Here is a 112,308-nt window from a genome sequence, read left to right as displayed (position 1 = left end):
CGCGGCCGCCAGCGAGCGCGAATCGGGCCGGGTCTGCCTGCACTACCTGCTGAACAAGCTGCAGCCGCTGCCCTGGGAGCAGCCGGTGATCGTTTCGTTGAATCCGGTGCGTGAAATCCAGCGTAGTCAGGTCATGGCCGAATACGACTACGACCACCCGGTGCTCGACCTTGCCGCGATCCGCGCGCAGGCCGCGGTGCCCACCTTGCAGGGCCAGCGCAACACCTGGTTCGCAGGCGCATGGATGGGCTACGGCTTTCACGAAGACGGCCTCAAGGCAGGCATCGTGGCCGCCGAAGGCCTGCGGGCCCATGTGGCGGCACCCGGCGCACCGTTCGACGCGCTGGCGAGGGCACTGGCATGAGCCAGGCCTTGCCGTTCCCGCTGATGGGCTTCGGCGAAGTGCGCCACGCGCGCCTGCGTCCGGCGCGCAACGCCTTCGTCTACCCGACCTATTTCCTGATGCTGCCGATGCGCACCCTGCGCGCGAACGGCAGCAAGTCGCTGGCGCTCAACCGGCGGGCTGCCCTCTCCTTTCACGACGTCGACCACGGCGACGGCCGCACGCCCGCGCAAGGCGGCGCCCTCTCCTGGCTCGACGACCTGCTGGCCGCCCACCAGATCCACGACGCGACCGGCGAAGCCTGGCTGCACTGCTATCCGCGCGTGTTCGGCTACACCTTCAAGCCGGTGAGCTTCTGGTACTGCCACACGGCCGAAGGCGCGCTCCGCGCCATCGTGGTCGAGGTGAACAACACCTTCGGCGAGCGCCACTGCTACCTGCTGGACCGCCCGGTCTACGGCCAGGAACTCAAGGCCACCAAGGCCTTCCACGTCTCGCCGTTCTGCCAGGTCAGCGGCGACTACCGCTTCCGCTTCTTCGTCGATGCCGAATTCGCCCACACGGTGGTGCGCATCGACCACGACGACGCCGACGGCCCCCTGCTGCAGACCAGCGTGAGCGGCGAACTCGGCCCGCTCTCGGCGGCCAGCACACGGCGCGCGCTCTGGCGCTACCCCGCGATGACCTTCGGGCTCATTGCGCGCATCCACTGGCAGGCCGCCAGGCTCTGGCTCAAGCGCGTTCCCTTCGTCGCCAAGCCCGCGCCGCCCCGCCATTTCGTGTCCAGCGACCATCCGCACCAGCAGCAGGCGAACCCATGACTCCGACCACCACCGCCCCCCAGGTTTCGCGCTTTTCGCTGCCGCAGGATGCCCCCGGCGCCGCGCGCACGGTGCTGGGCCTGTTGCAGCGTCTCGCCCACGGCTCGCTGACGGTGCGCCTGCCCGACGACTCGGTGCAGCACTTCGGTGCCGCGCCCGGCAGCAGCAACCTCACGGCCTCGCTCACGCTGCGCAACTGGGAGGTCTGCAAGGCCGCGCTCAAGTCGGGCGACATCGGCTTCGCCGAGAGCTACATCGCGGGCGACTGGACCACGCCGAACCTGGTCGAACTCATCAAGGTCTTCATCGCCAATCGCCGCGCGATCGAGGACGTGGTCTACGGCAGCTGGTTCGGCCGCCTCGTCTACCGCGTGCGGCACCTGATGCACCGCAACAGCAAGGCCGGGAGTTCGCGCAACATCCACGCGCACTACGACCTGGGCAATGCCTTCTACAAGCTCTGGCTCGACGAGACGATGAACTATTCGTCGGCCTGGTTCGAGGGCGACCTGGGCAGGCCGATGCCCGACGCCCAGCGCGCCAAGGTGCGCCGCGCGCTCGACATGGCGGGCGTGAAGGCCGGCGACCGCGTGCTGGAGATCGGCTGCGGCTGGGGCGCGCTGGCCGAGATGGCCGCCTTCGACTTCGGCGCCTCGGTGACGGGCGTGACGCTCTCCACCGAGCAGCTCGCCTTCGCGCGCCAGCGCACCGCCGGCCTCTCGGCCGACCTGCGCCTGCAGGACTACCGCGACATCGACGACGCACCGTTCGATGCGGTCTGCTCCATCGAGATGGTCGAGGCCGTGGGCCGCGAATACTGGCCGACGTATTTCAAGAGCGTGAGCCGGCTCCTGAAGCCCGGCGGCCGCGCGTGCGTGCAGAGCATCGTGATCGACGACCAGCTCTTCGACCGCTACATCGACTCGACCGACTTCATCCAGCAGTACATCTTCCCGGGCGGCTGCCTGCCCTGCCCGCGCGAATTCCGCCGCGAGGCCGAGGCGGCGGGGCTCGCGGTAGTGGACGAGTTCGCCTTCGGCGCCGACTACGCCGAGACGCTGCGCCGCTGGCGCGAGCACTTTCTCGCGCAGCGCGGGCAGATCCTGCAGCTGGGCTTCGACGAGCGCTTCATGCGCATCTGGGAGTTCTACCTGGCCTACTGCGAGGCGGCGTTCTCGCAGGCCAACATCGACGTGGTGCAGTACACGCTGCAAAAGCGCTAGCCCTTCGTGGCCTCCTTCGGACTCCTGGCCGGCGTGCGCTACGGGCTGCTCGGCCTGCCGCTCGCCTTCGTCGCGCTGCCGCTCTATGTGCTGCTGCCGAACCATTACGCGCGCGCCTTCGGTGTGCCGCTCGCCACGCTGGGCGCGGTGCTGCTGGGCGCGCGGCTGCTCGATGCGGTGATCGATCCGCTGCTCGGGCGGCTCAGCGACCGGCTGCATGCGCGATCGGCTCAGGCCGTGCTGGGCTTCGGCGCGGTCGCCGCGGGCGTGTTGCTGCTGGGCTTCGGGCTCCTCTTTTTTCCGCAATTGCTCATCGACCCGGCGCGCCATGGCGCGCTGCTCGTGGTTGCCGCCGTGCTGCTGGCGCTGACCTACGCGGGCTACAGCATGCTGAGCATCGCGCACCAGTCCTGGGGCGCGATGCTGGGCGGCGACGCCTCGCAGCGCAGCCGCATCGTGGGCTGGCGCGAAGGCATGGGGCTCGTCGGCGTGGTGCTCGCGTCGGTCGTCCCGACGCTGGCGGGCCTGCCCGCGATGGTCGCGCTGTTCGGCGTGCTGCTGGTGGTGGGATGGGTCTTCTGGACGCAGGCGCCGCGGCCGGTGCGCACCGCCGCGCCGCATGCATCGATCGACCTGCGGCTGCCGCTGCGCCGCGCGCCGTTTCGCCGCCTGCTCGCGGTGTTCGTGCTCAACGGCATCGCGAGCGCGGTGCCGGCCACGCTGGTGCTGTTCTTCGTGCAGGACCGGCTGCGCGCGCCGGCCGCCATGGAGCCCGCGTTCCTCGGCCTCTACTTCGTGGTGGCCGCCGCGTCGATCCCGGCGTGGCTGCGCATCGTGCGCCGCTGGGGGCTCGCGCGCAGCTGGCTCGGCGGCATGTGCATGTCGGTGGCGGTGTTCGCATGGGCCGGGGCGATGGGTGCGGGCGACGCGGTGCCGTTTCTCGTCGTCTGCGCGCTGTCGGGTTTCGCGATCGGCTCGGACCTCGTGCTGCCGAGCGCGCTCTTGGCCGGAATCATTGCCGAGGCCGGCGACCAGCCGCATGCCGGCGCCTACTTCGGCTGGTGGAACTTCGCGACCAAGCTCAACCTTGCGCTGGCCGCCGGGCTCGCCTTGCCGCTGCTCGGGCTGGCCGGCTACGTGCCGGGCGCGCGCGATGCGTCGGCGCTGCAGGCGCTGTCGCTCGCCTACTGTCTCCTTCCCTGCGTGCTGAAGGTGATCGCGGGGGCGGCGCTGTGGGTGCTGGTGATCCGACCGGCCGCGTCCGCACCGCCTCGGCAGCTTCCGGTGAAGGCGTCGCGGTGAAGCCCTTCAATCCACCGCTCGCCGACTGGCACGGCAAGACGGCGTGGATCGTCGGCGCCTCCTCGGGCATCGGCCGCGCGACGGCGCTGGCGCTGCTCGAAGGCGGCGCGCGCGTCGCGGTGTCGGCCCGCAACGGCGAAGCGCTCGATGAACTCGCGGCGCTGCACAACGACGCCGCGCAGCCGCCCCGCGTGATCGTGCTGCCGCTCGACGTGCGCGATGCCGCCGAGGTCGCCGCCGCGTATGCGCAGCTGCAGGCGATGGCTGGCACCGTCGACCTCGTGCTCTTCAATGCGGCCACCTACGGCGTGCTGCGCGCCGACGCCTTCGCGCTCGACGAAATGCTGGCGCATCAGCAGGTCAACTACGTCGGTGCGCTGAACGTGCTTGCCGCGGTGCTGCCCGGCTTCGTGGCGCGCGGCGCAGGGCACGTGTCGCTCACGGCGAGCGTCGCCGGCTTTCGGGGGCTGCCCAAGAGCCTGGCCTACGGCCCGACCAAGGCCGCACTGACCCATCTGGCCGAGGTGCTCTACATCGATCTGCATACCCGCGGCATCGGCGTGAGCGTGATCCAGCCGGGCTTCGTGACGACGGCGCTCACGGCGAAAAATGATTTCGCGATGCCCGCACTCATCACGCCCGCGCAGGCCGCAGAGGCGATGCTCGAGGGATGGCGCCGTGGCGCGTTCGAGATCCACTTTCCGCGGCGCTTCACGTTCTGGATGAAGCTGATGCGGCTGCTGCCGTACCGGCTCTACTTTCCGGCGGTCGCCAGGTTCACCGGGCTTTGAAACAAAGCGGCGGCTTGTTCGCGGGACGCCGTGGAACCGGCTTCGCCGGGCCACCGGTGTCGCCCCCGGTGAGGGGGAAGGCGACGCGACACGAAGTGCGCGAAGCCTGGGGAAGAGTCAGGGTTTGGTGTCGATGAAGCTCGGGCGGAGCATCAGCTTGTCGTACAGCTTTGCCAGGTTGCCGTGGTCGCCACGCCAGTCGATGTCGGGAAAGCGCAGGTCCAGCCAGCCCAGCGTGCAGCCCACCGCGATGTCCGACAGGCTCAGGTGGATGCCGCTGCAGAAGGGCTTGTCGCCCAGGCCCTTGGACATGGCGGCCACGCCGTCCACGACCTTGGTGCGCTGGCGCTCGATCCAGGTGGTGCTGCGCTCGTGGTCGTTGCGGCCGGACCAGGTGGCTTCCAGGCGCCAGAGCACGCCGGCGTCCATGACGCCATCGGCCAGCGCTTCCCAGGTCTTGACCTCGGCGCGCTCGCGGCCCTGCTGCGGAATGAGCTTGCCCACCGGCGACAGCGTGTCCAGGTATTCGACGATCACGCGCGAATCGAACATCGCCTCCCCGCCTTCCATGATCAGGCAGGGCACCTTGCCCAGCGGATTGGAGTTGGAGATGGTGGTGTCGGCGGACCAGACGTCCTCGATCACGAACTGGTAATCGAGCCGCTTCTCGGCCAGCACCACGCGCACCTTGCGCACATAAGGGCTGGCTGCGGATCCGATCAGTTTCATGAAGGCTCTCTCCCGTTGCTCTTGGCTTGATGACACTTGTTCATAATCATTTTAGGTGAACGGGAAAGCCGCAGGCCCGGATCCACCCCAATGTGTCGGTACGACCCCACGGACCGCCGGCCGCCTAAAATTCGGGCATGAGCTTTTCCACCGTCTCCGCCCTCTCCCCCCTTGACGGCCGCTATGCGGCCAAACTCGCGGCGCTGCGTCCGCTGATGAGCGAACAGGGCTATATGCACCGGCGCGTGCAAGTCGAGGTGGCGTGGTTCATTGCGCTGTCCGACTGCGGTTTCGCCGAATTCAAGCCCCTCACCGGCGGCGCCCGCAAGTACCTGCTGGGCCTGGTGTCCCATTTCTCCGAGGCCGACGCACTGGCCATCAAGGAGATCGAGAAAACCACCAACCACGACGTGAAGGCGGTCGAATACTGGATCAAGTCCAAGTTCGAAGCCCGGCCCGAGCTGCTGGCCGCCGCCGAGTTCGTGCACTTCGCCTGCACCAGCGAAGACATCAACAACACCAGCCACGCCCTGCAGATCCAGGCCGCGCGCGAGAAGGTGGTGCTCCCGGCCATCGACGGCCTGATCGCCAAGCTGCGCGAAATGGCGCACCAGTTCGCGGGCGTCTCGATGCTCTCGCGCACCCACGGCCAGACCGCCAGCCCGACCACCGTCGGCAAGGAAATCGCCAATGTGGCGGTGCGCCTGTCGAAGGCCCGCGCGCAGATCGCCTCGGTGCAACTGCTCGGCAAGATGAACGGCGCCGTCGGCAACTACAACGCCCACCTGGCCGCCTGGCCCGAGTTCGACTGGGAAGCCTTCAGCCGCAAGGTCATCGAGACGCCCGCGCCGCTGGGCCTGGGCCTGAGCTTCCAGCCGTACAGCATCCAGATCGAGCCGCACGACTACATGGCGGAGCTCTTCGACGCGGTGGCGCGTGCCAACACCATCCTGGTGGACTTCTCGCGTGACGTCTGGGGCTATGTGAGCCTGGGCTACTTCAAGCAGCGTCTGAAGAAGGGCGAGATCGGCTCCTCGACGATGCCGCACAAGGTCAACCCGATCGACTTCGAGAACGCCGAGGGCAACCTGGGCCTGGCCAACGCGGTGCTGCGCCACCTGAGCGAGAAGCTCCCCATCAGCCGCTGGCAGCGCGACCTGACCGACAGCACCGTGCTGCGCAACATCGGCGTGGCCTTCGGCTACGCGACGCTCGCCTACGCGAGCCTGGCCACGGGCCTGGGCAAGCTGGAGCTCAACGAAGAGGCGCTGGCCGAAGACCTCGATGCGTCGTGGGAAGTGCTGGCCGAGCCGATCCAGACCGTGATGCGCCGCTACGGCGTGCAGGGCGCCTACGAGCAGCTCAAGGAAGTGACGCGCGGCAAGACCGTCACGGCCGAGGCGCTGCACGGGTTGATCCGCTCGCTGGCCATTCCGGAAGAAGAAAAAGCCCGCCTGCTGGCCATGACGCCCGCGAGCTACGTCGGCAAGGCTGCGGAGCTCGCCGGTAGAATCTGACGCGCTTGTGCATCGATCTACCAACCGCGGCAAACGGTTGGTGCGGTCCGCACACAGACCCCGATTTCCCAGCCAACGCGCCCTTTCACGGGCACGCCAGCCAACAACCATGACGGGACTCTCCGAGGTCCCCGTGATTCATGCTGCGCGCTCCGCTGCGACGTCTCTGGCTGAAGATCCACCGCTGGACCGGGCTCACCCTCGGCCCGATCCTGGCCCTCACCGCGCTGCTCGGCGCGGTGCTGGTGGTGTCCCGGCCGATCGACCGCGAGATCCATTCCGACTTGTTCGTCGCGCGCAGCGCGGGTGATGCCATCGCGGCCACGGCCGCGTTGCCGCTCGAGCCGCTGCGCCAGCGCATCCTGGCCGAGTTCGGCCCCGACACCAGCTTCACGCTGCGCCCGCCCCACCACCCCGACGAAACGCTCTGGGTCCTGGTGCGCGGCAAGTGGGACGGCACGCTATACCTGGACCCCGCCACCGGCGCCGAGCAGGGGCGGCGCGGCACCGAAGAGGGCTTCTACAACCTGGCCTACAAGGTCCACAACAGCCTGCTGCTGGGCAGCACCGGCAAGGGCATCCTGGCGTTCGTGGCGCTCTCGTACCTGTTCCTGCTGGTGACAGGCCTGGTGCTCTGGTGGCCCGCACGCTGGCCGCCGTCGCTGCGCATCGTGCTGAACCGCGGACTCCTGCGCGGCCTGTTCGACCTGCACCGCACGGGCGGCGCGGTGCTGGGCCTCCTGATCGCGGTGTCGGTGGCCACGGGCGCCTACATGGCGTGGCGGCCGCTGGGCGGCTTCATCTCCGCCGCCATGGGGCAGCAGCCGGTCAAGGCGCCGACGATCCCGAAGGGCGGCGCAAGCGGCCCGCGCGCGCCGCTGGACGACATCGTCGCCCGCGCGCAGCAGGTGTACCCGGGCCAGCCGATCGGCTATGTGCTCGTGCCCGGCAAGGACGACCGGCCCGTGCGCGTGCGCTTCCGGCTGCCGGACGACCCGCATCCCAACGGCATCAGCTCGGTGTGGATGAACCCGGTGAGCGGCCAGGTGATGGCCGCGCGCAAGTGGCAGGACCTGGACGCCGGCAACGGCGCGGTGGCGGTGATCTTCCCGCTGCACACGGGCGAACTGGGCGGCGTGGCCCACCAGGTCGTCACCGCGCTGCTGGGTCTTGCGCTCGGCGGCCTGGGTTTCAGCGGCATCTGGCTCTGGTGGCGCCGCCGCACGCTAGCCGCCGCAGCCCGCAACAACAACGCGCTTTCCAGCCGAACAACGTCCTGAGGCGTCCCGCCCCCGAAGAAGACGCCTCACGTCCTGCGCACACGGTTTTTCTGCTTTTTCCCATTCCCGGAGGAGTCCCCTTGTTCCCGCACAAACGCACAGCCATTGCGATGGCGCTGTTACCCCTGAGCCTGCAGAGCTTCGCCGCCGACGCCGAGCCCGCGGCCGACCCGTCCAAGGCGTCGCTGGAAACCATCACCGTCACCGGCGACTGGCTCGCCAACCCCAACGAGAAGAAGGTGCTCGAGCATGCCGGCGCGCGCAGCATCGTCGAGCGCAAGCAGATCGAGGAAAGCGGCGCCTCCAGCGTGCGCGACGTGCTGCGCCAGATCCCGGGCGTGCAGGTGCAGGAGAGCAACGGCACGGGCGGCAGCGATATTTCTCTCAACGTGGGCGTGCGGGGCCTCACCTCGCGGCTGTCGCCGCGCTCGACCATCCTGCTGGACGGCGTGCCGCTGGCCTACGCACCTTACGGCCAGCCGCAGCTGTCGCTGGCGCCGCTTTCGCTCGGCAGCATCGAGACGGTCGATGTGGTGCGCGGTGCCGGTTCGGTGCGCTACGGTCCCCAGAACGTGGGCGGCATCATCAACTTCGTGACGCGTGCGATCCCCAAGCAGTTCTCGGGCGAGGTAGGCGTGGGCATCGAGAGCGCCGGCCACGGCGGCGGCACCAAGACGACGCCCACGCTGTTCGTCGGCGGCACCAACGACAAGGGCCTGGGCCTGGCGCTCTTGTATTCGGGCACGCACGGCAACGGCTTTCGCCAGAGCAACGACCACACCAGCATCGACGACCTGATGCTCAAGGGCGCCTACCGCATCTCCAGCACCGACGACATCGCGGTGTCGCTGCATCACTTCGAAGGCAGCGGCCGCATGCCCGGCGGCCTGACAACGGCGCAGTTCGCGGCCAACCCGTTCCAGTCGGACCGCCCCTTCGACGAATTCACCGGCCGGCGCACCGACGGCTCGATCAAGTACACGCACAACGACGGCGTGAACAAGTTCGAGATGCTGAGCTACTACACCGACTCGTTCCGCGGCAGCCACCTGGAGCAGGAAGGCACCGGCGCCAACGCCGGCAAGCGACGCCTGACCAGCGCGCCGCGCAACTACAAGACCTTCGCGATCGAGCCGCGCTATTCGCGCCTGATCGATTCGGGCGACGTGGTGCAGGAAGTCAGCGTCGGTTTCCGCTACCTGCGCGAAGAAGCCTCAGAGGTCGCAACGCGCAGCGCCTACTACACGCCGCGCCCGGGCTTCGACGCCTACAGCCTGGCCAACCCCGCTTACCAGACCAGCAAGGGCGGCACGGTCGCGCACGCGTTCTACATCGACGACCGCATCGACATCGGCAACTGGACGATCACGCCCGGCGTGCGCTATGAATCCTTCCGCTCGCACAACGACGTGTTCACCGTGGCGAACAACCGCATCACGAACGCGATCTACCCGAAGATCGATTCCAACGAAGTGCTGCCGACGCTCTCGGTGCTCTACCGCATGAACGAGCGCTGGTCGCTGTTCGCGAATGCTGGGGTGTCGTTCGGCCCACAGCAATACGCCCAGCTCGCGCAGTCGACCACCAGCTTGCACCCCGAGAAGGCCAAGACCTACGAAATCGGCACGCATTACAAAGGCGAAGCCTGGAGCGGCGAGCTGACGCTGTTCAACATCAACTTCGACAAGGAGCTGCTGCTCGCGCGCTCCATTACCGGCGACGTCGGCCAGTGGACCGACCTGGGCGCCACGCGGCACCGCGGCGTCGAATCGGCGCTGCGCTACGAGCTGGGCGACCTGAGCGCATCGCTCAAGGGCCTGACGGTGTCGGGCACCTACACGTACACGCAGGCCACGTCGAAAGCCGGCAACTTCGCCGGGCGCGACCTGCCGTTCTATTCGCGCCAGATCCTCACGCTGGGTGCGCGCTACGAGCGCGGTCCGTGGACGCTCAATGCCGACGTGTACGCGCAATCGAAGCAACGTTCGCCCGGCTCGCCGGACGACGGCGCGCAGTACGTGACGCTGGAAGATTCGACCGGCCGGCTCGGCAACATCCCGGGCTACACCACGATGAACCTGCGCGCCGCCTACGACTTCGGCCCGTCGATGAGCCACCTGAAGCTGGCCGTCGGCGTGAAGAACCTGTTCGACCGCCGCTACTACAACCGTTCGGTGGACAACAACGGCGGCAAGTACGTGGGGCAGCCGCGCACGGTGTACCTGCAGGCATCTGTGGCGTTCTGAGGACTGCCCGGCGCGGGCGTCCACGGCAGGCATACTCGCGCACCCATGGCCCTCAAATCCACCATCTTCAAGGCCACCCTCGCGGTGGCCGACATCGACCACGGCTATTACGCCGACCATGCGCTGACCCTGGCGCGCCACCCGAGCGAGACCGACGAACGGATGATGATCCGGCTCGTCGCGCTCGCGCTCAACGCCCACCAGCTGCAGGACATCTGCCAGGGCGACGGCACGCTGGCGTTCGGCGCGGGCCTCTCGAACGTCGAGGAGCCCGACGTCTGGCTGCGCGACTTCACGGGCGAGACCAAGATCTGGATCGAAGTCGGCCAGCCCGAGGACAAGCCCATCATCAAGGCGTGCGGCAAGGCGGACGAGGTGGTCGTCTATTGCTTCAACCATGCCGCCGAGATCTGGTGGCGCGGCATCGAGAACAAGCTCACGCGGCCGCAGAACCTGAAGGTCTACCGCGTGCCGACCGAGGCCTCGCAGGCGCTGGCCGCGCTGGCGCAACGCAGCATGCAGCTGCAGGCGACGATCCAGGAAAACACGCTCACGCTGGGCGACGGCACGAACAGCATCGACGTCGAACTGCTGCGCTGGAAGTAGGGCTCGCCCCCAGGCTCCGCGCACTTCGTGTCGCTTCGCCCGCCCCCTGCCGGGGGCAACACCTGCGGCCCGGCGACGCCGGTTCCGCGGTGTTCCGCGGTGTGCGCGAAAAGGCAGGGATCTATGCCGCCGGCATCATCTCGCCGCACTGCCAGCACTGCTCGAAACCGCCTTCGATCCGCTCGCCGCAGACGCATTGCCAGTTGCGCTGCGGGCGGTGCTGTACCGCATGCAGCAACTCCTTGGCGCGCTCGAACTGGGCGTCGTCGTCGATCCAGATTTCGGGCAGGCACTGGTCGGGCGGCAACTGGCCCATCACGGCGCCGAGGAATTCGCGCTGCACCGTGGCTTCGACGCCGTCTTCCCGCAGCGCGTGAACCCAGAGGGTCGCGATCGCGAGATTGGGCGCTTGGGCGAGGCGACGCATGGGCTGCCTCTCAGGGCGTGTCGTCGGGGCCGAGGGGCTCGGCGGGATCGTCGGGCCACTGCGGCGGCTCGGCTTCGCGCGCCCGCTCGGCGTATTTGTTGAAGCGCCAGGCCGAGTCTTCCATCGTGATGCGGCGCCAGGTCACGCGCTTCTCGACCGGGGTCATGGCGGGCCAGTGCTGCACTTCGTCGAAGGTGCGTCCGCAGCCCTTGCATTCGTCGTCGCCCTGGCTGGTGGAGCAGATCGCGATGCAGGGGGTGTCGGGGGTGCTGTGGTACCAATCGAGCCAGGCGGCCCAGGCCTTGGGCGGGAAGCCGACTTCGTCGACCTCGTCCTCGTGGTGGAACACCATGAGCGCGTAGACCTCGGCGAGCGCCCGCAATTGCGGCGCCAGCGTGACGCCGTCGGGCGAGGGACTCTTGGCGCGCCAGTGGTTGATGGCGGCCTCGATGTCGGTGATGTGGATGGCGGCCATGGGGGAGTGAAAAAGCAGCGAGCGGCGATCATAGTCCGCCAATGTCCCGCAGCCTCGAAGGGACATGAACGCTACAAATCAGATAGCACCAAATCCCCTGTTCATGAGCCTTTCCGGGCGGTTCTTTTTAAATGCCTGAAAACTTTCGGTTGCCACGCCGCGACCTTCGATGCTTTAATCCCGCCCACGAAGGGGAGTAGCTCCCGCCCGCTGCACAACGGCGGAAATCGACAGGTCGTCAATACGAAGCACAACACTTCCGGCCTTTCGGGCAACGCATGCGCACCGGCGCAGGCGCTGTCGAGCAAGACCTTCGATTTGAACCTGTGCAGGTTTGGTCGAAGCGTTCGCGAGTCCCCGGTGTCACCTGGTGCCTCCATTTCCTCGCTTTCGATCAGCCCCGCGCGGGATGAATCGAAACGCATCGGTATGCGCCTGCCCGTCGAGATCCAATCAAGGAACGGCAGGAACGGCGCGAAGACAAAGAGGAATCTATGGAACTGTTCATGACCCCGGAGTTCTGGGTCGCTGTCGGTCAGATCATCATGATCGACATCCTGCTCGGTGGCGACAACGCCGTCGTCATCGCGCTGGCATGCCGCAAACTCCCGCCGGCCCAACGCACCAAGGGCATTCTTTGGGGCACCGCCGGCGCCATCATCCTGCGCGTGATCCTGATCTTCTTCGCGCTCACGCTGCTGGCCATTCCGTTCCTGAAGCTGGTGGGTGCCATCCTGCTGCTGTGGATCGGCATCAAGCTCCTGGCTCCCGAGCATGACGACGCGCACGGCAACATCGCCGGCAGCGACAAGCTCTGGGGCGCCGTCAAGACCGTGATCATTGCCGACCTGGTGATGAGCGTGGACAACGTGATCGCCATCGCCGGCGCCGCACAGGGTGCGGGCGAAGGGCACCAGATGCCGCTCGTGATCTTCGGCCTGCTGGTGAGCATTCCGATCATCGTCTGGGGCAGCCAGCTGGTCATCAAGCTGATGGACCGCTTCCCGCTGATCATCACGCTGGGCGGCATGCTGCTCGGCTGGATCGCCGGCACGATGGCTGTGTCCGACCCGGCCCTGGCGAACCCCGCCAACTGGACCTGGGTGCCCAAGGTGCCGCAGACCGACACGATCAAGTACGCAGCCGGCATCGGCGGTGCGCTGCTGGTGCTCGCGATCGGCAAATGGGTGGCCATGCGCCAGGCGCGCAACAAGCCGGCCGCGGCCGTGACGACCGGCTGAGCACTGGCTTACCCCATTGATCGCCAGAAACTTCGCTGAGAAACTTTCCTGTCCAAACCAGTCTCTGCCACTCTAACTATCCGAAGGAGCACTCATGGAAAAGATCATTCTTTATGTCGACGACGCCGTGTATGCCAGCGAGCAGTTCGCCGAACTCGCGCCGGACGCCAACAGCGTCGTGGCGCGCCATTGGGTGCTCGTGGCCTGCGCGCCGCGCATGACGCATCGCATCAGCAAGTGGGTGAGCCACAGCGCGCGCGAGAACTGGCGTGCCAAGTGGTTCAGCAAGGTGCAGGCGCAGCTGCTGCCCCTGCTGGAGCGCAACGGCGGACAGGTGACGGCGGTGCTGGCCAAGGGCCCGCTCGCGGAGCTCACGCAGCAACTCAAGCGCGAGCATTCGGCCACCCACGTGGTCGATGCGCGCCGCCCGAAGATCGGCGTCGACTTGGAACCTGTCACTCCGGAGCAAACGCCGGCTCACCAGTCGGGCTGGGCCTTTCCCGGCGCGGTGATGGGCATGGGTGCATTGCTGGTACTGGCGAACGAACTGGCTGAATAGGCAAGGCAGACACTCCTCGACGAGCCCCGGCGCGGCAACGCTCCGGGGCTCGTTGTTTTGAGGGCTCTGGGGTATCCTGCGCCGCATGCGCATCATCATCAAATGGCTGCTCAGCGCTGTCGCGCTGCTGGCGGTGGCTTATCTCTACAGCGGTGTCCAGGTCAACAGCTTCGGCTCCGCGCTCATTGCGGCCGCGGTGATCGGCCTCCTCAACATGATCGTGCGGCCGGTGCTGGTGGTGCTGACGCTGCCGGTCACGATCGTCACGCTCGGGCTGTTCCTGTTCGTGATCAACGCGCTGCTGTTCTGGGCAGCGTCGGGGCTCCTCGCCGGCTTTCATGTCAACGGCTTCGTGGCGGCGCTGATCGGCTCGCTGATCTATTCGCTGCTGGGCCTTCTCATCGAAACCGCGCTCGGCGGGCTGCTCTCCAAGCGCTGAGCATCGCGCGCCGCTGGCGCTACTTCAGCGGCGGCTCTTCCGCCTGCTGCTTCACCAGCACATCGACGGCCCGTGCGCGGGTGTCGATGATCGACGCTTCGTAGTGGTCGATGGGCGCGCCCGACTTGCGCACCAGCTCCTGCGCCGCCTTGAAGCGATCGCGCGCCGCGGGGTAATCGAGGATCGCCACATTGGCTTCGGCGTCGGCGCGCACCGCGCGCAGCGTGTCGTTCTGCGCGCCATACAGGTTGCCGAGCACGCGCCACGCCGTGGCATCGCGAGGGTTGGCCGCGACCCAGTCGCGCAGCACGGGAATCATCGGCGCGGGCTGGCGCGTGGCGCTTGCGGCCTCGGCCGCGAGGATCATCTCGGGTCGCTCCTTCGACCTGGCATCGAGCAGCGCGGCCGCCTTGGCCGGCGCGCCGGCCGCCAGTTCGATCTCGGCATTGAGCCATCGCGCCTGCTTCGCCGCGGCCGGGTCGTCCGCGGTGCGGGTCACGAGCCGCTCGGCCAGCGTGCGCGCGGCCTTGTAGTCGCGCAACTCCTTGGCCGCCAGCGCCGCCGCATAGAGCGTTCCGGCCTGCTGGGCGGGCGTGCTTCGGGCGAACTCGCCGCTGCCGGCCGCATCGACCCAGAGCCGCAGCACGTCGACGCCCGGCCGCGTCAGCACGCGGGCACGCGAGGCAATCATTGCGTGGTCCATGGCCAGCGGCAGCGCAGGCGCCGTGTCCATGCGGAACTGGAACCGGCCCTGCATGTCGGAGATGCGCTCGGTCGTGAGCGGGTGGCTGCGCAGGTACGGGTACGAGCCGTTGTCGTTCAGGCGCGAGGCGTACTGCAGCTTCTCGAACATCGCCGCAGCGCCCTGGGGCGCAAATCCCGCCTGCGTCATCACGCCGAAGCCGATGCGGTCGGCCTCGCGCTCCATGTCGCGCGAGAAGCTCAACTGGTTCTGCATGAACAGCGCCTGGCTCCCCATGATCACGGCCTGGCCGGCGTCGGAACTGCGGCTCTTGCTGGCCGCGATCATCCCGAGGATCAGGCCGGCGATCATGAGCGGCATCTGCTTGCCCTGCTTGTTCATGATCCGTGAGATGTGGCGCTGCGTGACGTGAGAGAGCTCGTGCCCGAGCACCGTCGCCAGCTCGTCGCGGCTGCCCACTGCGGCCACGAGGCCCAGGTTCAGCCCCAGGTAGCCGCCCGGCAGCGCGAAGGCGTTGATGTTGCGGTCGCGGCCCAGCAGGATGGTCCAGGCGAAGCGTTCGTCCAGCTCGGGCGTGAGTTCGCCGCGGGCGCGCGCAGCGGCGAGCAGGCGCTGCCAGATGTCCTGCACGTAGGCCGAGATCACCGGATCGTCGATGTAGTCGGTGTCGCGGTAGAGCTCGCGAGCGATCTGGTCGCCCAGGCTGCGCTCGGCGCTGGCGGTCATTTCGCCGCCGTCGCCCAGGCCGGGCAGGATCTGCTGCATCTGCGCGCTGGCGGGTATCGGCAACAAGGCCTGGGCCGCTATCAAAACAGAAGCACATATCGCTCGCAGGGCGGGCGTTGCGGTGGTCTTTGGCTTTGCGGAGGGAGTCAAGCGCAGCATTCCTCGTCCATGGCTCGGGCTCGTATGATGCATCTTCAAAACGAACGTTCACCCCTGAGCGCCGCGCCGGCGCCGCCCCCAAGCAAGCGCGCACCGCAGTGCGAAGCACCAAGGTATTCCAATGAGCAAACTCACCCATTTTGACGCCCAGGGCCAGGCCCACATGGTCGACGTGGCCGCCAAGCCGGCAACCCACCGCGTGGCAGTCGCCACCGGGCGCATCGAGATGCAGGCGGCGACGCTGGCGCTGATCGAATCGGGGACGGCGAAGAAGGGCGATGTGCTGGGGGTTGCGCGGATTGCCGGCATCCAGGCCGCGAAGAAGACGAGCGATCTGATTCCGCTGTGCCATCCGCTGGCGTTGACGCGGGTGGCGATCGGGTTTGCGCTGGCTGAAGGGGGAAGCGCGCCGCAGGTGGCTTGTACGGCGACTGTGGAGACGGTGGGGCCTACCGGTGTGGAGATGGAGGCGTTGACTGCCGTGCAGGTGGCGCTATTGACGATCTACGACATGTGCAAGGCGGTGGACCGGGGGATGCGGATCACGGATGTGCATGTGTTGGAGAAGCATGGGGGGAAGTCGGGGAGTTGGGTGGCGGGGTGACTCCGCGTCGCCACGCAACAGCTACAGCGCAGGAGACTCGTCTTGCTTGTCGTCAAGCCATTGGGCGAAATCTGCGGGAAATGCAATCCTGAAGCGCTCGGCCTGCGCACGAGCCTCTTCGTGTAGTCCCAGCAACTCGGCGCTTTCGATCAGTTTGACGATGACGCGCGGCTCGGGTGAGAAATGCAATGTTCGCTCGGCAAGTGCGTGCATCCGGGCGGCATTGTCCGCCCTCACCGTGGTCAGCGTCAGCTCGGCGAAATCCACCTGTCGCGAGAACAGCCACGAGCCCTTGATTTTCGCCAGCGTGTCGACCTCGTAGGCTTGCAGGCGCTCTTCTCGGGGCAGGTAGATCTGGCTGATTCGGATGTAGTCCCAGCCGGTGTACGCGACGGCAGCGACCAGTGCAGACGCAGCGAAAGCGGACAGCGCCGGCGGCTTCAGGTGGGCAGACGTCCGTCCAGGCCATAGCAACCCCAGGCATAGACCGAACACCAGCTGGAAAGGCCCATACCAGAGTGGGTACTCGAGCAAGCTGTGCAGGACGATCATGGCCAGCAAGCCCCACGCCATCAGGCGCGCCGGATCGCGTTCGCGCCACGGTTTTGCAGTTGTCACCGGCCAGATGAAGCCGCCGCAAATGAGCGCTGCCGCAGGAATTCCGAGTTCGACGCTCAGGTGCAGAGGCAGGCTGTGGGCGTTGTCCAGTATCTCGGCGAATCGCGGGCCCGGGTACAAGGTGGTGTAGTGGGCAAAGCTCAGTTCGCCCCAACCCCAGCCGGTCCACGGCCGCTCGGCAATCAGCGAAAGCACGTTGTGCCAGAGAACCAGGCGGCTGTGGTCATCGGGTGCGCCGTTCTCGAGGCGCTGCAGCATTCCTTCCACGCCGCCGCCAGCCAGATGCGGCAGGAGCCAGCCGATGGCGAAGTAAAGGGGGATTGCAGCCAGCAACGCTGCAGGCGGCGGCAAGCTGAAATGCAATCCGCGAGACGCACGCGAATTTCGGCGCTCTCTCCAGCCAATGATGCTCGCGATGCCGATGATGGACAGCAACTGCAACATGCCCGTCCTCGATGTGGATGCTGCCGCAGCGGCCACAAGAATCAATCCGGCCGCAATGAGCGCACAGCGTCCGCGCGGTGTTTCGCGCGTGGCGTAGCGCCACAATGCCGCGACGATGGTCATGCTTATCAGCGTGGCGAACTGATTTCGCTGGCGCAGATTGCCGTAGGCTTGCCCCAACGGAGGCGCTGTGGTCCAGGGAACCAGTGGGTCCGCCAGGCCGAAGTACTGAAGCAATCCCACAACGGCACTGACCAAGCCGGCTACGAGAACGCCGTTCGCAAACATCGAGATGAATGGCGATCTGTCTCGCGCCATGCCCGCACCCACGCAGGCCGCTGCGGCGATGCCCGCCAACGCCGCGCAAACCGGCAGCCAAGATGAGATCGGCCCACCATGCCGCGACAACACCACGGCAACTGCGCACCCGGCAAGCCACACCCGCAACGCGCGCGTGGAACGTGCCACTGGCCCCACAGCAAGCAGCCCGCCGAGGCAAGCCCATGTCGCCAGCAACTGCCAGACATTGACCGAGGGCCCGCCGACGAACGGACAGAGAAATGGAAACGCGACGAGGCCTGCACGCGCCGCAGGGCCGATCTTCGAGAAAGAGGCAGGCGCCTCGGAAGGCGCAGCACGAAGCATCATCCGCTCGATTGTGCCAACCGCTCCCGGGCCGGCCTCTTGCACGCGCGCCGAGTTGTAAGCGCGGTCCTAGCGCCAGCAAGTCGCCACAGTTCCCGGCGTCCCGGCGGCCATGCCCTTGATTCCCTTGGCGTCCAGCGTGAAATTGCCGCACTTACTGTCGGCACCCTGGGCCCCGGCGCGCGATGCCAGCAATCCATAGCCACCGTTGCCGGCATCGCCGGCAATTATTGTCAGCGTGTAGTAGCCGTTCTGCGATGCAGCGCCTGAAGGTAACTTCAGCTTGTCCACATCGGTGGCGTAGCTGCCGTTCTGCGCCCTGTAGCGCTCCTGGCGCGCCGCAGCGTCGTTGAGCAGGTTCTGCCCTTCCACGCGCCGCGACCGGAACACGTACTCGGTGTACGACGGATAGGCAACCGCCGCCAGAATGCCGACGATGGCCACTGTGATCATCAGCTCGATCAGGGTAAAGCCCTTTTCAGCATTGCGCACTGGTTTCTCCTTGAATGCTTGCCACATCAGTTCGGGGGCTGCTTGCGCCAGCTCTGACGGCCGAACTGCAAGCCGTGGTTGACCCGACGCTGCGCATTTCCGCTGGGATCGAACACCCGTTCCCCGCGAATGGTCTGCCTGCCTGCGCCGGTTTCGGTGCCACTGACCTGGCCACCGCCAATCGCGTCGGCCGAGTTGAAGATCCCATCGCCGTTCATGTCGAACACGACGTAGTCGGTGCGGCCGCCGCCATTGGGATCGATACCGTAGATCGTGCCGCTCATCCCCGCCGCGCAAGGATCTTCCGAGGTCCGTACAGACGAGAAGAAAAGCCCACGGCCGTACAGCGTCATGTCGTAGACCATCTTCTCGCCGTTGCGCGGCAAGTCCACGACCCATCCCCACTTCTGGACATCGGCGTCGGTCCTGCCCGTGGCGTTGGTCTTGTACCACTGCACGATGTTGTTGGTCAGCGAAAAGTTGCCTGTGCCGTCCAGGTCGGCGAAGGTCTGGCCCTGCAGATCGGCGCGCGCCTTGGCCGCCGTGGGCAATGGCGAGGGCGCTGCCGTATTCCTGACGTTGTAGCGCTCCCAAATACCATACATGGTCTGCTTCTGCGGGTTGCTCTTGTCGCTGGCCGTCAGCAGGCGGCCGGTGCCGAAGATCACCAGATCGCCCTTGCCCGAGGGGTGGGGCGTCACGTAGGGTGCCGCAGTGATGGGCTGCCGCTTGCCGTCAGCGTCCTTCGCTGTGTAGAACTTCTGCACCGTCCAGGCCGAGACGTCGCCACTGCTCATGTCGAAGCGCCACACATTGCCCGCGAGGTCGCCTGCATAGCCCAGGTCCACCTTGCCATCGCGGGTGTTGTCCACGGCGAGCATGCGCGACAGGCCGTTGCCCAGGGGCATCGCCGCCGTCATCTCGTCGGACGTCATACCGCCGTCGAGAGCAAATTCGCGCAGCACGCTGCCGTTGGAGATGTCCAGGACGAACAGACTGGCACCGCCACCGCCCGCGGTGCTGTTGGCGCCCTGGTAGCCACCGGGCACCAACGCGACCCACTTGCCTTTGCCAGTTGCAGGGTCGTTGAGGCGGGCGATGGTTGGCTGCGCCAGCGAACTGCCCATGTTGGCCTTCTGCTCGGAACCGAACTCCCACAGCAGCTGCGGCGAAGTGGGATTGGTGACATCGAGTGCGAACACTTGCCGGCCCCCTGCACCCAGGCTGCCGATCAGGACCTTGTGCCATGCCCCGCCGAAAAACACGTCCGAGGCAATGGGCGAGCCATCGACGTAGTAGCGGTGGGGCGTGCCGTCCTTCTTGCCGTAGTCGGGAGCGGTCAGCGTGTTGAGGCTGCCGCGCAGCGCCGTGGGAATGAACGCGAATTCCTCGACCCCGTTCTCAGCCCGGAAGGCGTGGAACATGCCGTCGTTGGCGCCCACATAAATCATCTCGGGCTGGCCGTTCTGGCCGGTCACGAAGTCCGCGTAGTTGCTTCCGGTGCCTTCCAGCACATCCGCGGCGGCCGCCCGATAGAGCGCACCCTTCACACGCAGGGGCGACGAATTGACGATGTCGCCCAGCAGGTTGACGCTGCCATTGGCGAGGTTCTTGCGAACGCGCAGCGTATTGCTGTCGCCGCGCAGGAAACTGATGCGCTGTTCGGCCTTGGCGTCAGGCAAGTTGTTGGCAGGGTTCTTGTTGAGCGCGGTGAGCCAGGCCGCATCGGCCGTTTGCGCGGTGATACCCGCGAAGGTGAAAGGCCTCAGCGTCGGCACGGTGGTGCCGGCACCCGCATACAAGATCTTGCGGGGCGTGCCACCGCGCGCAGCCAGCTTCTCCGCCGCACTCCACTGCTTCACGTAGTTCAGGCCCGTGGTGGCGTTGTCCGTGAGCCGCTCGCGAATGACGTCGCCAACCCATCCATCGGCCTCGAAGCGGGTGCGGTAGATGTCTGCACCCGCGGCGATGGTGCCGTTGGGAACGTCCACTGACACCGCCGTCACCGAATTGGTGTTCTGCAGGATGTCGTTGAAGGCCTTGGTCATCTGCGCCTTCAGCGTGGTGGCGTTGGTGACCAGGAAATAGTTGTCCGGATCGCCCACGACCGTGGCCGGATCGCGCCCGGGCATGCCGTACTTGGCGGCGTACCACAGCGGCCCCTTGAGGAAGGTTCCCGACGTGCTGGTGGTGCTGGGCGTGAAGGTGCGGGTGGCCGTGAGCGGAAGGTTGGCGCACTCGGTGTCGTTGGGCCGCGTCGAGCAATAGCCCGGCGCGCGGGAAGGTGGCGTGTTCAGCGCGTAGTACGCGGAAGCGGTGTCCTTGTCGCGCACCTCCAGGTACATGCCGTCCTGCGTGGTGCCCGAGATCACATAGCCCATGTGCTGGCCGATACTGCCCGCCGCGTACTCGGAAAGCATGTCCACCTTGACGCTGCCGTCCTGCTGCAGCGAGACGATGTAGCGCGAGATCGCATCCATGTCGTGGTCGGCGCCCTGCTCGACGTCTTCGTAGTTGATGCGGAACTCCGCATAGGGCCGTCCCCCGTTGATGTCGGGGTTCTGGTCGGCCGTGCCGGTGTTGGCAATGCGGTCGACGTAGTAGTCGACGATCTGATCGGTCGGTGCGAAGACCGCCGCATTGATGTTCTGGTTGCTCACCGATCCGCTCACCGATTTGGCAAACGGGGAGATCGTCACGTATCGCTCACCGCCCACAGGAAAACGGATTTCCGGCAGCGGCGAGGCGATGGCCACCGAATAGGTCATCAACCGGTTCTTGCCCTTGGCATTGCCGAACGCCACATTGTTCGCCCCGAAGCGCGAAACGCCTGCGGCGTAGTAGCTGCCTTCCTTGCTGGGCTCCTGGGGTGACAGACCACGCACCCAGGAGAGATCGTTCACCGTTTTCACCGACGGGGCGCCGTTCGCATTGGTCGCGCTCGACTGGCCGATGAAGAAGCTCTTCCCATTGATGCCCTCGGCCGTGCCGATGGCCTGCACCTCGTTGGCGGCATTGAATCCGGTGAGGGCAGTGGCATCGGGCGTGATGGACGTGAAGCGGCTCCCCGGCATCTTCGTGTCGTACGAGGGATTGATGTCGCTCACCACCGTCATGACAGGGCGCGCGCAGTATTGGTAGCCGCCGCCGGCAGGCTTGGCCGCATAGGGGGGAAGCCAAGCGGGCTTGGACAGGTTCAGGGGATCCGCGCTGTCCTTGGCCCCGCTGCCGTAGTCGTACTGGCTGTGCGCGGCGGATGCGCCGCCGAAGTAGCGCATCGTCTCGAACATCATCTCGCCCACGGGGTTGCCCCACATCGAGCACATCGACGGGTCTGCCTTGCCGCTGATCGGGCCGTCGACGATCCAGCCGCAGTCGTTGTACTGGCTGCCGTTGAAACCGATCAGGCGCAGGCGGTCCATGTTTGCAACGACGCCGGCGACAGTGGTCTTGTACACGCCGGTTTGCGGATCCAGCTCGTCGGCGAAGCTGCTGATGTTGCGCCGCAGGATGCCCCCTGCGATGTTCTTCTGATAGGAGCCCGACAGCAGGCCGAAGTACATCTTGTTGTTCTCGCCGAAATCGTGCAGCAGCCCGGTCGGCTTGTTGATGGCCGTGCCGCCGCTGTTCGGGTAGGACTTGCAGCTGGCCTCACGCAACGCTGCGTTGGTGCTCGAGCAGGCTTCCACACGGATCTTGCGGGTCGCGATGGTGCTCGCGGGCCGCGAGATCTTCATGGCCAAGGCCCAGTTATCGTCGCCGGTGCCTTCGACGTGGCGGAACTTCACAGCCTTCCAGCCGGCCGTCGTGAAGCTGACGTTCTTGGCGTACAGCGCGAAATTGTCCTGCGTCCGGTTCGAGCCGTGGCCGCCGTACCAGCCGGGCGTCTGATTGCCGATGGTCACATCGACCGCGTCGTCACCATCCACACTGAAGGTGTAGGTCCCTGCCGCCGGAATGTAGACCTCGCCCTCGATCTGGGTCAGGTAGTTATCCTGGGTACAACCGTTCACGCCGCTGAACGGGTTGTTGCCTCCGCCGGTGGTTTCGATCGTGGTGATCGCGCTTGTGCCGCACAGGTTGACGGCGCGCGCGTTGCCGGTCGAGGTGGTGGCGAAGTACGCATCCATCTGCGCCTTGTTCGCGGGCATCGCAGCAGTGGTGGACTTCTTCCACGTCATGATGGTCAGATTCCGGTAGGCGCTGCTGGGCAATACCTCGAAGTTCGAGCCGGCGGCCGTCGCGCAGTCCACATTGCCCAGGCACTTGTCTTGTCCGGCGGTTCCTTCCTTGGACACCCAGTCCCAGATCTGGAACTTCGAGTCGTTGAGAACCCGCAGGCGCGGGATCGCATCGTCGCCCGTCTCGCCCAGCGTGGTCACGGCAAACAGATGCCGGGTGCCGCTCACCGGCTGGGCGAGCGGCGCGTAGTTGCTGATGTCGTAGACGGCGCCGTCGCGAACGGGGTCGTACGCCTTGCCCCAGGCGTGCGCGTCGCGCGGCACGTAGGCGGCCTGCAGGACGGTGCTGGTGGTGGTGTCGGTCACGCGCATGCCGCCGTAGAGCACGCGCCGGATGGCATCCATGCGCGAGGTCGCGAGATAGTTCAGGAAGTCGCCGCTCCAACGCGTTCCGCCCGCGCAGATCTTGTTCTTGGCGCCCGTGGCTGCTGCCGCCGGCGTGAACTTGTCGTTGCTGTAGTCGTAGCACGCGTTGTTGTTGAAGTAGCCGTAGTAGTCGATCTGGTCGGGCTTGTAGCCCACGTCGATCACGCCGTCGCCGTTCAGGTCGGAGGCATCGTTGTAGGCCTCGTAGTACAGCTTGTGGTCGCGCCCCATCACCAGCATGTTCAGCGGAGGGTTGCTCTCGCTCACGAAAAGCGGCGTCTGCGCCAGGCCGGTGTCTCCGCTGTCCTGTGCGGTCGCCAGGTGCTGGCCGAACAGCATGGCTGCTGCGGCCGTGAGGAGTCCGACCGTGTGGAAGATGCGAAAGGGCGAGCGATTTGAAGTTGTGGAACGAGCCATTTCAGCCCTCCTCGACTATTTGATGAACAGATTGATTGCGGACCGCAGGCAAAAAGCCAGGGGTCCGCAATTTTGAACGGCGTCGGTGGACGTGGCTTGGGCGTTGAGCTCGTAGAACTCCATGCAACCGCCCGTCGCCGCGTCGAGCGCCGAGGTAGCGCTCGAGCCCTTCGGACACACGGTGGAGATGTATCGCGGGTACCAGGAGGCATAAGGCCCCGTGAAGCCGCTGGCCGAGGCAATGGAGCCAAACGAGGTCTGCAACCCGAGTGCATCGGTGCGAGCTTCCGAGATGAAGCAGGGTTTGACGCCGTCGTAGGGAGTGGTGGCGCCATCCGCGCACTTCGACAGCGCCAGACCGTATTTCTGGATGGCGCGTTCGCCGTCGCGCAGCGCGCCGTCTGCTGTTTCCTGGAGCCGTTGGCTCTGGAGCATGTTGCCGGCGATGCGCGACTCCAGCGTGATGGTGCGCATACCCACCACTGCGAGCACGAGCACAAGCAGCATCATGATCATTGCGACGAACAGCGCGGCACCGCGCTGGCGTGCCCTTGCGGAAGAGGTCAGGAAAGGACGTGGTGCGCTCATGGCATCAGATTTCTCAACGTTAGGGAGCCGCTGGCAAGCTGGTAGAGCTGGCCTTTGCTGACGTCGCAACTGGCGCTGGCGCCGCCCGCAGCTGTCCAGCTGGCACATGCGCTCGAATCAATGCCGCCCGTCACGCGTTCGGCCGTGCTGGACAGCAGCACGGCGTAGCGCAACGAACGGATGACATCGTCAGCCGCAAGGGTGCCAGTCTTGAATTGCTCGACGCGCCGCTCGGCAAACGAGTCGCTGCCTTTGCCGACGCCGAACTCGAAGTGCACGTCGCGCACGCCAGCCGCCACCTCCTGCTTCTCGGCGTCGGCCTGGTTGCCGGCCTGGCAGGCCAGTGCGCCCTGGCTCAGAAAGTACTTTTCGACGAACATGCCCGCGCCCAGTTCCGGCGCCGGCGGGGCTTCGTAAGCCTTCAGGGCAGCAATGCCTGCCGCTGATCCGGCGCAGTCTTTCTCGTTGTTGTCGCGGGCCTGGTAGCGCAGACAGAGGGTGCTGGCGTCGATGGCGTACATCGCCTGGCCTACGGCGAATTTGCAGCCGTTGGGATATGCCGCGTCATTGGCCGGAAAAGCCTCGTCCATCGACTGCGTCGGGTCGCGCCTGTAGCCAGCCTTCGTGAAGTCGTTGTCCAGGGCACCGATCGCATAGCGGCTGTTGCCCAGGTTTTCGCTCTGGCTGGTGCGGAAACCGAAGTTGCGCAGCCCTTCCATGTAGATGGTGGTTGCGATCAGCACGACGACGAGCCCCACGGCAATGGCCACCATGAGTTCCACCAGCGAGATACCTCGCTGGACCGTGCGGGGACGGCGGATGACGCTGCCGAGCGTCGACGAAAAAGTGTGCATCATGGGTTCAGAGCTTCGATCGCAACTCATACGTGCAGAAAAGGTCATCGCTTCCATCCTTGAGCAAGCATTGGCCCTTCTTGACCGGCCAGGCGACGGTCACGGAAATCACGCCGGTGCCCGCATCCACCGCAACGACGAAGTTGCTCGTGATCAGGCTGTTCTCCAGTTCGGGCATGAGTTGCCGAGCGCGTGCGCCCCAGCAGCCCAGCCGCTTGGCGGGCGCTTCCGCCAACGGCTTGCAATCTGCATCGGCAACCGTCGCGACCGCGGTCCCGGCGGCTTTCGCATAGCCGCCCAGATCGGCCTTCGGTGCGCCGTCGGCTTGCAGCACGGTGAGCGTGTCGCCCCGCATCGTCTCCATCAATTCGGAAGCGACCATCGACGCCATCTGGCGCCGCTCGGTATCCGTGGTGAATCCGATGGCGCGTACATGCATGCCGGCTGCGCCAAGCAGGCCGATGCTGACCAGGAGCACGGCCATGAGGACCTCGATAAGGCTCATGCCCGCCTGGCGGGACGACGATGGAGAGCGCGGATTTTTCATGTGATTGGCAGCGACAAAAATGCCGGACTTCATCAGCAAGCCTGGCCGGAAGCGGCGCTTTTCAGCCGCACCAGACCCGCGCCGGACACGCTGAGGCACTGGATGCGCGTTGCATTGGTTGCCGAAAACGTAACCACATAGGAGGTGCCTCCTCCGGCAGTCCGCGCCTGGCCCGAGGACTCGAAGACCACACCGCCGGTCGAACCCGGCTCGATGGTGACCGCGTCGGACAGCGCGGCTTCGCGCAGCACTTCGGTCCCGAGCTTGGCTTGCCACGTCTGCCCTGTCGCGGTCACGGTGGTCTGCGAGCGCTTATAGACACCCTCGGCACGGGCGAACTGGAGCAAGGTCAGCAACTCTTGCGCGGCCGATGTCACCCGTTGATTGGCCATCATGGTCGTGAACGAGGGCAGCGCCAGGACGGTCAAGATGGCGACCAGAACGACAACGACCATCATCTCGATCAGGGTGAAGCCTTTCTGCCGCTGCGGTAGGAAAGTTGATTTATGCATTGCGTGCCGGAGCTATCGGGCTTTAATGACGAGTCCAAGTGAAGAACGTTTCCAACAGTAACGTTTTTACATGCAATTGTTACTTTGACGGGAGCCCGCTCGCCCGCTTGAATTGACCGTTCGTCTGAAATCCTGGCTCATCTACCCGCGGTTTCACCGATGAGCGCGTGCGCCGGGATCCAGCAGTCAAGTTGCTGGCCTCAAAGGCCGCTTGCGTTTTTGGCGTCGAGAAGATGGCGTGTCGCCACCACGATCAACCGTTGCGAAGCCTTAAGTGGTAGCAAGGTCAACGGCCGCCCTTGAGCCATAGCTCGTATTCAGCCGAGAACGCAATGCGGAACTGCTCGATATGGACTTGGGCTTCGTCAGAATGACCCGGCAGTTGGGCACTCTCGATCAGCTTGACTATCGCGTGGGGCTTTGGCGACAAATGGCGTCGATCTCCCTATTTGGCAAATGCGCGGCAATGGCAGGGGAGCTATGCCGCACCACTAGCTTTCTTGGTTGAGGCCTAGAACAGCTGAAACTATCAATGATGAATAAATTGTCTCGACTCGAAAATTCTGAAGCTGCGGAACTAAGGCGTGGCCCTGATGCAGCTGCGGCTCGGTCGGGTGCGAATGAAGGCTTGAGCGCAGCCTTGCTGGCTTTTGACGCGTCCGCTCAGACCGGATAAGCACAAGATTGGCAACCGATTGTTCGTTAACTCATCCGGCAGTCTCAGCGCAAACGCTATCCGCGGGCTCGGCACCAGAGGGTGACGGAATATGGGGACAGGCACCTCATGCTGCCGGACATTAAATTTTCTAGGCACTGCTTGCTCCTATTGCCAGACGAAAAAAAGCCGCCCGTAGGCGGCCTGTTTTCTACTATTAGAGATTGGTTACTCTGCCGCTGCACCGCGGCAGCTCGCCGGCAGATGCTTGGATTCACCGGCGGCCTTGGTGCAGGTCCAGGTGATTTGGTCGTTAACAGTAGCCTGGACCGGGCTCATCTTGAAGGAAGGCTGGGTTGCCGCACCAGTGTTCTTCGTAACGACGGTGATTTCACCACCGGCGGCGATAGCGACGCTGGCAACATATGCGTTAGCCGCACTGGACGCAGTAAAAGCATAGCCCGAAGAGTCAGCCGTAACCTTGTCCAGACCGCCCAGAGCTTGGGCGGTTTCAGCGACAGCCAACTTGGCAGCTGCCGCTTGGCCCAGCGCTTCCGTGACCTTGGCGCGGATCGTGTAATCTTGGTACGCGGGCAGAGCCACAGCAGCCAAGATACCAATGATCGCCACAACGATCATCAATTCGATAAGGGTAAAGCCGGCCTGTGCGCGGCGGGCGATCTTGCGAACGTTCATGAGAAAAACTCCAGGTTGGTTGTAAAGCCCGGGAACCAGCCCGGAGCGGAGTACCTTCCGCAGCATCCGTGCCACCCGCTTTCCTACCCCTGCAGTGACCGAATGCGTCACCTTTGTTCACATTGGCGTTACAGCAAGTGACACAACTTGCTTCAAGATGCTACAAGCAGTGACAAATTTGTCATGCTGAGGTGCCATCAAGGATCAGAACGTCAAGATCCCATCCGCCTTCAACCAGCGAATATCTCGCTGCGCCAACCCCGCCACCTGCCGCCCGGCCAGCACTTCAATCTGGCTCATGATTTCTTCGGTTTCCGCTGGCTTGGTGTGGGTTATGTAGATCGGGTATTCCTTACCCGGCTCGATGTGCGAGAGCTCATCGGCCAGCACTGCAGGCGACAGGTGCAGGCTGCGTTCCGCCAGCGCGTGCTCGCGGCTGCTGAAGGCCGTTTCGATGACCAGCATCGCCACGTCGAGCGCGTTGACGCGGTCCCAGAAGGGCGCGTTGCGCTCGGTATCTCCGCTGAAGACCCAATGGGCGCCGCCTGTCGCCCGGCGCACCGCGAAACCGCAGGCCGGGACAGTGTGGACTGCAGGCAGCACCTCGATCAGCTTGGGCGCGACGGTGCCCAGTTGAAGCATCTGCCCGACCGAGATGTCGTGAAAGCTCACGAACGGCGCCTCGGGGCTGGGAATGCTTTCGAAATCGGGCCAGATGACGTTGTTGAACACGTGCGCGCGCAGCGCTTCGATGGTGGCGCGCAGCGCATGCACGCGCAGCGGCTGGGTGCGACGGCTGCCCACGGCGTCGAGCATCAGGGGCAGTGCGGCGATGTGGTCCAGGTGGCTGTGCGTGAGCACGACATCGTCGATAAACGCCATCTCGTCGAGGGTGAGATCGCCGACGCCGGTGCCCGCATCGACGAGCAGGTCCGAGTCGACCAGGAACGAGGTCGTGCGGCAGTCTTTGGCGATGGCGCCTGAGCAACCCAGCACACGAACCTGCATTGTGAGAGACCCCTTGTCTGTGTCTGTCGTCATTTGGTTTCGAACCGGGTTGCGCCGTCCCAGCTCGGGTCTTGCGGACGCAACGCCATCGAGGCTAAACGCTGGGCGTAGAGCTGGTAAAGGACTTTTTTGGCATCCGCCGCTAGCAGGGGGGCGAGCAGGTTCCGCCCCACGGCCCAATCCTGCTGCCGGTAGGCCGCCAGCACCTGTGCCCACCGCTGGAGCTGCCCCGTGCGCTGCGCCGCAATGGCGGCTTCGGTGGTGAGCGGCGTGAAAACCGCAACCGCCTGTGCCTTGCCTTTGACGAGCACGCTGTCCAGCTCCTGCCAAGTGTAGTCGGGGGTGAGGTCGCGCGTGGTTGCGCTGGCCACGATCTCCACGCCGTAGTGACCGCTCAGGCCCTCCAGGCGCGACGCGAGATTGACCGCGTCGCCGACCACGGTGTAGCTGCGGCGCGCGGTCGAGCCCATGTCGCCGACGCTCATCACGCCGCTGTTGATGCCGATGCCCACGCTGATCTCGGGGCGTCCGCCGGCGCGATGCATGCGGTTCATGTCGCGCACCGCATCGGCCATCTCGAGCGCCGCGTGCACGGCCAGCGCGGCGTGGTCGGGCGTGTCGATCGGCGCGCCCCAGAAGGCCATGACGCAATCGCCCATGTACTTGTCGACAGTGCCGCGGTGCGCGCTGATGACGTTGGTGAGCCGGCTGAAGACGGTGTTCAAAAAGGCCTGCAGCTCGGCCGGCGCCATCTGTTCCGACAGGCGAGTGAAGTCGCGCATGTCGCAAAACAGCACGGTCATTTCCTTGCTCTCGGCGCGCATGCTGTAGCGGCCCGGGCGCTTGAGCATTTCATTGACCAGTTGCGGCGGCACGTAAGTGCCGAAAAGCCGCACCAGCCCGCGCCGCGTGCGCGACTCGACGAAGTAGCCCCAGCTCATGTTGAGCGCGAAGGCCAGCGCGACCATCACGAGCGCCGACGCGAGTGGCAAGACAAGGCTGTGGCTCGCATAAAGCCAGGTGTTGAGCGCGACCAGCACCGCGGCCGCTCCCGCACCCAGCAGCACGGCCCGCGCCGCCGGCAGCAGCGACAGTCCGAACGCCAGCACGAGCCCCGCGATGAGCACGGTCAGCACCTCGTAGCCGGGCGCGTAGTCCGGTATGGCGAGCAAGCGCTGATCGAGCAGGCCCGAGACGATGTTGGCGTGCACTTCCACACCCGGAAACGCCGCGCCGACGGGCGTCGCGCGCAAGTCCTGCAGGCCCGGTGCCGTCGCGCCCATGAGCACGATCTTGTCCTTCAACTCGCCGGGCGCGAGCCGGCCTTCGACGATATCGGCGGCCGCCACGTAGCGAAACGAGCCGCCGTTTGGCCCTCCGAGTCCGCGAAACGGCACCTGCATGCTGGCGGTCCCGTCGACGGGAATGCGCAAGCGCCCGATCGTCAACGAGTCGAGCCGAGGCGTGGCGGGGCCCGGTGCAAGGAGCGGACGAACCGGCGGCGATCCGTTCGCGAGCCTGTAGACGGCAAGGCCCAGCGATTCGTAGAAGCCCGGCTGCGCGTGATCGCCTTCGTAGCGGGCGATGAGCGGCACACTGCGAATGGCGCCGTCGCCGGTCTCTCCGACCAGCGTGTTCAGGAAACCCGCGGCGGGCGCGGCCTGGGCCAGCATCGGCAGGCTGGCGCCGAAACCGTTCCAGCGCGTGGCGTAGGCTCCGCCAGCGGGAAAGATGTCGGGCGAAAACAGCGGCGCAGCCGGCAATTGCCCTTTCGCGCTCGGCACCGGCGTCCTGGTGAAGTAGTAGCCGAGCGCGATACGTCGATTGCGTAGCGCCCCGGCGAAGGTGATGTCGTGGTCAAGCGTGGGTGCGAGGCGTTCGATTTCGGCGGCGAGCCCCGGCATGTGGCGCAGGGGCCCGTTCGCGATCTCGCGCAGCCTCTCGGTGCTGGAGCTGCGGTCGGGCTCCAGGAACATGACGTCGAATCCGAGCACGGCCACCTGCTGGCGGACCAGGAGTTCGGTCGTGAGGCGGGCCATCGTGTCGCGCGCCCAGGGCCACTGACCCTGGCGCGCGAGGCTCGCGTCGTCGACGTCGACGATCACGACGCGCGTGTCGAGCGTCCGCGGCATGGTGGCGCGCAGGCGGATGTCGTAGATCAGGTTGTCCAGGCGGTCGAACGCCGTCAGTTGCCAGATGCCCGTGGCGTGCGCCAGCGCCAGCAGAACCGGCAGCAGCGTGATGGCAATGCGCGGCCAGTGCCGCCGCAGCGCATTCATGAGGTCTCGCTCAGGCGGCCCGCGCTGCGCCGGGGAAAAGGAAAAGGCTCAGACCCGGACGAACTGCATGCGGGTGGCGCCGCCGAGTTCGAGCACGTCGCGCTCCTGCAATGCGACGGCCTCTGTGCCGAGCACCGCGCCGTTGAGGGTGACGTTGCCCATGACGCTGGCTGCCACGTAGCCCTGCCGGCGGCGCGTGACGACCGCAACGGCCACGCCGGGCTTGCCGATGGTGGTGACCACCTTCTGCAGCGGCACGTCCTGGCCCTCCTGGCCATCGGGGCTGTTGTTGCTACCGGAGAGTACGCGAAGCATTGGGATGCCCAGCTCGATGAGCGCGCCGGATTCCGTGGGCGCCGACGAAAGCGGAATGGAAGTGGAGAACTCGCCAGGCGCACTGCGTGCCGAGCCTGGGCCGATGGCCAGGTTGCTGCGGGCACGAAAGTGGATGCGGCAGCCACCGACTTCGACAACGTCGTTGTCCTTGAGCGTCTGCTTCTGGATGGCCAGCGCGTTGACGTAGGTGCCGTTGGTGCTGTTGAGATCTTCAATTTGGACTTCGCCATCGCTCATGTGCAGCACGGCATGCTCGCCGCTGACCGCCAGATTGTCGATCACGATGTCGTTGTAGGCGCGTCGGCCCAGCGTCGTGCGGTCCTTGGCAAGCGCCACTTGCCCGATGACCACGCCATCGACCGAAATGATCATCTTCGGCATTGCCGGCTCCCCAAGTGCAAAACTGTAACGAGCGCAAGCGGGACGGCTGTTTGCCGCCAGGGCCTGCTACCTGGCCATCCGGGACGTGTCGCCAACGTCCGCCCTTGCCAGAACAACCGAAATGTTGTCCCGGCCGCCATTGTCGTTTGCAATTGCAACCAAAAGTTGTGCTTTTTTCTGAAGGCCGACATCGTGTTCTAAAAGCGTGAAAAGCTGCGCATCCGTGATCATCTCGCTCAGTCCGTCGGAGCAAAGCATATAGAGATCGCCGGGTCTTGCGCTGTGTTCATGCATCTCCAGCAAGACTTGGGCCTCCACCCCTACCGCCCGGGTCACCAGGTTGCGGGTGGGCGAACTCAGGGCTTCCTCGGGGGTGATGGCGCCGGCATCGAGCTGTTGCTGCCGCAGCGAATGGTCGCGCGTGAGCAATTCCAGCTTGTTGTTGCGCAGGCGATAGCAGCGCGAGTCGCCGATGTGACCGACCAGCACGCGCTGGGGCCGGAAAGCCGCCAGCACCAGCGTCGTTCCCATGCCCTGCAGCTCCGCGTTGGTCGTGCCGGCATGCAGGATGGACGCATTGGCCTCGTCCGTGGCGGCCTGCAGCGCCCGGCGCACCACCCGCGCCGGCGCCTGGAGCCCGGCCTGGGCGAACCAGCGGGCGAAGCTCGCGTGCAGCAGCGAGACGGCCATGGCGCTGGCCACCTCACCGCCCTTGTAGCCGCCCATGCCGTCGGCCAGCACGGTCAGCCCGAGCTCGGGATCGACATGAACGGCGTCTTCGTTGTGGGCGCGCACGCGCCCGACGTCGGTCAGCGCCGCGAACTCCCAGCACAGCGCCGGTCGGCTCGAGAAAAGTGAAGCGCCGACGCTCGCCATGGTCTGCAGGTGTCGGCCGAGCGAACGCTCAGTGGGCAGCGGCGTGAGAGCGCCGTTGCAGCAGGCGGCCCACGGCCACGACGAACACCGCGCCGGCCGCAGCCGCTGCATAGTGCAACCACGGGTTGGCCACCAGCACGCCGCGCAGCGCGACGTCGCTCACGATGGTTTCGCCGCCGACCCAGCCGATCAGCGCGGCGCCCAGCATGACGATGATCGGGAAGCGTTCCATGAGCTTGATCATGAGGGTGCTTCCGAAAATGACCAAGGGAATGCTGATCGCCAGGCCCAGGATCAGCAGAACCATGCTGCCCTGTGCGGCTGCCGCAACAGCGATCACGTTGTCCAGGCTCATCACCAGGTCGGCCAGCAGGATGGTGCGCACCGCGGCCATCATGCTGCCGTATTCCTTGGATTCGCCGTCGCCGTCGTCTTCTTCGCCCAGGAGCTGCAGGCCGATCCACAGCAGCAGCAGGCCGCCGATGATCTGCAGGTAAGGCAGCGCCAGGAGCTTGGCCGCCACCACCGTCAGCACAATCCGCAGCACGACGGCCGCGCCCGAGCCGAACAGCACGGCCTTTTTCTGCTGCGCCGGCGGCAACGAGCGCGCCGCCATGGCGATCACCACGGCGTTGTCGCCCGAAAGAATGATGTTGATCCAGATGATCTTGACCAGACCGATCCAGAAATCTGTGCTTTGAAGGAGTTCCATGTCTCTGATCCCACTGTGTTTTATTTGAAAAAAGCGCCCGCAATCCAGTGCGGGCGCTTTTTTGTTTCTGCGTGGTCCTGCGGCAAGCCGCGGCGTTTTTAGAGCTGCGCCTTGAGCAGCTTGGCCAACTCGGAGAAGTTGCGCGTCACGGTGAAGCCGCACTCTTCCATGATGGCGAGCTTGGCATCGGCCGTGTCGGCACCGCCCGAGATCAGCGCGCCGGCGTGGCCCATGCGCTTGCCGGGAGGGGCGGTGACACCGGCGATGAAGCCGACGACCGGCTTCTTCATGTGTTCCTTGCACCAGCGGGCTGCATCGGCTTCGTCGGGGCCGCCGATTTCGCCGATCATGATCACGGCATCGGTGTCCGGATCGTCGTTGAAGGCCTTCATCACGTCGATGTGCTTGAGGCCATTGATCGGGTCGCCGCCGATGCCCACTGCCGACGATTGGCCCAGGCCGATTTCCGTCAGTTGAGCCACAGCTTCATACGTCAGCGTGCCCGAGCGCGAGACCACGCCGATGCGGCCCTTGCGGTGGATGTGGCCGGGCATGATGCCGATCTTGATTTCGTCGGGCGTGATGAGGCCGGGGCAGTTCGGGCCCAGCAGCAAGGTCTTCTTGCCGCCGGCCGCTTCCTTGGCCTTCATCTTGTTGCGCACTTCGAGCATGTCGCGAACCGGGATGCCTTCGGTGATGCAGATCGCCAGGTCCAGGTCGGCCTCGACGGCTTCCCAGATGGCGGCCGCGGCGCCTGCCGGCGGCACGTAGATCACCGACACGGTGGCGCCGGTTTGCGAAGCCGCTTCCTTGACCGAGCCGAAGATCGGGATGTTGAAGATCGACTCGCCGGCCTTCTTCGGGTTCACGCCCGCCACGAAGGCGTTCTTGCCGTTCGCGTATTCCTGGCACTTCTCGGTGTGGAACTGGCCGGTCTTGCCGGTGATGCCTTGCGTGATGACTTTGGTGTCTTTGTTGATGTAGATCGACATGACTTGTTCCTTAGGCCTTCTTGACTGCTGCCACGACCTTCTGGGCCGCTTCCGCCATGGTGTCGGCGCTGATGATCGGCAGGCCCGAATCGGCCAGCAGCTTCTTGCCTTCGACTTCGTTGGTGCCCTTCATGCGCACGACCAGCGGCACTTGCAGGTTCACGGCCTTGCAGGCTGCGATCACGCCGGTGGCGATGGTGTCGCACTTCATGATGCCGCCGAAGATGTTCACGAGGATGGCTTCCACGTTCTTGTTCTTCAGCATGATCTTGAAGGCTTCGGTGACCTTCTCGGGGGTGGCGCCGCCGCCCACGTCCAGGAAGTTGGCCGGCTCGCCGCCGAACAGCTTGATGGTGTCCATGGTGGCCATGGCCAGGCCGGCACCGTTCACCAGGCAGCCGATGTTGCCGTCCAGCGAGATGTAGGCGAGGTCGAACTTGGAGGCTTCCACTTCGGCCGCGTCTTCTTCGTCGAGGTCGCGCAGGGCCACGATTTCGGGGTGGCGGAACAGCGCGTTGCTGTCGAAGTTGAACTTGGCGTCCAGCGCCATGACGTTGCCCTTGCTGTCACGGTTGAGCGGGTTGATCTCGACCAGCGAGGCGTCCGTCTCCATGTAGCAGGTGTAGAGCTTCTTGAGGATGTCGACCGTCTGCGCGGTCGAGTCGGCCGGCATGCCGATGCCGTCGGCGATCTGCTTGGCCTGTTCGTCGGTCAGGCCCTTTTCGGGGTCGGCGAACACCGTGATGATCTTCTCGGGCGAGGAGTGGGCCACTTCCTCGATGTCCATGCCGCCTTCGCTCGAAGCGATGAACGCGACCTTCTGGGTCGCGCGGTCGGTCACGGCCGAAACGTAGTATTCCTTGTTGATGTCGGCGCCATCTTCGATGTAGAGGCGGCGCACCTTCTGGCCTTCGGGGCCGGTCTGGTGGGTCTTGAGCTGCATGCCGAGGATTTCGCCGGCGAGCTTCTTGACGTCTTCGATCGACTTGGCGACCTTGACGCCGCCGCCCTTGCCGCGGCCACCCGCGTGGATCTGGGCCTTGACGACCCAGACCGGGCCTCCAAGCTTCTGGGCGGCTTCGACAGCCTCCTGAACCGTATAGGCCGGGATGCCGCGCGGCACCGGCACGCCGAACTTGGCAAGGATTTCCTTGCCTTGGTACTCGTGAATCTTCATGAGGGATGTCTCTCGGAAGGAGGAGGTTGAGAACGGGAGATCTGGGGTCTGAGGCTTCTTTGGCTCTGTTGCTCGCGGGCGACGGCAGCCTGACGGCTGGGGGCGGCGAACAACCGCGGACTGTATCATGGTGCGCCGCACCAATACTCGACGTGCGGTTGCGGTCAATACGTACTTTCTTCTAGTCACTCTACGCACACTCCGATATGGCCAAGGTTTTCATCGACGGCGAAGCCGGCACCACCGGCCTTCAGATTCGCGAGCGGCTGCAGACGATGCCGCAAATCGAACTCGTGAGCATCGCGCCCGAGCTTCGCAAAGACGTGAACGCCAAGCGCGAGCTGATGGCCGGCGTCGACCTCGTGGTGCTCTGCCTGCACGACGATGCGGCCCGCGAATCTGTCGCGCTGATCGACCAGCTCCCTGGCAAGAAACCCAAGATCATCGACGCCTCCACCGCGCACCGCGTGGCGCCCGGCTGGGTGTTCGGCTTCCCCGAACTCGTCGAAGGCCACTGGCAGGCCGTGGCGAATGCCGACCGCGTCGGCAATCCCGGCTGCTATGCCACCGGCGCCATCGCCATGGTGCGCCCGCTGGTCGATGCGGGCATCCTGCCGGTCGACTTTCCGGTGTCGCTGCCCTCGGTGAGCGGCTATTCGGGCGGCGGCCGGGCCATGATCGAGGAGTACGAGGGCGGCAAGGCGCCGCTGTTCGAGACCTACGCCCTCGGCCTGAAGCACAAGCACATTCCCGAAATCATGGCCTACACCGGCCTCACGCGCCGGCCGGTCTTCATTCCGTCGGTGGGCAATTTCAAGCAGGGCATGCTGGTGCAGTTGCCGCTGCACCTGGACCTGCTGCCCGGCAAGCCGAAGTCCGGCGACCTGCAGGACGCGCTCGCCGCGCACTACGCGCGCAGCAACACGCCTGATCAATTCGTGAAGGTGTTGCCGCCCACCGAGAACGGCAAGCTCGACGCGCTGGCGCTCAACGACACCAACCAGCTCGAGATCCGCGTGTTCCCGAACGAGGACCACCGCCATGCCGTGGTGATCGCGCGCCTGGACAACCTCGGCAAGGGCGCCAGCGGCGCCGCGGTGCAGAACCTGAAGCTGATGCTGGCGCTCTGAGCGCCACGCACCTTTTCCTTCCTACCTGACGAGCCAGAGGCCGATGCCGAGCAGGACGGCGTGCGCGCCCAGCGCGATGTAGAGCGGCGTGCGCGAAGGCGTCGCCATCTCCTGCAGCGTCTCGTTGATGCGGCGCGTGAGCAGCGCGCGGAGCGCCGGATCCTGCGCCGCGCCCTCCCCCGCCACCGGCTCGCCCTGCGCAATGCGGCCTTGCTGCCACTCGGCCAGCATGTCGCTGAGCGGCAGGCGGTTGAGCACGAAAGCCACCACCGATCGCACCGCCCTGCCCTCTCCCAGCACCGGCGCGAGTTGCTTGGTCAATGCATCGACCGACAGCCAGTCGGCTGTTCGCTGAAGCGCGCCGTGCGTGCGCGGCATGGCCTCGATGCGGCCCGCGACCGCACCGGCCAGCCGCTGCGACACGGCCTCGCCGCGCGCCGCGACAACGTGCTGCATCGCCTTCGCGCGTCCCTGGTGTACGCCCAGCATCGCGTAGACGACAACGAACAGCAGCAGCAGCACAGCGACCAGCACAGCCGGCGTAGTGATCAGCGCCACGATGGCGCCGGCACCGCCGGCCCGCGCCGCCGTATTGCCCGGCCCGTTCAGCTGGCTCAGGTAGAAAAAGAAGACACCGCCACCGAGCACCACGCCGAGCAGCACGCCCTTGATGACCGAGCCGGCAAAGCTGAGTCCGGCCTTGGCGCCGGTGCGGACGAGAGACGGTTGGCTGACGGGTTCAGATGGCATGAGGGCTCCTCCAGGATTTTTTTGAGAAACCGGCGCATGCAACGCCGGTCGCCGCAGATCATGCCATCGCCGCCCTCCCCCGCTGCAACGCGCCGGGCCGCAGGCGCGACCGGCTCAGCCCGCTTCGAGCAGTTGCTTGAGCGACTGCAGGTCGCGCGCGATCCAGGCGGCATCGCGCTCGAAGGCCGCGTCGTCCATGTGCGGCTGGCGCAGAAGCGTGAACTGCAGCTCGCAGACATCCGGCGCAACGCCGATCACGCGGAACGGCAGGTAGACCTCCGGCACGCCCTCGGGCGCGACCCAGTGGTCGAGCACGCCGAGCTCGTTGGCGGGCGCAAAGCGCATGCGGGCATCGCCGCTTTCGGGCGTGCGCACGATCCAGTGGTCGCCCTGCGGCAACAACGCGCTCTTGGCGAGGCCGCTGGCCCAGTCGGGCAGTCGCGCGGGATCGGCGGCGACCTTGTACGCACGGCGCCATTCGCAGGCCACGCGCTGCACGACGACGCGCGACTGCGCGCCTTGATCTTCATTCGTCTGCTGTTTCATCGAAATCGCTCCTGAGCACCTTGGACACGACGGCGCCCGAGAAACCGCGCGCCATCAGGAATCGCATCTGCTTCGCCCGCTCCTTCGCATCGGCCGGCGGCGCGTCGAAGCGGCGGCGCCACAGGGCCGTGGCGCGCTCGACTTCTGTCTCCTGCAGTCCAGCCACCGCCTCGGCGATGGCCTCGGGCGCGATGCCCTTGGCCTGCAACTCCTGCCGTACCCTCAACGCGCCCGATCGGGCGGCGCGCTGGTTCAGCACCGAGGCCACCACGCGCGGCTCGCTGATGAAGTCCTTGTCGACGAGCTCGTCGAGCGCCTTGGCGAGCGTGCCGGGTTCTTCTTCGTGCCTGGCAAGCTTGCGCTCCAGTTCCGCGCGCGAGTGCTCGCGCTGGCTCAGAAGCCGCAGCGCACGGCCTTTGAGAGAAGGAGCACCGAAAGCCATTCGTGCAGGGGTCGCTCGCGCAGCCCGCGAAATTCGCGAAGGGCCGCGCGTTCGAACTTACTCGGCCGCCTTGTCAGCCTTGGGCGCCTTGGCTGGCTTCTCGGCCTTCTCGGGCTCCGAGCCTGCATCGGCGGCCAGCAGCGGAATGCCCAGCGACTCGCGCACCTTGTTCTCGATCTCGCGTGACAGCTCGGGGTTCTCGCGCAGGAATTCGCGGGCGTTGTCGCGGCCCTGGCCGATCTTCTCGCCGTTGTAGGCGTACCAGGCGCCCGACTTGTCGACGATCTTGGCCGTGACGCCCATGTCGATGACTTCGCCTTCGCGGCTGATGCCCTCGCCGAACAGGATGTCGAACTCCGCCGTCTTGAACGGGGGCGAGACCTTGTTCTTCACCACCTTCACCTTGGTTTCGTTGCCGATGGCCTCGTCGCCCTTCTTGATCGTGCCGATGCGGCGGATGTCCAGGCGCACCGAGGCGTAGAACTTCAGCGCGTTGCCGCCGGTGGTGGTTTCGGGCGAGCCGAACATCACGCCGATCTTCATGCGGATCTGGTTGATGAAGATGACCATGCAGTTGGTCTTCTTGATCGTGGCGGTGAGCTTGCGCAGCGCCTGGCTCATCAGGCGGGCTTGCAGGCCGGGCAGCGAGTCGCCCATTTCACCTTCGATTTCGGCCTTGGGGGTGAGCGCGGCAACCGAGTCGATGACGATCAGGTCGACAGCCCCCGAGCGCACCAGCGAATCGACGATTTCCAGGGCCTGCTCACCGGTGTCGGGCTGGCTGATCAGAAGGTCGGACAGGTTCACGCCGAGCTTCTGGGCGTACTGCACGTCGAGCGCGTGCTCGGCGTCCACGAAGGCGCAGGTGCCGGCCTGCTTCTGCATGGCGGCGATGACCTGCAGCGTGAGCGTGGTCTTGCCCGAGGATTCAGGGCCGTAGATCTCGATCACCCGGCCGCGCGGCAGGCCGCCGACGCCCAGGGCGATGTCCAGGCCGAGCGAGCCGGTGGAGACGACCTGGATGTCTTCCAGCGCCTCGCCTTCGCCCAGCCGCATGATCGTGCCCTTGCCGAATTGCTTTTCGATCTGGGCCAGCGCGGCCTGGAGGGCCTTGGCCTTTTCACTGTTGGCGACCGAGATGCTTGCGCCCTTGACGACTGCGTCCATGTGGAAATCTCCTTGAAAATCAACGGGTTGTGTCTGGTTTCAATCCATCTGCTTTTAATCACAGGCTGGATGCTTGAACAGTAGTGTAGGGGTTCATGGGTTGGCGTAAACCCATTTTTTGGTCAGTTTGCTTTACCATCTGAGGCCATGGCCGAAGCCGCTTTCCCAACCGATCCCGACGCCTGGCGCCAGACACACCTGGGCCGCCTGCTGGGCCACGCGATGCGCCGTTTCGACGAGCGCGTGCTGGAGCTGATGGCGCATGACATCGACGTGCCGCTCGCCCTCTCGAACCTCGCCGCGCGCGCCCAGGTGAGCGCCGCGCACATCCACATCACCCGGCATCTCGCGCGCGAGGGCTCGCGCCTGACCGAGATGGCCGAGCGCGCCGGCATGACCAAGCAGGCCATGGGTGCGCTGGTGGACCAGTGCGAGGCGTGGGGCCTGGTCACGCGCGGCCCCGATCCGCTCGATGCGCGCGCGCGCCGCGTGCACTTCACCTCCGACGGCCTCGCCTGGCTGGACGCCTTCCGCAGCGCGGTGACGCAGGCCGAGCGCGAGTTCCGCAGCAGTGTCGGCGACGAGATCGCCACCGTGGTAACCATCGGTCTGGAAGCCTATACGGCCGCGTAGACTCCCTCGCAGAGACAAATGTGAATGGCGCCCGCACGGCGCCTGAACCGGCCGGAGGTGGCTCATGCGGATTCTGATTGCCGAAGACGACCAGGTGCTCGCCGATGCCCTGCTGCGGAGCCTGCGCACCTCGGGCGCGGCGGTCGATCATGTGGCCAACGGCTCGCAGGCCGACACCGCGCTCATGACCCACAGCGAGTTCGATTTGCTGATCCTCGACCTGGGCCTGCCCAGCCTGCACGGCATCGAGATCCTCAAGCGCCTGCGCGCGCGCGGCTCGCAGCTGCCGGTGCTGGTGCTCACCGCAGCCGACAGCGTGGAAGAACGCGTCAAGGGCCTGGACCACGGCGCCGACGACTACATGGCCAAGCCCTTCAGCCTGCAGGAACTCGAGGCGCGCGTGCGCGCCCTCACCCGCCGCGGCATGGGCGCCACCAGCAACGCGATCCGCCACGGCCCGCTGGTCTACGACCAGGCCGGCCGCGTGGCCACGATCGACGGCAAGATGATCGAACTCTCGGCGCGCGAGCTCGGCCTGCTCGAAGTGCTGCTGCAGCGCGCCGGACGGCTCGTGAGCAAGGACCAGCTGGTCGACCGCCTGTGCGAATGGGGCGAGGAGGTGAGCCTCAACGCGATCGAGGTCTACATCCACCGCTTGCGCAAGAAGATCGAGAAGGGCCCGGTGCGCATCGCAACGGTTCGCGGACTGGGCTACTGCCTCGAGAAAATCCCGGGCTGAAGCCCAGTCCTGCGGCTTCCGCGTTACGGCTGCTTGCGCAAGTTGGCCGTCAAGGTGGCGCCGTTGGTCGTCCGGACCAGGAAGAAGATGCTTCGGAAGAAGCCATTGCTGTCGAAGGAACCCGCAGGCACCAGGAGGATGGCCGCCGGCCCCAGGTAAGGCCGATCCGTCTTGAGCTTGCAGGCATCCTTGCCGTCGACGCTGTCATCGACAGCGCTCAGCTTGAAGCCGAACATGTTCTTGGAGGTGCTGGGTTCGGCGTGCGCGATGGTGCCCGAGATCGCGCAATTGCCGACTTGCACCCCGGCGGTCTTGCCCGTGAACTTCCCGGCGGCGTCCACTTCGATCGACAGGCGCACGCCGAAGTTGCTGTCCGGGTTGGCCCACTTTCCGACCACGCTGTCCTGCGAAACCGCCAGCGCGTTCTCGGTCGCATAGCTCAGGGGGCCGAATGCCGAAGGCTCGCGCTTGCCGTAGGCATAGGTGCCGCTCATCGTCTTCTTCGCGGCGAAGGTGCCCGACCCCGTCACGGGCGAGGCGTCGATGAAGTAGTAAGCCGTGTCCGGGTTGAAGGACCAGTCCAGGCCTGCGACCTTGATCGATCCCCACAACGTGCCGATGTGGTCCTTGCTGGCGATCGCACCGTCCGCCCCAACGAGGGCGAGATCGAACAGCGAGGCGTAGATACCTTCGCTGTCGTTGCCCACGGCGGCGGTCGAGCCGGCCTGTGGCGCGCTCAAGGACGGGAGCGGCTCGCTGCCTGGCACCGGGTCGCGATTCGGCGGCGTCGATGGCGCAGCGGGTCGCGCGGGTTCTGGCGCCGTTGCCACCGATGCGACGGGTGGCACGGGAAACGCGACACCGCCGCCACCGCCACCACCTCCACCACATCCGGTGATCGCGACGCCCGCGGCCAGCGCCGTCGCGGCGATCCTCCATGGCTGCGCGCAGCCACTCAATGACTTGTTCTTCATGACTCTCCCTGAGATTTTTTGGAATTGCAGAAACTGCGCGCAGAGACTACAACCGGGCACCCATGCAACCACCACGGTGCACTTGCATCGGACGCACTAAGTCACGCCCGCAAGTAATTTCTCGCCCCTCAGGAACCTGCCCCTTGAAGCTTTTCCAGCGTGCCCAGCGCTCACTCTTCGGCGAGATCCTGGACTGGATGCTCACGCCGCTCCTGCTGCTGGTGCCGGTGAGCATCGGCGTCACCTGGCTGGTGGCACAGGGCATCGCCAACGCACCGTTCGACCGCGCGCTCGAGCACAACGTCAAGGCGCTGGCCGAACTGGTGACGGTGAAGGATGGACAGACGCAGTTCGTGCTCTCGCAACCGGCGCGCGAGATCCTTCGCGCCGACAACGCCGGCCACGTGTACTACCAACTGCTCGATGGGCACGACACGCTGCTCAGCGGCGATCGCGAACTTCCGATGCCCGGCCTCGACGAGCCGCTGCCGCCCGGCCAGGTGTTCCTGCACAACAGCGCCCTGCACGGCAAGGAGGTGCGCGTGGCTTCGCTGTGGATCGCGAGCGGCGTCGACGACGTGCCGCCCACGCTGCTGCAGCTGGCCGAGACGCGCGAGAAGCAGTCGGTGCTCGCCATCGAGATCATCAAGGGCGTGCTGCTGCCGCAGTTCGCGATCCTGCCGCTCGCGGTGCTCCTGATCTGGCTCGCGCTGGTGCGCGGCATCAAGCCGCTGTCGGTGGTGGAGGCGCGCATCCGCGAACGACGCCCCGGCGACCTGAGCCCGCTCGACGAGTCGTCGGTGCCGCTCGAAGTGGTGCCGCTGGTGTCGTCGGTCAACGAACTGCTGAACAAGCTCAACGACTCCATCGACACGCAAAAGCGCTTTCTCGCCGACGCGGCCCACCAGCTGAAGACGCCGCTCGCGGGGCTGCGCATGCAGGCCGACCTCGCGCAGCGCGAGGGCGCCAACGCCGACGAACTGAAGCAGTCGCTCAAGCAGATCGGCCGCGCCAGCGTGCGCGCCACGCACACGGTGAACCAGCTGCTGTCGCTCGCGCGCGCCGAAGGCAACAGCGCCAACTCGCACCGCCAGCCCTGCGACCTCGCGCGTCTCACCATCGAGGTGGTGCGCGAAGCGGTGCCGCGTGCGATCGAGAAGCGCATCGACCTGGGCTACGACGGCGCGGAGGCCGGCGCGCCCGGCGTGATGTTCGACGGCAATCCGACGCTGCTGAAGGAGCTGGTGCGCAACCTCGTGGACAACGCGCTCAACTACACGCCCTCCACGCCCGATCACCCCGGCGTGATCACCGCGCGCGTGCTGGCCGACCCCTTCGGCCATGTGCTGCTGCTGCAGGTGGAAGACAACGGCCCGGGCATCGCCGAGTCCGATCGCGAACTGGTGTTCGAGCCCTTCTACCGCGTGCTCGGCAACGACGCCGACGGCTCGGGGCTGGGCCTGCCGATCGTGCGGGAGATCGCGAACCAGCACCACGCGCAGGTGAAGCTGGAGGATGCACACCCCGGCAAGCATCCGCCGGGGGCGCGCTTCACGGTGCGCTTCGAGAGCGGGGCGCTCTCGTGAGCGCAACGGACGAAGCGATCAAGGCGCCGGCGCCCCCGCCTTCGCGTCCTTGCGCACCTGCACCCACTCGGGCTTGATCTGCCGCGCCATGCGCTGCGGCTCGCGCTCGCTGAGGCTCGCCGGCGCGAGGCCGAAGCCCACCAGGTCGCCGCGTGCCCACAGGAAGTAGCCGGCGTTGGCCAGCAGCAGGACGATCAATGCCAGGCGCAATTTCATGGGTGTTGTTCAGAAAGCCATGCCGCGAGGGCGCACGCTCACTTCGTCGCTCGTAATGATCTGCAGGCCCTCGGCCGTGCGCACCTGCAGTTCGCCGCTCCAGGCCACGCCTTCGCAGAGTCCCGCGGTGCCGTCGCTGAGCACCACCTCGCGGCCGCGCAGCACGTCGCGCGCGGCAAAGCGTTCGGCAAATTGCGCGAAGCCTTGCGCCTCGAAGGCGAGCACGCTGCGCACCAGCGGCTCGGCCAGCTCGCGCAGCACCTCGGGCGCGGTCGCATCGGGGCGCCACTGATTCAGCCAGGCCGGCGGTGTGCGCATGCCGTCGGCTTCGCGCGCGCCGATGTTGATGCCGATGCCGATCACCACGTAGCGCTGCGCACCGGGTCCGCCCGCGTGCGGCAAGGCGGTCTCGATGAGGATGCCGACCAGCTTGCGGTCGTTCACCCAGATGTCGTTGGGCCACTTGAGGCCGATCTTGAGCACGCCCGATGGGTCGAGGCTCTCGGCCACGGTGACACCGACCGCGAGCGACAGGCCCGACCAGTCGGCCGGCGCGAGCGGCAGGCCGAGCGAGAACAGCAGCGACGTCGGCTCCTGCCCTGGTTGCGCGCTCTGCCACGCGCGGCCAAGGCGGCCGCGGCCCGCGGTCTGGTGCTCGGCCACCAGCAGCACCGGCTCGATGCGGCCGGCGCGCGCGCGGCGCATGAGTTCGGTGTTGGTGGAATCGATCTCGGCCACCGCCTCGACCGCGAAACCGGGCAGCAGCGGCGCCACCGCAGCGGCGATCCGGTCTTCGTGCCAGGCGGCCGTGGTGTTGCCCATGCTCAATCCTTGCCGGACTTGTCCTTCTTGGACTTCTTTTTCTCGTCTTTTTTCTCAGCCTTCTTTTCGGCTTTCTTGTCGGCCTTCTTGGCTTCTTTCTTCTCGGCCTTTTTCTTTTCAGCCTTCTTCCTGGCTTTCTTCTTCTTTTTCTTTTCTTCGTCCTCATCCTTGGGCGTCAAGAGCGTGCCGCGGCACTGCTCGGAACCGCACCAGCAAGGAAATTCGGACAGGAGCTTTTCGGTATAGGGCTCGTCGATGATCAGGCCGTAGTCGTAATTGAGCTCTTCTCCTGCAGCGATGTTGCGCAGTGCCTTGATATAAACGCGCCCATCGACTTCGTCGGCCTCGCAGTTCGGCTCGCACGAGTGGTTGATCCAGCGGGCGTCGTTGCCCTTGACGTTGCCGTCGATCACGCGGCCATCGTCGATGTGGAAATAGAAGGTGTGGTTCGGCTGGGCCGGGTCGTGCGGATGGCGGCGCAGCGCCTCTTTCCAGTTGATGACCTCGCCCTTGTATTCGATCAGCGTTTCGCCTTCGGCCAGGTCCTGTACGGCGAACACGCCGTTGCCATGGACATCCGAGCGCCGCATCTGGATGCGGCGGCCGGCGAATTGTGGGGATTTGGAAGGCATCGCCGAAGTCTGTTAGTTTGAATATGCACACATGCGCGTGTGCGCGTGCGCACACGCGGGAAGCCGCAGATTGTATGTGGCCCCCACGCTCCCGCACTGCGTGTCGTCGCTGCCCCCCGAGGGGGCCGCAAGCCGCCTTGAGGCGGCTCGGCGCCGGCCTGAACTTTTTTAGGAATTGTTGATGAAGACGTTGGTAATCGCAGAAAAGCCGTCGGTGGCACAGGACATCGTCCGTGCCCTCACGCCGGTGGCCGGCAAATTCGACAAACATGACGAGCATTTCGAGAACGACAGCTATGTCGTGACCAGCGCTGTCGGTCACCTGGTCGAAATCCAGGCGCCCGAGGAGTTCGACGTCAAGCGGGGCAAGTGGAGCTTCGCCAACCTCCCCGTGATCCCGCCGCACTTCGACCTGAAGCCGGTCGACAAGACCAAGACGCGCCTGAACGCGGTGGTCAAGCAGGCCAAGCGCAAGGACGTGACGCAACTCATCAACGCCTGCGACGCGGGCCGCGAGGGCGAGCTGATCTTCCGGCTGATCGAGCAGTACGCCGGCGGCAAGAGCCCGCTGGGCAAGCCGGTCAAGCGCCTGTGGCTGCAGTCGATGACGCCGCAGGCGATCCGCGACGGCTTCGATGCGCTGCGTACCGAAAAGCAGATGCAGGGCTTGGCCGACGCCGCGCGTTCGCGCTCGGAGGCCGACTGGCTGGTGGGCATCAACGGCACGCGCGCCATGACGGCATTCAATTCGCGCGACGGCGGCTTCTTCCTCACAACCGTGGGCCGCGTGCAGACGCCGACGCTGTCGGTGGTGGTGGAGCGCGAGGAGCAGATCCGCAAGTTCGTCTCGCGCGACTACTGGGAAATCCACGGCAGCTTCGCGGCCGAGGCGGGCGAGTACCCGGGCAAGTGGTTCAACCCCGACTGGAAGAAGGCGAATGCGCCGCTTCTGGCCAACGGCGAACCCGATGCCGAGCAGCGCGCAGACCGCGTCTGGAACGAGCAGGAAGCCATCGCCATCGCCAACGCCGCGCGCGGCAAGCCCGCCACGGTGACCGAGGAGAGCAAGCCCACCACGCAGGCCTCGCCGATGCTGTTCGACCTGACCTCGCTGCAGCGCGAGGCCAACGGCCGCTTCGGCTTCAGCGCCAAGACCACGCTGGCGCTGGCGCAGAGCCTGTACGAACGCCACAAGGCGCTGACCTACCCGCGTACCGATTCGCGCGCGCTGCCCGAAGACTATCTCCCGGTGGTCAAGGACACCATGGGCATGCTGGCCAACAGCGGCATGAAGCACCTGGCGCCGTTCGCCAAGCAGGCGGTCGACGGCAACTACGTCAAGCCCAACAAGCGCATCTTCGACAACGCCAAGGTGTCGGATCACTTTGCGATCATCCCGACGCTGCAGGCCCCCAGCGGCCTGAGCGAAGCCGAGCAGAAGCTCTACGACTTCGTCGTGCGGCGCTTTCTCTCGGTGTTCTTCCCGAGCGCCGAATACCAGGTCACCACGCGCATCAGCACGGTGGAAGAGGGGGGCAAGAAGTACCCGTTCCGCACCGACGGCAAGGTGCTGGTCAAGCCGGGCTGGCTCGCCATCTATGGCAAGGAAGCCCAGGACGACGAGAAGGAAGACGACAAGGACGGCAAGCGCCTCGTGCCGGTGAAGCCGGGCGAGATCGTCCGCACCGAGTCGGCAGACACCAAGGGCCTGAAGACGCGCCCGCCCGCGCGCTACTCCGAAGCGACGCTGCTCGGCGCCATGGAAGGCGCGGGCAAGACCATCGACGACGACGAGCTGCGCGAAGCGATGCAGGAGAAGGGCCTGGGCACGCCAGCCACGCGCGCGGCCACCATCGAAGGGCTGATCACCGAGAAGTACATGCTGCGCGAAGGCCGCGAGCTGATTCCGACGGCCAAGGCCTTCCAGCTCATGACGCTGCTGCGCGGCCTGGGCGTGGAAGAACTCTCCAAGGCCGAGCTCACCGGCGAGTGGGAATACAAGCTCGCGCAGATGGAGAAGGGCGCCTTGAGCCGCGATGCCTTCATGCGCGAGATCGCCCAGATGACCGAGCACATCGTCAAGAAGGCCAAGGAGTACGACCGCGACACCGTGCCGGGCGACTACGCCACGCTCTCGACGCCTTGCCCCAACTGCGGCGGCATCGTGCGCGAAAACTACCGCCGCTACGGCTGCGTGGGCAAGAGCGGCACGGGCGAGGACGCCTGCGGCTTCTCGTTCGGCAAGTCGCCGGCCGGGCGCACCTTCGAGGTGGCCGAGGCCGAGGCGCTCCTGCGCGACAAGCACATCGGCCCGCTGGAAGGCTTCCGCTCCAAGGCGGGCTGGCCCTTCACCGCCGAGATCATCCTCAAGTACGACGAGGAAGAGTCGAAGAACTGGAAGCTGGAGTTCGACTTCGGCGACGACAAGAACGGCGACACCGGCGAGATCGTCGACTTCAGCGAGCAGGACACCGTGGGCCCGTGCCCGGTGTGCGGCGCGCCGGTGTTCGAGCACGGCAGCAACTACGTCTGCGAGAAGTCGGTGCCGACCAACGCGCAGCCGACGCCCAGCTGCACGTTCAAGACAGGCAAGATCATCCTGCAGCAGCCGGTGGAACGCGCGCAGATGGAAAAGCTGCTGGCCACCGGCAAGACCGACCTGCTCGACAAGTTCGTGAGCATGCGCACGCGCCGCGCCTTCAAGGCTTTCCTCACCTGGAACGCCGACGAAGGCAAGGTGACCTTCGAATTCGCGCCGCGCGAGGGAGGCAGCAAGTTCCCGCCGCGCAAGACCTTCGGCAAGCCGGCGGCAAAGACCGCGGCCGCCAAGAAGGTCGCCGCGAAGAAGACGCCTGCGGCCAAGAAGGCACCGGCGGCAAAGAAGGCGGCCGCGCCGCGCAAGCCGGGCGCGGGCCTCAAGCCCAGCGACTCGCTGGCCGCGGTGATCGGCGCCGAACCGGTGGCGCGCACCGAGGTCATCAAGAAGCTGTGGGACTACATCAAGGCCAACGGCCTGCAGGACGCGACCAACAAGCGCGCGATCAATGCCGACGCGAAGTTGAAGCCGGTGTTCGGCAAGGACCAGGTGACGATGTTCGAACTCGCGGGCATCGTGGGCAAGCACCTCTCGGCGCCCGACGCGGCCTGACGCGGCATGCAGCGCCGACACATCGCCACCGCACTTGCCGCCGCAGCGATGCTGCTGGGCGGCGCGGGCCTTGCCCAAGCCGCCGCATGGCCTGACAGGCCCGTCAAGCTGGTCGTGCCTTTCCCGTCGGGACAGGCCACCGACATCTTCGCCCGCGCGCTCGCAGAGCAACTGGGCAAGCGGCTGGGCCAGCCCGTGATCATCGACAACAAGGCCGGGGCGGGCAGCAACATCGGCACCGAGTTCGTGGTGCGCGCGCCGCCCGACGGCTACACGCTGGTGGTGGCCGGGAGCGCGATGGCGGTGAACCAGACGCTCTATGCCAAGCCGGGCTTCGATCCGCGCCGCGACCTGGTCGGCATCTCGCTCGTCGCGAAGGTGCCGCTGGTGTTTCTGGCCACGCCCGAGAGCGGCATCCGCACGCTGGCCGACCTCACGGCACGTGCCAAGGCCGAGCCCGGAAAGCTCAGCTACGCGAGCGCCGGCATCGGCGGCACGCAGCACCTGTCGGGCGAGATGTACAAGTCGGCGGCGCACGTGTTCATCACGCACATTCCGTACCGCGGCAGCGGGCCGGCGCAGTCGGACTTCCTGGGCAACCAGGTGCCGCTGATGATCGATTCGGTGACGGCCGCGCTGCCGCACATCAAGGCGGGAAAGGCCGTTGCGCTCGCGGTGACTTCCGCCACGCGCTCGTCGCAATTGCCCGAGGTGCCCACCGTGCGCGAAAGCGGCGTGGCAGGCACGAAGAACTTCGAAGCCGTCGGCTGGCTCGGCCTGATGGCGCCGCGCGGCACGCCGCCCGACATCGTCGAACGGCTGAACCACGAGGTGACCGACATCCTCAAGAGCGAGCAGATGGCGCGCTTCATCCGCGAGCGCGGCTCCGAACCTGCGCCGACGAGCGGCGCCGAATTCGACCGCTTCGTGGCGAGCGAGATCGGACTGTGGGGCGCGGCGGTCAAGGCATCGGGCGCGAAACCCGAGTGATGGCCATGGACCGTCGTCGGCTGTGTTGTTACAAGACCGGGCGGGACGCCCGCCTATAGTGGCCCGCAGTCCCAACCATTCCTGGAGTTTTCCGTGAAGTCATTCATTGCAGCTGTGTTCGCCCTCGCGATGGGCGCCTTGGTGGCGGGATGCGCCGGCACCGGCTCGGCAGGCTCGACCGCGGGTGCCTCCGGCGCTTCGTCCGGCAGCGGCGTCACCGTGTTCGGCACCATCGACGCCGGCGTCAGCGGCAGCACGAACCGCTCCGACCGCCGCTAGGCGGCCTGCGCGTCAGCGCCGCAGCAGCGCCTGGCGCAGCACCCGCGCCGCGCGGTCGCGGATCTTGCCGGAGCTCGAACGCGGCGGCGTCTTCGGCGCGACCTTGGCGGTCGCACAGGCCCACAGGAAGTCATGCAGGATGGGCGTGTCGTCGACCGTCTCGGTGCTGCCGTACTTGTGGAATTCGGGGTGCCACTGTGTCGCGGCGATGTAGCTGCGGCCGCGCTCGGGCCGGCGGCGGATGGCCTCGGGCACACGGTCGGGCAGGCTCCAGGCCTCGATCTCGAACCCCGGGGCGAGCCCCTTGATGCCTTGGTGATGGATGCTGTTGACGCGCGCTGTTTCCACCTGCGGGTAGAGCTTCGAGAGGCGCGTGCCCTGCACGATCTCGATCTCGTGGAAGTTCTGGTCGTAGGTCACCGGGTCGCGGTGGCGCAGGCCGCCTTCGTGCTGCTCCTCGATGTCCTGGTAGAGCGTGCCGCCGAAGGCCACGTTGATGAGCTGCAGCCCGCGGCACACGCCGAACACGGGCTTTCCGGCCTGCTCGAAGGCTTCGACCAATGCCAGGTCATAGAGGTCGCGGATCTGGTCGCCGATCCACGCGTCTTTCAGCGGCACCTCGCCGTAGCTGCCGGGCCAGACGTCGGCGCCGCCGTGCATCACCACGCCGTCGAGCCATTCGGCGTAGTGCGACAGCTTGGTGTCGCCGCGCGCGGTTTCGCCGGTGGGGCAGGGCACCATCACGACCATCGCGCCGGCCGACATGAGCCAGTGCGCGATCGATTGCTCGACGTACTGCAGCGTCTTGTTGGTGAAGAGCGAGCGGGCCGGGTCGGCGTGCGAGAAGCAGGCGGACAGGCCGATCTTGAGCCGGGCGGAAACAGGTTGCGTCATCGCGGGACTGTCAGCGCGAACTGATCGGGAGGTGCGAAAAGGAAAGTCCATTGTGGCTCGTTGGCCTCTCGCACGGGGTCGGACGACACGCCAAAGTATGCTTTCAACGCCGCCACGGCGCATAAGGAAGACAAGCCATGAAAACCATCAAGGGGCCCGCCATATTCCTGGCCCAGTTCGCAGGAGACACCGCCCCCTTCGACACGCTCGACGGCATTGCCGGCTGGGCCGCCGGCCTGGGCTACAAGGGCGTGCAGATTCCGAGTTGGGACGCGCGCCTCTTCGACCTCCAGAAGGCCGCCGAAAGCAAGACCTACTGCGAGGAAGTGAAGGGCACGCTCGCCAGGCACGGGCTGGAAATCACCGAACTCTCGACGCACCTGCAGGGCCAGCTGGTCGCGGTGCACCCGGCCTACGACGCGGGCTTCGACGGCTTCGCGGCGCCCGAGGTACGCGGCGATCCGGTGCGGCGCCAGCAATGGGCCGTGCAGCAGCTGCACTTCGCGGCCAAGGCTTCGGCCAATCTCGGGCTCACGGCGCACGCGACCTTCTCGGGTGCGCTGGCATGGCCGTATCTCTATTCGTGGCCGCCGCGCCCGCCGGGACTCATCGAGGAAGCCTTCGACGAGCTCGCGCGCCGCTGGCGCCCGATCCTCGATGCCTTCGACGCGGCGGGCGTCGACGTGGGCTACGAGATCCACCCCGGCGAAGACCTGCACGACGGCGTGAGCTACGAGATGTTCCTGGAGCGCGTCGGCAACCACCCGCGCGCGTGCCTGCTGTACGACCCGAGCCACTTCATGCTGCAACAGCTGGACTACCTCGCGTACATCGACCACTACCACGAGCGCATCAAGATCTTTCACGTGAAGGACGCCGAGTTCAACCCGACCGGCAAGCAGGGCGTGTATGGCGGCTTCCAGAGCTGGATCAACCGGGCAGGGCGCTTCCGGTCGCTCGGCGACGGGCAGGTGGACTTCAAGGCCATCTTCTCGAAGATGGCGCAGTACGACTTCCCGGGATGGGCGGTGCTCGAATGGGAGTGCTGCATCAAGCACCCGGAAGACGGCGCACGCGAGGGCGCGACTTTCATCGCCGATCACATCATCCGCGTGGCCGACCGGGCCTTCGACGACTTCGCGGCGGGCGGCGTGGACGTGGCGTCGAACCGGAAGATGCTCGGCCTGGGCTGAACCTTCTCAGCGGTGCAGCGGGCACCCGTTGCGTTCGCTGCGGTAGTTCGACGAGGCGGCGTACGCGGCCTTGCGCGCGCGCATCACGTGGCCCAGCGGCCGGTGCGCGGCCAGCGCATGCCAGGGGCTGAACGCCATGCCGTCGTCGATCTCGCGCGCGAGGTCATCGCTCCAGCCGGCCTGCGGGCCGACGGTGATGCGCGCCACGGGCACGAACGGGCTCAGGTCCTGCGGCCATTCGACCGAGGCGTCTTCGACCGGCATGCGCTCCAGGTCCACGCACAGCTGCACGCGCAGCTCCCATTCGGCGGGCTGCTGCCGAACCAAGTCCATGACCGCTTCGCGCGTGCCATCGGGCTTGCCGTCCAGGTCGATGGGCTGGCCTTCCAGCGCCACCAGGTTGGCCGAGACCGGCGCGAGCTGCAGCTTCGCGATGTAGTTGCCGTAGCGAAGCGGCACCTGCGTGAAGAAGGTGGCGCCCAGCGGATGGACTTCGGGATGGCCGCCCATGGCGATCAGCGTTCCGCTCTGGCCGCCCACCGCCTCGACGGCCTTTTCCACACCCTGCAGCACGCTGGAGAGCACGCGCTTGGCGTTGGGCGCCTTGTCGGTGGTGCCGGCGAGCAGCTTCAGGCTCTTGAGGAAACCGCGCGCGTCGGGCGCGAGAAACACGGGCCCGTCGACGAACAGGAAGTCCTGGGTGGTGTGGGCTTCCGAGCCCTCGACGCGCTCGCCCTCGACGTCCAGCACCTTGAGGGCCATGCCGCGCGGCAGCGAGACGCGGTCGTCCAGCATTTCGGCGGGCGGGGTGGAGATGCGCATGACGAGCGCATGGGGGCCCGGCGTGGCGAAAAGGCCCTGGGCCAGCGGCTCGGGCAGGCCGTCGAGCACGCGCAGTTCGCCGCGCAGCAGGCCGTGGCTCTTGGCATGCACGCTGCGCGCCGCATGGCCGGTGTGATCGGCCATGGTGCGCGACATGCCAAGGAGCGTGCCGACAAGCTCGGCCTGGGTCTGGAGTTCGTCGTCGGCCACCGTTTCCACGGACGGGTCGAAGCGCACGGGGGCGGTGGAAAGCGTGGCGGTGTTCATCGGGAATGTTCTTTCTTCGGCTTGCAACCGCCCCACGATCAGGCGCGCCTGCCGGGCGCCGTGTAGGAGCGCAGCGCCAATGCGTGCACGAACGCCAGCGCTCAGAGCAGCGCGGCGAGGCGGCGGATCGCGCCGTCGATCTGCGATTCGTCGATCAGCCCGTAGCCGAATGCAAGGCCGTTGGGGGCATCGGGGGCCAGAGGGTCGAGCGCGAAGCGCGAGAGCGGCGGCAGCGTGATGCCGGCCGCGGCAGCGTGTTCGACCACCGCGTGGTCGCGTGTGCCGGTGCGCAGCCACGCCGACAGGTGCAGCCCCGCATCGGACGGAATCACCTCGAGCCGCCCCGCGCCGTGCCGCTCCAGCGCCTCGAGCAACGCGTCGCGGCGCGCGCCGTAGACCTTGCGCATCTTGCGGATGTGACGCGCCAGGTGCCCTTCGGCGATGAAGGCGGCGAGCGCCTCCTGCCCGAGCACCGGGCCGTGCCAGTCGGCCAGCTCGCGCGCCCGCACCAGCGCCGCGCGCGCCCACGGCGGCGCGACCACGAAGCCCAGGCGCAGCGCGGGGAACAGGCTCTTGGAGAACGTGCCGACGTAGCAGACCGACTCGGCGCGGTCGAGCGTCTGCAGCGCATCGAGCGGGCGGCCGGCGAAGCGGAATTCGCTGTCGTAGTCGTCCTCGATGACCACCGCATTGCGCGCCCGCGCGAAGGCCAGGAGCGCCGCGCGGCGTTGCGGCGACATCGCGACGCCGGTGGGGAACTGGTGCGAGGGCGTCACGCAGATCACGCGCACCTCGGGCGGCAGGCGGTCGACGCACAGGCCCTCGACATCGGTCGGCACGGTGGCCACCTTGGCGCCCGCGGCGGTCATGGCCTCGCGCAGCGACGGATAGAAAAGCTGCTCCACCGCGACCACCGTGCGCCCCGGCACGACGAGGATGCGCGCGAGCAGCCCGAAGGCCTGCTGCGCGCCGGCGGTGACCACGATGTCGTCAGCCGTGCAGCCGACCGCGCGCGTGAACGACACGTGCCCGGCGATCGCCTCGCGCAGCGCGGCCTGGCCCTGCGGCTCGGCGTAGTCGGCCGGCTCCTGTGCGATGCGGCGCAGCGCGCGGTCGGACAGGCGGCGCCAGATGTCGAAGGGGAACGCGCCGATGTCCGGCAGGCCGACGCGGAAGTCGTCGCGCGCGCGTTGCGGCTGCAGCGTCGGCGCGAGGTCCGCGCCCGGCACGTTGAGCGGCACCAGCCGCGGATCGCGCCTGCCGGATGCGCCCTTGGACGTGCGGCCGCGGCGCGACCGCGGCAGCGTATCGGCCACGTAGGTGCCGGCGCCGGGGCGCGCCAGCAGGTAGCCCTCGCTCAGCAGCAGGTCGTAGGCCGCGAGCATGGTGTTGCGCGACACGCCCAGCCGCCCGGCGAGCGCGCGCGTGGCGGGCAGGCGCGCCCCGGGCTGCAGGCGGCCGTCGAGGATGGCGTCGCGCAGTTGCCGGTGCACCTCGCGCAGCAGGTCGCGCGAGCCGGCGCCCGGCAGGCGGATGGCGAGTTCGAAAAGTGGCTCCATGAACTTCGCTGATTGTGGTTCTTTTGAAGAGCCAATCGCAAGCCTAATCTGGAGGCCTCAGAACGCTCACCGGAGTCTCGTCATGAACACCGAATCCCTCGCCGCCCCGCCGGCGCAACCGGCCGCACGCCTGCCCATCGGCCTCGCGTGGCTGGCGCTGGGCGCCTTCGCCATCGGCACCGAAAGCTTCATGGTCGCCGGCCTGCTGCCGGTGCTCGCGGCCGACCTGCAGGTGAGCGCTGCGCGCGCCGGTCAACTGGTGCTGCTGTTCGCGCTGAGCTACGCCATCGGCTCGCCGGTGATGGCCGCGCTGTTCGCGCGCTTCGGCCGCCGGCCCTTGCTGATCGCCAGCCTGGCGGCGTTTTCGGGCATCACGCTGGCGGCGTCGATGGCGCACGGGTTCGCGCAGTTGGCGCTGGCGCGCATCGCGCTGGGACTGGTGGCCGGCGTGTTCCTGCCGACCGCGAGCGCGGTGGCCGCGTCGATGGTGTCGCCCGCGCTGCGCGGCCGGGCGCTCGCCATCGTGACGGGCGGCGGCACGGTGGCGGTCGCGCTCGGTGTTCCGCTGGGCGCATGGATCGCGGGCTGGGGCGGCTGGCGCTCGGCCTACCTGGTGATCGCCGGGGTGGCGGCGCTGGCCACCTGGGGCCTGGCCGTCGGCTTGCCGCGCGGCCTGGCAGCGGCTCCGGCTGCCGCCGCGCGCACGCCGTCGTTCTCGGTGGCGCGCGAACCCGGCGTGCTGCCGGCGCTGCTGACCACCATGCTGTGGGCGACGGGCGGCTTCAGTTTCTACACCTACGTCGCGCTGTTCTTGTCGGGCACGCTCGGCTTCGGCGCCGAGGGGGTGGGCGCGGTGTTCTTCGCCATCGGAATCGCGGCCGCGGTCGGCACCGCGGTCGGCGGCTGGGCGACCGATCGCTTCGGCGCCGACCGCATGGCGCAGGGCTTTGCGCTGATGCTGGTGGTGATCCTGGGCGGACTGTCGCTCTCGGCGCAGATGCTGCCGCGCGACCTGGCGCTGCCGATGGTCGTGGGGCTGTCGGCGCTCTGGGGTTTTGCGGGCTGGGGCTTCGGCCCCGCACAGGCGGTGCGGCTGATCCGCCTGGCACCGGACCGCGCCCCGATGACGCTGTCGCTCAACGCCTCGGCGGTCTACCTGGGCATTGCGGCGGGCTCGGCGCTGGGCGGGACTGTGATCGACCTGTTCGGCGTGAGCGCCGTGGGTTGGGCCGGCGCCGCCAGCCAGCTCGTGGGACTGGGCCTGATGTTGCGCACGGCCCACAGGTCGCGGGGCGCGCCTTCTTCGCAGACATCGCCGCTGGCTGCCTGATTGCGGCGTGTTTCGCTATATTTTCGATAGCACGCTCCACAGGAACGACCGCTGTTCAGGGGCCCATTGGGCCTCGGCTTGTTTTTAAGACGAGCAACTGTCATGCCCGTCAAGCTATAATGGCGGGTTCGTTTCGATACCACGACGAAGCACTTCGTCATATTGCCGGCTGACCTGCACTGTCCCTTGGATTTTTCAGGCCCCCTCACTTTCAGCCGGCTCCACAGTGTGTTGGAGCGCCAGACCGGGCGCCCATGATTGCCACCACTGCCTTCGTTCTTGTTGAAGCGAATAGCGCGTTCGCCGCGCCATTCCGGCCGGCCCACGCCCGTTTTCAATTATTTTTCAGGTACTTCGCGTCCAACATTCGCGCGCTGTGCCAAGGCTTCATGGACATCATTCAACACAGTATCGCGGTGGGCAAGTACCTTGTTTCCCCGCTCATTCGACACCAGGACGACGGCAATTTCGCCGCTTCCGTCTCGATCCGCTCGGGCCACGGCAGCGGCATGCACGACCGCGTGATGCGTTTCACGCCGCGTTTTGCGAGCCACGCCGCCGCCGTCGGCTATGCCATCGACCAAGGCCTGGGCTGGGTGCGCGAGCGCAACACGCGCCAGGCACCGCTCGCCTTGCCGTGCGCAGGCTGAAACAATCACGCCCATCTTCATATCCAACACACATCGAACGAGATTCAGAGGTAACCAAGCATGCCCAAGGAAGAACTGATCGAAATGAACGGCGCAGTGACCGAAGTCCTGCCCGACTCGCGCTACCGCGTCACGCTGGACAACGGCCATCAGCTGATCGCCTACAGCGGCGGCAAGATGCGCAAGCACCACATCCGCATCCTGGCGGGTGACAAGGTGTCGCTCGAACTCTCGCCCTACGACCTGACCAAGGGTCGCATCACCTTCCGTCACCTGGAGCGTCGCGGCCCGCCGCCGACCTCCGGCGGCAACAACTCTCCCCGCCGCTGACCCGCGACGGACGACAGGCCTTGCGGCACCCCGCGATGGGTGCCGCAAGGCCTTTGTCTTTCCCGGGTCCCGGCTGCTGAAACGATGACTACCACCAACACCGCAGCCGACGGCCCTCAAGCCGAAAACGGCTTTGCCACGCTGGCGCTTTCGCCCCAGATGCTGGCCAACCTCACCCAGCTGGGCTACACGCAGATGACGGCCATCCAGGCCGCCGCACTGCCGCCGGCGCTGCTCGGCAAGGACCTGATCGCCCAGGCCAAGACCGGCAGCGGCAAGACCGCCGCCTTCGCCCTGGCGCTGCTTTCCAACCTGAACCCGCGCCGCTTCGCCATCCAGGCGATGGTGCTGTGCCCGACGCGCGAGCTGGCCGACCAGGTCACGACCGAGATCCGGCGCCTCGCGCGTGCGGAAGAAAACGTCAAGGTGGTCACGCTCTGCGGCGGCGTCGCGCTGCGCGGGCAGATCGCCAGCCTAAAGCACGGCGCGCACATCGTCGTGGGCACGCCGGGCCGGATCATGGACCACCTGGAGCGCGGCAACCTCGACCTCTCGGCGCTCAACACGCTGGTGCTCGACGAGGCCGACCGCATGCTGGACATGGGCTTCTTCGACGACATCGTGAAGGTGGCGCGCCAGTGCCCGAAGGAACGCCAGACGCTGCTGTTTTCGGCCACGTACCCCGAAGGCATCGCCAGGCTCGCGCAGCAGTTCATGAAGAGCCCGCAGCAGATCACGGTGCAGGCGCAGCACGAAGGCAGCAAGATCCGCCAGCGCTGGTACCAGGTGAAAGACAGCGAGCGGCTGCACACCGTGAGCCTGCTGCTCGACCACTTCCGCCCCGTGAGCACGCTGGCCTTCTGCAACACCAAGCAGCAGTGCCGCGACCTCGTCGAGGTGCTGCAGGCGCAGGGCTTCAGCGCGCTGGCGCTCTTCGGCGAACTGGAGCAGCGCGAGCGCGACCAGGTGCTGGTTCAGTTCGCCAACCGCAGCTGCTCGGTGCTGGTGGCCACCGACGTGGCGGCACGCGGCCTGGACATCTCGCACCTCGAAGCGGTCATCAACGTCGACGTGACGCCGGATTCCGAAATCCACATCCACCGCGTCGGCCGCACCGGTCGCGTGGGCCAGTCGGGCGATGCCGAAGGCCTCGCGCTCAACCTGGCCAGCATGAACGAGATGGGCAGCGTCGGGAAGATCGAGCAGCTGCAGGGCCGCGAGTCCGAATGGCACGAGCTGGCCGAGCTCACGCCGGCCAAGGGCGCGCCGCTGCAGCCGCCGATGGCCACGCTGCAGATCGTGGGCGGGCGCAAGGAAAAGATCCGCGCCGGCGACGTGCTGGGCGCGCTCACTGGCGACTGCGGCTACACGAAGGACCAGGTCGGCAAGATCAACGTCAACGAGTTCTCGACGTACGTGGCGGTGGACCGCGCCATCGCCGCAGAAGCCGCACGCAAGCTCGGCAGCGGCCGCGTCAAGGGCAAGTCGGTCAAGGTGCGGCTGCTGACGCTGCAGGACCAGTAACGGCAGCAGGCTGCGGCGTCGCGAGTGCCGCGGTCTCGCCATGCGCCGAAGTCGGCGCCACCGGCGCGTCGAGCACCGGTGCAGGCGCCTTCATCGACGGCTCCTGCCGCGCCAGTTTGGCCGCCAGGCGGAACGCCACCACCACCGCCAGCAACCCGAAGATCGACGAGCCCACGGCCTGCCCGACGAGCACCCCGGCCGCGCCGTGGTGCGAGCCCCACCAGGCGAACGGAATCGTGCCCAGCGTCGCGCGCCCCCAGTTGAAGAAGGTCGACAACAGCGGATGCCCGAGGTTGTTGAACGAGGCGTTCGCCACGAACAACCCGCCCGAAAAGAAGAAGCTCGCCGCGAGCCAGGTGCAGAAGAGCGCGATCAATTCGGCCGCCTGCCCCTCGGCCGAGAACGCGCGGATCAGCACGCCCTGTCCCAGCGCCAGCACGAGCCAGGCAACGGCCACCGAGGCCACCATGAACAGCAGGCTGTCGCGCAGCCCCTCCTGCACGCGGCGGTACTGGCCGGCGCCGAGGTTCTGCGCCAGGATCGGCCCGACCGCGCCGCTCAGCGCGTAGACCAGCCCGAAGGCCACCGGGCTCAACCGGTCGATGGTCGCCGCGCCCGCCACCGCCGACGGACCGAACTGCGCGATCGCATGCGTGACGAACGCGGCGCCCACGGGCGTCGCGAGGTTCGTCAGCACCGCCGGCCCCGCAACGCCCGCGAGGGCACGCGCGTCGCCCGCCAGCCGCGGCGCCTCGAAGCGCCCGAGCATGCGGTGCTTCACCATCACGCCATGCAGCCCGATGGCCGCGAGCACCATTCGCGAGACCACCGCGCTGATGGCCGCGCCGTCGAGCCCCAGCCCGAAACCGAAGATCAATATGGGATCGAGCACCGCCGTCACGAACGCCGCCGCGAGCGTGACCGTCATCGAGCGGCGCGCATCGCCGATGGAGCGCAGCAGCGCCGAGCACGCCATGCCCAGGCCCAAGAGCGGCAGCGTGTGCACGGTCACCGCGAGGTAGCGCTGCGCGAGCCGCGCCGTCTCGCCTTCGGCACCGAGCGCGTGCAGGGCAGGGTGCAGGAAGAAGGCCGTGCCGCTGCCCACCACCACCGAGGCGGCCGTCATCAGCACGAGGCTCGATGTGGCGATGCGCCGCGCATCCGCCGCGCGGCCGGCGCCCACGGTGCGCGAGACCACGGCTGCGATGCCGATGGTCAGCCCGATGCACAGCGACGCATGAAAGAACCCCACCACGCCCGCGAAACCGACCGCCGCCGCCGTCTCTTTTTCCCCGAGCAGCGAGATGTAGAAGAGGTTGATCAGGTCGACCGCGAACACCGCGATCAGCCCGATGGCACCGGTGCCCGCCATCACGCAAACGTGGCGCAGGAGCGAACCCGAAACGAAGCGCGGACGCTCGACGGCACCCGCCGTTTCGGTTATTGGCATATGAAATCCTCGATGTGGCCTAATTGCAGGTTCGAACATTACTTTTACCCGAGCTTTTCATGCCCAAGACATTCCGTACCGAAGCCGAACGCGTTGCCACCCCGAAGCCGACGCCGCTGCCCGGCTACACGCTGCCCAAGTCCGGTGGCGGCCAGAAGGTCAGCCTGGAACGCGGCACCGCCACGCGCAGCAAGAAGAACCCCGGCAAGCGCGCCAAGAAGGGCGGCTGATCCAGCCCCTCCGGCTCCCCGGGAGCCGCGACGAACGCGCCCTCGGGCGCGTTTTGTCGTTGGGCCAGCTATAAACAAGGCCGCAATGTCCGACGACAATCAGATCTACATTCCGCCTTCGTTCTTCGCGGTCTACAGCGATGCGCGTCAGCGCCTTCGCGAACCGATCGACGTGGTCCGCGAGCGCTACGAGATCTGCGAGGACCTGGCCAACCACCTGGTGAACCATGCGCAGATCCAGCACCACACCGAGGTGCCGGTCGAGTCCGAGATCCTGCGGCGCATCCACGCGGGGCTCTCAACGCCGGAATCGGGCGTGACGCCCGGCGAGGCCGAATGGATCGTGCAGCGGCTCGCCGAGCTGCTGGGCTGGCAAGGCCCCGAGCCCGCGCCTGCCGACGACTGAAGCAGGGGCCGCGCGGTGCTGCTCAAGGTCGGCGAACTCGCCAGGCACACCGGCCTCACGGTGCGCACGCTGCACCACTACGACGCCATCGGGCTGCTCGCCCCCTCGGCGCGCTCGGACGCCGGCTACCGGCTCTACAACGCCGCCGACGTCGGCCGGCTGCACGCCATCCAGGCGCTGCGGCTGCTGGGGCTTCCGCTGGCGGAAATCGGCGGGCTGCTCGGCGCCGAAAGCGGCGCGTTGCCCACGATCATCCAGCGCCAGATCGCATCGCTCGACCAGCAGATCGCAGAGGCCTCGGTCTTGCGCGAGCGGCTCGCCCTGCTCGAGGAGCGGCTCGCCGAAGGCGCCCAGCCCGACATGAAGGACTGGCTCGTCACGCTGGAGCAGATGACCGCCTACGGCCGCTATTTCAGCCCCGCCGAGATCAAGTCGGTCATGGCCAACTGGAGCGCCGTGGCCGGCCAATGGCCCCCGCTCATCGCCGAGGTGGCCGCGCTGATGGCGCGCGGCGTGCCATCCGATGCGCTCGAGGTGCAGCCGCTCGCCTTTCGCTGGATGAACCTCATGGGCCAGTGGATGGACGGCAACTACGACCTCATCACGCGGTGGGGCGAGATGTACCGGCGCGAACCGGTGGCGCGGCGCGACGAGGGGCCCTCGGCCGAACTGATCGACTACATCGGCGAGGCCATCGGCCTGCGCATGGCCGCGCTGCTGCGCCACCTGGACACCGAGGACCTCGCGCGACTGGGCAAGCCGCCAGAGGACGAATGGCGCCGGCTCGGCGAAGAGCTCGCCGCTCTTCAGGCGCGCGGCCTGCCGCCGCAAGATGACGCGGTGCAGGCCATCGCGCTCGCCTGGGTGCGGCTCTTCGATGCCTTCACCGACCACGACCCGGCGCTGGCCGCCCGATTGATGAAGGCCATGGCCACGGAGCCGGTGCTTCAGGCCGCCGCCGTGGTGAACCCGGCGGTGCGCGACTACCTCCTTCAGGCCATCGCCGTGCTCCGGCAAAAAAGTCCGGCGCCCGGCCCCGCCACCCCTTGACCCTCACGTTGCGTGAGGCCCAACAGTCGGCCTCATGAACAACGCACACAACCCCCAACGGCTCCACGCGCTCGACAACCTCCGCGCCCTGATGATGTGGCTCGGCATCGTGCTGCACGTGGCCATCAACCACCTCACCGTCGCTTCGCCGCTGCCCTGGCGCGACCCGAAGACCTCGCCGGTGGCCGACATGCTGCTGCTCTTCATCCACAGCTTCCGGATGCCGGTGTTCTTCGTGCTGGCCGGCTTCTTCGTCGCGCTGCTGGTCGCGCGGCGCGGCGCGGACGGCATGCTGAAGAACCGCAGCCTCCGGCTCGCGCTGCCCTTCGCGGTGTTCTGGCCGCCGCTCTTCGTGCTGACCACGGTGCTGGCGATGGTCTACATCCACCTGACCGTGCGCGGCGTGCCGGGCATCGACACCGCGCTCACCCCCGCGCGCCAGCCCGGCGGCTCGCCCTTCAACACGATGCACCTGTGGTTCCTCTACCAGCTGTTCTGGTTCAGCGCTCTGGCCTGGGCCGGCGTGCGGCTGCAGCGCTTCGTGCCGATGCGGGTGCGCGATGCGGTCGCCCGCGGCTTCGCCGTGCTCGCGGAACGCCGCTGGGGCTTCGTGGTGCTGGCGCTGCCGCTGGCGGTGACGGGCGCCTTTCATCCGTCGGGCATGGTGATGGAAAGCGGCTCGTTCCTGCCGCCGTTCACCGAGTGGATGCAGAGCGGCCTGTTCTTCGTGTCTGGGTGGTACCTGCATCGCGATAGGGATCGCCTGCTCGCGCTTTTCGCTGCGCGCTGCAAGGGCCATGCGCTGGCCGGGCTGGTCTTCTTCATCGCGACGATCGCGCTGCTGGGCGCGCTGCATGGGCCCGGCGCGCACCGCCTGCCCCACCCCGAGTTCTGGATCGCCTTCGCCTACAACGCGACCTCGTGGCTCTGGAGCCTCGCGCTGATCGGCGGCTTCGTGCGCTACCTGCCGCGCCAGAACGCGGTGCTGGCGTACCTCTCGCAAAGCTCGTACTGGGTGTACCTGGTGCACATGCTGGGCACCATCGGCTTCGGCATCCTGCTGTTCAATGCACCGCTCGGCGCGGTCGCGAAGATGGGACTCAACATCGCGGCCACCTCGCTTGCCGCGCTCGCGAGCTACCAGCTGCTGGTGCGCTGCACGCCCGTCGGCACGCTGCTGAACGGTCGGCGCGCCGGAAAGCGCTCGGGCGCACAGCCGACGAAGGCGCGCGCCCTGGCCGCCAAGTGATGCGAAAGAACAGGCCGGGCCAACGGGCTAAATTCGGCCCATGACCAGCCGAACCACCGACGTTCTCCTCACAGCCACAGCGCCTGCCATCTGGGGCAGCACCTACATCGTCACCACCGAGCTGCTGCCCGCGAACTACCCGCTGCACGTTGCGCTGCTGCGCGCATTGCCGGCGGGCCTGCTGCTGCTCCTGATCGTGCGCCAGTTGCCCGAACGCGCGTGGTGGGGCCGCATCTTCGTGCTGGGTGCGCTGAATTTCTCGATCCTCTGGGCGATGCTGTTCCTGGCGGCCTACCGGCTGCCGGGCGGCGTCGCGGCAACGATCACGTCGATGCAGCCGCTGTTCGTGGTGTTCCTCGCCAGCTTTCTTCTCGCCTCGCCGATCCGCATGTTGTCGATCGCCGCGGCCGTGATCGGCATCGGCGGGGTCGCGCTGCTGGTGCTCACGCCGAAGGCCGCGCTCGATGCGCTCGGCATCGCCGCTGCCGTGGCGGCCGCGGTGTCGATGGCCTTCGGCACGGTGCTCAGCCGCCGCTGGCAACCGCCCGTGTCGGCGCTGACTTTCACGGCGTGGCAACTGACCGCGGGAGGATTGCTGCTGCTGCCGGTCGCGCTGCTGCTGGAGCCGCCGCTGCCGGCGCTCACCCTGCAGAACTGGGTCGGCTTCTCCTGGCTCGGCCTGGTGGGCGCCGCGCTCACCTACATCGTGTGGTTCCGCGGCGTGGCGCGGCTGGAGCCCTCGGCGGTCGCGCCGCTGGCCTTCCTGAGCCCGGTGACGGCGGTGATCCTCGGCTGGGCGCTGCTGGGGCAGAGCCTCTCGGTGCTGCAGGTCGCGGGCATCGGCATCGTGATCGCGAGCATCTGGCTGAGCCAGCGTGCGCAGCGCGGTGTGCAGCCCCCGGTGATCGCGCGGCCGGCGACCCGCTAGGCGGGTTGTGCCGCCGTCGCCTGCTTCAGCAGGTGCAGGTAGCCGGGCTGCACTTCCATCCGTTCCGTGATGCCCCGGCGCAGGAGAAGGCGATGCGCCTTCGGCAGCGCCCAGCAGGGCAGGTTGGTGAACACGTGGTGTTCGCAGTGGTAGTTGACCCAGTAGGGCGCGATGAAGATGCGCTCGACGAGGTTGGCATGCGTGGTGCGCGCCTGGCGCAGCGGGTCGGCCTCGTTCTGCGCGATCAGCGCGTGCTCGGCGATGTTGCGCACGCGGCTCACGAGCGGCAGCCAGGTCGCCATGGGCAGCAACCACATCAGCACCCAGGCCCACCAGTAGCCAGCCAGCGCAAAGGCCAGCAGGCCGAGGCCGTTGCCGATGAGGAAGCGCTTGTCTTTCGCAAGCTCGCGGCCGAACACCTTGAGCGCCGATTCACCCGGCGCGCGATTGCGGATGCCCTCGGCGATGTGCCCGAAGCGTTGCTTGTAGAAGGTCTGCCCGCTCAGGTCGCGCACGACCTTGCGCCACATCGATTCGCGCGTGATCGGGAAGGGCGCCGACAGCACGAGGTCCGGATCTTCGGTCTGCTGCACGAAGCGGTGGTGTTGCAGGTGATAGGGCCGGTAGTCGCGCAGCGTGGAAGAGCACAGCCAGTGGCCCACCCAATCGTTGACCTTGCGGCTGCGATGCAGGCCCGCATGCGCCGCGTCGTGCATGAGGATGAAGAGCCCCAGTTGCCGCGCGCCGACGATGGGCACCATGAGCGGAACGGTCCACGGCCACGCGATGCCCGCGAGCATCGCCGCGCCGATCACGCCCCAGCAATGCGCTACGAGCCACAGGCCCTTCCATGACGAACGGCGGGTGAGCGATTGCCACTCTTCAGGGGTGAAGAAGTCTTCGGGTTGGGCGCGGGGTGCGACGGCCATCGGGCCAGTATGCGCTGGGGGCCGCGGCAAATCACGCGTAGTTCCCCCGTAGTCCTTCGACCTATTTGTCGATGATCTTGCGGGCGAAAAGCTCCAGGTAATCCATGAGGCGATCGGCGCCCGCGACCGCCGCGGCTTCATCGCCGGTCGCGATGCCTTGAGCCAGTTCGAGGTGCGCGTTCGCGCCCTCGACGATCTCGCCTTCGTGCTGGTAGGCGTACCAGAAGCGACGGCACTGAACGATGGGCGGGATCACCGCCTTCACCGCCGAATCGTTGTGGCTCGCCTGGTGGTTGACGAGGTCCAGCGCGTGGTCGGCGCGCATGTAGTCGGTGAGGTCGCCGCGGCCCGCGGCCTCGACCATTTCTTCGGCGCAGCGCACGATGTCCCTGCGCTGCAGCGCGGTCGCGCGGCGGGCCGAGCAGGCCGCGATCAGCCGCTCGAGCACGCGCCGGGTCTGGATCACGTCCAGATGGTCGGCCAGGTCGATGGCCGACACCAGCAGACCGCGGCGCGGCTGCTGCACGATGAGCCCGATCGACACCATGCGCATCAGCGCCTCGCGCACCGGCGTGCGGCCCAGGGCGGTGCGCTCGGCGAGATCGGCCTCCACGATCTGGCTGCCGGGTTCCAGCTGCATGGTGGACAGCAGCGTCTCGATGGCGTCGTAGGCCACGTCGGCGGCGCGGCGCTTGGGCGGGGGGCGGAGGGGGGTCTTCGGGGCGGCCATGGTTTTCGTCGGATTCGGCCTCATTGTCGGGCGTCGCCTTCGCTCGATAGGCCGGCCAGCGTCGCGATGCGCACCGGCGACAGCGGCGGGCGCGGCGCGGGCGGCGTCCAGCCGAAGAGGAACTGCGCCACGTCGCCGCACACGCGGCCCTGGCAGGCGCCCATGCCGCAGCGGCGGTGGAGCTTGGCGTCGGTCCAGCCGGTGCAATCCACAAGGGCGGAAAAGGGCACGTCTTCGCAGCGGCACACGAGGGTGTCGGGCTGCGGCATCTGCCTGATCGCGGGGGCCAGCGCGAAGCTGCGGTGCAGCTGTGCAGCGAGGGCATCCCAGCGGGCGCGCTCGGCTTCGTGCCGCTTCGCCGCGCGTTCATTGCCGACGGCTGCATAGCCGGCGATGGTGCCCTGCGCGAGCGCGCGTTCGCTGCCGCCGAAGCCGGTGCATTCGCCGGCGGCGTAGACGTCGGGCAGGCTGGTGAGCTGCCGCGCGTCGACGGCCAGCGCCTGCGTGCCTTGGGCTGCGAGGGCGCAGCCGAGCAGGCGGCCGAGCTGGGTGTTGGGCGTGAGGCCGAAGCCGCAGGCCACGCGGTCGCAGGCGATCGCCACTTCGCGGCCGCCCTGGAGAAGCCGGACCGATTCGACCTGGGTGCCGCCCTGCACCGAGACGATGCGAGACGACGTGCGGTAATGCGGATCGGCCAGCGTCACCGACTGCGCGGCCTTGCCCGGCCAGCGCCAGAGGTTCGCGGCAAAGCCCGCGACTGCCGCGAACGAAGCCTGCTCGGCAATGCGCACGACCTTCGCGCCCGCAGCGCGCGCCGTCGAAGCCGCGGCGAGCAACAGCGGCCCGCTGCCCGCGATCACGATGCGTTCGCCTTCGACCGGCAGGCCCGCCTTGATGAGCGCCTGCAGGCCGCCCGCGCCCGTCACGCCGGGCAGCGTCCATCCCGGAAAGGGCAGCAGCAGTTCGCGCGCGCCGGTGCAGAGGATCAGCTTCTTCCACTGCATGCGCCAGCCGCGCTCGGCGTCTTCGAGCAGCAGTTCGTTGCGCGCGGGCGCGGCGATCACGCGCGTGCCGCTGCAGACGCGGATGTTGGCGTGGCGGGCGAGTGCATCGCGCCACTTGCGCGCAGCCGTGGGCAATGTGGCGCCGGGGCCGTCGCGCCAGATCTGCCCGCCGGGCGCGGGGTTGTCATCGGTCACGACGATGGATGCGCCGCTCGGCGCAGCAGCGACTGCCGCCGCCATGCCGGCAGGGCCCGCGCCGACGATCAGCACGTCGCACTGTTCGAGCGCGGTCATTCCGAGGTCTCCACGCGCATGCCTTCGCTGCAGACGGTCTGGCAGGCGAGCCTGCGCCGGCCGTCGATCGACACGCGGCATTCCTGGCACACGCCCATGCCGCAGAACGGCGCGCGCGGCTGGCCCGTGACGGAGGTTCGGGCCACGCCGATGCCACCCGCCACGCGCAACGCGGCAGCGACAGAACTGCCCGCCTTCACGCGCACGAGGTTGCCGTCGATGTGCAGCAAGGTGTGGCTGCTCATGCCATCTCCAGCAGGCCGCGCGGCGCATAGGGCGCGGCATCGAATTCAGGTGCGGCCCCGGTCATCAGCGCCGCAAGCAAGTGCGCGCTGCCCGGCGCGGTGGTCACACCCAGGCCTTCGTGGCCGACGGCGAGCCAGAGCTTCTCGCGCCACGGGTGCTTGCCCAGCAGCGGCAGGCCATCGGGCGAGGCGGCGCGCATGCCGGTCCACGAACGCACTGCGTTGAGGTTCGCGAGCCCCGGCAGGTAGTCGAGCGTGCGCTGCAGCATGCGCGCGAGCATCGGCGCTTCCACTGCCGGATCGGTCGTATCGAACTGGCGCGAAGAGCCAACCAGCAATTGCCCCGTCGGCCGCGGCTGTACGTTGAACGCCACCGAGTCGCCGTCGCTGTGGTGCGCGCTGGTCACGTAGCCGAGCTCGACGAGTTGGTGATGCACCGTGCCCGGATAGCGGTCGGTGATCAGCAGGTGGCCCTTCTTCGGGCGGATGGGGAGTTCGGGGCAGAGCGTCGTCGCCTCGATGCCGTTGGCGAGCACGACCTGCGGGGCGGTGCGGCGGGTGCCGTCGGTGAGCCGCAGCGTGCCGTCGTCTTCGATGGCCTCGACCTTCGCGTGTTCGATGCGGATCGCATCGCCGCCTTGTGCGAGCAGCCAGCGTGCCGCGTTCGGCGCGTAGAGGATGCCGTCGCCGGGCACTTCGAGCGCGCCCGCGAGGCCTTTGCGCAGCGCGGGTTCGGCGCCTGCCAATGCGGCCGCGTCGAGCAGGCGGCTCTCGATGCCGTCCGCGCGCAGGCGTTGCTGCTTGCGTTCGGCCTCGGCCATTTCTTCTGCGTTCGCCGCGATCCAGAGCGTGCCGCAGGCGCTGTAGGCGCAGTCTTCGGGCATGTGCGGCGCGAGGGCGCGCCATCGCGCCGTCGAGTCGCGGCTCAGTGCGAGCTCGGCGGGGTTGTCGTCCATCACCACGAGGTGGCCCATGCCAGCGCCCGTGGCGCCGCCGATGCGCGCATCGAGCACCAGCACCCGGCGGCCGGCCTGCGCCAGCGCGTGGGCGCAGGCGGCGCCGACGATGCCGGCGCCGATGACGATCACATCCGCGTCCATGCGAGCCGGCGTCAGAGCCGGATGCCCCATCCGAAGGGGTCTTCGTCGTCGACCAGCAGCGTGGCCTCGGCGCTGATGTGCGCGCGGCCGCGCAGCGTCGGGATGATCTTGTTGCCGTCCATCGTGTAGCTGGCTTCGAAGCGGCTGCCGATCACGCTGGCCTGCGTCCACGTTTCGCCGGGCGCGAGCTTGCCGTCGGCGGCCAGGCACGCGATCTTGGCGCTGGTGCCGGTGCCGCAGGGCGAGCGGTCGTAGGCGTTGCCGGGGCAGAGCACGAAGTTGCGGCTGTCCGCGCCGTCGTCGTCGTCGGCGAAAAGTTCGATGTGATCGATCTCCGCGCCGTCCGTTCCCGTGATGCCCTGCGTTGCGAGCGCGCGGCGCAAGGCGGCCGTGTAGTCGGTCAGCGCCGCGAGGTTGTCGCTCGCCACGCGCTGGCCGTGTTCGCTCACCAGGAAGAACCAGTTGCCGCCATACGCCACGTCGCCGCGCACCGTGCCGTGGCCCGGCAGATCGACCGCCACCTGGTGCAGGTGCCGGTACGCCGGCACGTTGCGCACACTCACCGAACCGTCGGCATGCAGCGTGGTCGTGACCGCGCCCACGGGCGTTTCGATGCGGTGCTCGCCCACGCCGATGCGACCCATGTGCGCCAGGCTCGCGACCAGCCCGATGGTGCCGTGGCCGCACATGCCCAGGTACCCGGCGTTGTTGAAGAAGATCACGCCCGCGGCGGCGTCGGGCGAGACGGGCTCGCACAAGAGCGCGCCGACCACCACGTCGCTGCCGCGCGGCTCCAGCACCGTGGCCGCGCGCCACTTGTCGTGCCGGTCGGCCAGGAGCGCACGACGCTCGGCCATGCTGCCGCCCCCCAGGTCGGGGAACCCGCCGATCACAAGGCGCGTGGGCTCGCCGCCCGTGTGCGAGTCGACGATCTGGATGCGTTGCATGTTCTGGCGTCTTCCGTTCAATAGCTGGCGATGGGAACCGGGGCGGCGTTCTTGAAGGTGAACACCGTGATCGGCGCCTGCTTCATGTTGCCCTTGTCGTCATAGGCGTAGGTGGCGGCCACGCCCTTGTAGGTGTCCTTGTAGAGCTGCGCGCCCACCTTGTCGGGGTCGATCGAGTTGGCCTTCTTCATCGATTCGCCGATGAACAGCACTTGGTCGTAGTACGAGGCGGCATACGCGTCCGCATCGACGTTGAAGCGTTTCTTGAACTTCTCCTTGAACGCCGGGCCGCTCTGGGCCTTCTCGAGGATGGAGCCGCCCTGCGCGCAGTACACCAGGTCGTTGACCGCGTCGCCGCCGAGCTTGCCGGTGGCGGGGCTGCAGACGGTGTCGCCGCCCAGCAGCTTGCCGGGCACGGCCAGCTGCTTCATCTGGCGCGCCATCGGTGCGGCCTGCGGCGCATAGCCGCCGAAGAAGATCGCCTCGGGCGCCTTGGCCTTCATGTTGGTGAGGATGGCGGTGAAGTCCACGGCCTTGTCGGTGGTGAACTCCTTGCCCACGATCGTCAGGCCCTGCTTCTGCGCTTCCTTGGTGAACTCTTCCGCCAGGCCCTGGCCGAAGGCGGTGCGGTCGTCGATCACGCCGACCTTCTTGACCTTCAGCTCCTTGGCTGCGTACACGGCCATGCTGGAGCCGATCTGGTTGTCGCTCGCGATGATGCGGTAGAGGTTCTTGTAGCCGCCCTGTGTGACCTTCGGGTTGGTGCCCACGGTCGAGACCATGGCGCCGCCGTCGCTGTAGATGCGCGAGGCCGGAATCGCCACGCCCGAGCAGTACGGGCCCATGACGAACTTGACGCCGTCGTCCACGAATTTCTGCGCGACGCTCACGCCGGTCTTGGCGTCGCACTGGTCGTCTTCGGAGACCAGCTCGAACTTCAGCGTCTTGCCGCCGACGCTGAGCTTCTTGGCGTTGAGCTCCTCGATCGCGAGGCGCACGCCGTTTTCATTGTCCTTGCCCGCGAACGCGTTGGGGCCCGAGAGGGGGCCGCTGTGGCCGATCTTGACGACCTGCTCCTGCGCATCGGCCTGGCCCGCAACGGCGAATGCCGCGAGACCGACGAGACCGAAAAAGGGAACCATGCTTGCTCTTGTCTTCATGTTTCTTCCTAGGTTGGGACAATGAAAGGGCGGTGATCAAACAACCGATTGGTACTGCGCCGGCCGCGTGGCGAGCGCCTTCTTCACGATGCGCTCGATGAAGGCGCGCTCCTCGCCGATGAGCGGCAGGCGCGGGCGGCGCATGTGCTCGGTGCCCACGCCGACCAGCAGGTCGATGAGCTTCAGGTTCTGCACCAGCTTGGTCGATACATCGAGGTGCAGCATCGGCGTCATCCACTGGTAGAGCTTGAGCGCCTCGGCGAACTTGCCAGCTTTCATCAGGTCGTAGAGCGCCACGGTTTCGCGCGGGAACGCGCAGCCCACGCCGGCCAGGAGGCCGTCGCAGCCGAGCGCCAGGCCTTCATAGGCGAGGTCGTCCACGCCGAGGAACAGCTGGTAGCGGTCGCCCACCGTGTTGCGCAGGTCGGTGATGCGGCGGATGTTGTCGGTGCTCTCCTTGATGGCGGCTATCCATTCGCAATCGGCCAGCTCGACCATGTGCTCGGGCTTCAGGTCCACGCGGTAGGCCACCGGATTGTTGTAGACCATGATGGGTTTCTGCGCGGCGTTGGCGATGGTGCGCACGTTGAGCATCGCCTCGCGCGCGTCGGCCACGTAGATCACCGAGGGCATCACCATGAAGCCGGCCACGCCGAGCTTGTTGGCGCCGTCCACGTAGCGCAGCGCTTCGCGGGTGCTGGTTTCCGACACGTTGGCCAGTACCGGGATGCGGCCGTCGGCGGCCTCGAGCGCGATCTTGGCGACCTGCAGTTTTTCCTCGAGCGTCAACGTGCTGGCTTCACCGAGCGAGCCGCAGGTGACCAGGCCGTGGATGCCGTTGCGGATCTGGAAATCGATGTGGCGCGCCGTGCCCTCGGCATCGATGCTCTCGTCGGCGTGGAACTTGGTGGTGATGGCGGGAAAGATGCCTTGCCAGCGGGGATTGCTCACGTATTGCTCCTGGGGGATGACGGTGGGAAAGGTCCGCACTTTAAATATATTAAGGATATATCGTCAAGCAGCGCGTGGGGCAAGCGCTCTTCCGTGGCACGTGGGTTGTGTGATATCGCCGGGCAGAGCGCGCGAGCCGCCGGCGCAGCGCCTACTTGTGGCCGTCCGCCGGGCGCAGCAGGCCTTTCCGGAGCGTGACCGGCTTGCCGATCGGCGGTGCGGTTTTCGTCTCGACCGTGCGCAGCGAGCCGTTGTCCATCCGCACCGCGACCTCGTAGACCGTGACGGTGCGCACGTGCTTCTCGACCTCGTTGCCCGCGAAGCCGCCACCCACCGCACCCAGCACGGTGGTCGCGACGCGGCCGTTGCCGTGGCCGAACTGGTTGCCGACCAGGCCGCCCACGACGCCACCAGCCACGGCGCCCACGCCCGTGGTGTTCTGCGCGCGCCTTTGCACCGGGCGCACCGATTCGACATGGCCGCAGACGGCGCAAGGTGGAGCGGGAGGTGCGGCAGCCGCCACCGGAGCGGGCGCCACGCCGGGGCCTGGAGCCTGCGCAGGTGCAGCGGCCATGACCTCCGGTGCCGTGCCGGCAGCCACCGGAGGCGCGGCCGGCACGGGTGCAGGCGGCATCGCTTCAGGCTTGAAGTCGTCCGGCGCAGTCGGCGATCCGGCGGGCGAAGCAGGCAGGGCCGCAACGGCCGGTGGCGGCGCGCCCGCGTCCTGGCGATGCAGCAACACGCCGCCGAGCGCCGCGACAGCCACGGCCAGTGCGCCGATCACGGCCCACAGGACCTTCGGCGACCTGCTCGCGGGTGCGCCCGAAGGCAGGTTGGATGGCGAAATCGAGTCCATGAAAAGTCTCCCGGGGGTCCGGGGCGGACACCCCGGCAGTCACCAAGGAGCATGAGCGCGGCGGGCGCGTTGTCAATTGACCGGCGTCCTACATGCGGCGCCGGGTGCCGGCCCCACCGGCTCAGTCGATCTTCGCGCCCGACGCCTTCACCACCACGCCCATCGCATCCCAGTCCGCGCGCAACAGCTTCTGGAACTCTTCCGCGCTCTGGCTGCGCGGCTCCACGCCCAGGCGCTTGAAGCGTTCCTGGATCGCCGGGTCGGCCAGCACCTTGTTGGCCGCGGCGTTGATGCGCTCGACCTCGGCCTTGGGCGTACCGGCGGGTGCGAGCAGGCCGATCCACGAATCGAAGGCGTAGCCCGGCAGGCCGCTCTCGGCCACGGTCGGCAACTTCGGCAGGAACGGGCTGCGCGACTGGCCGGTGGAGGCGAGCAGCTTCATGCGCGCGTCGTCCTGGAAACCCATCACGCCGATGCTCGATGAGATGACGGCCTGCACCCGGCCCGCGAGCACTTCGTTGACGGCCTCGCCGGTGGACTTGGTGGGGATGTGCGTCATCTGCAAGCCGGCCTTCGCGAGGAACGACGCCATCGCCAGGTGCGTGGCGCTGCCGTTGCCGGCCGAGGCGTAGTTGTACTTGCCCGGGTTGGCCTTGACCTCCTTGATGAAGTCGGCCGTGTTCGACACGTTCATGCCGCTGGCCACCGCCAGCACGTAGCCCGCGTTGCCCACGTTGGCCACGCCGACGAAGTCCTTGAGCGGGTCGTAGGGCAGCTTGCTGTAGAGGAAGGCCGCGATGTTGTGGCTCGCGGCCGCGAGCACCAGCGTGCTGCCGTCGGCCGGCGCCTTGGCAGCGATGGCCGCGCCCACGGTGCCGCCCGCGCCCGCGCGGTTCTCCACGATGGCGCTCGCATTGAGCGCCGCGCCCAGTTCGTTGTTGAAGGCGCGCGCCACCGTGTCCTGCACGGCGCCGGTGCCGAAGGGCACGATGATGTGGATCACGCGCTGCTGCGCATGGGCGGCGCCCAAGCTGCAGAAGGCCACGGCGGCAGCAGCCGCAGCCAGCGAACGTCGGGTGAACAGGGTGGAAGTCATCGGGGTGGCCGCTTTCATCGTCAACAGGAAAAAATTAAGTACCCGACGGCAGCCAGCGCTGCACCAGCTTCACGAAATAGCTGGCACCGATCGGGATGATCTCGTCGTTGAAATCGAACGAGGTGTTGTGAATGATGCAAGGGCCGGGCCCGTGGCCGTCGAGGCGGTGGTCGCCGTCGCCATTGCCGAGGAATGCATAGCAGCCGGGCCGCGCGAGCAGCATGTGCGCGAAGTCCTCGGCGCCCATCACGGCGGGGAAGTCGTCGGTGACCATGTCGTCGCCCACCACCTCGCGCATCACGCCCGCGGCAAAGCGCGCCTCGGCCGCATGGTTCACGGTCGGCGGCGACGAGCGGTTGAAATACACCTCGGCCGTGCATCCGTGCGCCGACGCCACGCCGGCCGCCACTTCGCGCAGGCGGGCCTCGATCTTGTCGATGGCCTCGATGGAAAAGGTGCGGATCGTGCCGCCGACCGTCGCCACATCGGGAATCACATTCGGCGCATCGGAGCCCTGCAGCTGTGTGACCGCAAGCAGTGCGCGCTCGGTGCTCGGAATGGTGCGCGCCACGATCGTCTGCAGCTGCTGCGCGAGCGTGACCACCGCGGCCACCGGATCGATGCCCGTGTGCGGCATCGAGGCGTGCGTGCCGCGCCCGCGCACGGTGATCCTGTAGGTGTTGCTCGAGGCCATCAGCGCGCCTTCGTTGAGCGCGAAGCGGCCCACGTCGCCGACCGGGAAGTTGTGCAGCCCGAAGACCGCGTCGCACGGAAAGCGCTCGAAAAGGCCCTCGTCGATCATCTTCTTGGCGCCGGCCTTGCCCATCTCTTCCGCGGGCTGAAAGATGAAATGCACGGTGCCGTCGAAGTCGTCGGGACCTTGCTGCGACAGGTGCCACGCGGCGGCCAGCAGCATGGTGGTGTGGCCGTCGTGGCCGCAGGCGTGCATGCGGCCGGGGTGGGTGGACTTGTGGGCGAACTCGTTGGCTTCGTTGAGCGGCAGGGCGTCCATGTCGGCGCGCAAGCCGATGGTGCGGCTGCCCGTGCCCTTGCGCAGCACGCCGACGAGGCCGGTGCCCGCGATGCCGCGGTGCACTTCGATGCCCCATTCGGTCAGCAGGCTGGCGACCTTCTCGGAGGTGCGGTGTTCTTCGAAGCCCAGCTCGGGGTGGGCGTGGATGTCGCGTCGGATGTCTACGAAGCGGGCGGCGTGGCTGGCGAAAGCGTCGACGAGGTTCATGGCGGGTGGGGCTGCGGGAGAGTCGTTCGAAGCGAACGATTCTGGCGCAGCCGCCCGCGGGGCGCACGCTGGTTTGCTCTGGGGCTGCGCCGGGTCAGCCCAGTCGGCCTTCCTGCCGCAGCTTCGCGCCGATGCGCCGGATCTCGGCTTCGCCCTGCGCCAGCGCCGCGCGGCTCGTGTGGACCGAGTAGTAGCCCGTCACCAGGTCGTGCGGATGCTTCACCGCCGAGCCCAGCACGAACGACGTGTCGCCGCGGGCCGTGAAATCGATGGCCTCGCCAGACTCCTCGAACACTGCGAGCTCGCCGGTGGCGATGGGGCCGCCGGTGTCGTCGCCCGCATCGAGCCCGCCGCCATCGACCGCGACCCAGCCGACCGTGTGACCGGCGGGCGGCGTGTAGCGCCAGTGCTCGCCGTCCTTCAGTTGCACGGCCAGGTAGTTCATCGATGCCGGCGCCGGAATGGGGCTCTGTGCCGCGCCATGGCGCCCGAGCAGCACCCGCGCCGGGCCCTCCTGCGGCACCTGCGAGGGCGTGAAGTAGATGCTTTGCGCCGGCGCGTTTTCTTCCGAAGCCGGCAGGGCCACCCAGAGCTGGAACCCGCGCATGCGCTTGACGCCCGGCGCGGGTCCGCCGGTGTGCCAGACGCCGTTGCCGGCGCGCATCCACTCGACGCCGCCGCCGTGCAGCACGCCCTGCTCGCCCGTGGAGTCTTCATACAGCGTGTCGCCTTCGATCAGCCAGGTCAGCGTCGCGATGCCCGAGTGCGGGTGCATGCCGAAGCCCTTGCGGTCGCCATCGATGTCGAGCTTGAACAGGTCCAAGAACACGAAGGGTTTCAGGAACTCGCCCAGGTCGCCCGGGCTCATGAGGCGCGTGATCGGTCCCTGCTGCGCGCCGCGCGTGCGGTAGACAATGGCGCGCGCCTGTGCGGCAACTTCCACTGCGGCGGTCATGCGGCTTCCCTCGCGGTCTTCAGCGCGCGGGTCCACCACGCCAGGTCGTCCAGCATGCCGTTGGCGGCCTGCCCGAGGTGTGGAAAGTCGTCGAAGCTCTTGCCTTGTTGCCAGATGCCCAGGAACTCGACCATGCCGATGTGCACGGCGTTGCGCACCGGCGCCATCTGCATCTCGACGGCGACCAGCCGTAGCTGTTCCACCGCACGCGCCGCGCCCACGCCGCCGTAGCCCACGAAGCCGATCGGCTTGCGGATGAATTCCTTGTAGGCCCAGTCGATCGCGTTCTTGAGTACCGCGCTCGGGCCGTGGTTGTATTCGGGCGTGACGACGACCAGCCCGTCGAAGGTGGCGAGCTTGGCCTGCCAGCGCTGGGCGGCCTCGTTCTTCACCGGACCCCAGGCAGGCGCGCCGGCTTCGTTGAAAAAGGGCAGCGGATGGTCGCGCAGGTCGACCAGCTCGAAGGCGAGATCAGTGCGCTGTTTCGCGATGTCGTGGATCCACTTTGCGGGCTTCTCGCCGAAGCGGCCTTCGCGGGTCGAGCCGAGGACGATGCCGATGAGGGGTTTTTGCTGCTGGGTCATGGAATGCTCCTGAATGGGGGGTTGGCTGGAGGCTGTAAAGCCATGACCTGAAGGTTAGGGTCGCACCCATTGATCGACTAGACGGTAGAGTCGGATTGCACTCGTCCATCCATCGAAGGAATCCACCCATGCTCGACCTCAACGACATCGCCATGTTCGTGCAGGTGGTGCGCTACGGCAGCTTCGCCGAAGCCGCCCGGCGCCTGGGCCTGCCGCCCAACACCGTGAGCCGGCGCATCCAGCAGCTCGAGGCGCAACTGGGCACCCGGCTGATGCAGCGCTCGACCCGCAAGCTCACGCTCACGAGCGCAGGGGAGGCGTTTCACGAACGCTGCGCGGGAGCGGTCGATGGGCTGGTCGAGGCCGGGCAGGCGCTGATCACCGGCAGCCAGGAGCCGAGCGGGCTCGTGCGCGTGGCGGCAACGGCGGATTTCTTCGACTTCTTCCCGATGGAGTGGGTGGCCGACTTCCTGGCGGCGAATCCGCTGGTGCGCGTCGATTTCGTGCTGAGCGATGCGAAGGCCGACCTGATCGGCGACCAGATCGACGTGGCGTTCCGCGGCGGGGCGCTGCCGGATTCAGGCTTCGTCGGCCGCAAGCTCCTGGGGCCTCGCACGGACGGACTGGTGGCGAGCCCCGCATACATCGCCGCACGCGGGGCGCCCGCCACGCTGCAGGAGCTGGCGGACCACGATTGCGTGACCGCGGCGCACCCCAGCGGACGCGCGACGTGGCACGTGACCGGGCCCGATGGCGTGGACGAAGAAGTGCAGGTCAGCGGGCGCTTCAGCGGGAACACCGCACAGGCGCTGCGCAAGGCGGCGTTGGCCGGTCTTGGCATCGCGCTGCTGCCGCCGTCGATGGGGCGGCTCGACGTCGAGGCGGGGCGCCTGGTGCCGGTGCTGCCGCAATACCAGCGCACGGGGCATGGGTTGAGCGTGCTGTATCCGAGCCGCAAGCACCTGCCGTTGGCGGTGTCGGCGTTCATCGGGATGGTCACGGAGAAGCTGAGCACGGAAGAGACGCTGCCCGCGGCGTTCAAGTCGTGGGAAAACCCGGCGCCGACGGTGAATCGATTTCCACAGAAAATGCCCCGATGAAAATCGAAAAAGACACCGTCGTCACCATCAAGTACAAAGTCTCCAACGCCCAGGGCAAGCTCATCGAAGCCAGCCCCGAGCCGATGGCCTACCTGCATGGCGGCTACGAGAACACCCTGCCCAAGATCGAGCAAGCGCTCGACGGCCAGGAAAAGGGCTTCCAGACCGTCCTGAACCTCGCCCCCGAAGACGCCTTCGGCCAGCGCGACGAGGCGCTGGTGCGCACCATCCCCAAGACCGAATTCCCGCCGGGCGTGAAGGTGGGCGGGCAGCTCCAGGGCCGGCTCGACGACGGCACCGAGCACGTCTTCACCGTGACCAAGATCAAGGGCCCGGTAGTGCTGCTCGACGGCAACCATCCCTGGGCCGGCAAGGCGCTGAAGTTCAGCCTGCAGGTGACGGACGTGCGTGCGGCGCTGCCGGTGGAGATCGAGCACCGGCATGTGCATGGTGCGCACGGGCACCATCACTGATCCTTCGCATCAGCCCGAGCGCGCCGCCTTGGTCCAGAACCGCGGCGCGTCATCGATTCCCCCCAGCGCCTTGCGGCATGCCTTCGCATGGACCCCGTGCCGCGCGCTGAACCACCCCACCGCAAACCAAGCACGCCCATCGCGCGCCGCGGCTTCGCGGTAGAGCGCGAGCGCGACGGCTTCGTCGTTGAATTCACCCAGCGCGTCCTGCGCGGGGCGCAGGTGTTTCAGGTAGCGCTCGGCGGCTGACGACGACTTTTCATCGGCGTCGAACAGCGGGGCGGCGAACTCGGCGAGGTAGCGCAGGCGCTTGAGCCGCTTGCGCACGCGGTGCTGGCTTTCGGTGTCGAGCGAATCGAAGCGCTTGCCGTCGCGCACCGCCTGTTTGTGAAGGTGCTGGAGGCGCTTGCGCAGGAAGCGGCGGGCGTCGTCGAGACTCATCGCGGCCGGCGCGGAAGGGGTTTCGTCGGTGGCCTTCGGCGCGGCTTCCGGTTCCGGCGCTGCCGCGGTGAAGCCGATCAACGAAACCAATGCCGACTGGAACGCCGGCGCGCGCACGACCTCGCCGGACGACCGCGCATCGGCCGCCGCGTCGCCACCCGCCAGCGGATCGAACTCCGGCGCGCCCGCTTCGCGCAGTTGCGGCTGCGCGAGCTTCACCACCTGTTCGCGGTCGCGCAGCTCGCCGAGCGCGCGGAAGGCCTCGACCAGCGGCGGCTCCCATCCGGTCGCATCGAAAAGTCCGGAGTTCGCATCGAGGCCCGCCAGTTCGCGCAGCGCGGTGCGCAGGCGCCGGATGCCGATGCGCAGTTGGTGGATCTGCTCTTCGTCGGTGCTGCCCGCGGCGATCTCGCTGGCGTTGGGCAGCATCTGCGCAAGGCACGACGCGACCACGGCCTGCTGGATGGCGCGGCCGTCGGGCTTGTCCTTGCCTTCGGGAAAGCGCGGTGTCTCGGCCTTCACGGCCGGCACGACTTCGACCTTCGCCAGCAGCCGCGCGCCGCGCTCGGCCTTGGAGACGGTGCTGAACCACAGCCCATGCTGCTGCGACCACCGGCGCGCGAGCGAAACGAGCCCCTGCACGTCGCCCCGTTTGAGTTCGAGCTCCAGTTCGCACACGGGCGATTCGGACTGCTCCGGCGTACCCGCGAAGGCCACGACCTTGCCAACGTCGAGCGCCATCTCCACGACCGCGCCGCCGGGCCCGGTGACGCGCACGTCGCGCGTGAGCCGCACGATGTCGGTGGATTGCCGCTCGACGAGCGGCGCACCGCTCGCAGCCAGCACCTTGGCAAGCCGGTCGCCCACGGGCGTGCCCTGGTGACGTTGCGGATCGACGCTCGGCGATGCGCCAGCGGTGCCGAGGTCGACGTTGTGCTCCAGCCGATGCAGCGCGTTGTCGCCCGTCGCCTTGACGGTCTGCACCCAGCGCCGCCCTTCCTTGCGCAGCCGCAGCACGATGCCCTCGGCGGCAAGCGCCTGGTCGGCGGTGTCGAAATAGCGCGCTTGCAGGCGGGTGCGCACGACGGTGCCGCGCCGCAGCGCCGCCTCGACGGCCTTCAGCCGATCGGCCGGGATCTGAAACTTGAACTCGATTTCCATGGCGGCCATGATGCCCCGCCTTCTTCGACACACACGCAATCTCCCGAGGGCAGGACCGGGCAAAAACAAGTAGCCGAAAAATCATGTGGACGCCGTCCATTTTCTTTGGTATCTTTTGTGGACGGTGTACACAACACGCCGGCAAACCTCGGTTCCAACCCTTCATCGACACAGGAAACACCATGGCCAACAAGCAGATCTTCGTGAACCTCCCCGTCAAGAACCTCGAGAAGACCAAGACGTTCTTCGCCGCGCTGGGCTACACCTTCAACGAGCAGTTCACCGACGCCAATGCCGCGTGCATGGTGATCGAGAAGGACAGCATCTTCGCGATGCTGCTGGTCGAGGACTACTTCAAGACCTTCACCACCAAGAGCATCACCGACACCAGCACGAGCACCGAAGTGCTGGTGTGCCTCTCGTGCGAGAGCCGCGCCGAGGTCGACGCGCTGGTGGCCAAGGCGGTGGCCGCAGGCGGCACCACGCCGCGCGCACCGCAGGACTACGGCTTCATGTACGGCCACGGCTTCCAGGACATCGACGGCCACCTCTGGGAGCTGATGTACATGGACCCGAACGCGGTCGTCCAGCACCAGAACTCCTGAAGCCCCGGCGCCGAGGAACAAGAGCCATGCCCATCGTTCCATACGCGCTCTTCACTGTTGCAGGGAAGGCCTCTACCGGAAGGCGGAGGCGCCCCGATATTCCATCCATTGGCACGGCATCATCGGCCGAGCCCCCCATGGAAAGGAATACCGACATGTCCGACAACAACAAGGGCCCCATCGTCCAGGTCAAGCCGCTCGGCTTCCCCTGGCAGACGATCGACCCGTTCCTGTTCTGCGTCTATCACGACGACGCCTACCCCAAGGCCAACGGCCGCATGGGCCCCGAGGCGTCGCTGTCGGGCCGCCAGATCGGCCAGGACTTCAGCCGCAAAGACGGCTGGAGCATGTACCACGGCGACACGGTGCCGGGCTTTCCCTCGCATCCGCACCGCGGCTTCGAAACGGTGACCATCGTGCGCAAGGGCCTCGTCGACCACTCCGACTCGCTGGGCGCCACCGCGCGCTTCGGCGGCGGCGACGTGCAGTGGCTCACGGCCGGCAAGGGCATCGTGCATTCGGAGATGTTCCCGCTGCTCGATGCAGGCGCGCCCAATCCGCTGGAGCTGTTCCAGATCTGGCTCAACCTGCCGGCAAAGAACAAGATGGCCGAGCCGCACTTCACGATGTTCTGGTCGGACGCGATCCCGCGCTTCGCCTCGGACGACGCCAAGGGCGGCCGCACCGAGGTGGCCGTCATCGCGGGCCGGCTCGGCGACGCCGCCAACGGACAAGACCCGATCCAGCCGCTGGCGCCGCCGCCCGCCTCATGGGCGGCGCAGGCCGATGCCGACGTGGCGATCTGGACGATCAGGATGACGCCCGGCGCGCAATGGACGCTGCCTGCCGCCACGGGCGAAGGCACGCGGCGGATGCTCTATTTCTTCAAGGGCGGGGCAGCGCAGATCGGCGGCGAGCGCATCGACGGGCCGGCGGCGGTCGAGTTGCGCGCGGATGCGGCCGTCGAGCTGGTCAACGGCGACGACGAGAGCGAGTTCCTCGTGCTGCAGGGCCGCCCGATCGCCGAGCCGGTGGCGCAGTACGGCCCCTTCGTGATGAACACGCAGGCCGAGATCAGCCAGACCATGGCCGATTACCGCCGCACGCAGTTCGGCGGCTGGCCCTGGGACGACTCGGCCCCGGTGCACGACGCCAAGGCCGCGCGCTTTGCGCGGCACCCGGGCGGGCGCGAAGAAGTACCGACCGCGAAGTAAGACCACCCCCGTCTTTGGTCTTCTTCGAGAAACACCGAGGAACCGGCTCCGCCGGGCCTCGGGTGTTGCCTCCGGCAGGGGGTTAGCGAAGCGGCACGAAGCGCGCGCAGCCTGGCGGCGCGCCCAACCCTTGGGGCGAGCCCTGTCAGAACGTCTTCAATGCCTCGATGCTCGGGGCGGTCATGCTGGGGACGAATTCCGTCACGTCCATGCGCGCCACGCCACCCTGCACGAACGGGTCGCGCGCCAGCACCGCTTGCAGCGACTCGCGGTCGCCCGACCGCGCGAGGATCACGCCACCCGTGCGCGGCACCTGCCGGCCCGACGCCACGAAGAGGCCGCTCTCGTAGTGCTTCTTGAGCCAGACCATGTGCGAGTCCATCAGCGCATCGACTTCTTCGAGAGGGCGGGTGTAGGTGAGGGTGACGATGAACATGGGCAGGATGGCGTGAATACGGAAAGCCCCAATCCTATGCCTTGGCTGGGTACCCAACGCGCGCAAGTGTGCGCGCGCGTAACCGCGCCCCTCGCGCCTATTCGATCGCCACACCGCCTTCTTTCACCAACTTCGCGAATCTGGCGGTTTCCTCGCGAATCTGCCTTGCCATGTCTTCCTGCGAGCCGCCCAGCGGCTCGGCGCCGATGGCCTGCATGCGCTGCGCGAAGTCGGGCGACCGGATGATCTTCACCATCTCGGCATTGAGCCGCGCAACGATGTCCTTGGGCGTCGCGGCCGGCGCGAGCACGCCGAACCAGGTGCCGATGTCGAAGCCCTTGAGGCCCGCCTCCTCCAGCGTGGGCACGTCGGGCAGCACCGACGAGCGACGGGCCGTGGTCACGGCCAGCGCCCGCAGCTTGCCGCCCTTGATGTGCTGCAGCACCGGCGTGATGGTGTCGAACGACATGGCCACCTGCCCGCCGAGCAGGTCGGTGGTGAGCGGGCCGCTGCCCTTGTAGGGCACGTGCAGCAGCGTGGTGCCCGTGCTGGCCTGGAACTGCGTGCCGATCAGGTGCTGCGCGGTGCCGTTGCCGTTCGAGCCGTAGGCCAACTTGTCGGGCGTGGCCTTGGCGAGCGCGACCAGCTCGGCCACGTTCTTCGCGGGCGTGTTGGCCGGATTGATGACGAGCACGTTGGGCACCATCGCCACGACGGTGATGGGCGCCAGGTCTTTCTGGAAGTCGTAGGGCAGCTTCTTGTAGACGCTCGTGGCGATGGTGTGGTGCACCGCGCCCATCAGCAGCGTGTAGCCGTCGGGCTTGGCCTTGGCGACGTAGTCGGCGCCGAGCGTGGCGCCCGCGCCCGGCTTGCTCTCGACCACCACCGGCTGGCCGAGCGACTGCGAGAGCTTGTCGGCCAGCGCGCGCGCCAGCACGTCGGTGGTGCCGCCCGCCGGAAACGGCACGACGAGGCTGATCGGCCGCGTGGGCCATGCGCCCGGCTGCGCAAAGCTGAGCCCCGCGACGCCGAGGCCCAGCGCCATCGCGCCTGCCTGCAGCATCGTGCGACGCCGACGCGCGCTCCGGGTGAAAGTGAAAGCTGTCATGGTCTTGTCTCCGGCTCGTTGTGGTGGTGACCGCGCGCATCGAGGCGCGCTGTGGCCGCTGAAGGAAATCAGGCCGCGAGGCGCTGCCGCGTGCCCGCGATGTGTTCGCACACGGCGCGCGTCACCTGCTCGGTGGTGGCGCTGCCGCCGAGGTCGCGCGTGTGCAGCGACGGGTTGGCGGTCACGTGCTCGACCGCCTCCATCACCCGGCGCGCGGCCTCCGTTTCGCCGAGGTGCTCGAGCAGCATCACGACCGACCAGAAGGTGCCCACCGGGTTGGCAAGCCCCTTGCCCATGATGTCGAAGGCCGAGCCGTGGATGGGCTCGAACATCGATGGGTAGCGGCGCTCCGGATCGATGTTGCCGGTGGGCGCAATGCCCAGGCTCCCGGCGAGCGCCGCCGCCAGGTCGCTCAGGATGTCGGCGTGCAGGTTGGTCGCGACGATGGTGTCGAGCGAAGCGGGCCGGTTGACCATGCGCGCGGTGCAGGCGTCGACCAGTTCCTTGTCCCAGGTCACGTCGGGGAACTCCTTCGAGATCTGCAGCGCGATCTCGTCCCACATCACCATCGCGTGGCGCTGCGCATTGCTCTTGGTGACCACGGTGAGCAGCTTGCGCGGCCGCGAACGGGCCAGCTTGAAGGCGAACCGCATGATGCGTTCGACGCCTGCGCGGGTCATCATGCTCACGTCGGTCGCGGCCTCGATCGGATGGCCCTGGTGCACGCGGCCGCCGACGCCGGCGTACTCGCCCTCGGAGTTCTCGCGCACGATCACCCAGTCGAGCTGCCCCGGTGCGCAGCGCTTGAGCGGACCGTCGATGCCCGGCAGGATGCGCGTCGGCCGCACGTTGGCGTACTGGTCGAAGCCCTGGCAGATCTTCAGGCGCAGGCCCCAGAGCGTGATGTGGTCGGGGATGTGCGGGTCGCCCGCAGAGCCGAAGAGGATGGCGTCCTTTCCGCGCAGGGCCTCGAGGCCCTCGGCCGGCATCATCTCGCCGTGCGCGCGGTACCAGTCGCCGCCCCAGCCGAAGTCTTCGAACGTGAAGCTCAGCGCGCCGCCGGAGGCTGCGGCCAGCGCCTGCATCACTTCGCGCCCGGCCGGGATCACTTCCTTGCCGATGCCGTCGCCGGGAATGGTGGCAATGCTGTAGCTGCTCATCGTCGTACGTCCTTCATGGAATGCTTCCGGGTTCTGGAAGGTGCCACTGTAGGATTCGATGCGCCGAACGATTCACACCCGAAGTGAATCCATCGTTAACCTCAATTCAACAATCGGATCGCCCATGGTTTCTCCGATCCAGCCGGCCGAACTCGGCTTCTTTTCCACGCTTGCGGCCTGCGGCAGCCTGAGCGCCGCGGCGCGCGAACTCGGCATCAGCACCCCGGCCGTGAGCAAGCGGCTCGCGCAGATGGAGGCGCGCATCGGCGTCACGCTGGTGAACCGCACCACGCGGCGCATGAGCCTCACGCCCGAGGGCGAGCTCTATGTGGAACATGCGCGCGGCATCCTCGGCGCGATCGACGACATGGCGCAACTGCTCGGCGAGGCGAAGGCCGAGCCGCGCGGCCTCTTGCGCGTGAACGCCACGCTGGGCTTCGGCCGCAGCCACGTGGCGCCGCTGATCTCGAAGTTCGCGCGCAAGCATCCGGAGGTGGAGGTGCAGCTGCAGCTTTCGGTCAACCCACCGCCGCTCACCGACGATGCCTTCGACGTCTGCATCCGCTTCGGCGCGCCGCCCGAATCGCGCGTGATCGCGCGGCGCATCGCGTCGAACCGGCGCCTGCTGTGCGCCTCGCCCGCCTACCTTGCGCGCGCCGGCCAGCCCAAGGTGCCCAACGACCTCGCGCGCCACCGCTGCATCGGCATCCGCCAGGGCGACGAGGCCTACGGCGTGTGGCGCCTGAGCTCGGGCCGCGGCGCCGCGCAGCACACCGAGGCCATCAAGACGCGCGGGGCGCTCAGCACCAACGACGGCGAGATCGCGGTCAACTGGGCGCTCGACGGACACGGCATCCTGATGCGCGCCGAGTGGGACATCGCGCGGTACCTGCGCAGCGGCCGCCTGGTGCAGGTGCTGGCCAACTACCGCACGCCCGATGCCGACATCTACGCGGTGTACCCCCAACGTCATCAGCTGTCGGCGCGCGTGAGAGCTTTCGTTGACTTCATCGCGGCGGCGCTGGAGGCAGGCAGCATCCGGTGACATCTGCGAAGGGGCTTCGGCGACCCGGATCTGCGGCTTTCTGCTACCGTATTTTTCATCGCCGACAGCTCACCGGAGAACCGCCCATGCCGCTTCGCCCGCCACCGATCCTGCCGCCCGGCTTCGTACCGCCGTACCTGCTGGACCGGCTCGCGGCGCACGCCGATGCGCCGGTCAGTGCGCGCGCGGCCAACACGCTGATGATCGATCGCGAGCACCGCGGGCTGCGCGAATTGCTCGCGCCCAAGGTGTCGTCGAGCCCCGCGCCGCAGTATGCGAAGCGCAATTCGCCCGAACGCAAGATCCACGACGCGGGCAACGCCACCCAACTGCCCGGCAAGCTGGTCCGCTCCGAGGGCCAGCCCGCGAGCAAGGACGTGGCGGTCGACGAGGCCTACGACGCCCTGGGCGCCACCTGGCGCCTGTACCACGACATCTACGCGCGTGACTCCATCGACGCCGCGGGCATGCCGCTCACGGGCAGCGTGCACTACGGCAACGACTACGACAACGCCTTCTGGAACGGCACGCAGATGGTGTTCGGCGATGGCGACGGCGAGGTGTTCAACCGCTTCACCATCGCCGTGGACATCATCGGCCACGAGCTGACGCACGGCGTGATCGACCACGAATCCGGCCTGGTCTACCAGGGCCAGTCGGGCGCGCTCAACGAATCGATCTGCGACGTGTTCGGCGCGCTCGTCAAGCAGCACGTGCTCCAGCAGACCGCGCAGCAGGCCGACTGGCTGGTGGGCGCGGGGCTCTTCAAGGAAACGGTGAAGGCGCGCGCCCTGCGCTCGATGGCCGAGCCGGGCACCGCCTACGACGACCCGGTGCTCGGAAAAGACCCGCAGCCCGCGCACATGAAAGACATCGTCGTCACGCGGCAGGACAATGGCGGCGTGCACATCAATTCCGGCATCCCGAACCGCGCCTTCCATCTCGCCGCGACCGCCATCGAAGGACCGGCGTGGGAGACGGCCGGGCGCATCTGGTACGACACCGTGTGCGACCGCCGGTTGAAGCAGGACGCCGATTTCGCCGCCTTCGCCGAACTGACCGTGAGCGCCGCCGCAAAGCGATTCGGCGCCGGCGGCGCGGCGCACAAGGCGGTCATCGCCGCATGGAACACCGTGGGAGTCACCGCATCATGATCCACCTGCCGCCCCTGAACGACGCCACCATCGTGCGCGTGACGCGCGAAGGCGGCATCGCCTACCTGCCGGGCCTCGCACGGCCGCGCAGCTTTCAATTGGGCGACTGCACCGAGGAGCTGCGCCGGCAGATCGACGATGCGTTGCAAAGCGCCGCGCCGCACGCCGAGGAAAGCAGCGCGGCATCGCCGGGCGGCGACCAGCGCATCTACCGCGTGGAGGTGGTGATGGAGAACACGGCCGCCGCGAGCTCGGTCAGCTTCGACGTGCCCGAGACCGACGCGCCTGCGGCGCTAGTGCATCTCTGGAAGGATGCGGGCAAGCGGCGCTGAGCTTGCGCTTCGGCCTCAGCCCTTGCCGAGGATCACCGAGCCGATCAGCCACACGTTGGCCGCGCTGATCACGCCGAACAGGCCCCAGGCCAGCAGCTTGACCACGGCGCCGTTGGCAAAGCCGCCCATCATCTCGCGGCTGCTCGTGAAGCGGATCAACGGCCACATCGCGAACGGCAGCTGGAAGCTCAGCACCACCTGGCTGAGCACCAGCATCTTGCCCACGCCGCCATCGCCGAACCACCAGACGCCGAGGAACGCCGGCCCCAGCGCGAGCGCGCGCGTGATGAGGCGCCGCTGCCAGCACGGGATCTTCAGGTCGAGAAACCCTTCCATGATGATCTGGCCCGCGATGGTGCCGGTGAAGGTCGAGCTCTGGCCTGATGCGAGCAGTGCGATGCCGAACAGCGTGGCCGCGAACGCGCTGCCCACGATGGGCTCGATGAGCCGGTAGGCATCGTCGATCTCGGTCACGTCCTGGTGGCCGGTGGCATGGAAGGCGCTGGCCGCGAGCACCATGATGGCCGCGTTGACCAGCAGCGCGAGCGACAGCGACACCACCGCGTCGAGCGTGCAGAAGCGCACCGCCTCGCGCCGCGCCGCATCGGTGTCGGCGATGAGCCGGGTCTGCACGATGGACGAATGCAGGTACAGGTTGTGCGGCATCACGGTGGCACCGACCACGCCGATGGCGAGGTACAGCGCGCCGGGCTGCTGCAGCCGCTCGAAACTCGGCGCAAAGCCCATCGCCACGCCCAACCAGTTGGGCTGCGACATCGCAAGCTCGACGATGAAGCAGCCCGCGATGGTGCCCACCAGCCCGAGCACGATGGCCTCCACGCGCCGGAAGCCCGCGCCCTGCAGGCCCAGCACGAGCAGCGTGTCGAAGGCCGTGATGGCGATGCCCACCGGAATCGACACGCCGAACAGCAGGTGCAATGCGAGCGCGCTGCCCAGCACCTCGGCCAGGTCGCAGGCCACGATGGCCAGCTCGGCGCCGAGCCAGAGGAGGCGGTTCACCCGCGGCGAATAGTGCTCGCGGCAGGCGCGCGCGAGGTCCTTCTGGGCGACAAGCCCCAGCCGCACGCACAGCGTCTGCAGGAGCATCGCCGCCAGGCTCGCGAGCAGCACCACGAAGAGCAGGCCGTAGCCGAAGCGCGAGCCCGCCTCGATGTCGGTCGCCCAGTTGCCCGGGTCCATGTAGCCCACGGAAACCAGCAGGCCCGGGCCCGCGTAGCGCATCAGCTTCTTGCCGAAGGGCAGGTCCTGCGGGACCGCGACGCTGCCCTTGACTTCGGAAGGGCAGAAAGGCGCAGTGGCCGTGCGGGGGAGCGGGAAGAACATGCGCGCGATGATAGGGTGGCGCATCGGGTCTCGCACGGGACCTATACCAAGGTAGCGGATCTTTTAGATTCGACGTTCCCACCCCATCACGTCAAACACACAGGAGTTCATTCCAATGATTCACGTAGTTGCTGTCATCAACGCCAAGCCCGGCCAGCGCGCCAAGCTGCTCGAAGCCTTCGCGGCCAACCGCGCGGCCGTGCTGGCCGAAGAGGGTTGCATCGAATACGGCGCGACGATCGACGCACAGGGCGTTCCCCCCTCGAAGGCCAGCTTCGGGGCCGACAGCTTCGTCGTGATCGAGAAGTGGGAAACGCTGGCCCACCTCCAGGCCCATGCCGTCGCGCCGCACATGAAGGCCCATGGCGAGAAGACCAAGGAACTGGTCGAAAGCAAGCTGATCCACGTGCTCGAACCGGTCTGAGGTTCTTCCCTTAACGGCCTTCGCGCGCGGCGCGAGGCGTGCTACCTTCGCGACCGGGAGCAGAAGACATCTCGGACGAGGGGACCCAAGACATGGCGATCTTCACCAGGCCGCATGGTTTGCGCTGGCACGCTTTCGCCGCAAGGCTCGGCGCATCGGCCGCCGTGCTGCTCGCGGCCGGTTGCGCACAACTCGGCGCACCGCCCTATGCCGCCGACTACGAGGCGCTCGACCGCTTCGAGGCCAACAACCCCGGCAAGGTGGCGGTCGCGAAGGTGCAGCCCACCGATCCCAACGACAAAATCAACACCCTGAGCCTGCGCCGTGCCAGGCTGGTGTCGCCCAGCGGCACCTTCGCGCAGTACCTCGAGGACGCGCTGATGCGCGACCTGAGCGAGATCGCGGTCTACGACCCGAAGGCGCCGACGCGCATCGCAGCGCGCATCGTCGTCAACGAACTCGACCTGGGCGTGGTCAACGGCACCGGCCGCATGGACGTGGAGGTCACCGTCACGCGCGATGCGGCGCAGAAGCTGCGCAAGACCTACCGCGGCGAGATCGCCTTCGATTCGAGCTACGCGAACATCGTGGCCGTGCCCGCCGGGCAGGCCGCGTACCCGAGGCTGGTGCGCGCACTGCTGCGGCAGGTGTATGCAGATCCGCAATTCGTCGCGGCCATTGCGTCGTCTGCACCATAAGACCGGAGAAGCACCATGACGTCTCTGCTTTCTTCTCCGATGCGCCGGTTCGCTGCCGCGCTGGCAACTGCCGCCTTGCTGGCCGGCTGCTCCCATCCGATCACGATGATCACGGAGACGGCACCGCCGCGGTCCGTCGCCCATCTCATTCCGAAGAAGGTCGCCTACGTGATGACCGATGCGCAGCGCGACCTTCAGGTGACGACCGCCGGCGGCAGCGGCGACCGGGTGAGCTATTACCCATACCGCGACCTGGAGAAGTCCATTCGCGACGCGCTGCGCGGCGTCTATCGCAACGTGATCGTCTTGCGTACCGCCAATGACGCAAAGGCCAACGAGGCAGCGGGCGTGTCGCTGGTGTTCACGCCGCAGATCAAGACCGATTCGAGTTCGTCGTCATGGATCACCTGGCCGCCCACCGCGTTCACGGCCGAGGTGTCGTGCGTGGTGACGGACACGGCGGGCGCCGAGGTCACGCGTGTGCGCGCCGTCGGCAACGGCACGGCGGAGTTCGGGGAGTTCAACGGCGACTACGGCCTGGCCGCGCGGCGCGCGGCCAGGCAGATGACATCGCAGCTGAGCAGCGAGATCCGCAGGAACGAGAAGCTGCAGTGAGCAGGCCGTCGCCGGGCCGGCGAGCCCCATGAAAAAACGCGCCCGTGGGCGCGTTTTTCACTGAAGCCGCGAAGCCTTACTTCGACACGACCTTCACCATCTCCAGGCACTTGTTCGAGTAGCCCCATTCGTTGTCGTACCAGCTCACGAGCTTCACGAAGGTGCCGTCCAGCGCGATGCCGGCTTCGGCGTCGAAGATCGACGTGCGCGGGTCGCCGCGGAAGTCGGTGGCCACCACCTTGTCTTCCGTGTAGCCCAGCACGCCCTTCAGGGCGCCTTCGCTCTGCGCCTTCATTTCGGCGCAGATTTCCTTGTACGAGGCTTCCTTCTCGAGCTCGACCACGAGGTCGACCACCGACACGTCGGAGGTCGGCACGCGGAAGCTCATGCCCGTGAGCTTCTTGTTGAGCTCGGGGATCACCACGCCCACGGCCTTTGCAGCGCCGGTGCTCGAGGGAATGATGTTTTCCAGGATGCCGCGGCCGCCGCGCCAGTCCTTGTTGCTCGGGCCGTCCACGGTCTTCTGCGTGGCGGTGGCGGCGTGCACGGTGGTCATGAGACCGCGCTTGATCCCCCACTTGTCGTGCAGCACCTTGGCCAGCGGGGCCAGGCAGTTGGTGGTGCAGCTGGCGTTGCTGATGATGGCTTCGCCGGCGTACTTCTTGTCGTTCACGCCGTAGACGAACATGGGGGTGTCGTCCTTGGACGGTGCCGACAGGATCACCTTCTTGGCGCCCGCGTCGATGTGCTTCTGCGCCGTTTCCTTGGTGAGGAAGAGGCCGGTCGATTCGAGCACGATGTCGGCGCCGACCTCGTTCCACTTCAGCTGCGACGGGTCGCGCTCCTGGGTCAGGCGGATCTTCTTGCCGTTGACGATCAGCGTGTTGCCTTCGACCGTGACTTCGCCCTTGAAGCGGCCATGCACCGAGTCGTACTGGAGCATGTAGGCGAGGTAGTCGGGCTCGAGCAAGTCGTTGATGGCAACGATCTCGATGTCGTTCTTGAAGTTCTGCACCGCTGCGCGCAGCACGTTGCGACCGATGCGGCCGAAGCCGTTGATACCGAGTTTGATAGCCATCTGACTTGCTCCTAAGGTTGAAAAACTAAGAATCCGAGAACACCGCGGAACCGGCTTTGCCGGGCCGCTGGTGTTGCCCCCTGCAAGGGGGTTGGCGCAGCGACACGAAGTGCGCGAAGACTGGGGGTTAGCCTATTTCTGCAGCGCCGCTTCCACGGTGGCAGCGACGTTTTCCGCCGTGAACCCGAAATGCTTGAACAGCTCCGGCGCCGGTGCCGATTCGCCGTACGTGTCGATGCCGACGACAGCTGCGCAGCCGTACTTCCACCAGCCGCCGGTGCAGCCCATCTCGACGGCGATGCGCGGGATCTTCTTGGGCAGCACGGCCTTCTTGTAGGCGAGGTCCTGGCGGTCGAAGGTGGTGGTCGAGGGCATCGACACCACGCGCACGGCGATCTTCTTGTCGGCCAGCAGCTTCTGGGCAGCCAGCGCGAGCGGCACTTCCGAGCCGGTGGCGATGATGACGGCGGCCGTCTTCTTGCTCTTGAGGCCCACGGTCTCGGGCTCCGAGAGGATGTAGGCACCGCGGCTGATGTCGCCCAGTTCCTTCTTTGGCGCATAGGCGATGTTCTGGCGGCTCAAGAGCAGCGCGGTCGGGCGCGCCTGGTTCTGCAGCGCCACGGCCCAGGCCACGGCGGTCTCGGCCGTGTCGCCCGGACGCCAGACGTCCAGGTTCGGGATCAGGCGCAGCGATGCGGCGTGCTCGATCGACTGGTGCGTCGGGCCGTCTTCGCCCAGGCCGATGGAGTCGTGCGTGAACACGTGGATCACGCGGCGCTTCATGAGCGCGGCCATGCGGATGGCGTTGCGGCTGTAGTCGCTGAAGGTGAGGAAGGTGCCGCCGTAGGGGATGTAGCCGCCATGCAGCGCCACGCCGTTCATGATGGCCGCCATGCCGAACTCGCGCACGCCGTAGTTGATGTGGCGGCCGATGGTGCCGTGCGGCACTTCGGCGGGGGCTTCGGGCTTGGCCTCGTCTTCGGCGCCCTGCTTGGCTTCGACCGCGGGCACGTTCATCACCACGGCACCGGTCTTCGCATCGAAGCGCAGCGCGGCGGTGCTCTTGGTGTTGGTGAGGTTCGAGCCGGTCAGGTCGGCGCTGCCGCCGAGCATTTCGGGCAGCGCCGCCGTGAAGGCTTCCAGCGCGAGCTGGCTGGCCTTGCGGCTGGCGACGGTCTCGCCCTTGGTGTGGGCGGCGACCACGGTATCGAAGGCGACCTGGTGGAAGTTCTTGGGCAGCTCGCCCTTCATGCGGCGGGTGAACTCGGCGGCCAGGTCGGGGAAGGCCACGGCATAGGCGGCGAACTTTTCGTTCCAGGCGGCTTCGGTCTTGGCGCCGGCGTCCTTGTGGTCCCAGTCGGCATACACCTCGGCCGGGATCTCGAAGGGCGCGTAGTGCCAGTCGATCGCATCGCGGGTGAGCTTGATTTCCTCGGCGCCGAGCGCCTCGCCGTGCGCCTTGGAGGTGCCGGCGCGGTTCGGGCTGCCCTTGCCGATGACGGTCTTGCAGTTGATGAGCGTGGGCTTGTCGGTCGATTGCTTGGCCTTGGCGATGGCCTTGGACACGGCCTTGGCGTCGTTGCCGTCGATCGGGCCGATCACGTGCCAGCCATAGGCGTGGAAGCGTTCGGCGACGTTGTCGATGTACCAGGGCTTCACCTGGCCGTCGATGCTGATGCCGTTGTCGTCGTACAGCGCGATCAGCTTGTTCAGGTGCCAGGCGCCGGCCAGGGCGCAGGCTTCGTGGCTGATGCCTTCCATCATGCAGCCGTCGCCCAGGAAGGCGTAGGTGTGGTGGTCGACGATGTCGTGGCTCTTGCGATTGAACTCGGCGGCGAGCAGCTTTTCGGCGAGCGCGAAGCCCACGGCGTTGGTGATGCCCTGGCCCAGCGGGCCGGTGGTGGTTTCCACGCCGGGAGTCACGTCGATCTCGGGATGGCCGGCGGTCTTGCTGTGCAGCTGGCGGAAGTTCTTGAGTTCGCCGATCGGAAGGTCGTAGCCCGTGAGGTGCAGCACCGAATACAGCAGCATCGAGGCGTGGCCGTTCGAGAGCACGAAGCGGTCGCGGTCGAACCAGTGCGGGTTGGCCGGGTTGTAGCGCAGGTGATCGCCCCAGAGTGCGACGGCCATGTCGGCCATGCCCATCGGTGCACCGGGATGTCCGGAATTTGCTTGTTGGACGGCATCCATAGCCAGAGCGCGGATTGCGTTGGCCATCAGGGCGTGGTTTGCCATGTGCGGTGGACTTTCGGTGGGAAAAGGAAAGGGTTGGGGTCGGGAGAACCCGCGATTTTACCGGGCGAGCCCCGGACGGCCCCGATACGGCCTGAACACCCTTCCGATGTTCCTGTGCACCGGCCCGGCTGCTAGAGTTGCCACCCATGCACGGGCTGCACCTCACCGCCGATCTCCACGACTGCCAATGCGGCCTCCAATGGCTCACCGACGGGCCTGCCCTGGGGGCGGTCTGCATCAAGGCGGTGACGGCCGCGGGGCTGCAGGCGGTGGGCAAGATCGTCCACTCCTTCCCGGCCACCGCGCAGGGACCGGGCGGCGTGACGGCCACGGTGCTGCTGGCCGAATCGCACCTGTGCATCCACACCTGGCCCGAGCAGCGCGGCGTGACGCTGGACGTGTACGTCTGCAATTTCGGCGGCGACCATTCGGCCAAGGCGCATGCGCTGATGGAATGCCTGGTGTCGCTGTTCCAGCCGCTCCACAGCGAACGCAACGAGCTGCAGCGCGGCCGCATCGCAGCGTAAATGAAGCTCGCCCCCAGGCTCCGCGCACTTCGTGTCGCTTCTCCTACCCCCTACCGGGGGCAACACCTGAGGCCCGGCAAAGCCGGTTCCTCGGTGTTTCACGAAAAGGCCGATCCGTGAACATGGCCTCGACTTCCGTGCGGGCGATGATCCTGGCCGCCGGGCGCGGCGAGCGCATGCGCCCGCTGACCGACGCCACGCCCAAGCCGCTGCTCGAAGTGCGCCGCAAGCCGCTGATGCAGTGGCCAATGGAAGCATTGGCCGACGGCGGGTTCACCGAACTGGTGGTCAACACGGACTGGCTGGGCGCGCAGATTTCCTCGCGGTTCGGCGCGAACCCCTTGCTGGACGGGCACAGCGCGCTATCGATTTCATACTCCGACGAGGGCCGCGACTTCGGCGGCGCGCTGGAGACGGCCGGCGGCATCGTGCGCGCATTGCCTTTGCTTGGCGAGGTGTTCTGGGTCGCGGCCGGCGACGTCTTCGCGCCCGACTTCCGCTTCGCGCAGGCCGCGGTCGACCGCTTCCTGGCCAGCGGCAAGCTCGCGCACCTGTGGCTGGTGCCGAACCCGGCGCACAACCTCAAGGGCGATTTCGGACTGTCCGCCGAAGGGCTGGCGCTCGACACGGCCGCCGAGAAGCACACCTTCTCGACCATCGGCCTGTACCGCGCTGCGCTCTTCGCCCCGCCGTACTGCAATGTCCCGTCCGGCAACCCGGGCGGCGTCAAGGCCCCGCTGGCGCCGATCCTGCGGGCCGCGATGAACGACGCACGCGTGAGCGCCGAGCTCTACACCGGCCCGTGGACCGACGTGGGCACGCCGGAACGCCTGCAGCAACTCAATGCCGCCGCTCCGCCGGCACCGACCGCCCCGCCCGCATGACACTCGCCCCGCTCCCCGACGCCTTGCGTGCGCTGCCGCAGCGCGTTCACGACCTGGCCCTGGAAACGGCCGCCGAACGCAACGACGGTGCGCCCGAAGACCCGCTGACCGTGCCGCTCTACCAGAGCGACTTCACACGCGTGAGCCTTGCGCCCATGCGCCAGGGCTGGCATGTCGAGTACTTCGGCGAGACCTGGGGCGAGGCTTTCGACGAAACGCTCGCCTGCCTCGGCCGGCAGGAGGTGGCCGACTGCATCACTTCGCTGTCGTTCAGCGGCATCGACAGCGGCGCGAACGGCACGCGCGAATGGACCTTCACGCCGCTGCTCGAAAGCCAGGTGACCTTTCCGCGCCTGCGCTCGCTGTTCATCAAGCCGACGCAGCCGGAGGACCACAACCAATCGCTCGTATGCACGCGCGACGCCATCCTGGAGGAAGGCGGCGACATCGCACGCTGGGTTCGCAAGACGCCGCACCTGAGCGAGCTCACGGTACCCAACGCGCCGAATGCGGCGTTCTTCGAGGTGCCGCTGCCGCAGTTGAGCAGCCTGTGCATCGGCGCGCAGTTCGATACGCAGGCGTTCATCCGCAACCTTGCCGCGGCGGCGAATGTGCCGGGCCTGAAGCTGCTGGACTTCTCGGAGTCGATGGAGCAGCAGATGACGTGGCCGGCAGAGCGCCAGCCGGGGGGCATCACCGCCTTCGAAGACTATGAAGCCCTGCTCCAGGGCTCCCTGGGCGCGCAGTTGCGCGTGCTGATCCTGCGCAATACCTGCCTGGACCTGGCGCAACTGCAGCACCTGCAGGCCCTGCGTAGCGGGCTCCAATTCATGGTCATCCAGTCAACGATCGGCGGCTACGTCAGCCACTTCGCGCAGGATGTGTTCCCATGGCGCCACCTGGTCCCCGCAGACCCCGGACTGGCACCGTTTCGAAAGTGAAGACCCATGCCCACTGATACCGCGAACGACACCAAGATCTACGCCGAGCGCCGCGCGCGCCTCGCCTCGCACCTCGGCAAGGACGGCATCGCCATCATCCCGACCGCCCCCGAGCGCCCGCGCAACCGCGACACCGACTACCTGTACCGGCACGACAGCTATTTCTATTACCTGACCGGCTTCACCGAGCCCAACGCCTGGCTGGTGCTCGCCGGCGACGGCCGCGCCACGCTGTTCTGCGCGCCGAAGGACCTGGAGCGCGAGATCTGGGACGGCTACCGCCTCGGCCCCGAGGCCGCCCCCGCGGCGCTCGGCGTCGACGAGGCCTTCTCGGCCGCCGACCTCGACGCGAAGCTGCCCAAGCTGCTGGAGAACCGCTCGACCGTGTGGTTTCCGTTCGCCATCCACAAGGGGCTGGAGACCCGCATCGACGGCTGGCTGCAGTCGGTGCGCGCGCGCGTGCGCTACGGCGCGCTGTGCCCCGAGGAGCAGCGCGACCTGTGCGGCCCGCTCGACGAGATGCGCCTCGTGAAGGACGCGCACGAGCAGGACATCATGCGGCGCGCCGCGCAGATCAGCGCCCGCGCCCACGTGCGCGCGATGCAGCTGTCGTCGCGCATGCTGCGCGAAGGCAAGGACGTGCGCGAATACCACCTGGACGCCGAGCTGCTGCACGAGTTCCGCTTCGGCGGCTCGCAGTACCCGGCGTATTACTCCATCGTCGCGGCCGGCGCCAACGCCTGCGTGCTGCACTACCGCGCCGACGCCGCGCCGTTGCGCTCGGGCGAGCTGGTGCTGATCGATGCGGGCTGCGAGCTCGACGGCTACGCGAGCGACATCACCCGCACCTTCCCGGCCGACGGCAAGTTCACCGGCCCGCAGCGCGCGCTGTACGACCTGGTGCTCGCGAGCCAGGACGCATCGGCCGCCGCCACCAAGGCCGGCAACCGCTTCACCGACCCGCACGACGCCGCGGTGCGGGTGCTCGCGCAGGGCATGCTTGACTTCGGCCTGCTGGACGCCAACAAGGTCGGCAGCGTCGACGACGTGATCGACTCGCGCGCCTACTTCCAGTTCTACATGCACCGCACCGGCCACTGGCTCGGCATGGACGTTCACGACTGCGGCAGCTACGTGGAGCCCACGCAGGTGGGCGAGGTGAGCGAGCGGAAAGATCCGCTCTCCAACGAAGTCATCAAGAACCGCCCGAGCCGCATCCTGCAGCCCGGCATGGTGCTCACGCTGGAACCCGGCATCTACGTGCGGCCCGCCGACGGCGTGCCCGAGCAGTTCCACAACATCGGCATCCGCATCGAGGACGACGCGATCATCACGGCCAACGGCTGCGAACTCATTTCGCGCGGCGTGCCGGTGAAGGCGGACGAGATCGAGGCGCTGATGCGAGCCTGACGGCACGAGGCGGCCGCTTTCGAAGTCGCCGGCCGCGTCCTCGGATGCCACCCTGGTGCCCGCGGCCGGGCGTCGCGGTGATCGGCGGGCGCGGCACCCTCGGCCGCCATCCCAGCCTCAGCCGAACGCGCTTTCCTCGCATTCGCCCATGCGCTCGAGCTCGTTCGCTTCCGCCGCGTGGCGCTGGCCCCATTCGCACAGCGCGCGCAGCAAGGGCTTGAGGCTGCGGCCCAGCGCCGTGACCGAGTATTCGACGCGCGGAGGCATCTCCGGGAAGATCTCGCGCGCCACCAGCCCGTGCTCCTCGAGCTCGCGCAGCTGCTGGATCAGCACCTTCTGGCTCGTGTCGGGGAGCTTGCGCTTGAGCTCCGAGAGCCGGCGCGGCCCGGCAAACAAGTGATAAAGAATGATCGCCTTCCAGCGCCCCGAAAGCACCTTGAGTGCGCGCTCGGCAGGCAGCGTGGGAAGTTGCTTGATGGCCTCCGCCATGGTGACCTCCTGGTGGGTATGGCACGTCGTTGTGGGTATGAACAGCGCGGAGGGTACGGCAATATTTCGCATCGATTCTTTGTGATGCGAAGTGCCAATGAAAGCCGTACAGCTAAGGCGGACCGGAGCTCCCGACGTGCTCGAAACCGTGGACATGCCCACCCCCGTTCCCGCCGCGGGCGAAGTGCTGGTGCGCGTGCGCGCGGCCGGCGTCAATTTCTTCGAGACGCTGGTTCGCCAAGGCCGCTATGCGGAAGCGCCGGAATTGCCCATGGTGCCGGGCGTCGAGGTGGCGGGCGTTGTCGAAGCGCTGGGCGACGGTGTCGACCCGGCGTTGCTTGGTGCGCGCGTGGCCGTTCCGCTGTTCGCGGCGGGGCGCGGGTCGGGCGGCTATGCAGCCTATGTGGCGGTCGACAGCGCCTATGCATTCCCCATCCCCGACGGCCTCTCCTTCGAGGACGCCGTGGCGCTGCTGGTGCAGGGGCTGACCGCGCTGTTCCTGATTCGCCGCAGTCCGCCCAAGGGCAAAACGGTGCTGGTCACGGCGGCGGGCGGCGGTGTCGGCACGCTGCTCGTGCAGCTCGCCAGGCGCGCCGGTGCGACGCGTGTCGTTGCGGCCGCGGGAAGTGATGAAAAACTGGCGCTCGCGCGCAAGTTGGGCGCCGACCTCGCGGTCGACTACACCCAGCCGGACTGGCTCCATCGACTCACACGGCTGAACGAAAGCCGTAGCGTAGACACGGTCTACGAAACCGTGGGCGGCGCTTTGACATGTGCGGCGCTCGAAGCGCTCGCGCCGCAAGGCGAACTGGTCTTCGGCGCCGTCGGCCGCTTCGATCTGGACAAGCCGCAGCTCGAAGCGATGCTGCTCAGGAACCAGTCGCTCAAGGGTTTCGCGCTGCTTCCCTTGCTCACGCCCGCGGAACTCGCGAGCGGCCTGTCGGAACTCTTCGCGCTGGCATCGACGGGCGAGCTCACCGTGGTGCACGGCGGCCGCTACCCTCTCGACGAAGCGGCGCAGGCGCACCACGCATTGGAAAGCCGGCGCACCTCCGGCAAGGTCGTGCTGGTGCCCTGAGCCTCGGCGTTATTTTTACTTCGCCTGCAGCAACGCGCCCGCTTCGAGCAGCACCAGTTCGTTGTCGTCCGCCTTGTTCGGCTCGCGGCTGCTCGAGAACGGCAGGTTGTTGTCATTGCCGACCACGATGTGCGTAGCGTCGATCACGTCGACGTTCTCGATGGTGAAGAAAGGGAACTTCAGCACGCCGTCGTTCAGCGGCTTGCGCGCGAGCTTGTCCGGGTCGGCGATGCTGAGCAGGTCGATGTAGCCGATCTTGCGAACCGCGCCGCCCACGTTCGCGTCGCTCAGCTCGACCTTGTAGACGCGCTTGAACTTCGCGATGTCGTGGAAGCAGTCGGTGCGCTTCTGGCCTTCGGGGCAGGCCTTGTCGCTCGTGCCTTCGCCGTTGTCGCGCTCGATGACGAGGCCCGTGGTGCCGTCGATCATGTTGAAGTCGCCGATGGCGTTGCCGTTGGCTTCGAGCGGGTACTTCCAGTGGCGGCCCGTCCATTTTTCAGACGCCACGTCGAACTCCAGCACGCGCAGGGCTTCCTTGCCGTCGAGCTTCTCGTAGTCCTTCGCCTCGGCGTTCCACACCGGGCCTTCGAGCAGCGCGTAGAGCTTGCTGCCGTCCTTGGAGGAGGCCATGCCTTCGAAGCCCTTGGAGCGCTTGATCTGGAAATCGACCGCACCGCCGGGCGAGCCCGGCGTCGTCACTGCCGGATGATCGGGCGAGCGCACGGCCTTGCCATCGACCTGCGTGTCGAACACCGCGAGCACCTTGCCCTTCAGGTCGGCCTTGATGAGGAAGGGGCCGAACTCCTCGCCGATCCACAGCGCGCCGCCGGCGAACTGGAAGCTCTCGGGGTCGAAGTCCGAGCCTGTCAGGTAGCGCTGCTTGGTGCCCTCGTGGACGATCCGGAACGGCACCTTCTTGTCGGGGTCGTGCAGGAAGATCGTGTTCAGGCGATTGAACTTGCCGCTCTTGAAGTCCACCTTGTAGTGGTTCAGGTAGAGCATGAAGTCGGGCGAGTTGGCCTTGGCGCCGGCGCCGTTGTCGGTGAGGATCCAGAACGAGCCGTCGTCCATCTTCTTGATGCCCGAGTGCCCCTGCAGCGGCTGGCCCTTGAAGGGCACCGACACGCCGGTGCCGCGGCCGCCAGATAGCCCTTCGATGGTGCCCGGTGCCTCGACGCGCTTGCCCGAGGTGAACTTGCCGCTCGCCTGCAGGTCTGCCGGCGCGTCCTTGGGCGCGGCGACGAAGCTCTGCGCGGGCAGCACGGCGTGGCCGGCGAGCGTGGCGGGAAAGGCGGTCTGCGCGGCCGCGCTGCCGCAAGCGAGCGCGGTGGCGAGGGCCATGAAGGAGAGAGAGGAGAGGGAGGCAAGACGCGTCATGGCAGGAGAAGGGTTTCAGTCGAAACGCGAGACCATGCCGATGGCGCGTGACGGCGCCGTGACATCCCCGGGCTCAAGGCGCGATGTCGACCGTCACTTCGCGCGACTCGGCGCGGCCCTGGTCGTCGACCGCGCGCAGCACGTAGCGCCGGCCCGAGTCGGCCATGTCCGGCATCCAGGTGATGCCTTCGCCGGGCGCCACCTTGCCGATCAGTGCGTCGTCGGCGAACCAGTAGATCGTCTGCGTGCCCGCCGCCGCTTCGGCGCGCAGCACGAGCGGCTCGGGCTTCTTCACGCGCAGTGTGTGCCGCACGCCGCGCAACGGGGAGGTGATGAGCGGCGCCGTCTCGGAGGCCTCGCCCTTCTCGCACCCGTCGGTCGGCAGGCTCGCACGCGGCAGGCCCGCCTGGCGGAACAGCCGCCGCATGTCGCTGCCCCATTGCTCGACCACCTGCTGGCGCGCGTTGGGCTGCGGCCCGCACACCACCTTGCCGGTCGTCTCGTCGACCCACACGGCGCGATGCAGGTTGCTCACCTGGATCGGCGACTTGCCGGCGATGAACCAGGTCGTGGTGCGCACAGGGCACAGCGCATCGGGCAGGCCGCCTGTCGCGGTGCACACCTCGACCTGCCGGAGATCTGCCGGCTGCCGCGTCGCGATCTCGCCGGGGTCCAGCCGCTCGGCACGCAGCGCGTCGACCATGCGCAGGAAGAGCGGCGCCGCCGCATCGACGCCCACCAGCGCCGGATTGCTCGTGCCGTCGAAGTTGCCGACCCACACCACGAGCACATGGCGGCCGAACACGCCTGCGGTCCATGCATCGCGAAAGCCCCACGACGTGCCCGTCTTCCATGCAATGGCCGGGCGCGCGGGCAGCGTGGTGTCGGGGCGCGGCGTGTGGCGCAGCATATCGAGCGTGATGAACGATGCCTCTTCGCTCAAAAGGCGCAGCGGCTGCGTGGGCCGCTCGTCGGGCGCGGTCTGCGTGTAGCGAATCGGCTGCGCGATGCCGCCGTTCGCGAGCGTTGCGTAAAGGCCCGCGAGCTCCTCGGGCGTGACCTCGCCGCCGCCCAGCACCAGCGCGAGGCCGTAGTGCGATTCGCTCTGCAGCTTCTGCACGCCCGCAAGGCGCATGAAGTCGTAGAGCCCTGGCTTCGAGAGCTTCGCGGCGACGGCCACTGCCGGAATGTTGCGGCTGCGGATCAAAGCCTCCTGCGCGGGCAGCGGGCCGGCGAAGCGGTGGTCGAAGTTCTCTGGCGTGTAGGGACCGAACGATGTCGGCGCATCCTTGAGCATGGTCTTCGGATGCAGCAGCCCCTGGTCGAGCGCGAGCGCGTAGATGAAAGGCTTGAGCGTGGACCCCGGCGAGCGCTTGGCCTGCGTGCCGTTGACCTGCCCTGCGATCGCGTCGTTGTGCCAATCGGCCGAACCGATCAGCGCGCGCACCTGCATGGTCGAGGCGTCGAGCAGCAGCGCGCTCGCGTTGGTCATGCCCACGTCCGCGTGCGTGCGCAGGTATTGGCCCATCACGCGTTCGAGCGTGGCCTGCATGCGCAGGTCGATGGTGGTGCGCACTTCCTGCACGCCGCGCTCCTGTGCGAGCAGCATGTCGGTGGCGTGCGGTGCAAGAAAGGGGAGGCTCCCGCGCGACTGCGCGGAGAGCGCGAGCTGCGCATCGGGCGCGTGCTGCTTCGCGGTGGGATCGCGCTCGGCCCACAGCGCCCACAAGCGCTCGCGCGCCGATTGCAGTTCCGCATTGCGCCCGCGCTCGGCGATGCGCTTGACAGGGTTCTGCGGAATCACCGCGAGCGTCAGCGCTTCGGGGAGGCTGAGCTTGGCGGCGTCCTTGCGGAAGTAGATGAGGCTCGCGGCCTGCACGCCTTCGATGTTGCCGCCGTAGGGGGCGGTGTTGAGGTAGGCCTCGAGGATCTCGCGCTTGCCGAAGCGCATCTCGAGCCAGAGCGCCGCGCCGATCTGCGCGATCTTGCCCAGGGCCGTACGGCTGTCGATGCCGTAGACGCGCCGCGCGAGCTGCATCGTGAGCGTCGAGCCGCCCTGCCTGCGCTCGCCGCTCGCGATGCGCCACGCGCTGCGCACCAGTGCCGCGGGATTGACGCCGGGATGTGCGTGGAAGCGCCGGTCTTCATAGAGCAGTACCGCATCGACCAGCGTGGGCGAGATGCGGTCGAGCGGGACCCAGAGGCGGTATTGCTCGTCGCTTGCGAGCGTGAGGCGCAGCAACTCGCCGCCTTGCGCGTACACGGCGCGCGAGCTGCCGACGGTTTCGCTGAGCGGGGCGTGCGGCCAGAAGCGCAGCACGGCGAGCAGCAGCGCGATCAACGCAAAAGCCACGAGCGTTCGCCGCGCGCGCCCCGTCTTGCTCCTTCTCCCGCTCGCGGGAGAGGGTTGGGGTGAGGGTGGAGGCAGCTGATCAGGCAGCGTGGTCATAGTGGCGCTGAACCCTCACCCTAAGCCCTCTCCCGCAGGCGGGAGAGGGGACAAGGCAGAAGCCGCGTTCATCAATTGCCCACCACCTGGAAGCGCGCACCCGCCGAGCGCGAATACACGCGCCGGTCGTACATCGCCTCGCCGTATGCGGCCGGCACCACGAAGTCGCCGACGTTGGTGGCGCGCGCCTTGTAGGTCACTTCGAGCAGGTTCTTGTCGACGGCGCCGTAGAACACCACGCGGTCTTCGCGGATGTCGGCGTACTGCACCTTCCACGAGCCGCCGCCGCCCAGGCGCTTCTTCCAGATCGGTGCGTCGGCGTTGGCTTCCTCGTCGTCGCCCACGGCCTGCAGCACCGGCTCCAGGCCGCCGGGCAACAGGTCGACCAGCGCCACGTCGTTGAGCTGCGCGCGCTCCAGGCTGCGCACGCGCACCCGCACCGTGACCTCTTCGCCGAGCTTGGCCTTGGTGATCGGGTTGCCCTTGGCATCGAGCACTTCATGGAAGATCTCCAGGCCCTGGTTCACCGGCGTGGCCGGCACGTTGCGCTCGAAGCCCTGCTCGGCCCAGCTGTAGTACAGGTTGAAGTCGCTGTCGTTCGAGAGCTTGAGCTTGGCCGTACCCGTTGGCACCGCGGCACGCGTGATCGGGTTCACCGAACCCAGTGCGAGCGCCGCGGCCTGGCCTTGCGCGTTGACGCTCTGCGCCGTCAACTTGCCCTCGGCGTTCTGCGCCACAGCCTCGAAGTACGCATCGACCGCGAGCAGCATCGAGGCCGACGACAGGCTGTTGTACCAACCGTCGCGCACCATCGCGCCCATGCCTTCCCACACCTCGGGCTTGAGCGTCTTCAGGCGCGAAGGGAAGTGGCGGCCCACCAGGTGCAGCGTCATGCTGTCGTGCACCAGCGGGTCGTAGTAGGCGCCCCAGACGTTGCGGCGCTGCTTCTTCTCGGTGCGCGCGAGCAGGTCGGACCACACGGGGTTGAGCAGCTCGTTGGCCACCTGCTCCTGCTTCACGAGCTGGTAGCTCGCGGCGAGGTACACGGCGCCCAGGTCGTCGCTCCAGCCTTGCGTCTGCTTGTTGCGCCAGGCTTCGCGCAGGTTGGCCAACGCGGCCGGCGCGATGATGCCCTGGCGCGTGAGGAGGTACGCCGCCTGCGTGCGCTGGCGCCAGCCGTCCAGCGAGGTGTCACCGCTGCCGAGCCAGCCCTGCAGGTAGGTGTTGGCCTTCTGCAGCAGGTCCTGCGGCACGGGCAGCTTGTGGTCCTTGGCTTCGATCAGCAAGTGCACCGCGTAGAGCGTGGCAAAGGGATCGGTGCCCGCGCCGGGCCAGAGCGAGAAGCCGCCGTCGGCCGTCTGCCGCGCGCGCAACTGCACCAGGTAGCGCTCGAAGGTCTTGCGCGCTTCGGGCATCGGGCCCTGCTCGGGCGTGCGGCCGCGCGCCATTTCCTTCACCAGCTCGGGGCGGCTGGACAGCAGCACGGCCGGGAAAGTCTGGCTCGTGATCTGTTCGGTGCAGCCGTGCGGATAGACCTCCAGGTACTGCATGAGGCCGGTCGCGAAGGCCCACGGCGCGGCCGATATCGCCACATCGCTCTTGCGGAAGTTCGGATACAGGTCGGCCTTGCTGCTGAGCTCGCCTGCGCGCTGGAAGCTGCCCGCCTGCACCAGCGTGACGAACGGCGACGCAGGCCGCACGCTCACCTCGGTCGAGAGGCGCGCGCTGAAGGTCTTGTGCGTCGAGGTGAACACCAGCGCGGAAGAACCCAGCACCGCCTGCTCGCCCGGCTTGGCGCGCACGTTGAACTTCGTGCTCGCTTCGCCGCGCTCGTTGACCTTGAGCGTCTGCGTCGCATCGCCCACCACTTCGAGCCCGCCCGAGGCGGTGAGCGTGAGCGCAATGGGCACGTCCTTGCCCGAACCCACGATGTTGTTCGCGAGGCCCACGCCCACTTCGACCGTGTCGCCGGGCGCCATGGCGAGCGGCGCGTTCGGCAGGATCACCATGTCGCCGCGCACCACGGTGCGGGTGCTCTTGGCGGCGGTGGTCTCGTCGTTCACCGCGACGGCCATCACGCGCAGGCTGCCGTTGAAGCTCTCGGGCACGGTGTAGCTGAATTCGCGGCTGCCGTTCACATCGACGAGGCCCGACCAATAGGCCACCGGCTTGTCGCGCTTGCGCTTGAACGGATTCAGGTGCTTGCCGAGTTCGCCTTCGCCGTCGCCGCCGGGCGCGGCGCCCTGCATGAGCTTCTTGAACTCCGGCAGGATCAGGTCGAGCGTCTGCAAGGTGCCCACTTCGAGCGCGCGCTTCTGGAAGAAGTGCTTGAGCGGATCGGGCGTCTTGTAGCGCGCCACCTGCAGGATGCCCTCATCCACCGCGAACAGCACGGCGCGCGTGGGCTTGTCGCTGGTGAGCTTCATCTTCACCGTCTGGCCGGGCTTCACGAGCTCGCTGCTGGTGAGCTGCAGGTTCGCGGTGCGCTTGGCCAGGCTGGTGGCGAAGGGAATGACGCCGTACGACAGTGGGCTCATGTAGACCTCGTCCGAGGCCGGGTCACGCACGAAGTGCACGTTGATGTAGCCAGTGCCCTCGAAGTCCTTGGGCAGCGTGATCTTCTGCACCGAGGCGGTCTTGTCGGTCTTGAACCAGGCGTGGGCATACACCTTGTCGCGCTCGATGGTGATGAGGCCCGCGCCCATGTACGGCGCGCGGATGCTCACCTCGATCTCCTGGCCCGGCTCGTAGTCCTTGCGGTCGAGCGTGAGCTGCAGTTCGGCATTGCGGTCCAGCGAGCGCGAGACGTTCGCGTTGCCCGCGACGCTGTACTCGACGCGGTTGAGTTCCAGCCCGCCGGCATTGCGCACCACGTAGGCGAAGTTGCCGGGCGTGGCGGTGTTGAGCGCGACGGTGTTGCCCGCTGCGACGATGGCCAGCGGCTTCTCGTCGATCACGATTTCCTTCTTGCGCGACTCGTAGCGGTAGAGGCCGTTGTCCTGCTTCACGAGCACCGACAGCACCTTGCGCTCCACGCGCTCGATCTTCAGGTCGGCCACGGCCGTCTTCTTCGCCTGCGGGTCGATCGCGATCACGGTGGCATTGCGCGCGGCGCCCTTGCTCACGTAGCTGGTGTCGCCATCGACCTTCACGCCCACGAGATAGGGCATGTCGCTCACCAGCGTCTGCGCTTCGGCCGAGACGCTGCGCCCGCCTTCGGGCTCGAAGGCCTTGGCGAGCACGTGCACCTGGTAGGTCGCTGCGTCGAAGCGCGAGAGGCGCAGGTCGAACTCGGCCTTGCCTTCGGCGCTGGTCTGCACGCTGCCCAGGTCGTCCACCTGCTTCTCGGTGGCACGCTGCGGATCGAAGAAAGCGTAGTCGGCGAACGCGCGGAACACCGGGAAGGCCGGGCTCAGCGTGAGCGTGCCTTCGACCTTGCGGTCGGGCGCGGGCGTGCCGAAGAGGTTCTGCACGTCGATGAGCGCCTTCAGGTCCTTGGGCTTGACCCAGCCTTCGGCCACTTCGCTGCTGAGCTTGGCGACGACCTTGGTGCGGTCGGGCAGGAACTCCTGCACCTTCACCGTGGTGCTGCCGATGAGCAGGCCTTGCACTTCGGGGTTGCCCGGCGACGACTCGCGCGGCAGGTAGAGGTTGACGGTGTAGTTGCCGGTGGGCGAGGTGTCCTGCGTGGCGTGGGCGATTTCCGCCGCGCCGCCGGGACCGAGCTTGAGCTTTTCGCGGCGCACGCTGAGGCCGCGTGCGTCGATGATCTCGGCCTCGAGCGGCAGGTCGCGCAGCGACGTGGCCCAGTTGCCCGCCTTCACCATCATCGCGATGTGCATGGTGTCGCCCGGGCGGTAGATGCCGCGGTCGCTGAACACGTACGCCGTCATCTGGTTCGGCACGCCAGCCGCGCGCAGGCCGCCGACGTCGAAGCGCGAGATGTCCAGCGTGCGGTCGGTGCGGTTGAAAGGCAGGAAGCTCAGGTCGCCGTCCTTGCGCACGACCAGCACCACGGGTGCCTTCTCGCGCTGGTAGCCGGCGAGGTTCGGCAGCTTCGCGGCGCCGGTGGCGTCTGTCGATTGCGACGCGACGATCATCCCGTTGCGACCCCACACCTCGACCAGCGCGCCGGCGACCGGCTGGCCGTTGGCGATGCTCTGCACGAACACGTCGCGCGTTCCGTCGAGCGACTTCTTGGCGACGATGCCCAGGTCGGTGACGAGCACCAGGCGCTGGTCCTTCTGGTCTTCGGGGTTGCCGCTCTCGGGGTCGCCTTCACCTTCCGGCTGCTGTTCTTCCTGCTGTTCCTCCTCGGGCTGCGCCTGTGCGGCCTCACCCTCGGCCGCCTCCGGCTTCTTCTTGGCCTTGGGATCGAAGCCCTGCACCTTGAGCAGGAACACGCCGCGGCGGTCGGCCACGTCGCTGCGCAGGTACTCGGCGAAGTCGACGGTTTCGTAGTGCGCCTTGCCGGCGGGAATGCTGAGCGGAATCTCCTTCTGGAAGCGGTCCACGAGGTTGTCCGACTGCAGGCCGCCGTTGAACTGCGGATGCGCGAAGTCGCCGTTGGTCTGCGTGACCAGGTGCTGCAGCTGCTGCGGCAGCAAGCGGCCGATTTCCAGGCGGATGCCGGGCAGGTCGCGCACGAGGATCGGCAGCTTGCGCTCGCCCGAAAGGGCGAGCAACGAGCCCTGGCTCATGATGGTGAGTTCGGGCGCGAAGGTCTTGAGCAGGCGCACGTCCTGCCGCGCCGCGCCGAGCTGGTAGCCGCCCGGCGTCTTCAGGCCCTTGGCCACGCGCACCAGCAAGTAGCGGCCGCCCTCGGCTTGCGGGAGACGGAAGCTGACCATCTCGGTCACTTCGCGCTCGCTGGCAATGGGCTGCAGGTTGATCTTCTTCGCGCGGCGCAGAACGGCGTCGGTGACCTTCGAAGGATCGGCGGACCAGTCGAACTTTTCTTCGGGGTCACCCTTGGCTTCTTCGGTGGCGGGCAGGAGCCAGGCCTGCACCACGCGCGCCATTTCGCGCTCGTGCACCGGCATCGAGGCGGTGACGTGCATCACGTGCTCGGGTTCGCCACTCTCGCCCGTGACGATGGTCGGGTCGATGCTCGAGACGTCGAGGCTGAAGAGGCCCGGGATGTCGACCGCACGCGAGATGTCGTTGCGCTGGCCGGGCCCGCCCTTCTGCGCGACCGTGCCGGAAGCGAGGCTGAGCACCACAGGGCGCGTCTTCTCGGGAATGGGCAGCGGCTCGGACTGCAGGGTGGCGGTCAGGCGCAGCTTGTCGTAGCTGACGGTGAACTTCTCGCTCGCGCACTTGCCCACGCTGAAGATCGAGGTGCCGCAGGCCTGGTCATAGGTCAGAACCAGGCGCTTTTCGAACTCTGCCGTGTTGACCGGGTGCGAGAAACGCACCTGGAAGAGCGCGCGCCGCACGTTGGCCTGCACCGGGTCTTGATAGAACTCCGCGCCTGCGATGCGCGCGTTGAATTCGGGCGAGGTGAACTCGTACTTGCGCTGCTCGATCTCGATGTGCGGTGCGAGCGCGTCCTTCGAGAGCTGCACCTTGTACGGCTGGCCGACCGGCCAGTCCTGCGCGGGAAGAAATTCGAGCTTCTTCTGGCTGCTCCACGTCCAGCGCCCGGCAATGGCGGGCTCGATGGTGACGCCGGTCGCCTCCTGGCCGATGCGCGCGATCGGCGCGACCGAGGCGGTGAAATTGATGACGACCGGGTTCGGTCCCTTGTCGTTTTCGATCTGCGTGCGCGGCGGCGGCACGATCTGCGCTGTCGAAACGACCGGCTCGACGCGGTCTGGCGTGAGACCGTGCCACCACTTCAAGACATGCGGGCTGGCGAACCAGCCGGCCAGCACCAGCAACGCCAGCACGACCAGCCAGGCCAGCCGTTGCTGCAGCCACTGCAGCCCGAAAAGAAGAAAGGCGCCCACGATGCGCAGCCACCCCGGGGGTCGCCAGGAACCGATGAGTCCGCGTGCCAGCGGACGCAGAAAACCGAGTGCACGGCCGAGGCCGGTGAAGAGCACGTCGCTGAGCGACGCGAGTTTTCGATTGGCAACTTGAAGCATGGAAGCTCCCCCGATGTTTTTGTTGGCGCCTGGCAGTCTCTGGTCGATCTGTGAAACCACGGCGCTGTGTATGAAGTCTGCGTGAAAACTGCACAGGCCCGCGCACCGGCCTGGTTCGAATCAAAAGGAAAGGGCGGGCTTGTTCACCATCAACCAGAACACGACGGCCATGGCCACGAAGGCCGGATAGCCGAGCCACTCCCAATAGCGTTGATAGCGCGCATACAGCGGCGGCAGCGGCATCGCGTCCTCGTGCGCCTGCCCGGCCATCGCGGCCATGCGGATCTGCAACCACACCACCGGCAACCAGCAAAGGCCCGCGAACGCGAAGAGCCCCAGCGACACCGCAAGCCACGGCGTCGAGAGCGGCCAGCCCGCCATGTGGGCCAGCGCAAAGCCGGTCACGGGTTGCAGGATGACCGTGGGCGTGGTGAACCACCAGTCCGCGCGCACCACCAGCCGGCTCACCACCGCCTGCGCCGGTACGCTGCCGCTTCGGTTCGCAAAGAACATGTAGAAGGCCGAGCCCAGCCCCGTGCCGACCATCAGCACGCTGGAGACGATGTGCAGCCACTTGAGGACGAGGTAGGTGTTCATGGCGAGGTGCGCCGGTACAGGTGCCAGAGCAGCGCGGCGATGGGCAGGTTCTTGAGCAGCGGGCCCAGCGGGTGCAGCCACAGCGCGGGCTGAAGAAAAGTGGCCACTGCGGTCATGAGCACCATCAGGCCGAGGGCCGCAAGGTAGCTGGCGCGGCCGGGCCGCAACCAGAGCGCCAGCCCGATGGCAATGTCGGCCGCCGCGCCACCGACGATCAGCAGCTGCACCAGCCAAGGCGGCGATGCGATGCCCGCATCGGCCAGCACCTGGCGGCTCTGGCCGTTGAGTTCGACGATGCTGGCAAAGGCGGTGAGCAGCCAGACCGCGACAAGGCTCAGGCGCAGCAGGCGGTCGTCGTCGGCCGGCCGGTTCATTGGACGGGCGATATCTCGTCGATGACGTCGGTCACCATGCCCCAGCGCGCGAACTCGGGCTCGAATTCGGGCAGCGTTAGCAACCCTGCGCAAGCGTGCGCGCCGACAGGGAGCGCGTCGCCGCGCGCGAGCCGGCGGGCCAGCAGGATCGCGGCCATGCAGGGAATCTCCGGGCCATGGTTGTCGTCGGCGGCGATGTGCCAGGCGCTGCGCGCAGCGGCTCCTTTCGCATCGGTGCCTTCGACGCGCACCACCATGCCGCCCAGCGCCGTGCCGAGCGCGTCGAAGACGCCGCCTGCCGAATGCAGCAGCGGCGCCAGCTTCTGCGGCGCGCGCAGAAGGCCCGCGCGGTGCATGAATGCCATGAAGGCGAAGGCCTGCTGCGCGATGCCGACTTCGAGCGCCGCTCGGAACATGACCGACTGCACGCCCGCATAGCGCGACGGAAAGAGTTCGAGATCGGGGATGTCGCACAACGCCCCCCGGCGCGGCCGCATGCGCGCGAACTGCACCTTCACCGGATTCGCCCAGCCCGGCTGTTCGGTCCACTGGCCGTTTTGCCAGACGCGGATCGGCTCGCCGCAGTAGGCGAGCACGCCTGCGAGCGTGGCCTCGCCGCGCGGTGCGCCCTGCGCCGGCGCAATGCAGATGTCGATGCTGTGGATGCCTTGCCAGCCGGCCGCGAGATGGTCAACCACCGCCGACGAGAGCGCCGGCACGGTGCTGGCGCCTGCAACGGCGGTTCGCCGCGCATCGCGGAAGGCGGCGTCCATCGCGGCGGGAAAGTCGCAGACGAAGCGGCGGCCGTCGGCCAGGTCGATGTAGTGCGCGCCGGCGGCCGCGACGGCCTGCGGCACGCGGTAGTCCTGGTTCTGGAACGGGCCGGCGGTGTGGATGACGAGATCGACGCCCAGGTACCCCAGGCCCTGCGCAAGATCGGGCGCCCCTGCATCGACGCGAACGCCGCGCGCATCGCTGCCCAGCGATTGTGCAAATGCGGTCGCCCGCTCCAGGTCGCGCCCGCCGATCAGCAACTCGATACCGGCATCACCCGCCAACGCCAGGCAGATGCGCGCGCCGAAATTGCCATAGCCGCCGAGCACCAGCGCCTTCATGCCAGGCTCGATCCGGCCACGTGGCCGCGCGTGAATGCTTCCTCGAAGATCGAATAGCCCGACCAGTCCGCGTGCGCGAACGACAGTCGCCCCGCGACGACGCTGCCGCGGTGCGCATCGTCCGGCGCCGTGCGCTGCGAGCCGATCTCGGCCAGCAGCCCTGGCCGGGGAATCGACATGGCGTGGCCGTAGCGCGTGATCTCGATGCGCGTGGCGAGCGAGGGCAGGTCCGGGTGCGGCACCGACAGCTCGGTGAGCAGGTCGTCGCGCCAGCCGGTCCAGGGGCGCTCCAGCAGCAGCTTGCGGCCGTCGGCGGTGTCGTAGCTGCTCGGCCCCAGCGGGCGGTACCAGCTCAGCACTGTGCCGCGCGGCGTGGGATCGAGCGTCTGGTGGCGCGCATCGACGTAGCCCAGGCCGCGCGTGCCGTAGATCACGTTGTCCCAGCTCGGCGCCGCGCCCACGCGGTCGGCCAGCGGACCGCGCAGGTGCACGTTGGCAACGAGCCAGGGCGCGTAGCGCACGTGCGCGGCGGCGTGCTTCAGCACCTCGGGTGCGTTCTCGACCACGCGCGCGGCAATGAACACCGGCAGCGCGACGATGCAGCGCTCGGCCTGCCAGCGCACCAGCGATTTCGACGCGGCGTCCCACGCATCGACCTCGACCCCGCCGCGCAGCTCGGCAATGCGCGTGACGACCTGGCTTGTGCAGAGGCGCTCGCCGAGCGGCGCGGCCAGCTGCTTGCTGAGCCAGCCGTTGCCTTCGGGCCAGGTGAGTACGCCATCGCGCTCGGGGTTCGCGTCGTTGGCGCTGCCGCTCGGATCGCCAGGCGCGTGGAAGCCATGCCGGCTCGCGAAGTAATGAATGCCCGCCCAGGCCGAAACCTGCTCGATGCCCGCGCCGTAGTCGTCGCGGCAGCAGTAGTCGAGGTACCAGCGCAATTGCGCATCGCTGAAGCCTTCGCTGTCGAGCCAGCGCGAAAAGGCGATGGCATCGAGCGCCAGCAGCTCGGGCGTGACCGCGACCTTGAGCGTCGGAATGGCGAAGTGCGCCGCGTGCTGCAGCGCGTCGATGCGCTGCGCGAACTTGCGGTATTGCGCGATCGTGTCGGCGCCCACGCCGTGCACGGGCAGCAGGCCGTCCTGCCACTCGCCGTGGAAGAACAGGCGCTCCTGCGGGCTGTGGCAGAGGGTGCGCTCGTCGTATTCCCAGCGGCCCGCCACGCGCTGGCGCAGGCCCAGTTCCTCGAGCAGGTCCTGCACCTCGCGCGCATCGTCGCCGGGCACCGGCAGGTAGTGCGCGCCCAGCGGGCAGGCGATGCCGTTGACCATGCCGCCGCGCGCATTGCCGCCGGCGGCATCTTCCAGTTCGAGCAGGGTGAAGTCCTCGATGCCCGCGAGCCGCAAGGCGCGCGCGGCCGCAAGACCGGCAACGCCGCCCCCTGCGATCACCACGCGCGTGCGCTTCACCGCTGCGGGCGCCTGGCTCCTGAGTGTGCCGTCGCGCATCGCGTGGCCGCGCGCAACGTCGATGCCGGTGAATCCGCCTTCGATGGCCGGCGGCACCTCGCACCCGGCCAGCGCCAGGGCGCCCGCCGCACCCGCCACGCCGAGGAAGTCGCGCCGTTGCATGGTCTCGAAGCTAGTGGGCCATGACCTTGCCCCACTCCTGTTCGTAGGTGGTGACAAGAGTCTGGTTCGACAGGCGGTTCACCTCGGCCGGCACGCGTGCCATGTCGAGCGGAAAGTCGAACATCAGCGGCAGCGCCGAAGGCGAGAGAAATCGCAGACCCGGGGGCAGCGCATCGGGCATCCGGTAGGGCCGGCGGCTCGCGATGATGTAGCCCCATTCGCCGAAGCTGGGCACATGCGCGTGGTAGGGCGTTGCGCGCAGGCCCACCGATTCGATGGTCGTCGCCACGGTCCAGTAGCTCTTGCGCGCCACCAGCGGCGACGTGGTCTGGATCACGGCATAGCCGCTGGCCGACAGGCGCTTTTCGAGCAGCGAATAGAAGCTGTTGGTGTAGAGCTTGCCGATCGCGAAATTGGTCGGATCGGGAAAGTCGACCACGATGACGTCGAACATGTCGCCCGGCTGCTGCAACCACTGGAAGGCGTCGGTGTTGACGATCTTCACCTTGGGCGAGGACAGCGAATGCGCGTTCAGCGCGGCCAGCGTTTCATGCTCGGTGAAGAGCTTCGTCATGTTCGGATCGAGCTCCACGAGCGTGATCGATTCGACCGAGGGGTACTTCAGGATCTCGCGCACCGCCATGCCGTCGCCGCCGCCGAGCACGGCGACCTTCTTGGGCGCGCCCTGCGCGGCCATCACCGGATGCACCAGCGCCTCGTGGTAGCGGTACTCGTCGCGCTCGGCGAACTGCAGGTTGCCGTTCAGGAAGAGGCGATGCCCGAGCTGCCCGCGCGTGACCACGATGCGCTGGTAGGGCGACGTGGCGCTGAAGACGATGCGGTCTTGATAGAACTTGTCTTCGGCCAGCGTGGTGATGTGGTCGGCCCAGACGAAGGCGGCCAGCAGCGCGGCCAGCGCGAGAAAGCAGGCGAGCGCATGCGCGCCGATGCGCCGCAGTTCATGGCGAAAGAGCCACAGCGCCCACACCGCCACCGCGGCGTTCATGAAGCCGAACAGGAGGCCGGTGCGGATCATGCCCAGCTGCGGCACGAGGATGAGCGGAAACGCCACCGACACCGCGAGCGCGCCCAGGTAATCGAAGGTCAGCACCTGCGAGACCAGGTTCTTGAGCACGATGTTGCGCTTGAGGATGCGCATGACCAGCGGGATCTCCAGGCCCACAAGCGTGCCGACGACCATCACGAGGCCGTAGAGCAGCAGCCGGAAGGCGCTGGGCACGTAGGCGTTGGCCAGGAACAGGATCGCCGGCAGCGCGCCGCCGATCAGCGCCACGAGCAGTTCGATGCGAAGGAAATGCGCCGGCAGCTGGCGGTCGAAATAGCGCGAGAGCCAGGAGCCCACGCCCATCGCGAACAGGTAGGTGCCGATGATGGTGCTGAACTGCAGCACCGAATCGCCGAGCAGGTAGGAGCTCAGCGCCGCCGCGCTCAGTTCGTAGACCAGCCCGCAGGCCGCGACCACGAACACGCTGGCGAGCAGGGCGATCTCGACGGGCTGCGGCCCCTTGGCCGGCAGCGCCGGGCTGGCAGGCGTGTCCATGGATCAGGCGGCCGCCGCCGGGCCGCCCCGAGGCGAGCCGCGCCTCCCCCTCGGGGGGTGGCGAATGACACGTAGCGAAGCGAAGTGCAAAGCCGGGGGCTAATGGATTGCG

Annotated in this window: 107 protein-coding genes (2 of these 107 running past the window's edge); 45 read left to right on the top strand and 62 right to left on the bottom strand. The window is 67.4% G+C overall.

The window, feature by feature from the left end; genetic code table 11:
• The 5 genes in view from RT97_RS03370 to RT97_RS03350 are tightly spaced (at most 6 nt apart) and all read left to right on the top strand, a layout consistent with a single transcriptional unit that may run on beyond the window.
• Positions 1-364, top strand: partial view of an NAD(P)/FAD-dependent oxidoreductase gene (locus RT97_RS03370; RefSeq protein ID WP_042577373.1) — the 3' end only. Its footprint begins 980 nt before the window's first position; only the last 364 of its 1,344 coding nucleotides appear in the window; its start codon lies off the left edge, out of view; the stop codon is at positions 362-364.
• A complete protein-coding gene (locus RT97_RS03365) occupies positions 361-1,164 on the top strand; it encodes a DUF1365 domain-containing protein (protein WP_042577372.1) in 804 nt (267 codons plus the stop codon). Before RT97_RS03370 ends, RT97_RS03365 begins: the two co-directional genes overlap by 4 nt.
• Entirely contained in the window at positions 1,161-2,387 is a 1,227-nt protein-coding gene (locus RT97_RS03360; protein WP_042577371.1) for an SAM-dependent methyltransferase, read from the top strand. Before RT97_RS03365 ends, RT97_RS03360 begins: the two co-directional genes overlap by 4 nt.
• A gap of 6 nt (positions 2,388-2,393) precedes the next feature.
• Positions 2,394-3,689 (top strand): MFS transporter, encoded by a 1,296-nt coding sequence (locus tag RT97_RS03355; RefSeq protein ID WP_042577370.1) that lies wholly within the window; start codon positions 2,394-2,396, stop codon positions 3,687-3,689.
• Positions 3,686-4,480, top strand: coding sequence for an SDR family NAD(P)-dependent oxidoreductase (locus RT97_RS03350; RefSeq protein WP_042577369.1), 795 nt, complete (start codon positions 3,686-3,688; stop codon positions 4,478-4,480). Before RT97_RS03355 ends, RT97_RS03350 begins: the two co-directional genes overlap by 4 nt.
• 117 nt (positions 4,481-4,597) lie before the next feature.
• Here RT97_RS03350 and RT97_RS03345 read toward each other — a convergent pair whose 3' ends face one another.
• Entirely contained in the window at positions 4,598-5,209 is a 612-nt protein-coding gene (locus RT97_RS03345) for a glutathione S-transferase N-terminal domain-containing protein (RefSeq protein ID WP_042577368.1), read from the bottom strand.
• A 137-nt stretch (positions 5,210-5,346) separates the two neighbouring features.
• Between RT97_RS03345 and purB the strand changes: the two genes are divergently transcribed.
• The 4 genes from purB to RT97_RS03325 all read left to right on the top strand — a co-directional run bounded on the left by purB (position 5,347) and on the right by RT97_RS03325 (position 10,858).
• Positions 5,347-6,726 (top strand): adenylosuccinate lyase, encoded by a 1,380-nt coding sequence (gene purB, locus RT97_RS03340; protein WP_042577367.1) that lies wholly within the window; start codon positions 5,347-5,349, stop codon positions 6,724-6,726.
• A 140-nt stretch (positions 6,727-6,866) separates the two neighbouring features.
• On the top strand, positions 6,867-8,006 hold the full coding sequence (locus RT97_RS03335; protein WP_042577366.1) for a PepSY-associated TM helix domain-containing protein: 1,140 nt from the start codon (positions 6,867-6,869) through the stop codon (positions 8,004-8,006).
• A 110-nt stretch (positions 8,007-8,116) separates the two neighbouring features.
• Positions 8,117-10,252, top strand: coding sequence for a TonB-dependent receptor family protein (locus RT97_RS03330; protein ID WP_042577365.1), 2,136 nt, complete (start codon positions 8,117-8,119; stop codon positions 10,250-10,252).
• A 45-nt stretch (positions 10,253-10,297) separates the two neighbouring features.
• Entirely contained in the window at positions 10,298-10,858 is a 561-nt protein-coding gene (locus RT97_RS03325; RefSeq protein WP_042577364.1) for a YaeQ family protein, read from the top strand.
• A 121-nt stretch (positions 10,859-10,979) separates the two neighbouring features.
• On the opposite strand, the gene RT97_RS03320 is transcribed toward RT97_RS03325, so the two are convergent.
• Positions 10,980-11,285: a putative signal transducing protein gene (locus RT97_RS03320; protein WP_042577363.1), complete on the bottom strand. Its 306-nt coding sequence runs from the start codon at positions 11,283-11,285 to the stop codon at positions 10,980-10,982.
• 10 nt (positions 11,286-11,295) lie between these two features.
• Positions 11,296-11,760: a DUF3717 domain-containing protein gene (locus RT97_RS03315; RefSeq protein WP_042577362.1), complete on the bottom strand. Its 465-nt coding sequence runs from the start codon at positions 11,758-11,760 to the stop codon at positions 11,296-11,298.
• A 494-nt stretch (positions 11,761-12,254) separates the two neighbouring features.
• On the opposite strand from RT97_RS03315, the gene RT97_RS03310 reads away from it, so the two are divergent.
• The 3 genes from RT97_RS03310 to RT97_RS03300 all read left to right on the top strand — a co-directional run bounded on the left by RT97_RS03310 (position 12,255) and on the right by RT97_RS03300 (position 13,999).
• Positions 12,255-13,001, top strand: coding sequence for a TerC family protein (locus RT97_RS03310; RefSeq protein ID WP_042577361.1), 747 nt, complete (start codon positions 12,255-12,257; stop codon positions 12,999-13,001).
• A 94-nt stretch (positions 13,002-13,095) separates the two neighbouring features.
• Positions 13,096-13,560, top strand: coding sequence for a hypothetical protein (locus RT97_RS03305; RefSeq protein WP_042577360.1), 465 nt, complete (start codon positions 13,096-13,098; stop codon positions 13,558-13,560).
• Positions 13,561-13,645: 85 nt separating this feature from the next.
• Positions 13,646-13,999, top strand: coding sequence for a phage holin family protein (locus RT97_RS03300; protein ID WP_042577359.1), 354 nt, complete (start codon positions 13,646-13,648; stop codon positions 13,997-13,999).
• A gap of 19 nt (positions 14,000-14,018) precedes the next feature.
• On the opposite strand, the gene RT97_RS03295 is transcribed toward RT97_RS03300, so the two are convergent.
• Positions 14,019-15,587: a M48 family metalloprotease gene (locus RT97_RS03295; protein WP_042577358.1), complete on the bottom strand. Its 1,569-nt coding sequence runs from the start codon at positions 15,585-15,587 to the stop codon at positions 14,019-14,021.
• A 121-nt stretch (positions 15,588-15,708) separates the two neighbouring features.
• On the opposite strand from RT97_RS03295, the gene moaC reads away from it, so the two are divergent.
• Positions 15,709-16,191, top strand: coding sequence for a cyclic pyranopterin monophosphate synthase MoaC (moaC, locus tag RT97_RS03290; protein ID WP_042577357.1), 483 nt, complete (start codon positions 15,709-15,711; stop codon positions 16,189-16,191).
• A gap of 21 nt (positions 16,192-16,212) precedes the next feature.
• On the opposite strand, the gene RT97_RS03285 is transcribed toward moaC, so the two are convergent.
• The 16 genes from RT97_RS03285 to sucC form a co-directional block, all read right to left on the bottom strand.
• The gene (locus RT97_RS03285) at positions 16,213-17,898 is read right to left on the bottom strand and encodes a PglL family O-oligosaccharyltransferase (protein WP_437184088.1); all 1,686 of its coding nucleotides are present in this window, start codon (positions 17,896-17,898) and stop codon (positions 16,213-16,215) included.
• A 69-nt stretch (positions 17,899-17,967) separates the two neighbouring features.
• A complete protein-coding gene (locus tag RT97_RS03280; protein WP_042577355.1) occupies positions 17,968-18,417 on the bottom strand; it encodes a type IV pilin protein in 450 nt (149 codons plus the stop codon).
• On the bottom strand, positions 18,417-23,414 hold the full coding sequence (locus RT97_RS03275; protein ID WP_253278116.1) for a PilC/PilY family type IV pilus protein: 4,998 nt from the start codon (positions 23,412-23,414) through the stop codon (positions 18,417-18,419). The genes RT97_RS03280 and RT97_RS03275 overlap by 1 nt, the downstream gene beginning before the upstream one ends.
• Before the next feature lie 15 nt (positions 23,415-23,429).
• A complete protein-coding gene (locus RT97_RS03270) occupies positions 23,430-24,002 on the bottom strand; it encodes a pilus assembly PilX family protein (protein ID WP_042577353.1) in 573 nt (190 codons plus the stop codon).
• Complete coding sequence (locus tag RT97_RS03265) at positions 23,999-24,904, bottom strand: PilW family protein (RefSeq protein WP_253278115.1); 906 nt, start codon at positions 24,902-24,904, stop codon at positions 23,999-24,001. The genes RT97_RS03270 and RT97_RS03265 overlap by 4 nt, the downstream gene beginning before the upstream one ends.
• Complete coding sequence (gene pilV / locus RT97_RS03260) at positions 24,864-25,436, bottom strand: type IV pilus modification protein PilV (protein ID WP_253278114.1); 573 nt, start codon at positions 25,434-25,436, stop codon at positions 24,864-24,866. The genes RT97_RS03265 and pilV overlap by 41 nt, the downstream gene beginning before the upstream one ends.
• Entirely contained in the window at positions 25,436-25,915 is a 480-nt protein-coding gene (locus RT97_RS03255) for a GspH/FimT family pseudopilin (RefSeq protein WP_042577352.1), read from the bottom strand. The genes pilV and RT97_RS03255 overlap by 1 nt, the downstream gene beginning before the upstream one ends.
• Before the next feature lie 286 nt (positions 25,916-26,201).
• Positions 26,202-26,345, bottom strand: a complete 144-nt coding sequence (locus tag RT97_RS34180; RefSeq protein WP_155403716.1) for a hypothetical protein — start codon at positions 26,343-26,345, stop codon at positions 26,202-26,204.
• Between the two features lie 453 nt (positions 26,346-26,798).
• Positions 26,799-27,266, bottom strand: a complete 468-nt coding sequence (locus RT97_RS03250) for a pilin (RefSeq protein WP_042577351.1) — start codon at positions 27,264-27,266, stop codon at positions 26,799-26,801.
• 204 nt (positions 27,267-27,470) lie between these two features.
• Complete coding sequence (locus RT97_RS03245; protein ID WP_042577350.1) at positions 27,471-28,274, bottom strand: 3',5'-cyclic-nucleotide phosphodiesterase; 804 nt, start codon at positions 28,272-28,274, stop codon at positions 27,471-27,473.
• 29 nt (positions 28,275-28,303) lie between these two features.
• Positions 28,304-30,553: a CHASE2 domain-containing protein gene (locus tag RT97_RS03240; protein ID WP_042577349.1), complete on the bottom strand. Its 2,250-nt coding sequence runs from the start codon at positions 30,551-30,553 to the stop codon at positions 28,304-28,306.
• Positions 30,554-30,601: 48 nt separating this feature from the next.
• Positions 30,602-31,270 (bottom strand): FHA domain-containing protein, encoded by a 669-nt coding sequence (locus tag RT97_RS03235; protein ID WP_042577348.1) that lies wholly within the window; start codon positions 31,268-31,270, stop codon positions 30,602-30,604.
• A gap of 66 nt (positions 31,271-31,336) precedes the next feature.
• Entirely contained in the window at positions 31,337-32,146 is an 810-nt protein-coding gene (locus RT97_RS03230) for a Stp1/IreP family PP2C-type Ser/Thr phosphatase (RefSeq protein WP_042577347.1), read from the bottom strand.
• 28 nt (positions 32,147-32,174) lie between these two features.
• Positions 32,175-32,858, bottom strand: coding sequence for a TerC family protein (locus tag RT97_RS03225; protein WP_042577346.1), 684 nt, complete (start codon positions 32,856-32,858; stop codon positions 32,175-32,177).
• Positions 32,859-32,956: 98 nt separating this feature from the next.
• The gene (sucD, locus tag RT97_RS03220; RefSeq protein ID WP_007828710.1) at positions 32,957-33,850 is read right to left on the bottom strand and encodes a succinate--CoA ligase subunit alpha; all 894 of its coding nucleotides are present in this window, start codon (positions 33,848-33,850) and stop codon (positions 32,957-32,959) included.
• 10 nt (positions 33,851-33,860) lie between these two features.
• Positions 33,861-35,027 (bottom strand): ADP-forming succinate--CoA ligase subunit beta, encoded by a 1,167-nt coding sequence (gene sucC / locus RT97_RS03215; protein ID WP_042577345.1) that lies wholly within the window; start codon positions 35,025-35,027, stop codon positions 33,861-33,863.
• Between the two features lie 206 nt (positions 35,028-35,233).
• Between sucC and argC the strand changes: the two genes are divergently transcribed.
• The gene (gene argC / locus RT97_RS03210) at positions 35,234-36,157 is read left to right on the top strand and encodes an N-acetyl-gamma-glutamyl-phosphate reductase (protein WP_042577344.1); all 924 of its coding nucleotides are present in this window, start codon (positions 35,234-35,236) and stop codon (positions 36,155-36,157) included.
• A 21-nt stretch (positions 36,158-36,178) separates the two neighbouring features.
• Here argC and RT97_RS03205 read toward each other — a convergent pair whose 3' ends face one another.
• The 4 genes from RT97_RS03205 to recA form a co-directional block, all read right to left on the bottom strand.
• The gene (locus RT97_RS03205) at positions 36,179-36,907 is read right to left on the bottom strand and encodes a hypothetical protein (protein WP_042577343.1); all 729 of its coding nucleotides are present in this window, start codon (positions 36,905-36,907) and stop codon (positions 36,179-36,181) included.
• 114 nt (positions 36,908-37,021) lie between these two features.
• Positions 37,022-37,453 (bottom strand): hypothetical protein, encoded by a 432-nt coding sequence (locus RT97_RS03200; protein ID WP_042577342.1) that lies wholly within the window; start codon positions 37,451-37,453, stop codon positions 37,022-37,024.
• The gene (recX, locus tag RT97_RS03195) at positions 37,434-37,895 is read right to left on the bottom strand and encodes a recombination regulator RecX (protein WP_042577341.1); all 462 of its coding nucleotides are present in this window, start codon (positions 37,893-37,895) and stop codon (positions 37,434-37,436) included. Before recX ends, RT97_RS03200 begins: the two co-directional genes overlap by 20 nt.
• 57 nt (positions 37,896-37,952) lie before the next feature.
• Positions 37,953-39,062 (bottom strand): recombinase RecA, encoded by a 1,110-nt coding sequence (gene recA, locus RT97_RS03190; RefSeq protein WP_042577340.1) that lies wholly within the window; start codon positions 39,060-39,062, stop codon positions 37,953-37,955.
• 147 nt (positions 39,063-39,209) lie between these two features.
• On the opposite strand from recA, the gene RT97_RS03185 reads away from it, so the two are divergent.
• Both RT97_RS03185 and RT97_RS03180 read left to right on the top strand, forming a co-directional pair.
• Positions 39,210-39,695, top strand: coding sequence for a MarR family winged helix-turn-helix transcriptional regulator (locus tag RT97_RS03185; protein ID WP_042577339.1), 486 nt, complete (start codon positions 39,210-39,212; stop codon positions 39,693-39,695).
• Positions 39,696-39,759: 64 nt separating this feature from the next.
• Positions 39,760-40,434: a response regulator transcription factor gene (locus RT97_RS03180; RefSeq protein ID WP_013544267.1), complete on the top strand. Its 675-nt coding sequence runs from the start codon at positions 39,760-39,762 to the stop codon at positions 40,432-40,434.
• Between the two features lie 23 nt (positions 40,435-40,457).
• Here RT97_RS03180 and RT97_RS03175 read toward each other — a convergent pair whose 3' ends face one another.
• Positions 40,458-41,483, bottom strand: coding sequence for a hypothetical protein (locus RT97_RS03175; protein ID WP_155403715.1), 1,026 nt, complete (start codon positions 41,481-41,483; stop codon positions 40,458-40,460).
• A gap of 68 nt (positions 41,484-41,551) precedes the next feature.
• Here RT97_RS03175 and RT97_RS03170 point away from each other — a divergent pair, with 68 nt between their 5' ends.
• Positions 41,552-42,994 carry a sensor histidine kinase gene (locus RT97_RS03170; protein ID WP_042577337.1) on the top strand — a complete coding sequence of 481 codons (1,443 nt, stop codon included), beginning with the start codon at positions 41,552-41,554 and terminating at the stop codon, positions 42,992-42,994.
• An 18-nt stretch (positions 42,995-43,012) separates the two neighbouring features.
• Here the strand turns inward: RT97_RS03170 and RT97_RS03165 are convergent, their stop codons facing one another.
• Genes RT97_RS03165 through RT97_RS03155 form a run of 3 tightly spaced genes read right to left on the bottom strand, consistent with a single transcriptional unit; the run spans position 43,013 to position 44,664 of the window.
• Positions 43,013-43,210 carry a hypothetical protein gene (locus RT97_RS03165; protein WP_042577336.1) on the bottom strand — a complete coding sequence of 66 codons (198 nt, stop codon included), beginning with the start codon at positions 43,208-43,210 and terminating at the stop codon, positions 43,013-43,015.
• A gap of 9 nt (positions 43,211-43,219) precedes the next feature.
• A complete protein-coding gene (locus RT97_RS03160) occupies positions 43,220-44,032 on the bottom strand; it encodes a biotin--[acetyl-CoA-carboxylase] ligase (RefSeq protein ID WP_042577335.1) in 813 nt (270 codons plus the stop codon).
• A gap of 2 nt (positions 44,033-44,034) precedes the next feature.
• Positions 44,035-44,664, bottom strand: a complete 630-nt coding sequence (locus RT97_RS03155) for an SET domain-containing protein (protein WP_042577334.1) — start codon at positions 44,662-44,664, stop codon at positions 44,035-44,037.
• A gap of 181 nt (positions 44,665-44,845) precedes the next feature.
• Here RT97_RS03155 and RT97_RS03150 point away from each other — a divergent pair, with 181 nt between their 5' ends.
• From RT97_RS03150 to RT97_RS03140, 3 genes are all read left to right on the top strand, one after another.
• Complete coding sequence (locus RT97_RS03150; RefSeq protein ID WP_042577333.1) at positions 44,846-47,812, top strand: DNA topoisomerase III; 2,967 nt, start codon at positions 44,846-44,848, stop codon at positions 47,810-47,812.
• A 6-nt stretch (positions 47,813-47,818) separates the two neighbouring features.
• The gene (locus RT97_RS03145; protein ID WP_042577332.1) at positions 47,819-48,802 is read left to right on the top strand and encodes a tripartite tricarboxylate transporter substrate binding protein; all 984 of its coding nucleotides are present in this window, start codon (positions 47,819-47,821) and stop codon (positions 48,800-48,802) included.
• Positions 48,803-48,895: 93 nt separating this feature from the next.
• Complete coding sequence (locus RT97_RS03140; RefSeq protein ID WP_042577331.1) at positions 48,896-49,081, top strand: hypothetical protein; 186 nt, start codon at positions 48,896-48,898, stop codon at positions 49,079-49,081.
• A gap of 12 nt (positions 49,082-49,093) precedes the next feature.
• Here the strand turns inward: RT97_RS03140 and RT97_RS03135 are convergent, their stop codons facing one another.
• Entirely contained in the window at positions 49,094-49,975 is an 882-nt protein-coding gene (locus tag RT97_RS03135) for a gamma-glutamyl-gamma-aminobutyrate hydrolase family protein (protein ID WP_042577330.1), read from the bottom strand.
• A gap of 137 nt (positions 49,976-50,112) precedes the next feature.
• On the opposite strand from RT97_RS03135, the gene RT97_RS03130 reads away from it, so the two are divergent.
• Positions 50,113-51,168, top strand: coding sequence for a sugar phosphate isomerase/epimerase family protein (locus RT97_RS03130; protein WP_042577329.1), 1,056 nt, complete (start codon positions 50,113-50,115; stop codon positions 51,166-51,168).
• Positions 51,169-51,174: 6 nt separating this feature from the next.
• Here RT97_RS03130 and RT97_RS03125 read toward each other — a convergent pair whose 3' ends face one another.
• Both RT97_RS03125 and RT97_RS03120 read right to left on the bottom strand, forming a co-directional pair.
• On the bottom strand, positions 51,175-52,257 hold the full coding sequence (locus tag RT97_RS03125; RefSeq protein ID WP_042577328.1) for a catalase family protein: 1,083 nt from the start codon (positions 52,255-52,257) through the stop codon (positions 51,175-51,177).
• 101 nt (positions 52,258-52,358) lie between these two features.
• Entirely contained in the window at positions 52,359-53,816 is a 1,458-nt protein-coding gene (locus RT97_RS03120; RefSeq protein WP_042577327.1) for a PLP-dependent aminotransferase family protein, read from the bottom strand.
• An 82-nt stretch (positions 53,817-53,898) separates the two neighbouring features.
• On the opposite strand from RT97_RS03120, the gene RT97_RS03115 reads away from it, so the two are divergent.
• From RT97_RS03115 to dbpA, 4 genes are all read left to right on the top strand, one after another.
• Positions 53,899-55,146, top strand: a complete 1,248-nt coding sequence (locus RT97_RS03115; protein ID WP_052810539.1) for an MFS transporter — start codon at positions 53,899-53,901, stop codon at positions 55,144-55,146.
• 389 nt (positions 55,147-55,535) lie between these two features.
• Positions 55,536-55,796: a hypothetical protein gene (locus tag RT97_RS03110; protein ID WP_042577326.1), complete on the top strand. Its 261-nt coding sequence runs from the start codon at positions 55,536-55,538 to the stop codon at positions 55,794-55,796.
• Between the two features lie 60 nt (positions 55,797-55,856).
• Positions 55,857-56,126: a translation initiation factor IF-1 gene (gene infA, locus RT97_RS03105; RefSeq protein WP_013544282.1), complete on the top strand. Its 270-nt coding sequence runs from the start codon at positions 55,857-55,859 to the stop codon at positions 56,124-56,126.
• Positions 56,127-56,210: 84 nt separating this feature from the next.
• Positions 56,211-57,650: an ATP-dependent RNA helicase DbpA gene (dbpA, locus tag RT97_RS03100; protein ID WP_042577325.1), complete on the top strand. Its 1,440-nt coding sequence runs from the start codon at positions 56,211-56,213 to the stop codon at positions 57,648-57,650.
• Here the strand turns inward: dbpA and RT97_RS03095 are convergent.
• Complete coding sequence (locus RT97_RS03095) at positions 57,616-59,100, bottom strand: MATE family efflux transporter (RefSeq protein ID WP_042577324.1); 1,485 nt, start codon at positions 59,098-59,100, stop codon at positions 57,616-57,618. The genes dbpA and RT97_RS03095 overlap by 35 nt on opposite strands.
• 59 nt (positions 59,101-59,159) lie before the next feature.
• Here RT97_RS03095 and RT97_RS33365 point away from each other — a divergent pair, with 59 nt between their 5' ends.
• The 5 genes from RT97_RS33365 (at position 59,160) to RT97_RS03075 (ending at position 62,963) form a co-directional block, all read left to right on the top strand.
• The gene (locus RT97_RS33365) at positions 59,160-59,330 is read left to right on the top strand and encodes a hypothetical protein (RefSeq protein ID WP_172672148.1); all 171 of its coding nucleotides are present in this window, start codon (positions 59,160-59,162) and stop codon (positions 59,328-59,330) included.
• Positions 59,331-59,415: 85 nt separating this feature from the next.
• Positions 59,416-59,736 carry a hypothetical protein gene (locus RT97_RS03090; protein ID WP_042577323.1) on the top strand — a complete coding sequence of 107 codons (321 nt, stop codon included), beginning with the start codon at positions 59,416-59,418 and terminating at the stop codon, positions 59,734-59,736.
• A 15-nt stretch (positions 59,737-59,751) separates the two neighbouring features.
• Positions 59,752-60,786 (top strand): MerR family transcriptional regulator, encoded by a 1,035-nt coding sequence (locus RT97_RS03085; RefSeq protein WP_042577322.1) that lies wholly within the window; start codon positions 59,752-59,754, stop codon positions 60,784-60,786.
• Positions 60,787-60,820: 34 nt separating this feature from the next.
• Complete coding sequence (locus RT97_RS03080; RefSeq protein WP_042577321.1) at positions 60,821-62,035, top strand: acyltransferase family protein; 1,215 nt, start codon at positions 60,821-60,823, stop codon at positions 62,033-62,035.
• Between the two features lie 40 nt (positions 62,036-62,075).
• Positions 62,076-62,963: an EamA family transporter gene (locus tag RT97_RS03075; protein WP_042577320.1), complete on the top strand. Its 888-nt coding sequence runs from the start codon at positions 62,076-62,078 to the stop codon at positions 62,961-62,963.
• Here the strand turns inward: RT97_RS03075 and RT97_RS03070 are convergent.
• The 13 genes from RT97_RS03070 to RT97_RS03010 form a co-directional block, all read right to left on the bottom strand.
• Positions 62,960-63,892, bottom strand: coding sequence for a fatty acid desaturase family protein (locus tag RT97_RS03070; protein ID WP_042577319.1), 933 nt, complete (start codon positions 63,890-63,892; stop codon positions 62,960-62,962). The two genes, RT97_RS03075 and RT97_RS03070, sit on opposite strands and share 4 nt — an antisense overlap.
• A gap of 61 nt (positions 63,893-63,953) precedes the next feature.
• A complete protein-coding gene (locus RT97_RS03065; protein ID WP_253278113.1) occupies positions 63,954-64,622 on the bottom strand; it encodes a GntR family transcriptional regulator in 669 nt (222 codons plus the stop codon).
• Between the two features lie 20 nt (positions 64,623-64,642).
• Positions 64,643-65,920, bottom strand: a complete 1,278-nt coding sequence (locus tag RT97_RS03060; RefSeq protein ID WP_042577317.1) for an NAD(P)/FAD-dependent oxidoreductase — start codon at positions 65,918-65,920, stop codon at positions 64,643-64,645.
• A complete protein-coding gene (locus RT97_RS03055; protein WP_042577316.1) occupies positions 65,917-66,165 on the bottom strand; it encodes a (2Fe-2S)-binding protein in 249 nt (82 codons plus the stop codon). Before RT97_RS03055 ends, RT97_RS03060 begins: the two co-directional genes overlap by 4 nt.
• The gene (locus RT97_RS03050) at positions 66,162-67,265 is read right to left on the bottom strand and encodes an NAD(P)/FAD-dependent oxidoreductase (RefSeq protein WP_042577315.1); all 1,104 of its coding nucleotides are present in this window, start codon (positions 67,263-67,265) and stop codon (positions 66,162-66,164) included. Before RT97_RS03050 ends, RT97_RS03055 begins: the two co-directional genes overlap by 4 nt.
• A gap of 11 nt (positions 67,266-67,276) precedes the next feature.
• A complete protein-coding gene (locus tag RT97_RS03045; RefSeq protein ID WP_042577314.1) occupies positions 67,277-68,212 on the bottom strand; it encodes a 4-hydroxyproline epimerase in 936 nt (311 codons plus the stop codon).
• A 17-nt stretch (positions 68,213-68,229) separates the two neighbouring features.
• Positions 68,230-69,372: a branched-chain amino acid ABC transporter substrate-binding protein gene (locus tag RT97_RS03040; RefSeq protein WP_042577313.1), complete on the bottom strand. Its 1,143-nt coding sequence runs from the start codon at positions 69,370-69,372 to the stop codon at positions 68,230-68,232.
• A gap of 36 nt (positions 69,373-69,408) precedes the next feature.
• Positions 69,409-70,323 carry a dihydrodipicolinate synthase family protein gene (locus tag RT97_RS03035; protein WP_042577312.1) on the bottom strand — a complete coding sequence of 305 codons (915 nt, stop codon included), beginning with the start codon at positions 70,321-70,323 and terminating at the stop codon, positions 69,409-69,411.
• A gap of 151 nt (positions 70,324-70,474) precedes the next feature.
• Positions 70,475-71,179 (bottom strand): glycine zipper 2TM domain-containing protein, encoded by a 705-nt coding sequence (locus RT97_RS03030; RefSeq protein ID WP_042577311.1) that lies wholly within the window; start codon positions 71,177-71,179, stop codon positions 70,475-70,477.
• A 121-nt stretch (positions 71,180-71,300) separates the two neighbouring features.
• The gene (locus tag RT97_RS03025; protein ID WP_253278112.1) at positions 71,301-72,275 is read right to left on the bottom strand and encodes a tripartite tricarboxylate transporter substrate-binding protein; all 975 of its coding nucleotides are present in this window, start codon (positions 72,273-72,275) and stop codon (positions 71,301-71,303) included.
• Between the two features lie 34 nt (positions 72,276-72,309).
• Complete coding sequence (locus tag RT97_RS03020) at positions 72,310-73,515, bottom strand: M20 aminoacylase family protein (protein ID WP_042577309.1); 1,206 nt, start codon at positions 73,513-73,515, stop codon at positions 72,310-72,312.
• 94 nt (positions 73,516-73,609) lie between these two features.
• Positions 73,610-74,470 carry a pirin family protein gene (locus tag RT97_RS03015; protein WP_042577308.1) on the bottom strand — a complete coding sequence of 287 codons (861 nt, stop codon included), beginning with the start codon at positions 74,468-74,470 and terminating at the stop codon, positions 73,610-73,612.
• A complete protein-coding gene (locus tag RT97_RS03010) occupies positions 74,467-75,054 on the bottom strand; it encodes an NADPH-dependent FMN reductase (protein WP_042577307.1) in 588 nt (195 codons plus the stop codon). The genes RT97_RS03015 and RT97_RS03010 overlap by 4 nt, the downstream gene beginning before the upstream one ends.
• A gap of 128 nt (positions 75,055-75,182) precedes the next feature.
• Between RT97_RS03010 and RT97_RS03005 the strand changes: the two genes are divergently transcribed.
• A complete protein-coding gene (locus tag RT97_RS03005; protein WP_042577306.1) occupies positions 75,183-76,154 on the top strand; it encodes a LysR family transcriptional regulator in 972 nt (323 codons plus the stop codon).
• Positions 76,151-76,627, top strand: a complete 477-nt coding sequence (locus tag RT97_RS03000) for an FKBP-type peptidyl-prolyl cis-trans isomerase (protein ID WP_042577305.1) — start codon at positions 76,151-76,153, stop codon at positions 76,625-76,627. Before RT97_RS03005 ends, RT97_RS03000 begins: the two co-directional genes overlap by 4 nt.
• 9 nt (positions 76,628-76,636) lie before the next feature.
• Here RT97_RS03000 and RT97_RS02995 read toward each other — a convergent pair whose 3' ends face one another.
• The gene (locus tag RT97_RS02995) at positions 76,637-78,238 is read right to left on the bottom strand and encodes a CYTH and CHAD domain-containing protein (protein WP_052810538.1); all 1,602 of its coding nucleotides are present in this window, start codon (positions 78,236-78,238) and stop codon (positions 76,637-76,639) included.
• A gap of 173 nt (positions 78,239-78,411) precedes the next feature.
• Here RT97_RS02995 and RT97_RS02990 point away from each other — a divergent pair, with 173 nt between their 5' ends.
• Both RT97_RS02990 and RT97_RS02985 read left to right on the top strand, forming a co-directional pair.
• Positions 78,412-78,834 carry a VOC family protein gene (locus RT97_RS02990; protein WP_042577304.1) on the top strand — a complete coding sequence of 141 codons (423 nt, stop codon included), beginning with the start codon at positions 78,412-78,414 and terminating at the stop codon, positions 78,832-78,834.
• 155 nt (positions 78,835-78,989) lie between these two features.
• Positions 78,990-80,048 carry a pirin family protein gene (locus RT97_RS02985; protein ID WP_172672147.1) on the top strand — a complete coding sequence of 353 codons (1,059 nt, stop codon included), beginning with the start codon at positions 78,990-78,992 and terminating at the stop codon, positions 80,046-80,048.
• 145 nt (positions 80,049-80,193) lie between these two features.
• On the opposite strand, the gene RT97_RS02980 is transcribed toward RT97_RS02985, so the two are convergent.
• The 3 genes from RT97_RS02980 to RT97_RS02970 all read right to left on the bottom strand — a co-directional run bounded on the left by RT97_RS02980 (position 80,194) and on the right by RT97_RS02970 (position 82,752).
• The gene (locus RT97_RS02980) at positions 80,194-80,484 is read right to left on the bottom strand and encodes a YciI family protein (RefSeq protein WP_042577302.1); all 291 of its coding nucleotides are present in this window, start codon (positions 80,482-80,484) and stop codon (positions 80,194-80,196) included.
• 97 nt (positions 80,485-80,581) lie between these two features.
• Entirely contained in the window at positions 80,582-81,529 is a 948-nt protein-coding gene (locus RT97_RS02975) for a tripartite tricarboxylate transporter substrate binding protein (RefSeq protein WP_437184087.1), read from the bottom strand.
• 131 nt (positions 81,530-81,660) lie between these two features.
• Positions 81,661-82,752 carry a tartrate dehydrogenase gene (locus RT97_RS02970; protein WP_042577300.1) on the bottom strand — a complete coding sequence of 364 codons (1,092 nt, stop codon included), beginning with the start codon at positions 82,750-82,752 and terminating at the stop codon, positions 81,661-81,663.
• A gap of 124 nt (positions 82,753-82,876) precedes the next feature.
• Here RT97_RS02970 and RT97_RS02965 point away from each other — a divergent pair, with 124 nt between their 5' ends.
• The 3 genes from RT97_RS02965 to RT97_RS02955 all read left to right on the top strand — a co-directional run bounded on the left by RT97_RS02965 (position 82,877) and on the right by RT97_RS02955 (position 85,283).
• Positions 82,877-83,797 (top strand): LysR family transcriptional regulator, encoded by a 921-nt coding sequence (locus RT97_RS02965; protein WP_042577299.1) that lies wholly within the window; start codon positions 82,877-82,879, stop codon positions 83,795-83,797.
• An 86-nt stretch (positions 83,798-83,883) separates the two neighbouring features.
• The gene (locus tag RT97_RS02960; RefSeq protein ID WP_042577298.1) at positions 83,884-84,951 is read left to right on the top strand and encodes a M4 family metallopeptidase; all 1,068 of its coding nucleotides are present in this window, start codon (positions 83,884-83,886) and stop codon (positions 84,949-84,951) included.
• On the top strand, positions 84,948-85,283 hold the full coding sequence (locus RT97_RS02955) for a protealysin inhibitor emfourin (RefSeq protein ID WP_042577297.1): 336 nt from the start codon (positions 84,948-84,950) through the stop codon (positions 85,281-85,283). Before RT97_RS02960 ends, RT97_RS02955 begins: the two co-directional genes overlap by 4 nt.
• A gap of 15 nt (positions 85,284-85,298) precedes the next feature.
• Here RT97_RS02955 and RT97_RS02950 read toward each other — a convergent pair whose 3' ends face one another.
• Positions 85,299-86,627, bottom strand: coding sequence for an Nramp family divalent metal transporter (locus RT97_RS02950; RefSeq protein ID WP_042577522.1), 1,329 nt, complete (start codon positions 86,625-86,627; stop codon positions 85,299-85,301).
• A gap of 115 nt (positions 86,628-86,742) precedes the next feature.
• Here RT97_RS02950 and RT97_RS02945 point away from each other — a divergent pair, with 115 nt between their 5' ends.
• From RT97_RS02945 to RT97_RS02935, 3 genes are all read left to right on the top strand, one after another.
• Entirely contained in the window at positions 86,743-87,051 is a 309-nt protein-coding gene (locus tag RT97_RS02945) for a putative quinol monooxygenase (RefSeq protein WP_042577296.1), read from the top strand.
• A gap of 92 nt (positions 87,052-87,143) precedes the next feature.
• Positions 87,144-87,749: a hypothetical protein gene (locus tag RT97_RS02940; RefSeq protein WP_042577295.1), complete on the top strand. Its 606-nt coding sequence runs from the start codon at positions 87,144-87,146 to the stop codon at positions 87,747-87,749.
• Positions 87,750-87,764: 15 nt separating this feature from the next.
• Positions 87,765-88,364, top strand: coding sequence for a hypothetical protein (locus RT97_RS02935; RefSeq protein WP_080898152.1), 600 nt, complete (start codon positions 87,765-87,767; stop codon positions 88,362-88,364).
• 76 nt (positions 88,365-88,440) lie between these two features.
• Here the strand turns inward: RT97_RS02935 and gap are convergent, their stop codons facing one another.
• Both gap and RT97_RS02925 read right to left on the bottom strand, forming a co-directional pair.
• Positions 88,441-89,442: a type I glyceraldehyde-3-phosphate dehydrogenase gene (gene gap / locus RT97_RS02930; RefSeq protein WP_042577294.1), complete on the bottom strand. Its 1,002-nt coding sequence runs from the start codon at positions 89,440-89,442 to the stop codon at positions 88,441-88,443.
• Positions 89,443-89,574: 132 nt separating this feature from the next.
• Complete coding sequence (locus RT97_RS02925) at positions 89,575-91,677, bottom strand: transketolase family protein (protein WP_042577293.1); 2,103 nt, start codon at positions 91,675-91,677, stop codon at positions 89,575-89,577.
• A gap of 146 nt (positions 91,678-91,823) precedes the next feature.
• On the opposite strand from RT97_RS02925, the gene RT97_RS02920 reads away from it, so the two are divergent.
• The 4 genes from RT97_RS02920 (at position 91,824) to RT97_RS02905 (ending at position 95,439) form a co-directional block, all read left to right on the top strand.
• Positions 91,824-92,204 (top strand): S-adenosylmethionine decarboxylase family protein, encoded by a 381-nt coding sequence (locus RT97_RS02920; RefSeq protein ID WP_042577292.1) that lies wholly within the window; start codon positions 91,824-91,826, stop codon positions 92,202-92,204.
• A 146-nt stretch (positions 92,205-92,350) separates the two neighbouring features.
• Positions 92,351-93,088, top strand: a complete 738-nt coding sequence (locus tag RT97_RS02915) for a nucleotidyltransferase family protein (RefSeq protein ID WP_042577520.1) — start codon at positions 92,351-92,353, stop codon at positions 93,086-93,088.
• On the top strand, positions 93,085-94,029 hold the full coding sequence (locus RT97_RS02910; RefSeq protein WP_042577291.1) for a hypothetical protein: 945 nt from the start codon (positions 93,085-93,087) through the stop codon (positions 94,027-94,029). The genes RT97_RS02915 and RT97_RS02910 overlap by 4 nt, the downstream gene beginning before the upstream one ends.
• Positions 94,030-94,035: 6 nt before the next feature.
• Complete coding sequence (locus RT97_RS02905) at positions 94,036-95,439, top strand: aminopeptidase P N-terminal domain-containing protein (protein ID WP_042577290.1); 1,404 nt, start codon at positions 94,036-94,038, stop codon at positions 95,437-95,439.
• A gap of 117 nt (positions 95,440-95,556) precedes the next feature.
• Here the strand turns inward: RT97_RS02905 and RT97_RS02900 are convergent, their stop codons facing one another.
• Positions 95,557-95,928 carry a winged helix-turn-helix transcriptional regulator gene (locus RT97_RS02900; RefSeq protein WP_042577289.1) on the bottom strand — a complete coding sequence of 124 codons (372 nt, stop codon included), beginning with the start codon at positions 95,926-95,928 and terminating at the stop codon, positions 95,557-95,559.
• A gap of 154 nt (positions 95,929-96,082) precedes the next feature.
• Between RT97_RS02900 and RT97_RS02895 the strand changes: the two genes are divergently transcribed.
• Positions 96,083-97,006 carry a quinone oxidoreductase family protein gene (locus RT97_RS02895; protein WP_216595155.1) on the top strand — a complete coding sequence of 308 codons (924 nt, stop codon included), beginning with the start codon at positions 96,083-96,085 and terminating at the stop codon, positions 97,004-97,006.
• A gap of 15 nt (positions 97,007-97,021) precedes the next feature.
• On the opposite strand, the gene RT97_RS02890 is transcribed toward RT97_RS02895, so the two are convergent.
• From RT97_RS02890 to RT97_RS02850, 9 genes are all read right to left on the bottom strand, one after another.
• A complete protein-coding gene (locus RT97_RS02890) occupies positions 97,022-98,347 on the bottom strand; it encodes an esterase-like activity of phytase family protein (protein ID WP_437184086.1) in 1,326 nt (441 codons plus the stop codon).
• A 109-nt stretch (positions 98,348-98,456) separates the two neighbouring features.
• On the bottom strand, positions 98,457-100,832 hold the full coding sequence (gene pbpC / locus RT97_RS02885) for a penicillin-binding protein 1C (protein ID WP_042577286.1): 2,376 nt from the start codon (positions 100,830-100,832) through the stop codon (positions 98,457-98,459).
• A gap of 71 nt (positions 100,833-100,903) precedes the next feature.
• Positions 100,904-106,921: an alpha-2-macroglobulin gene (locus RT97_RS02880; protein ID WP_052810537.1), complete on the bottom strand. Its 6,018-nt coding sequence runs from the start codon at positions 106,919-106,921 to the stop codon at positions 100,904-100,906.
• 120 nt (positions 106,922-107,041) lie between these two features.
• Entirely contained in the window at positions 107,042-107,518 is a 477-nt protein-coding gene (locus RT97_RS02875; RefSeq protein WP_042577285.1) for a DUF2269 family protein, read from the bottom strand.
• Positions 107,515-107,892: a DoxX-like family protein gene (locus tag RT97_RS02870; RefSeq protein WP_042577284.1), complete on the bottom strand. Its 378-nt coding sequence runs from the start codon at positions 107,890-107,892 to the stop codon at positions 107,515-107,517. The genes RT97_RS02875 and RT97_RS02870 overlap by 4 nt, the downstream gene beginning before the upstream one ends.
• Complete coding sequence (locus tag RT97_RS02865; protein WP_042577283.1) at positions 107,889-109,007, bottom strand: saccharopine dehydrogenase family protein; 1,119 nt, start codon at positions 109,005-109,007, stop codon at positions 107,889-107,891. Before RT97_RS02865 ends, RT97_RS02870 begins: the two co-directional genes overlap by 4 nt.
• A complete protein-coding gene (locus tag RT97_RS02860) occupies positions 109,004-110,635 on the bottom strand; it encodes an FAD-dependent oxidoreductase (RefSeq protein WP_042577282.1) in 1,632 nt (543 codons plus the stop codon). Before RT97_RS02860 ends, RT97_RS02865 begins: the two co-directional genes overlap by 4 nt.
• 10 nt (positions 110,636-110,645) lie before the next feature.
• Positions 110,646-112,196 carry a polyamine aminopropyltransferase gene (locus tag RT97_RS02855; protein WP_042577281.1) on the bottom strand — a complete coding sequence of 517 codons (1,551 nt, stop codon included), beginning with the start codon at positions 112,194-112,196 and terminating at the stop codon, positions 110,646-110,648.
• A 99-nt stretch (positions 112,197-112,295) separates the two neighbouring features.
• A protein-coding gene (locus RT97_RS02850) for a DUF350 domain-containing protein (RefSeq protein WP_013544332.1) crosses the window boundary here: on the bottom strand, positions 112,296-112,308 show its final stretch. 206 nt of this gene lie beyond the right edge of the window; only the last 13 of its 219 coding nucleotides appear in the window; its start codon lies beyond the right edge, outside the window — the gene reads right to left on this strand; it ends in the stop codon at positions 112,296-112,298.

Origin of the sequence: Variovorax paradoxus, assembly GCF_000834655.1 — a bacterium.
In the GTDB taxonomy this organism is placed as follows: domain Bacteria; phylum Pseudomonadota; class Gammaproteobacteria; order Burkholderiales; family Burkholderiaceae_C; genus Variovorax; species Variovorax paradoxus_F.
Note: the sequence above shows the minus strand (reverse complement) of the source record. Positions and strands in the feature narration are given on the sequence as shown.

Coding starts and splice junctions, on each gene's coding strand:
- RT97_RS03365 (WP_042577372.1), top strand. CDS start 361: ATGAGCCAGGCCTTGCCGTTCCCGCTGATGGGCTTCGGCGAAGTGCGC.
- RT97_RS03360 (WP_042577371.1), top strand. CDS start 1,161: ATGACTCCGACCACCACCGCCCCCCAGGTTTCGCGCTTTTCGCTGCCG.
- RT97_RS03345 (WP_042577368.1), bottom strand. CDS start 5,209: ATGAAACTGATCGGATCCGCAGCCAGCCCTTATGTGCGCAAGGTGCGC.
- purB (WP_042577367.1), top strand. CDS start 5,347: ATGAGCTTTTCCACCGTCTCCGCCCTCTCCCCCCTTGACGGCCGCTAT.
- RT97_RS03335 (WP_042577366.1), top strand. CDS start 6,867: ATGCTGCGCGCTCCGCTGCGACGTCTCTGGCTGAAGATCCACCGCTGG.
- RT97_RS03330 (WP_042577365.1), top strand. CDS start 8,117: ATGGCGCTGTTACCCCTGAGCCTGCAGAGCTTCGCCGCCGACGCCGAG.
- RT97_RS03325 (WP_042577364.1), top strand. CDS start 10,298: ATGGCCCTCAAATCCACCATCTTCAAGGCCACCCTCGCGGTGGCCGAC.
- RT97_RS03320 (WP_042577363.1), bottom strand. CDS start 11,285: ATGCGTCGCCTCGCCCAAGCGCCCAATCTCGCGATCGCGACCCTCTGG.
- RT97_RS03315 (WP_042577362.1), bottom strand. CDS start 11,760: ATGGCCGCCATCCACATCACCGACATCGAGGCCGCCATCAACCACTGG.
- RT97_RS03310 (WP_042577361.1), top strand. CDS start 12,255: ATGGAACTGTTCATGACCCCGGAGTTCTGGGTCGCTGTCGGTCAGATC.
- RT97_RS03305 (WP_042577360.1), top strand. CDS start 13,096: ATGGAAAAGATCATTCTTTATGTCGACGACGCCGTGTATGCCAGCGAG.
- RT97_RS03300 (WP_042577359.1), top strand. CDS start 13,646: ATGCGCATCATCATCAAATGGCTGCTCAGCGCTGTCGCGCTGCTGGCG.
- RT97_RS03295 (WP_042577358.1), bottom strand. CDS start 15,587: ATGCTGCGCTTGACTCCCTCCGCAAAGCCAAAGACCACCGCAACGCCC.
- moaC (WP_042577357.1), top strand. CDS start 15,709: ATGAGCAAACTCACCCATTTTGACGCCCAGGGCCAGGCCCACATGGTC.
- RT97_RS03285 (WP_437184088.1), bottom strand. CDS start 17,898: ATGCTTCGTGCTGCGCCTTCCGAGGCGCCTGCCTCTTTCTCGAAGATC.
- RT97_RS03280 (WP_042577355.1), bottom strand. CDS start 18,417: ATGTGGCAAGCATTCAAGGAGAAACCAGTGCGCAATGCTGAAAAGGGC.
- RT97_RS03275 (WP_253278116.1), bottom strand. CDS start 23,414: ATGGCTCGTTCCACAACTTCAAATCGCTCGCCCTTTCGCATCTTCCAC.
- RT97_RS03270 (WP_042577353.1), bottom strand. CDS start 24,002: ATGAGCGCACCACGTCCTTTCCTGACCTCTTCCGCAAGGGCACGCCAG.
- RT97_RS03265 (WP_253278115.1), bottom strand. CDS start 24,904: ATGACCTTTTCTGCACGTATGAGTTGCGATCGAAGCTCTGAACCCATG.
- pilV (WP_253278114.1), bottom strand. CDS start 25,436: ATGAAGTCCGGCATTTTTGTCGCTGCCAATCACATGAAAAATCCGCGC.
- RT97_RS03255 (WP_042577352.1), bottom strand. CDS start 25,915: ATGCATAAATCAACTTTCCTACCGCAGCGGCAGAAAGGCTTCACCCTG.
- RT97_RS03250 (WP_042577351.1), bottom strand. CDS start 27,266: ATGAACGTTCGCAAGATCGCCCGCCGCGCACAGGCCGGCTTTACCCTT.
- RT97_RS03245 (WP_042577350.1), bottom strand. CDS start 28,274: ATGCAGGTTCGTGTGCTGGGTTGCTCAGGCGCCATCGCCAAAGACTGC.
- RT97_RS03240 (WP_042577349.1), bottom strand. CDS start 30,553: ATGAATGCGCTGCGGCGGCACTGGCCGCGCATTGCCATCACGCTGCTG.
- RT97_RS03235 (WP_042577348.1), bottom strand. CDS start 31,270: ATGCCGAAGATGATCATTTCGGTCGATGGCGTGGTCATCGGGCAAGTG.
- RT97_RS03230 (WP_042577347.1), bottom strand. CDS start 32,146: ATGGCGAGCGTCGGCGCTTCACTTTTCTCGAGCCGACCGGCGCTGTGC.
- RT97_RS03225 (WP_042577346.1), bottom strand. CDS start 32,858: ATGGAACTCCTTCAAAGCACAGATTTCTGGATCGGTCTGGTCAAGATC.
- sucD (WP_007828710.1), bottom strand. CDS start 33,850: ATGTCGATCTACATCAACAAAGACACCAAAGTCATCACGCAAGGCATC.
- sucC (WP_042577345.1), bottom strand. CDS start 35,027: ATGAAGATTCACGAGTACCAAGGCAAGGAAATCCTTGCCAAGTTCGGC.
- argC (WP_042577344.1), top strand. CDS start 35,234: ATGGCCAAGGTTTTCATCGACGGCGAAGCCGGCACCACCGGCCTTCAG.
- RT97_RS03205 (WP_042577343.1), bottom strand. CDS start 36,907: ATGCCATCTGAACCCGTCAGCCAACCGTCTCTCGTCCGCACCGGCGCC.
- RT97_RS03200 (WP_042577342.1), bottom strand. CDS start 37,453: ATGAAACAGCAGACGAATGAAGATCAAGGCGCGCAGTCGCGCGTCGTC.
- recX (WP_042577341.1), bottom strand. CDS start 37,895: ATGGCTTTCGGTGCTCCTTCTCTCAAAGGCCGTGCGCTGCGGCTTCTG.
- recA (WP_042577340.1), bottom strand. CDS start 39,062: ATGGACGCAGTCGTCAAGGGCGCAAGCATCTCGGTCGCCAACAGTGAA.
- RT97_RS03185 (WP_042577339.1), top strand. CDS start 39,210: ATGGCCGAAGCCGCTTTCCCAACCGATCCCGACGCCTGGCGCCAGACA.
- RT97_RS03180 (WP_013544267.1), top strand. CDS start 39,760: ATGCGGATTCTGATTGCCGAAGACGACCAGGTGCTCGCCGATGCCCTG.
- RT97_RS03165 (WP_042577336.1), bottom strand. CDS start 43,210: ATGAAATTGCGCCTGGCATTGATCGTCCTGCTGCTGGCCAACGCCGGC.
- RT97_RS03160 (WP_042577335.1), bottom strand. CDS start 44,032: ATGGGCAACACCACGGCCGCCTGGCACGAAGACCGGATCGCCGCTGCG.
- RT97_RS03155 (WP_042577334.1), bottom strand. CDS start 44,664: ATGCCTTCCAAATCCCCACAATTCGCCGGCCGCCGCATCCAGATGCGG.
- RT97_RS03150 (WP_042577333.1), top strand. CDS start 44,846: ATGAAGACGTTGGTAATCGCAGAAAAGCCGTCGGTGGCACAGGACATC.
- RT97_RS03145 (WP_042577332.1), top strand. CDS start 47,819: ATGCAGCGCCGACACATCGCCACCGCACTTGCCGCCGCAGCGATGCTG.
- RT97_RS03135 (WP_042577330.1), bottom strand. CDS start 49,975: ATGACGCAACCTGTTTCCGCCCGGCTCAAGATCGGCCTGTCCGCCTGC.
- RT97_RS03130 (WP_042577329.1), top strand. CDS start 50,113: ATGAAAACCATCAAGGGGCCCGCCATATTCCTGGCCCAGTTCGCAGGA.
- RT97_RS03125 (WP_042577328.1), bottom strand. CDS start 52,257: ATGAACACCGCCACGCTTTCCACCGCCCCCGTGCGCTTCGACCCGTCC.
- RT97_RS03120 (WP_042577327.1), bottom strand. CDS start 53,816: ATGGAGCCACTTTTCGAACTCGCCATCCGCCTGCCGGGCGCCGGCTCG.
- RT97_RS03115 (WP_052810539.1), top strand. CDS start 53,899: ATGAACACCGAATCCCTCGCCGCCCCGCCGGCGCAACCGGCCGCACGC.
- RT97_RS03110 (WP_042577326.1), top strand. CDS start 55,536: ATGGACATCATTCAACACAGTATCGCGGTGGGCAAGTACCTTGTTTCC.
- infA (WP_013544282.1), top strand. CDS start 55,857: ATGCCCAAGGAAGAACTGATCGAAATGAACGGCGCAGTGACCGAAGTC.
- dbpA (WP_042577325.1), top strand. CDS start 56,211: ATGACTACCACCAACACCGCAGCCGACGGCCCTCAAGCCGAAAACGGC.
- RT97_RS03095 (WP_042577324.1), bottom strand. CDS start 59,100: ATGCCAATAACCGAAACGGCGGGTGCCGTCGAGCGTCCGCGCTTCGTT.
- RT97_RS33365 (WP_172672148.1), top strand. CDS start 59,160: ATGCCCAAGACATTCCGTACCGAAGCCGAACGCGTTGCCACCCCGAAG.
- RT97_RS03090 (WP_042577323.1), top strand. CDS start 59,416: ATGTCCGACGACAATCAGATCTACATTCCGCCTTCGTTCTTCGCGGTC.
- RT97_RS03080 (WP_042577321.1), top strand. CDS start 60,821: ATGAACAACGCACACAACCCCCAACGGCTCCACGCGCTCGACAACCTC.
- RT97_RS03075 (WP_042577320.1), top strand. CDS start 62,076: ATGACCAGCCGAACCACCGACGTTCTCCTCACAGCCACAGCGCCTGCC.
- RT97_RS03070 (WP_042577319.1), bottom strand. CDS start 63,892: ATGGCCGTCGCACCCCGCGCCCAACCCGAAGACTTCTTCACCCCTGAA.
- RT97_RS03065 (WP_253278113.1), bottom strand. CDS start 64,622: ATGGCCGCCCCGAAGACCCCCCTCCGCCCCCCGCCCAAGCGCCGCGCC.
- RT97_RS03060 (WP_042577317.1), bottom strand. CDS start 65,920: ATGACCGCGCTCGAACAGTGCGACGTGCTGATCGTCGGCGCGGGCCCT.
- RT97_RS03055 (WP_042577316.1), bottom strand. CDS start 66,165: ATGAGCAGCCACACCTTGCTGCACATCGACGGCAACCTCGTGCGCGTG.
- RT97_RS03050 (WP_042577315.1), bottom strand. CDS start 67,265: ATGGACGCGGATGTGATCGTCATCGGCGCCGGCATCGTCGGCGCCGCC.
- RT97_RS03045 (WP_042577314.1), bottom strand. CDS start 68,212: ATGCAACGCATCCAGATCGTCGACTCGCACACGGGCGGCGAGCCCACG.
- RT97_RS03040 (WP_042577313.1), bottom strand. CDS start 69,372: ATGAAGACAAGAGCAAGCATGGTTCCCTTTTTCGGTCTCGTCGGTCTC.
- RT97_RS03030 (WP_042577311.1), bottom strand. CDS start 71,179: ATGGACTCGATTTCGCCATCCAACCTGCCTTCGGGCGCACCCGCGAGC.
- RT97_RS03025 (WP_253278112.1), bottom strand. CDS start 72,275: ATGACTTCCACCCTGTTCACCCGACGTTCGCTGGCTGCGGCTGCTGCC.
- RT97_RS03020 (WP_042577309.1), bottom strand. CDS start 73,515: ATGAACCTCGTCGACGCTTTCGCCAGCCACGCCGCCCGCTTCGTAGAC.
- RT97_RS03015 (WP_042577308.1), bottom strand. CDS start 74,470: ATGACCGCCGCAGTGGAAGTTGCCGCACAGGCGCGCGCCATTGTCTAC.
- RT97_RS03010 (WP_042577307.1), bottom strand. CDS start 75,054: ATGACCCAGCAGCAAAAACCCCTCATCGGCATCGTCCTCGGCTCGACC.
- RT97_RS03005 (WP_042577306.1), top strand. CDS start 75,183: ATGCTCGACCTCAACGACATCGCCATGTTCGTGCAGGTGGTGCGCTAC.
- RT97_RS03000 (WP_042577305.1), top strand. CDS start 76,151: ATGAAAATCGAAAAAGACACCGTCGTCACCATCAAGTACAAAGTCTCC.
- RT97_RS02995 (WP_052810538.1), bottom strand. CDS start 78,238: ATGGCCGCCATGGAAATCGAGTTCAAGTTTCAGATCCCGGCCGATCGG.
- RT97_RS02990 (WP_042577304.1), top strand. CDS start 78,412: ATGGCCAACAAGCAGATCTTCGTGAACCTCCCCGTCAAGAACCTCGAG.
- RT97_RS02985 (WP_172672147.1), top strand. CDS start 78,990: ATGTCCGACAACAACAAGGGCCCCATCGTCCAGGTCAAGCCGCTCGGC.
- RT97_RS02980 (WP_042577302.1), bottom strand. CDS start 80,484: ATGTTCATCGTCACCCTCACCTACACCCGCCCTCTCGAAGAAGTCGAT.
- RT97_RS02975 (WP_437184087.1), bottom strand. CDS start 81,529: ATGGCGCTGGGCCTCGGCGTCGCGGGGCTCAGCTTTGCGCAGCCGGGC.
- RT97_RS02970 (WP_042577300.1), bottom strand. CDS start 82,752: ATGAGCAGCTACAGCATTGCCACCATTCCCGGCGACGGCATCGGCAAG.
- RT97_RS02965 (WP_042577299.1), top strand. CDS start 82,877: ATGGTTTCTCCGATCCAGCCGGCCGAACTCGGCTTCTTTTCCACGCTT.
- RT97_RS02960 (WP_042577298.1), top strand. CDS start 83,884: ATGCCGCTTCGCCCGCCACCGATCCTGCCGCCCGGCTTCGTACCGCCG.
- RT97_RS02955 (WP_042577297.1), top strand. CDS start 84,948: ATGATCCACCTGCCGCCCCTGAACGACGCCACCATCGTGCGCGTGACG.
- RT97_RS02950 (WP_042577522.1), bottom strand. CDS start 86,627: ATGTTCTTCCCGCTCCCCCGCACGGCCACTGCGCCTTTCTGCCCTTCC.
- RT97_RS02945 (WP_042577296.1), top strand. CDS start 86,743: ATGATTCACGTAGTTGCTGTCATCAACGCCAAGCCCGGCCAGCGCGCC.
- RT97_RS02940 (WP_042577295.1), top strand. CDS start 87,144: ATGGCGATCTTCACCAGGCCGCATGGTTTGCGCTGGCACGCTTTCGCC.
- RT97_RS02935 (WP_080898152.1), top strand. CDS start 87,765: ATGACGTCTCTGCTTTCTTCTCCGATGCGCCGGTTCGCTGCCGCGCTG.
- gap (WP_042577294.1), bottom strand. CDS start 89,442: ATGGCTATCAAACTCGGTATCAACGGCTTCGGCCGCATCGGTCGCAAC.
- RT97_RS02925 (WP_042577293.1), bottom strand. CDS start 91,677: ATGGCAAACCACGCCCTGATGGCCAACGCAATCCGCGCTCTGGCTATG.
- RT97_RS02920 (WP_042577292.1), top strand. CDS start 91,824: ATGCACGGGCTGCACCTCACCGCCGATCTCCACGACTGCCAATGCGGC.
- RT97_RS02915 (WP_042577520.1), top strand. CDS start 92,351: ATGATCCTGGCCGCCGGGCGCGGCGAGCGCATGCGCCCGCTGACCGAC.
- RT97_RS02910 (WP_042577291.1), top strand. CDS start 93,085: ATGACACTCGCCCCGCTCCCCGACGCCTTGCGTGCGCTGCCGCAGCGC.
- RT97_RS02905 (WP_042577290.1), top strand. CDS start 94,036: ATGCCCACTGATACCGCGAACGACACCAAGATCTACGCCGAGCGCCGC.
- RT97_RS02900 (WP_042577289.1), bottom strand. CDS start 95,928: ATGGCGGAGGCCATCAAGCAACTTCCCACGCTGCCTGCCGAGCGCGCA.
- RT97_RS02895 (WP_216595155.1), top strand. CDS start 96,083: ATGCCCACCCCCGTTCCCGCCGCGGGCGAAGTGCTGGTGCGCGTGCGC.
- RT97_RS02890 (WP_437184086.1), bottom strand. CDS start 98,347: ATGGCCCTCGCCACCGCGCTCGCTTGCGGCAGCGCGGCCGCGCAGACC.
- pbpC (WP_042577286.1), bottom strand. CDS start 100,832: ATGACCACGCTGCCTGATCAGCTGCCTCCACCCTCACCCCAACCCTCT.
- RT97_RS02880 (WP_052810537.1), bottom strand. CDS start 106,921: ATGCTTCAAGTTGCCAATCGAAAACTCGCGTCGCTCAGCGACGTGCTC.
- RT97_RS02875 (WP_042577285.1), bottom strand. CDS start 107,518: ATGAACACCTACCTCGTCCTCAAGTGGCTGCACATCGTCTCCAGCGTG.
- RT97_RS02870 (WP_042577284.1), bottom strand. CDS start 107,892: ATGAACCGGCCGGCCGACGACGACCGCCTGCTGCGCCTGAGCCTTGTC.
- RT97_RS02865 (WP_042577283.1), bottom strand. CDS start 109,007: ATGAAGGCGCTGGTGCTCGGCGGCTATGGCAATTTCGGCGCGCGCATC.
- RT97_RS02860 (WP_042577282.1), bottom strand. CDS start 110,635: ATGCAACGGCGCGACTTCCTCGGCGTGGCGGGTGCGGCGGGCGCCCTG.
- RT97_RS02855 (WP_042577281.1), bottom strand. CDS start 112,196: ATGGACACGCCTGCCAGCCCGGCGCTGCCGGCCAAGGGGCCGCAGCCC.